Here is a 115,343-nt window from a genome sequence, read left to right as displayed (position 1 = left end):
GACGGTTGATCCGGCCACGCGAACCTTTACCATCGAGGCTCCCCTACCCTCCGACAACGCCTTGAAACCCAACATGCTGGCACGTATCAAAATCAATGATAAAACGCAGGCCAAAGCGATCGTAATCAATCAAAACCTGATTCAGGATACCGAAAAAGGTCAATTGGTGTATGTAGCAGTCGATGAGGGCGGTAAAAAAGTGGCGAAAGCAAAAACGGTAAAAACGGGCCAGTCGTACGGTGGTCAGATTGAGGTGACGCAAGGGTTACAGGCGGGCGATCAGATCGTTACGGCTGGGTATCAGGATTTGGTTGATGGACAACAAATCAGTTTTTAGTTTGTAGAGACATCCTGCCTGGTGTCTCTACGAATGACTAACGAACTCTTATTATGAAATTTGAACAGTATAAAACCCTCGGATTTACCAACTGGTGCGTTGAGAACCGGACGGCTATTTACATTTTCACCTTCCTGATTACGCTGGGTGGGCTGTTTGTGTACAATAATATGCCGAAGGAGCAATTCCCGGACATTAAAGTGCCTCAGGTCTACATCAATACCGTGTATGTAGGGACGGCTCCCGCCGATATTGAAAATACAATTAACAAACAGATCGAGAAGCAGTTAAAGTCCATTTCGGGCGTAAAACGGATCAAATCCAATGCCTTGCAGGATGTGTCGGTTATCCTGGTTGAATTTAACCCGGATGTCGAATCCTCGGTTGCGCTGCAACGAGTTCGGGATGCTATTGATAAAGCGAAGCCCGACTTACCGAAAGAACTGGATTCGGGACCAACTGCGCAGGACGTTGACTTTTCGGAAATGCCGATCATGAACCTCAACATGGCTGGTAACTTCTCGCTCAAGCAACTGAAAGAGTATGCCGAAGATTTGCAGGATGTGATCGAGGGAATGCCCGAAATCCGTCGTGTCGATATTGTTGGGGCACTGACCCGCGAAATTCAGATCAATGTCGATTTGCCTCGGATGCAATCGGCTGGCCTGGCATTTACCGATATTCAGCAGGCCATTCAGGGCGAAAACATCAACGTGTCGGGTGGTGAACTTAACGTAGATGGGGTTCGTCGGACGGTACGGGTGAAAGGTGAATTTACCGATGTAGCCCAGATTCAGAACCTACAGATTCGGACCGCAACCGGTGCAACGGTTCGCCTGGGCGATATTGCTCAAGTGCGGGACAATTTTGAAGAACAACAGGATTTTGCCCGGCTCGACAACAAATCGGTTGTAACCCTGAACGTGATCAAACGGGCAGGTGCCAACCTGATTTCGGCTGCCGACCGGATCGAAAAAACGATTGAGGAATACAAGGAAACTCGTTTTCCAGAAGGATTGGACGTGAAAATTACGGCCGATCAGTCGGAACGTACGCGCGAAAGTGTGAATGACCTGGTGAACACCGTTGTATTGGGCTTCATCTTTGTCGTACTCGTTCTGATGTTCTTCATGGGCGTACGGGATGCCATTTTCGTCGGCTTATCGGTACCACTTTCGGCCCTGGTAGCTTTTGTATTGATGCCGGTTTTAGGGCCTGTAGTCGGTACCTCGTTTACGCTCAACATCATGGTACTGTTCGCGTTCCTGCTCGGTCTGGGTCTGGTGGTCGATGACGCCATTGTGGTTATTGAGAATGCACACCGACTTTTTAATGATCATAAAGACTGGAACATCCGGCAGGCTGTAAAAGCCGCAGCAGGTGAGGTGTTCGTACCTGTATTGTCGGGTACGCTGACGACCATTGCCCCCTTCTTCCCACTGCTATTCTGGCCAGGAATTGTGGGTGAGTTCATGAAGTTTCTGCCCCTGACACTTATTCTGACTCTGTTTGCTTCGTTGTTTGTCGCTTACGTGATCAATCCGGTATTTGCCGTAACGTTCATGAAACGCCACGAAGACGATCATCACGAGGATAAACAGGGTTTCCAGGAAATAAAGCGCCCTCTGATCATAATGACCGTTCTGGCGGGAATTGGGTACGTAATTGATCGGGGTATTGGTAACCTGTTTGTGTTGCTGATTATCCTGTACACCTTCAACCATTACGTACTGACGCCGAAATTGATCGTTCCATTCCAGGAGAATTTGCTTCCGAAACTGAAAAACGGCTATCGTTCGTTGATCTCCTGGATATTGACGGGCTGGCGTCCTGTGTTTGCCATTATCGGTACGTTCGGTCTGCTCATTCTGACCTTTATTATTGTCGGAATTGCCAAACCAAAAGTACTTTTCTTTCCCAGTGGCGAACCCGATTACATCTACGTATATAATGTGATGCCGGTAGGGACAGACGCTCGCGTGACCGATTCAGTAACGAAAGTGATTGAAAAGCGGGTGTTTAAAATTCTGAAGGATAACAACGCGACGGATATTGTCAACTCGGTAATCTCGAACGTGGGCAAAAACGCGGGTGATCCGATGAACCCCGACCGCTCGGCCACTCCCCAAAAATCGAAAGTTACGGTTGCCTTCAAACCTAATACGGAACGAAATGGTATTTCGACCGACTCGCTGCTGAACAAAGTTCGACTAGCCATGCGCGGTTTGCCGGGGAGTGAAATCTCGGTTGAGCGGGAATCGAACGGCCCACCAACGGGTAAGCCAATCGCCATCGAAATAGCGGGTGAGGAATTCAGTGAAATGAAAAAACTGGAAAACCTGGTTAAGCAGAAAATTGCTCAGGCCGGTATCCAGGGTATCGACCAGTTGAAATCCGATCTGATTACCAATAAGCCCGAAATCGTTATCGACATCGACCGGGAGAAGGCCGAACGCGAAGGTATTTCGTCAGGACAGGTTGCGCTGGCCATTCGGACGGCTTTGTTTGGAACCGAGGTGTCGAAATTTCGGGATGCGAAAGATGAATACCCCATCATGGTGCGTCTGAAACCCGACGACCGTAGCCAGATCGATCGACTGCTAAGTCTAAACGTAGTTTATCGTGATATGGTGATGGGCGGTCAGCTTCGTCAGGTGCCGATTACATCGATTGCCAACATCAGCTACTCGACGACGTTTAGCCAGATTAACCGGAAAAATCAGGAGCGGCTTATCACGTTGAGTTCCGATGTGGTGCCAGGCTATAATGCCAACCAGATTGTGGCGCAAATTCAGGAAGTTGTCAAGGAGATCGATGTGCCTAATGGCTACACCGTAAAAATGGGTGGTGAGCAGGAAGACCAGCAGGAGTCGATGAACTTCCTGGTATCGGCCTTCGGTATTGCCATGATGCTCATTTACCTGATTATGGCTACCCAGTTCAACTCGGTCGTGAAGCCAATGATTATCTTCGTAACCATTCTGTTCTCGCTGATTGGTGTGCTGCTTGGCTTCGTCGTGTTCAACAAGGAGTTCTCCATTATCATGTCGGGAGTTGGTATTATTGCGCTGGCCGGTATCGTGGTGAAAAACGGGATTCTGCTGATTGAATTCATCGAAGAGCTACGTGGGCGAGGTATTCCGCTACGCGAAGCCATAATTGAAGCGGGTGGTATCCGTCTGACGCCGGTATTGCTGACCGCTTCGGCAGCCGTACTTGGTCTTATTCCGCTGGCCTTTGGGATTACAGTCGATTTTGTGAGCTTGTTCCGGGATTTCGATCCTCACATGGTCATTGGCGGTGATAGCGCTGTATTCTGGAACATTCTGGCCTGGACCATCATCTTCGGACTGACATTCTCAACTACTCTGACACTGGTCGTTGTACCGTGTATGTACTGGGTCAATGAGCGTATTCGGATGAAATGGTTCGGTAAAAAAGATCCAGCTTTAGAGCCTGTAGAAGAGCCTGAAGAAGAATTAGTGTAACGATTAAATAAGTAGGTAACAATGTCAACGGGTTTTACTCGTTGACATTGTTTTTTTAGATGCTGGCCCAATGATACGAACCCTGCTTTATTTTGGAAAATACCTGCCAATTCTGACCCTGACGGGTAGCCTAATCGTTGCCTGTTCAGGCAAAAAGGACGAGGCTGAAACCGCTATAAGCGCACCGACTTACCGATTGATTCCGGCGAAAAAAGTACTGTTCAATTCATTTGTCGACTGCAATATGGCAGAAGCCTGGGTGGGCGACACCTTCCGAATTTTTCCGGGTAAGTATGGCGAAGATCCACTGTGGGGTGATGCCCGCGATTTGAAATTTGCCGATGGTCACCATGCTGAGGAAGCGTTCGCCAGCAAAGCAGCGGATTTTCATGAGCCAATAATGCCCCCAAATGTTCCGGTAAACACGCCCGGATTGCACGGTGCCGTTTGGTTTGAGACCGTGTATCAGGATGCAAAAGACCAGTCGGGCCGAACGTTGTATGCCGTTTATCATAACGAAAACTACCCCGCTACCCTACCTTATAATCCAACAACGGGTGAAGGCTATAGAAATGAAAAATGGCCGCAGGGTATAACGGGGCCGACATCGCCAGCCGCCGTTTGCCGAATTGGTATCATGAAATCGACAAATGGTGGTAAATCGTGGGAAAACAAGGGCATATTTATTGAAGACCTGCAACCCCGAATGATTCTGAAGCCGCACAACACCTCGAAGACATTTGCCGGGGGTGTCGGTGATCCATCGGCTGTGGCTAGTGGCGACTATCTGTACCTTTTCTATGGCGAATATGGGTATCCGGGTCAGTACGACGAAAAAAACTATGATCCTCGAACCGAGTGGAGTGGTCAGTGTATAAGTGTTGCCCGGATCCGACTAAGTGATCTGGATAGTCCGGTTGGAAAAGCTCGTCGGTGGGATGGTAAAGGCTTTAATGCGCCCTACACCGGTGTAGGCGCTCCGGTTTCTTCCTTGCAGATTCCGATGGATGCGGAAGGTGGCCCCGCTTCTGCACCAGCAGCGGGGTTCCACTGGGGGCCATCGGTTAGCTGGAATACCTATCTGAATAGCTGGGTCATGCTTATGGCCAGGTCAACCGGACCGTCGTGGGCAGGGAGCAGCATCTATATTTCGTTCAATTCCCATAAAGATTTGGGTGATGCGCTTCAATCGCAGGAGTGGACAAAGCCGAAGTTATTGCTCGATAAGCCGGGTTTTTTTCTGTGGTATCCCTCCCTCCAACCCATGAACACACCCGAAGACATCACGAATAAACACACCTGTTTGCGATTAGGAAAGCGTGCCCGATTGTTCGTTAAAAACATTAAACCTGAAAAAAGTGAGTACATGTCGGAGCATATCATTGAATTTGAGAAAGTTGAGTAAGTCAACTCGCCTAGTCAGATAAACTTTACGAATGCTCATTCCGTTAGCCATCTATTAGCCCCTTTCTTCATGAATCGTACGGCCCTTTTGTTTATACTTCCCGCTATTCTTCTGCTCATCGACTGGTATGTATTCCAGGCCGTGAAGACCCTAAGCCGAACCGCCACCGAGGGCACTCAGCGTATTGTAACGCTCGTCTTCTGGGGTTTTACGGCTCTAACGTTGGTGCTCTATGTCGCTATGCAGTTGATACCCCCCGATTCCATTAGCCGAAACACCCGCACTTTTCTCTGGGCGGCCATTGCTATCCCCTACTTTTCGAAGATTTTCGCTATACTCATTATTTTCATTGATGACTTAGGGCGTTTCTTTCGGTGGATCGTATCGCTTTTCTACAAACCCGAAGTTCGGGAAGCCGTGGTGGATTCGGCTCAAAAGACAATTCCTGACAACGTAAACGGAATACCTAAAGACGCCATCTCCAGATCTGACTTTCTGATGAAAACAGCGTTGGTAGTCGGCACTGTACCGCTGGTTGGTTTTACCTGGGGAATCTTGTCGGGTGCCCATGATTACCGGATTCGCCGGGTTAAACTTCCATTAAAAAACCTGCCATCTGGTTTTCACGGAATGACCATCGCCCAGATTTCGGATATTCATTCGGGTAGTTTTTTCAATAAAACGGCCGTTCGGGGCGGGGTGGAGATGCTACTGAATCAAAAACCAGATATGGTGTTTTTTACGGGCGATCTGGTAAATAGTCATGCCGAAGAAGTGAATAGCTATATTGATGTGTTCGATAAAGTGAAAGCACCTATGGGGGTTTATTCGACCCTGGGTAACCATGATTACGGCAAATATGTACAGTGGCCGAGTGCTCAGGCCGAACGGCAAAATGTGATGAACGTAGTAGCGGCTCACAAGCAGATGGGCTGGAACATCATGATGGATGAGCACAAGATTCTGGAACAGAACGGCGATAAAATTGCGCTGATTGGCGTTCAGAACCTTGGCTTCGGTCCGGCGGCCTTACGCGCTGGTAATCTGGCAAAAGCGTATCAGGGCACAGCCGACTATCCGGTTAAGTTACTCCTCTCCCACGACCCTACGCACTGGGACGCAGAAGTACGGCCCAAATACTCCGACATCGACGTTACGTTCAGCGGTCATACACATGGAGCACAATTCGGAGTTGAGGTTGGAGATGTACGCTGGAGTCCGGCCCAGTATTTTTATCGTCAGTGGGCTGGCTTATATCAGGAAGGCGATCAGCGGCTGTACGTCAATCGGGGCTACGGCTATATCGGCTATCCCGGCCGGGTGGGTATTTTGCCCGAAATTACCATTTTCGAATTGGTAAAAGCCTGATCAGCGAATAGGCAAATAGGAATCATCGGGCTGAACCTGGTTCAGCATGATCGAAGTAAAACAACAATTGGGTAAATTGTAGGCCAAAAGTTTACAGTTTACCCAATTGTTGTTTTAACCAACCGCCTAATCAACGCGTTACACTAACCAATTAACCATCAAACGCACATGAAAATTATCTTTATTACCGGGCTTTCTTTCTTTATGTCCTTGTTTTCCTACCTCACACCCGTGCAGGAAAAGGAGCAGAAAACGATTCCGCTTTGCCATAATACGGATTCTACAACCCCGAACGAAATGGCATTGATGGCAGCTGATCCTGCCTTCCAGAATCTCCATGCCAACCCACTACCATTTACATACACGGGCGCTGGTGAGATGATCAAATTCTCGACTCCCGATGGACAATCGGCCAATGGGTTTTTCCTAAAATCGAAAAAAGCATCGAATAAGTGGCTGCTGGTTTATCAGGAGTGGTGGGGATTGAACGATAACATCAAACAACAGGCCGAAGCATTCTACAACGATCTGAAAGATGTGAACGTGCTGGCAGTTGATATGTATGACGGCAAAGTAGCTACCGAACGGGCCGAAGCTGGAAAACTGATGAGTTCGGCCAGCAAAGAACGGCTGACGAGCATTCAGCAGGGAGCCATCGCCTATGCAGGTCCGAAGGCTGAATTTGGTAGCGTAGGCTGGTGTTTTGGAGGAATGCTTTCGCTGCAATCGGCATTAATGGAAGGGCAGAAGGCGAAAGGTTGCGTAATGTACTATGGCCGTCCGGAGCAGGATGTAGAAAAACTGAAGACACTGAAAACCGATGTATTGGGTATTTTTGGTAGCCGTGATAAGGGCATTACGCCTGAGTCGGTAAAGCAGTTTGAAGAAAATATGCAGAAAGCTGGCAAAAAAGTGACGATCAAGATGTACGATGCCGACCACGGCTTTGCCAATCCAAGCAACCCAATTTATGATAAAGAAGCGGCTGCCGATGCTTACAAACTGGCCCTGGCCTATCTGAAAGACAAATTAAAAGCTTAGTACACAAAGCGTGTTTTCGAACAGGATTTACGAGCCTGAAACTCGCTTTGTGTACTGAGGTTTCTAAAAGCCTGACTATCTGATGGTCAGGCTTTTTAATTAAACTTTAACACATTTTATTCTGTTTACATTAAACGGAGCAGCGGTTCATCAGTCTAACTGACAAACCGGGTGAAAACCCACTACTGCGATGAAACTACTAAAATGGAGTTCGTTACTAGCTTGTCTGGTATTAGGGGCAGCTACAGTTTCGTTTGCTCAATACGGCTACGGTCAGGGTTATCCAAACAACAATGGCTGTAACCAGAATTACCCGAATGGCTATGGATATGGTCAGACCTATCCGAATGGAGGGTATAATAACAGAGGGTATTATAATGGGTACGGGCCTAACTATCCGAATAATAGATATAACGATGGTTACTACGCGTACGGGAGACCTTACCCAGCACAACCTCCCGTAGTGGTTGTACCACCAAGGGTAGTGATTGCCTCTCCCCCTCCTCCCGTAGTTATAGCCCCGCCAGTAGTGGTTCGACCTTATCCAAACTACAATTACGGATATGGGTATAGAAATCAGGGATGGCGAGGTGGGTATGGTGGCCGTGGTCACCGCTGGTAATTTGAATGAGTAATTCTAACGGGCTGTTAGGTAGCCCGTTAGAGAGAATGACAGATGGTTCAACGAAATTCTTTAAAGATATGAAAACCTTAAAATTGATGCCTTTATTGGTAGCCAGCCTGCTGGTTGTACTGGTATCGAGCTGTGGTCCTGCTTATGTAAATACAGGTGTTGGCTATGGTGGGTATTATGGCCGTCCATATTATGGCTACAGTTACCCATATGGATATTATCGTCCGCCCGTCGTGGTCCGTCCACAGGTTGTTCGTCCTCGTTATTATAGCCCTTCTCCCCGGTATTATGGTGGAGGAAGTCCTAACGCTCGTCGTGGGTATGGCGGAGGCTATGGTGGGGGTCGGGCACGTGGACCCCGATAATAGTCGATAAATTGTAACGACAGAGTCCCGGAGAGTACAGAGATAATTAATTATCTCTGTACTCTCCGGGACTCTGTCGTTAATTCGGTTATACAGGTTTGTAAGGATTGCCTATATATTGTGCGTAATCGCCGGACTCGATCAGCGGTTTTTCGGCCGTAGGTAAGTTGTATAGATAGATCCAGCAGTCGATTCGGGTATCGTTGACTTCCACTGGAACGATAGCCCGGATAAATTCAGTCGGTTGTTCGAAATCATCCCCAACCCCTTCATAGTAATCCAGGTAAGTCAGAATGCTCTCTTTCTGATGACCAATGTTGAAGACAGTGCCATGCACATATCTCTGGCTTGCTTCGTCGTAAACAGCACCGGGGTAACTCCCCATATCGAAAGCCTGTCCTTTAAACTTACCCTCTCCAACATAGCGGCCTCGCTGGCGCAGATATTGAGCAAAATGGTTATCGAACGGGGAGCGAAGGGTGCCGTAAACGATCAGAAATTCGGGAGTACTAGTCATTCAATAAAAAAAGCTGACGGGACGACGAAAGTAGTTAATTTTGACGTTATTAGATAAAAACAGGGTTGATCAATGAAAAAGTCGCGCATACTTCTACTGATGGCTATTACGCTAACGCTCATGGATGTACCTGTTCAAACCCAGGCATCTGCTCGTACAAAATCAACGGAAATTTCCATTTTTGGCCGCAAACGGAAAGGTTACAAGGCTAAACGTGGAGGGCTGTTCAACACCGGACTTTTTCGAAAGAAAAACCCTTGTGGTTGTCCAAAGCATTAAGCAATTGTTAAGAAATTGTATTTATATCAGAGACAGGCCCTTGCATGGGCCTTTTTTCGTTTTAAAAGTTGTAAAAATCTGTGTTTCAGCGTAAAATTTCGTACCTTTGCGAAAAAATGACCAGGATTTTTGAGATTTAACTGACTGACTTTGATTTTTTCTACCTGCCTTCTTTGAAGGCCTAATCAAAGTCAGTCAGTTAAATCTCAAAAATCCTGGTTCAGACCTTGTATGCAATCAATTCGCAATATAGCAATCATCGCCCACGTCGACCACGGCAAAACAACACTGGTCGACAAAATTATTCATGCGTCCAAGCTCTTTCGGGAGAATCAGGAATTTGGCGACCTGATCCTGGACAACAACGATCTGGAGCGCGAGAGGGGAATTACCATTGTCTCGAAAAACGTATCGGTACGATATAAAGACGTAAAAATCAATATCATCGACACCCCTGGCCACAGCGACTTTGGGGGCGAAGTAGAGCGGGTATTGAAAATGGCCGATGGCGTATGCCTATTGGTCGATGCTTTCGAAGGGGCTATGCCACAGACTCGCTTTGTTTTAAGCAAGGCGCTTCAACTGGGCCTGAAACCAATTGTGATCGTTAATAAGGTCGATAAAGAGAACTGCCGCCCTGATGAAGTACACGAGCAGGTGTTCGACCTAATGTTCAATTTGGGGGCAACCGAAGACCAGCTGGATTTCCCAACCGTATACGGTTCGTCGAAGCAGGGCTGGATGGGTCCCGATTGGAAAACCCCAACCGACAGCATTACCTATCTGCTCGATACAATTGTTGAGAATATTCCTGCGGCTCCGCTCAACGAAGGGTTACCGCAAATGCAGGTTACGTCACTCGATTATTCGGCTTTCGTAGGTCGGATCGCTATCGGGCGGGTACATCGTGGTACGCTGAAAGAAGGTGCCAGCATGGGTCTTGCCAAATCGGATGGTACGGTAAAACGGGTTCGGATTAAAGAACTGCATACCTTTGAAGGGCTTGGCAAACAAAAAGTTAGCGAAGTTCAGTGTGGTGATATCTGTGCCGTAACGGGGCTGGAAGATTTCGAAATTGGTGATACGCTGACGGATTATGAAAATCCGGAACCACTTAGCCGGATTTCGGTAGACGAACCGACCATGAACATGTTGTTCACGATCAACAACTCGCCATTCTTCGGAAAAGAGGGTAAGTTCGTTACCTCGCGTCACCTTCGTGATCGGCTTTATAAAGAAATTGAGAAGAACCTGGCTCTACGCGTTGAAAATACAGATAGTGAAGACCGTTTCCTTGTGTATGGACGGGGTATTCTTCACTTGTCGGTTCTGATTGAAACGATGCGTCGGGAGGGGTATGAATTGCAGGTGGGTCAGCCGCAGGTACTGTACAAAGAGGATGAAGATGGCCGTAAATTGGAGCCTATCGAGACCCTGGTTGTTGACGTACCAGAAGAAACCGCCGGTAAGGTAATCGAGTTAGCCACGCAGCGTAAAGGTGAGTTGCTGATTATGGAACCCAAAGGAGACCTACAGCACCTTGAATTCGATATTCCATCCCGTGGTCTGATCGGCCTGCGATCAAACGTGCTAACGGCTACGTACGGTGAAGCGGTTATGAGTCACCGTTTTAAAGAATATCAGGAGTATAAAGGACCAATTCCTGAGCGGATCAACGGTTCGTTAATTTCGATGACGAGCGGTTCAGCTACAGCCTATTCGATTGATAAACTTCAGGACCGGGGCTCGTTCTTTATCGAACCAGGTGATGAGATTTATACGGGTCAGGTAATTGGCGAGCACAACCGTCAGAACGACATTGTTGTGAACGTAACTACCGCGAAGCAATTGACGAACATGCGGGCCTCTGGTTCGGATAACAACGTAAAAATTGCTCCGAAAATCTCGTTCTCGCTTGAAGAGAACATGGAATATATCCAGAAAGATGAATATCTGGAAGTAACGCCAAAGTCGATGCGAATCCGTAAAATCTATCTGGATGAAAACGAACGCAAGCGTAATCAGAGCAAATTTGCAATGGCTTAATTGCCAGGCTAGCTGATAAACAAAAATCCCAGACGAATGATCGTCTGGGATTTTTGTTTATACAAAAAAGGCACTCATTAATGAGTACCCGCAAAAGAAGCATTGAGCCGGAAGGCAAAGGTCGAGGTAGATTTAAATGGAATCACCATAGGCTTTGCTGCCGGAACCGGGCTAACCATCATGGCTCTTGTCGATACATACTCTGTTTGTCGACGCACCTGAAAATAGCCAGCGATAAAAAGTACACCACCAATAACTGCAACACTCATCTTTTTCATAACGTCTCTATCTCCCTCGTAAAAAATTAATAGGTATGGATGCAGTTACAACGAAATTTTGTGTAAATCTGCGTCAATATTACTAGCAAATGTCCAATTCCTCACCTTCATTCTTATTGTGCGGCAAGGTAGTTAACTTTTGATTAAGACTCGCCAGCCAATTTTAGGTTACTGTTTTGGATAAATAATTTTCAAAAATTTATTCATCCGCTGTCTAGCATCAGCATTTAAAAGTGCAATTTCCACGCTACTTTGATTATCTAACTTCAGAATAGATGAATTGTTGATCAAATTGATGTGACAACATGAAAAATTAAAAACTAAAGCCCATCCGGAAATATAATCGGTTGTAAACCCGTTGTTCGGTTTGGGCCAGAATCTGGACACCATCGACAGTGGCTACTTGTTTGGCTTCCAGATGTTTATAGCCTGCACTAATCAGAAACCCTGTGCCATTGCCCTTATTGATACGAACCCCAACACCCGGACTCCATAACCACCCACCTTTCAACTCTTTACCATGCGGGTTAGGGCCAGCAATGGCGTAACCACTTTCCAGCGTATAAAATGGAGTCAGTCGCTTAGTACGGCCAAATAAATCACCTTGTATAGCTGCTGCGATAGGTAGAAAAGCGGAGTTGTTGAAATAATCCACACCAAACGAAATGCCCGTGATCAGTTGAGGACTTACAATATAGCCCGTAAAGGCATGGATAGTAAGACCAATGCGGTTGCCGGCATCCCGAACCGGATAATAGGAGTAATTGTAGTTGTAATACGGATTATAGATGATATCGTAGCCATAATACGGATAGCCAGCCGGAACATCGGGTTTTACCTGTCCCATCTGAACGCCCATTTCAACGGTTGTGCGCCAGTGACTGGTTGCTGTAGGGGTGTTTTGACCCATAGCGGCCTGACCAACCAGACATAAAGTTAAAAAGGTAACGGTTTTCATGGTGGAATAAGGTTAATAGGCTGGTTGTGCCGCAATTTTGCTCAATAAGCGCAGATCAGCCGGATTGGCGTAATCGTACTGATAGAGTCCGTCTTTGCCAATGGTCAGGAGTGTTTTTGAAATGGGTATAACATCGAAGGCATTGACGTTGGCGAAGGTCTGCTGCGGTTTCAGATCCAATGGATTGGAAGCATTAAACACCTGTAGTCCTTTGTTTCCCTGACATACAAATAAGGTTGGGTAGTCGATGCCGAGACCGTAGGGCGTTTCGAGCGGATAGGATTTGGCAACGCGGGGTGCCGATAGATTGCTGATGTCGATCACATCCAGTACATCCTGTGTACCGGCAACGCCACAAGTGCTGGTCCCTCGCAAGGTAACATAGGCGTAGTTGTCATGGACTACAACCGGATCGCAGGAGCGTACATGTGAGAAAGCGGCTAATTGTTTGGGTTCGGCAGGGCTGGTAACGTCGTAAATGTACATACCCGTTGTGGTGCCAATAAACAGACTGTTTCGGTAAGGGAAAATCGTTTCGACGTTCCAGTTCAGAGTGGCCGATTTTCCTTTTACGGGGTTGGCTGGGTTGGTAATATCAAACAGTTGTAACGTACTGTTATTGACAACGTAGAGCTGATTGCTGGAAATCGCAAAGCGAGCCATTGAACCGCCAACCCCGGTTGTCGGTGTGGTGGTAGTAGGGGCTTTGGCGCTATTATAGGCAACATCGGCAAAAGCCAGGCTTTCGTAATATCGGCCAAACCAGGCAATAGGAATCAAATAGGGGAGTATATTAAATGAACCCTCGCAGTCGGTTTTTACTGTTGTGGTGGCAATTTCTTCGCGCTGGTCGTAGATTTTCATGCTTGTTTTATCGTACGACCAGTAGGTACGGCCAACCAACCCATTTATAAAACCCGTTTCGACCCGGTTTACTTCTTTAATGGCTGTTGGGTTACTGATGTCCAGAGCAACCAGATCAACATAACTGTCGGCATACAGAATATTATCCCGTACGGCCATATCGACGTTGCCTGGAATGCTCAGAAACGAAATCGCCCTCGGATTAGATGGGTTGCTATTGTCAAAAACGTGGATCCCTTTTTTGACCTCAACAATGAACAAATACTGGTCTTTCACATAAAGCTTTCCGGGCTCGATCAGTGGCTGGGGGGCGCCGGAAGATATAGCCTGTCGTACGTCGGAAATCGGTAGCTGTACTGACGTATATTTTCGGTACGTTGTTGTCCGCTCACAGTTGTCGGTGCAACTGGTCAGATACACTAAAGGCAGGAGTAGAACGAGTAGAGAAGCTTTCATAGAATCATGGCTGCTGGATAACTTCATGATTCTTAAGTAGGATCAAGCGTTGGAACGCTGAAAAAATAAAATTGCCAGGCTGTCCTGATTACGGCCTGGCAATATTGATCTTACACAAAAAGGGCAAATTATTGTTGTTTGTATTCGTAAATGGCTCCATCAGCAAGGACCGCTCCCCTTGGAACCCGCTCCGACAAATAAAGTTTCATGCCGGCCAACTGGAAGGATTGCTCGGTAGAATCTTTACTGAAATAGATAATACCTTCTGTACTACCACCTTTCGGGAAGGAGAGCGTATAGGGACTATTTTGAATCGGTAAACCGTTCCGAACCTGTCGGTATGAACCATTGCTTACCAGCCCATCAAAGGTCAGGGTTTCAGAATAACCAGCTTCAGAAGCAGGAACCGTCTTTTGAGTCATTGGGTAGGTAATGGAATTGAGCGTCCAGTCGCCTGCCAGTGGCGAAGTGGGAAATACACACCCACATATGCGCTTTTCACAACTAAATACGCTTAGAATCAGTAAAACGATGCAGGAGAAAAGTCGACGGTTTTTCATAGTCAGTTTTGTTTTTCATAAATCAGAACTCTTGGCTGATCGCCACCGTGATAAAGCCGAAGCTGATGGTCGGTTGGCAGTTCATACCGAGCCACTACTTTCAGATTTTTGAGATAGCTCTGCTCAAATTGCATCGCTGCGGGAGTTCCGGCTATTTCGGTGTTCGTAATCTGATCGGCCATCATCATGCCATCTATGGCCGCAAACATATTCAGACGGTACGCATTCGTTCCAGCCTTGCCACTAGCCTTAAATGAGGTAACATCTTGTGGTGGGTGGGCCGTGTCCAGGGCAAAAACCAGTGTCACATCGTAGGTCGAATCAGGTTGAACGAGTTTCCAGGTGCCAATTAGGCTGGCTATCTTAGGAGCCAGTTCGGAATCGGATCGTTTGCACTGAACCGTACTAGTTACCAATACTAAACAGCTAACGGATAGACAGATAACGCTGAGCAGGTGTTTCATTCAATTTTGTTTTTCGAAAATGAGCACATCCGATGCCAAACTACCCGAATAAAGCCGAAGCTTTTGGGTATTCGTCAGTTCATATCGGGTAGCGGCTTTCAGTTTCGTATAATAGCTTTGTTCAAACAGCATGGCAGCGGGCGAACCAGCCACTTTGGTCGTTGTAATGGCCCCAACATCAATAGAACCCGTTGCAGAGTTAATAAGTTGGGCCGTTGTTATGTATGTATTAACGGGAGCCCCCCCCGTAAATTTTAATGAATAAATACCGGATACAGTGCCTCCTGATAGCTGCTCTACCCCAACCGAAAGGGTTGTAGTGAAAGCGGAGGCTGGCTGAATCAATCGCCAATCACCCAGAAGCTGCTGAGGATCAGTTATCGGTGCCGGACCATCCTGACTTTGTTGGCAGGCAAAGCATAGGGCTACAGCTAGTAGGGCCAGTGTTCCGGTTTTCATGACTTCGTTTTGGTAGGATCCGCAATTTTACCAACGAACAACACAGTACCTGATGTTTTTTCGTGAATAACAAACACAAATGGGCGGTCGCACAGGACAGGTAGTGGGGCCGACGTTACCGAAATGCCCCCGGTTGTGACGGCGGCTGCTTCGGTTCCTTTTTCATCGACAGCCACAAACGTGTTCTGTTTGACAAAACTAAGTGTTAAGCCACCCTTTGCATTGATTTTACTGAAATCAGCCGCGTCGGTAAACGCAGTAGGCATACCCAGCGTCGATAGCGTCTTGTTCAGCTTGATTTCATATTCCATCGTGAACTTCGGCAAGCCAATATCAATACTACCAGACGTCATCGCTTTCTGAAGCTGGGTCCATTCGTCGTTATTCAGGCTGTTGACAAGGGCATCGACCGAACTGGTTTCCGCTGGGAGCAGAATCGTCATGGCAAATCGGTCGGAACCATAGGGCAACTCAAATGCGGTGTAATTGGATCGGGAAGCTCGGTTCAATTCGGTGTTGAGCCGCATCATACGCACACTGGTAGTGCCACCCGTAGCCAGTTTGAAAGGCATATCGACGGTTTTGCTAGCATCGAATTGTTTTTTCCAGTCGCCTTTAAAATAGAGAGCGTTCATCAGAAACATGACGTTGTCGGGTTGAATCTGATCGAGCACTTTCGGTATTTTTCCGTTCGTTTTCTGACTGGCCCACCCGTTGATTTTGCCTAAGGTAGCTGGGTCGTTGAAATCCTGTGCCGATACTTCGGCCTGAAACGATTGTTTCAGCAAATCCTGAAAGGAATTTTCAACGGGAAACGTATTCCGATACCAGACTGAATTGGCCAGACTCAGCGTCACTTTGGAGTCGACACCCGGCAGGTTTTCCATCAGATTCTGGTACGTCTTGTTGGCGTCGGCCAGCGTTTGAGCATCCAGTTTCAGCGCTTTTTGTATTTCCTGCGCGGTTTGGCTATTGGCACCGTTCAGAATCATGCCTAGGGCAATATGCAGGCTCAAGGGAGAAATAAACACATTTTTGGCCTGCCCTTCTTCGGCAACAACCTGTTTGGTCACGTCGAATGCAAACTGAGTCGTCTGACTGGCAAAAGGGGCAGATACACGCAACTCACCAGCCGTACTTGTATCTGGACTTACGTTCGTGTTCTTACAGCTAAGGGCCGTGAGTAGAACCCCGGTTGTTACCGTTGCTAACGTGGAAAAAAAAGTCGCTTTCATGTCGTATTTGTGGTTTAGCAAGCTCAAGCAGAGGAATACTCATGTGGTGAGCCATTACGTACATTCTTTGAGGGCGGCCCGATGAGCCCGTAATTTATCGACCAGCGCTTCGGAACCCGGAATGGTTTGTCCATATTGGAACGTAACCCGGTGCTTCTGTTCGCCAAGCTGTAGCTCAATGTACTCGGCTCCGCCATCCGCACAATCCGGACAACCCAGTATAGCAGGTTGTTTGTAAAAGTTGTCCAGATCAATGGACGCCAGCAATTCACGTAAATCGGCCTGACTGATCGTTGATTGACAGGTTTTAGTCGCCAGAGTAGGTGAAACCCCGTTGGGACGTTGTGTAAGGGTTAAACTCGTCCCATTCAATTCATAGTCGAATACACAATACCCTACGCACATACCGGCCGAGGTGCCCGTACGGATGGTAAGTCCATCAGCATCGGTCAGTTTTTTTGGGGCAAAACTGTTTGTACAGCGCCCAAGCAAGAGGATGAAAGCAGCGACTAACAGACTCGATTTCATCGTCGGGATTCATTAAAAGTGATAATCGACGCCGAAGCTCATTCCCGTCGTGGTCGGTTGCGTTTGAACCTGAGATTCTGATTGCGTACCTAATCCCAGCGATGGCTGGTACATCCCTGCTACCGAAGCCGACCATTGACGCGTAGGCCGATAGCGGAATCGGGCACCCATAGCGGCTGCCAGAGAAACAGGCCGATAAACGCCGTCTTTCGCCGTAATTTCCAATTGATTATCGACCGTATTGCGAATAAAAATATTGGTAATGATGCCACCCAGTAAGGCCAGGCTTAGCTTTTTCTTAGGCCGTAATTGATATCCAACCTGAACCGGCACCTGCATGTACTGATAATCGTTGGTCAATACCTGCCGTAGCTGGCCATTATAGCTGTTTTGATAAGCTGAATTAGAGACGTTTGCATAATTCGACTGTGGAACGGCATAGGCTAAATCGCTTCGGTGAATGCTATTCCGTAAGGCATCGACATACAAATTGCTGGACGACGAATTCTGAATGAACCCTGCCTGAAGAGAAGCCGACGACAATGGCGATGGGGTTTCAATGGTTGAGCGACCAGCCAGATATCCTATTCCCGATTCGATCGACCAGTGTTCAGAGAGTTGAACACCAGCACCCGCCTGGTAGGACACGGAGAAATTAGGACGACTACTCACATTTTGCTGGCTGGTTGTCGAAGCCTTTATCGCATCCAGCGAAGCCGAACCCACCGAAGCATAGGAAGCCGATTTGACCGCCACCATTGGGTTAAACGAGCCTGGCATAACACTGGCCGATGCCCAAACATCACGTGATTTTTGTCTCGATTGTGACGTTTCGGGTGTCAGTTCCGGTTCAGCCGGCCGGAACCAGACAATGCGATGGATTTGCCCGAACTCGCGAAGACTTAACGAGCGCCCCGAAAGGGGCTCAAAGGCAATCGTCACAGTTGGGTTAGCGGCATCCGCCTGTGTAGCTACAGCCCGCGATGTAGTTAATGAAGCGATCAGGGCCTGCACAGCTTCGGTATTAGGCATTTGGGCAACAGACCTTACCTGCATAAGCTGACCCGTAGTCATCGGCAGTGTTGATCCTACGGCCTTATTGGCTCTGGGTTTCGAAGTAAGTACAGCCAGTGCATTGTTTGTTGGGTAAGGCTTAAACGGACTAAGCTGTTGACGTTCAGTAGGTACCAGCGTTTTGGTAGCGGGTTTCGCATCTGGCTCCGCGGCCGAAACTACTGACTCGGGCGTATGGGCCGATGATTTTGCTCCATCCGCTTGCTCCGTACGGGTAGCACCCTGGCTGGACGATGCAGGGTTGGACTTAGGTGTATGCTGAGCAAGTTGTGAGTTTTTTGTTGAAGAAAAAGGAGTATTGGATGGTAAGGTTTGGATGGCCCACCAGCCCACCAATAGCAAAGCTACTGCGGCAGCAACGCGGGTACCCCAGATCAGTGGTCGCGACGAAGCCAGCCCCGTTCCCCAGAGGGGGAGTATTTTGGTACTGTCAGGCTCATCTAACCGGCGCTCAATCGCATCCCATACCCGATGGGGCGGTGTTTCGGCGGCTTCGTCGAATACCTTTCGCCAAAAATCGTCTGGCATATTTTTTTCTAATTCGTCCATCTTTATTCGGTTCAACGCGGTCGTCCTTCAGCAGGATGGCCATCGGATTGTAGTTTCTGTTGCAATAGGCTTCTGGCGCGGGCAAATTGTGATTTTGATGTTCCTTCAGCTATATCCAGCATCTCCGCGATTTCGGGATGGGTATAGCCTTCAATAGCATATAGATTGAATACCGTTCGGCAACCGGGGGGAAGCTCCTGAATCAGTTGCAGCAGGTACTGGTAATTTAGTGTTGGAAGACTTTCATCGGCCTGTGGAAGCACCGGGGCTAGTTCCTGCACATCGGTGGTATGTTCCCAGGGTTTTTGTTTTCGTATATGTTTTAAAGCCGTGTTAATGACAACTCGTTTCAGCCAGGCTTCCAGCGGACACTCGAACCGGAAGGAGTCGATATGACGGTATATTTTTACAAAAGCATCCTGCAATATATCTTCCGCTTCGTCAGGGTCTTTCACATAGCGTTTGCAAACGACAAAGAGCTTCCCGGCAAACCGCTCATAGAGCAGCCGCTGCATACTACGGTCCTGTCGTCGGCAGCCTTCGACTAATGCGTAATCATCCTGCATAGCTATGTTGACACGTCTATGACCACATCGGGGCCGGAACGGTTGGAAGTGTACGGAAAAATTTCTTACTTCTTGATTCCATTCAATTTTGTCTATGATAATTACTCTGATCGTACCTTTGAGTTGTTTTTACCTAAACCGTTTTTATGAATCGTCGGGACGCTCTACGTTACACGGCTGGTCTGGGTTTGTCCATGCTTGCCACCCCAGTGCTATCTAGGCCAATACCTTCTAAAGCTCGCTTCAAAATTGGTGCCTGCGACTGGTCTATTGGCCGGGCGGGCGACATAAACGCCTTTGCTGTTGCCAAACAAATCGGACTCGATGGGGTTCAGGTAAGCCTGAATACCTCCGCCGATCATAACCATCTCCGTCAGCCCGACAAACAGCGGGCCTATAAAGCGGCTGCTCAGAAAGCTGGCATTGCGATTAGCGGATTAGCCATTGGCTTATTGAACGATATACCCTACAAATCAGATCCCCGGACGGAGCAATGGGTACAGGATAGCGTCGATGTGGCCGATGCTCTTGGTGTTAAAGCAATACTGCTGGCATTTTTTAACAACAATGATCTCCGTAATGATCCCAAAGGCATTCGGGTAGTTATTGATCGGTTGAAAGCCGTAGCACCCAAAGCTGAAAAAGCTGGGGTCGTTTTAGGGATTGAATCATGGCTTTCGGCTCCTGAACTTATGGCCATTATCGAAGCCGTTGGGTCACCAGCCGTCAAGGTTTATTACGATGTTTGCAACTCATCCGTTCGCGGTTACAATATTTTTGAAGAAATTCGTGATCTGGGTAAAAGCCGGATCTGTGAATTTCATCTGAAAGAAAACGATCAGTTGCTTGGGCAGGGTATAGTTGACCTGGCAAAAGTTCGGCAGGAACTGGATGCGATTGGCTATAAGGGCTGGCTGCAAATAGAAGGGGCTGTTCCTAAAGGCCAGCCCATGCTGGAAAGTTATATCGAAAACAATAAGACAGTGCGCTCGCTGTTTAGTTAATGAACCAAAAACATACATGAAAAAGCTGTTCTCGCTGAATCCATTTCCGGTTGTACTAACAACCCTTGGTTGTTTGACGATGGCCGGTCAGGGCTTTCAGGCAACCAAATCTGCTGCCTATCTGCTGACTAAAGAATCAGCGAACAAAATGGCTTCAACGGCAGCGGCTGATTCGAACTCGCTGTACCTCCCCGACGATCTGGAAGCCACCTTGTGGGCCGAATCACCTATGTTCTTCAATCCAACGAACATGGACATTGATGCCAAAGGTCGTGTCTGGATTACGGAGGCTGTCAATTATCGAAAGTTCAACAACAAACCCGAGGACCGACTTAACCATCCGGATGGCGAACGGATTGTGATTCTGGAGGATAAGGATGGCGACGGTAAGGCCGACGATAGTAAGGTATTCGTGACCGACCCCGATCTGGTTTCGCCATTGGGCATAGCCGTAATCGGCAACAAAGTGATTGTATCGGCTGCTCCTAATCTGGTGGCCTACACCGACGAAGATGGCGATGATAAGGCCGATAAAAAGGAAGTGATGCTCATGGGCTTCGGTGGCATGGATCACGACCATTCTCTGCATGCCGTAGTGGCCGGACCCGATGGGAAATATTATTTTAATACGGGCAATGCGGGGCCGCATGTGGTGTCGGACATTGATGGCTGGACCTTACGCTCAGGTAGTATGTATACGGGAGGAACGCCCAACAATAAACTGAATCACGGCAATCAGTTTAGCGACGATGGGCGAGTCTGGACGGGCGGATTGGCTCTGCGTATCAACCCCGATGGCTCAAAGCTGAAGGTAATGGCGCACAACTTCCGCAACAATTACGAAACCGCCCTGGACTCGTATGGCAATATGTGGCAGAATGATAATGACGACGAAGTGGTTGCCTGCCGTACGAGCTGGTTGATGGAAGGCGCCAATGCCGGATTTTTTAGTGCCGACGGAACCCGAACCTGGAAAGCCGACCAGCGGCCCGGTCAGCCCATTCCGGTGGCCCACTGGCACCAGCAGGACCCCGGAGTGATGCCCGTTGGCGACATTACCGGGGCTGGTTCGCCTACCGGAATCGTGATGTATGAAGGCGATGAGCTAGGCCCGCAGTATAGAGGTATGCTGCTCAGTGCCGATGCGGGCCGGAATGTGATTTTTGGATACCGACCAGAGCCGCAGGGAGCAGGTTACAGAATGACGCGGGTCGATCTGATCAGTTCCATGCCCGAAGTCGATGCCAATTACAAATGGAATGCAACGACTACAGATACTCGTAAGTGGTTTCGACCCAGCGATATAGCCGTTGGTCCAGATGGAGCTCTTTACATTGCCGATTGGTACGACCCGATTGTGGGAGGGCATCAGATGAAAGATCAGAAAGGATACGGCCGCATTTACCGAATCACGCCCAAAGGCAAAAGGCTAAAAACGCCCAAACTTGACCTTACCACCACACAGGGACAAATTGCTGCTCTGCTTAGCCCAGCCGTAAATGTCAGAATGCTGGGATTCAATGCCTTGCGGGAACAGGGAGAGAAAGTGATCGAACCCATTAAGACTTTACTCTCATCGGCTAATCAGTTTCATCGGGCAAGGGCTATTTTCCTACTAGCTCAATTAGGAGCCGAAGGGCAGTTTGAAGTAGAACGACTCCTGAAAGCGGTTGATGCGCCGGTTCGGCTGGTAGCGCTGCGAGCCCTACGCAGCATTACGCCCGAAAATTCGAAATCGAATCCGGCATTGACCGCTTCTCAGCGAGCATTGCTTCCACTACTGGGAAATTTATCGACCGATCGAAGTGCGGCTGTCCGGCGGGAGGTAGCCATTGCGTTGCGCGATGTACCCTACGACGAGTGTAAGTTTATGCTGCTTAATCTGGTTAAAGGATACGATGGCCAGGATCGCTGGTATCTGGATGCGCTCGGAAAAGCCGCTGATGGGAAAGAAGAAGCCTTGTTTTTTAACATCCGCCAGACTTTACCCCAAAATCCTGCCGACTGGGATCAACGATCCGCTAATCTGGTTTGGGAGTTACATCCTCCATCGGCTGTGCCCTTGTTGAAGAAGCGTGCAGAAAGTGCAAACCTGACTGCTGAGGCTCGTGAACAGGCCATTACGGCTTTAGGATTTATAAAAACAGAACCAGCCGCCAGAGCGATGGTCGATCTGGCAAAATCGGCGGATAAAGATGTGGCCGCTCAGGCTGCCTACTGGCTCGACTTCCGAAAAGGAAACGACTGGGCCAAACTGCTCAACTGGGACGAAGTGGTGCCTGAAAAACCACTGGTATCGGTTGAGGAGCAGAAGATGCTGGATAAACGACAACTCTTGCTGGATGAAAGCCTTTCGGAGACCGAAAAGCGGAAACTAGCGATTTCAATGTCAAGAGATGCGGAAGGGGCCAAAGTGTTGATCGGGTTAGCGGCCGATAAAAAGTTATCGGATGACCTGATTAAAGCGGCTGGCCCTGGTATTCGAACCAATCGCGATCAGACGGTGCGAACTATGGGTCGGGAATTCTTCCCGTTGAAACCAACCCTGCATCCGGCACCATCAGTGGCTACGTCGGATGAACCTGCACCATCAGCCGAAGTAACACAGAACAAACCCGCAGAAGCTGAACCTGTCAAAACAGCACCCGTCTCGACCGTACCCTTACAGGCACAGGCTACCGATCAGAATACGAATGCAGAGAAAGCATCGGCTGCGTCGACCGGAACGGATGCCGACTCGCCTATTGCCAAAGTGGCCATGCTAAGCGGTGATGCTAAAAAAGGGCAAACTGTGTTTAAAACCAATTGTGCTACCTGCCACAAGCATGGCCAGCTTGGAACAGATGTTGGCCCCGAATTGACAGAGATTCATCAGAAATTTGATAGAAACAGCCTATTAGATGCCATCATGAACCCGAGTGCGGGTATAGCCTTCGGGTATGAGCCCTGGCTCATTACCACCAAAAAAGGCCAGACCTACTACGGTTTTTTAGTGAGTGATGGCGATCAGTCGGTGGTTATCAAAGGAATCAAAGGGTATAAGCACACCATTCCAACGGACCAGATTTTTTCGCGTCGGCAATACAAGACCAGCCTGATGCCCGACCCGAAAGCCTTAGGACTCAGCGATCAGCAACTGGCTGATTTAGCAGCCTTCTTGTTAAAGCAATAAAAAAATCAATTAACTACATACCCCAGCTTTTTTAGTTGCGAAGCGCTGAGGTTGAGGACATTGACATCCAGTTTGATGGGGGAGAGGGGCGTATCGGTTGAATCCGTCTTGACGGCTACGATAGCATCGACTACATCCATCCCCTTGAATACCTGGCCAAATACGGTGAATTTATCATCGAGACGGTGTTCGCCTTTCTTATTCTGGACAATGTAGAACTGACAACCTGCCGATAGTTTTTCAGGGTTGTTGTCACGTCCGGCCCCAACAGCCCCATAGATATGCCGGATGGCCGGTCTGAATTCAGGCTTCAGCAGGTAGGGCGAATCCGCAAAGCCAGCGGGCGTATCGGGACAACCGCCCTGCGCCACAAAGTTGTTGATGACCCGATTGAACGTAAGCGTATCCCAATAATTCTGATTCGCCAGCTTAATGAAACTTGCTTTATGGTTGGGCGTCTCATCATATAGCCAGAAAAGAATTTCGCCCATATTGGTTTTGATCTGACCAATCGGATAGGTTTTTTCCTTCGCGGGAGGGCCTGAAAATGAGAGGAGATAAGTTAGTATAAGAAAGAGTGCTGGCATAGGATTACGGGTTAATAATCGGTAGAAGCTAAAGATACCCATTAAACCATTTCCTGCAAACCCGAATCATAGTACCAGACGTTGTGGAAAAGCCGAGTCGCTTTCATCTATCCCAACAACCTACATTCATCAGAAACCATGCACGCGTACGTAACCGTTTTTTATATTCTTATAGCCATGGCCGCCACAGCGCAGAATCGCCAGCCCGACTACGCCCGCGACTGGAAACGAGCCGATTCGCTGGCAAACAAAGGACTGCCTAAATCGGCTCTGGATATTGCCAATCGTATTTATAAAGAAGCTAAAGCGCAGAAAAACCATCAGCAGGTGGTTAAAGCGTCGATCGCGCGTACTGTTTTTCGCAGTTTTTCGGATGAAGATGCGTACAAAGACCTCATACACGGGCTTGAGAGCGATATTCGTGAAGTGCCTGAGCCGGGTAAATCAGTTCTGCAATCGGTTCGGGGCGGTCTCTACTGGCAGTATTTTCAGCAAAACCGTTATAAATTCTACAACCGAACAACCGTTAATGCGGGCAATACGCCGTCAACATCAACGGGCACTCAGACTGATTTTACAACCTGGGATGCCCGCCAGTTGGTCGATGTCATTACGAAAGCCTATCTGGCTTCGGTGCAGCCCCACGAACTACTACAGAAAACCCCTATTACGGCTTATGAGGCTCTACTGGAAAAAGGCGATGCTGATGCCCGTCTGCTACGGCCCACACTGTACGATCTGCTGGCCCACCGTGCGCTTGAGTTTTTTCAGAATACAGAGCCTGATCTGCTAAAACCCGTTTTCAGGTTCGAATTGGACCAGTCGGCTTTTCTGACTGAGCCCGACGTATTTACAAAACTCGCTATCCGAAGCCAGGATACGTTATCGGGTCGTTATCAGGCTGTACATCTCTACCAGCAATTACTCGCGTTTCATTTGCATGATGCGAACCCGAGTGCGCTGGCCGATGTGGACGTTCTCCGATTGGCTTTCGTCCATCGCTACAGTGTTGTGCCCGAGCGGGATTCGCTTTATCGGCAAGTACTTGAAAAACAGATAACCCGGTATAAAAACAACCCGGCCGAAGCAGTATATGCCTATCAGCTAGCCGAGTTTCTGGCTAATCATGGGGTGGTCAATCCATTGCCAGAGGGCGATGATCCGGGCGACAAACCTGTGCAGCCCAATCGATGGAATGCGAAACAGGCGGCCGACATCTGCCGGGATATACAGAAACGATTTCCGAAAACCCGTGTCGCCAAACAAGCCGATCAATTGCTGAGTCGATTAATGGCCCCGAGCTACTCAATACAGGTAGAGCAGGTCAATGCACCGAATCAGCCTTTCCGAGCCCTTGTCAGTTATCAGAATGTCAATAAGTTAATTTATCGGATTATTCGGCTGTCGGTATCGGAATTGCAGAATTACCGGGACTTATACCGAAGCGACGACCAACTGAAAAAACTCTACGCAGCCTGGCAGAAACGGCCCGTTGTTGCTGAACATACGGTCAGTCTGCCCGATGATGGTGATTTAAACCGTCATGCAGTTGAAATACCGATTATGGGTCTGCCAATAGGACACTATATGTTGCTGGCAACCAGCGACAGTAAGTTTCAGGAAAAAACCGAGTCGGCTCAGTACACCGCTTTTTCAGTCTCAACGCTCGGGTATATCGCCCAGCCTGTTAACCAGGAAAAGCGGCTTCAAAAGGTATTTGTTACCAACCGACTGACCGGACAACCGCTCCCCGGTGTACGGGTAAGTGTGGTCGGTGAGAATTCGCCAGCGCCAATTCCCGGACGCAATCCGGCAAAAACGAATGCCAATGGCTGGGTAGAGATGGTACCGGGGGCACAATCCCAGCAGAATAACTTTTACTATCTGATTACGTCCGGCAACGATACGCTGCTATCAGAGCAGCAATATTACTATCGGTATGGGTATGAGCGAAATGAGCCCAAAATACAGACCTACACGCAGCTTTTTACCGACCGAGCCATCTACCGACCGGGCCAGCCCATTTATGTGAAAGGACTTCTGTATGAAGGCAAAAACAATCAATTTGACATCGTTTCGGGTACCGACATTGCCGTGGAGTTTCGCGATCAGAATGGGGAGCGGATCGCCATGCAAACGCTTCGTACCAATGAGTTTGGTACGTTTAGCGCAAGTTTCACGGCACCTGTCGGGCGATTGACGGGCATGATGACCATACAGACATTAAGCGGCTCAACGAGCATACGGGTTGAGGAGTACAAACGCCCAACGTTTGAGGTAAAAATAAAACCCATCAGGCAGTCGTTCAGGCTGGGGCAGACCGTGACCCTCACGGCTGAAACCAAAACATTTTCGGGGGCTGTCGTCGATGGGGCCGCTATCCGCTACCGGGTTGTACGTAAACTTCGCCCCCGGTGGGACTGGTGGTACATAGCCCGTAACATGGCTCAGACGGAAATCGCCAACGGATCGGCCCAAACCGACAAACAGGGTAATGTTACAATTACATTTCCGGCCACACCCGACCGCGATCAAGCCCGTTCTACTAACCCCATCTTTGATTTTGAGGTAACCATCGATGTAACTGACCAGGCTGGCGAAACCCGAACAGCTACCGAAACGCTTCATATTGGCTACTCGGCATTGCGGGCCGAATTGCGAATTCCGGCACAGGTAGAGATCGACGACCCGGCACCATTCCCATTGCGGGTAACGAATCAGTCGGATCAGCCGGTTTCGGCGAAAGGTCAGCTAACGATTTACCGATTGCAGCCACCTGCTCGCCTTTTACGAAATCGGTTATGGAATCGCCCTGATCGCCAGGTGTTAAGCAAGGCCGAATTTGAAAAGCTTTTCCCGAACGATCTGTTTGCCAATGAGGCCGACCCCCGTACATGGACCAAAGGCGAAATCGTTCAGCAGCAGGCTATCACTGCTCCGGCCGATTCGCTCATCAAACCCGTACTAAATCGGTATACACCCGGCGAGTACGTTGCTGAACTGAAACTAACCGATTCGACCGGAGAAGTTAGCCAGGAACAAGTCTTTTTTGCCGTCGTAAATGACAAGCAGCCCGCAGCTTCGGCACGTATCGACGATTGGGTACAGGTTCGGAAAGCGACGGCCGAACCCGGTGGCGAAGCGATTTTCTGGGTTGGTAACAGCCAGCCGGGGTGGGTTCTGTTAACGGTCGAAGAAAACCATCAGATTGTCCGGGAAGAGTGGATCAAAACGGATGGTCGTCCCCGGCGTGTTAGCTTGCCCGTCACCGACCTGCAGCGGGGTGGCTTTGCAGTACATTTTGCCATGATCCAGACCGGAAGGCTGTATCAGAAAACGCAGCTTATTACCGTACCATTTACCAACAAGCAGCTTACCATCGAAACCCAGACATTCCGAAACAAACTCAAGCCGGGCGAACGGGAAGAATGGACGCTGAAAGTGAGTGGGCTGGATAAGCTGCCCGCCGAAGTGGTGGCTACGTTGTACGATGCTTCGTTGGATGCGTTTGATCCGCTCAACTGGCCAACGGTTCTTTATCAGCCCTATAGTCCTATTTTTTCGGATTGGCAAACGGGCGGTTTTGGCGTTCAGGTAAGCCGAAATTTGATCTATCGCTATCGCCCTGACCTCAGCGTGCCGATACTCCGGTATGACCAGTTACTATGGGTGGCCCAGAATAATGTGATTCGTCTACGAGGGTATGCGCCCGGAAAGCCCATGATGGCCATGGCTAAAAGTGCTGCCCCTATGCAGCAGGATGCAGCAGCAGGAGCCGCACAGGTAGAAGAATTACGGGAATCCGTGGCCGCTGAACCAGGCCCCAATTATAAGTCCGATTCGCCCGCCAAACAACCCGAACTCACTAACCCACGCCGAAACTTCAACGAAACGGCCTTCTTTTTTCCACAGCTTAAAACAGACGAGAAGGGACGGGTTGTACTGAAATTTACGATGCCGGAAGCGCTCACACGCTGGCGGTTGCTTGCCTTTGCCCATACGAAAGATCTGAAGACGGGAACGCTGGAGCGGGAGATCGTGACGCAGAAGGAATTGATGATTACGGCCAATGCGCCCCGTTTCCTGCGTGAAGGTGATACCATACAGGTGCGGGCACGACTGACCAATTTATCAGACCGACCCTTATACGATGCTACAGCCAACCTTATCTTAACCAATGCCTTGACGGGTGAACCGTTGCCAACACCGCAGCGCGTAGCTGGCGAACAGGTGGCTATTATGACGCCCGGTTTAAGTACGTCGGTTGGCTGGACGATTATCGTACCGAAAGGGCTGGAAGCTGTCACCTGTCGGTTATCGGCGCAGTCGGGAACATTTACGGATGGTGAGGAATTTACCGTCCCAGTACTGCCGAACCGCATGCTCGTAACGGATTCGCAGCCGTTCTGGGTTAATGGGAAAGAGACTAAAACGTTCAAACTAAAGCCATTGACGAATCTGAATCCCGAACTGCCCGTACAGCATGAACGACTCACCGTGGAGGTAACAAGCAATCCAAGCTGGTATGCCTTGCAATCGTTGCCGTATCTGATGGAATATCGGTACGAGTGTGCCGAACAACTCTTCAGTCGATTGTATGCCAATAGTCTGGCTGCGCATATTGTGGGTAGCAAGCCTGCTTTCCGGCAAGTGATTGCCGAATGGCAAAAGAATCCACCTAAAAGCCCGCTGGAATCGAACGAAGAGTTGAAAGCCGTTGCGCTTGAAAACTCGCCCTGGCTGGTGAGTGCCCGGTCAGAACGTGAGCGTCAGGCCAGGCTGGGGCAGTTGCTGGATGCCAATCGGATGGAAAACGAGCAGCGTCTGGCACTTGATAAATTACAGCAGCTACAAACGGAAACCGGGGGGCTCCGTTGGTTTGGCGGCATGGAGCCAAATTTGTCTATCACCTTACATATGTTGAGCGGGTTTGGGCATTTGCAGAAACTGGGTGTTACGTTTCCTGATGACATGCAGGGTAAACTAGCCGATATGCAACTCCGGGCCATTCAGTATGCCGATGCCGAATTGAAAAAATGGGTAGATGCACAACAAAAAGCTGAATCGAAGAAGGGTACAAAAAAGGTAGGAGGCTGGTATTTCTCAGCGACTCAGTACCTATACGCCCGGAGTTTCTATCTGGATAAACCTGTTGATAAAGCGGTATTGGCTTACCTGAAACGACAGATTACAGAACAGTGGCAAAACCAGAGTTTGCAGGGACAGGCACTATCGGCGATGGCACTCGCCCGATTTGGAGATACCCAAACAGCCAATGGTATTCTGAGATCATTGCGGGAGCGGACCCGAAAAAGCGAGGAACTGGGCATGTACTGGCCCGACAATACCAGCGGCCTTTACTGGTATCAGACACCCATCGAAACGCAGGCGTATCTGATCGAAGCATTTGGCGAAATTAACCCGAATCAGGCCGAAATCGATGACATGAAACGCTGGCTCTTGCGTCAGAAACAAACCCAATCCTGGGAATCGACCAAGGCAACGACCGAAGCCATCTATGCGATACTGCTGAGGGGAACCGACTGGCTGGGTACAGGTGTAAGTACGCAGGTTAATCTGGGAGGGCAGCCCATCGAAAGTCGGGTTACCCAATCCGATGCCATAACGGGCTACGAAAAAGTAACCTATGCAGCCTCGGAGATCAAATCCGACATGGGAACCATTCAGGTAACAAAAACTTCGGATGGGCCTGCCTGGGGAGCTTTATACTGGCAGCATTTCGAACCCCTCGACCGGGTGATGCCGGGTAGTGCCGGATTATCGGTACAAAAGACTTTGTATATCCAACGGGATTCGCCCACGGGTCCACAGCTTTCGACTGTAACCGAAAAAACAGCTCTTAAACCCGGTGATTTGATTAAGGTGCGCCTAGTCCTGAAAACCGACCGGGCCATGGAGTATGTTCACCTGAAAGATAGTCGGGCATCAGGTTTTGAGCCGGTAGCTGCTTTGTCGGGCTATAAATACCAGAACGGCCTGGGATATTACGAGTCGCCCCGCGATGCCAGTACCGATTTCTTCATGAGTTATCTGCCCGTAGGTACACATGTGTTCGAGTACGATCTGCGCGTGGCACAAATGGGAGACTTCTCAACGGGCGTGGCAACCGTTCAGTGTTTCTACGCTCCCGAATTTGCAGCCCACTCAGCGGGCGAACGGGTACGGGTAAGATAGAACAGGCGTAATCAATAAATGAACCGTTTCAGCTCGACTGAAACGGTTCATTTATTTAACAACGGCCGTCGCTTCCAGTTCAATAGCGAATCCGTAGTGTAATGGATTGACGGGCACTACCGATCGGGCTGGGCGATGATTCCCAAAAAAATCAGCATAAATCGCATTGACCGTAGCCCATGCACTCATGTCTGTAATAAAGACACTAACTTTCATAACCTGATCACGACGGCTACCCGCTGCCTGCAAAATGGCGTCCAGATTGGCCAGAATCTGTTGGGTTTGTTCGGCCACAGTGGCGTCTGTCAGTTTCTGACCATCTGGTGTGATGGGCAAAATTCCCGATATAAATACCAGATCGTTGTGAACAACGGCTTGCGAATAGTGGCCACCTGGCAAGGGTGCGTTTGGGGTCTGGATAAATGTCATGGCAACGTTCGGTGAATACTGTATAACAGCGTTGAAGTTAAGACATATTTCTCCAGATAAGGGAGTGATTCCCCTTATTCGCCCTTCAACACGTTTATCGGATTGCCCTTTGCGGCTTTCATCGCCTGTGACCCAATCATCAGGAAAGCAATTAGCAAGACGACCAGCAGACCAACCAGCAATTCAGCCACCTGCACAGGGGTATGATACGGGAAACGAGTCAGTACAACCTTCTCGAAGAAAAGGTAGGTTACAGGTAGCGCGATGAGTGCCGATAGCGACAGCATAACCAAAAAACCACGGCTCAGCAGATAAATGAGGTTGCCTGAGCTTGCTCCCATCACTTTGCGGATGCTGATTTCTTTAAGTCGGGTTTCGGTGGTGTAGGCCACCATGCCGAACAAACCCATCGACGCAATCGAAATAGCCAGGAAAGAAAGAAAACCAATGATCTTGATCATAGCAGAAAATTCGCTGTAGGCATCTTCTATTTCCTGGGTATAGAATTTAGCTTGTAAGGGATGCACGCGGTCGATCTTTTTCCAGGCCGACTCAATTTTGGCTCGGGTGGCCAACAGGTCAGTACTCTGAATCTTGGCATTGATCATGGCCCTGTCGTCGGGCGTCCAGGCCATAAAGGCGACCGGCTCAATGAGATTATCGACCTTGCCATAATGAAAATCTTTCATGACGCCAATGATGGTCATCCGGCGAGTGCCATGAAAACTACTGAAAATTACCTGTTTACCGATGGCTTTTTCGGGATCTTTATAGCTAATGTTAAATCGCTTCAGGACTTGCTGGTTAACGATGACTTCAGTAGCTGCCTCGGTTGACGTAGGCCGGGCCTTGAAGTTGCCTCCCGCAATGAGCTTGTAGTTATGGAGAGCCAGATAGTTCTGGTCAACGTGGTTTGTCAGGACCAGCGCCGAATCGCGCAAGTCGTTGTATTTCATATAACCACCCCAGGCATTCCCAACGCTGGTAATGATGAGTGATCGGGATAGGGCCGTTACGTCTGGGATCTCGCTCAACTCTTTCATGAATGCATCGGGTTTATTACCCTGCATATTGATGTTCAGAATATTTTCGGTATTGAACCCGAGATCGAAGGCCAGTATGTTTTTGTATTGTACATAGCCGATGGCGGTTGCCGTGATAAACATGAGCGTCAGTGTATATTGAATCACGACCAGGGCGCGTCGGAGGGTGGCGTATTTGAATACCTTCACCGTCGATACATTTCTGAGGGCACTGATCGCGCTGACTTTCGAAAAGAACAGAGCAGGCATAAGCCCGGCAATAACCCCTACAGCGATTGAAAAGACGATGAACACCACAACCACCGACGGAGTTAGGGCGAGCTTTACCGTTTGCTGCAACTCAGGGGCTAGACTAATTAATTGCGGGCGTAAGAGGAGAAAGAGAATGAACGAAAGCAGAAGAGATACGAGCGAAATCAGGACTGACTCCACCAGAAACTGTTGCCATACCTGACTTTTTCCGGCACCGATCGCTTTACGGAGGCCCACCTCCTTAAAACGGCGCATGGCGCGGGCCATCGACAAATTCGTGTAGTTAAAGCAAGCCGACAGAATCACGATGAGGGCCAGACCACCCAGTATCCAGAGTACGGTTGGCGGCATGTGAGGACCTGCGTAGCCACTACCTTCCGAACGACGGAGATTTTCACCAACTACAATTTTAGATAATGGAAGAAGCTCAAATTGAACCCTGGTATTTTCTTCAAGGCGGCTTTCCTCGCTGGCAACGGCATCAAGAGTCGACTGGATTGATGCCCTATCGGCCTGGTCTGGCAGCAGCAGGTACACGAAGCTCGATGGGGAATTGGCCCATTTGTCGATATTGTTTCGGTTGAGTTGCTCGGCCGTCGACAGCGATACCAAGGCTTCGAAGTGGATGTGCGAGAAGAAGGGCACGTCCTTCATGACGCCCGTAACCTGGTAATCGAGGGTATCAAACCTGACCACCTTACCTAGCGCATCGTTGAGGCCAAACAGTTTTTGGGCGGCCGTTTCCGTCAAAACAAGCGAATAAGGGTTTTTCAGGGCGGTTTCCGGATTGCCTTCCAGCATTGGAAACGTAAAGACGTTGAACAGGGATGGATCGGCCCAGAAGCCCTTGATTGGCAATACCTTATCGCCAACTTTCGCGTCCTGCGAAAAGTCGTTGCGAAGAATAGTTACCTCTATGCCTGCATTTGGGTCATTGCCCGCCAGTTTTTGCCGAATCTGTTTGCCCGCGTTTATCGATGTGGTGGCAAACTTAGCTCGGTCGCCGTGCGCCGTCCGAACGTTGGTAATGCGGTAGATTCTGTCCCCGTTCTGATGGAACGTATCGTATGAATACAGGTCCAGTACAAACGCAATCAGTAGCAAACCTACAGACATACTGATGGCAAGGCCAAGGCTATTGATGGCCGAGAAAAGCTTGTTACGCAGTAAGTTGCGCCGTGCCGTTTTGATGTAGCTTCCGATCATGACCCAGTTTGGTAAAAGGCTGTCGCAAAACTATCGGGCTAGTCTGGTTCTAATGAAGAAATGGGATGAATTGGGCTAAAAATGGGATGAATCAGGGATGTTGAACGGCCTTATTCACCACTCATCAACACTTCGGTGGCTACGCGCTCGCCAGAACGAATAGCGCCTTCGATATAGCCATTCCAGACATCGGACGTTTCGGTACCGGCCCAGTGGATGCGTCCAACGGGCTGGCGTAACGCTGGACCCAGGGTGGTCCATACACCCGGCCCCATCAGGCCTGCATAGCATCCGCGCGACCATTCTTCATTCATAAAACTATGGTCGAGATACCGGACAGGATTTAACGCCTGCGTACCAAAAAAAGTAGCAAACGAGTGGAGGGCTGATCGTTTTCGATCGTCTTCAGACAATGCTGAAAAGGCTTTGGCCTGATTGCCGAGTACGAATCCCATCAATACACCGTATGAGCCATCCCTGGGCGAATTGTCGAAGGTAACGGTTACGTGGCCATCGGGCGTAGCTGCCAGACCATTCAATCCCTGCTCGCGCCAGAAGGGCTTTTCGTAGATGGCGTAACACTTCCACACCGATCCCATGGGCATTCGCTGAATCAATTGGGCGCGCTGTGCTGGCAAAATAGGCTGGAAATCAATACGGCTCTGAAGAACCGGCGGTACAGTGATGATAACCCGCCTGGCTGTATAGGTTCCTTTTGTGGTGACTACATGGATATGTTCTCCGGTATGATTAACTGCTTTAACGGCTGCATCAAAAATAAGCTGATTGCTGAACGTAGCGGCTAAGCGGTCGGCAATCGTCTGGGCACCACCCACAAATCGTTCTTCCTGTGCTCCATTTTTGATATTCATCAGCGTGTCGAGGTCCCGGCACGATTTTGTGTAAAACAGCGCATGAAGGAGTGAGATTTCGGCGGGGTCGGCTGCCCAGATGGCTTCGGTAGCTACCTGGAAAAATTGCCGGGCTACGTCAAACCGCATTTGTCGACTCATCCAGATTGCCAGGGTCATCGAATCGAGATGCTGTGCCTTGGGCGTTGCCCAGGGTTCGGCCAGATTTACATTTTTCGATAGCTTATTGAGTTTCTTTATGGCCGCGTCCAGGCTCAGGAGCGCACCGATGGGCAAGGGTGGAATCAGGCCCTTATACCGTTTGACCTGTCCCCGAAAATACTGCGTGCTTTTCCCTTCGTCGTAGGTTGGGTAGGTCTCAACGCCAAACTCACGTGCCAGCGCATACAGTCGGTCCTGCGTTGGTCCGACCCAGGCACCGCCCAGATCAACGTAAGTACCATCGTCGAACCGTTGCGTCCAGACCCGTCCTCCAATACGGTCACGAGCTTCGAGCAACAGGACCTTTTTTTCAGCTTTAAGAAGTTCGCGTGTGGCGGTCAGACCTGCGTAGCCTGCGCCAACAACAATGACATCGTACAACGTATTCGGTTCGATCATAGTGGTTTAGGAATTCATGACCCAACCTACAGAAAAACAACGACCCTAAAAAATGACAAATGCCATAACCTAAGGCTATGGCATTCGATACGAACATGAACAGGATCGGGCTTTACACAATCGCATCCAGCAAAGACGTCACGATGGAAACTACAAAGCTGAACAAGAGTGCGGCAATAAACCCTGTCACCTGAAAACTTGGAATCAGATAGGCGGTCAGATAAACCATGAGCACATTCAGAACCAGCAGGAAAAGCCCCAGCGTGATAATCGTGATGGGAATTGTCAGTACGGTCAGAATGGGTTTAATAAAGGCGTTCAGAAAACCCAGTACGATGGCTACCATCAAGTAGGTACCCGCTCCGCCCGACACATGAATGCCCGGAATAAATATACTGGCGATGTAAACCGCTACTGCGCTAATCAGGATGCGAATAATCAATCCCATAAAATCGGTTTGTGTTTGGTGAGAAAAGGGCGCAACCGCCACATTGATGGCTGCTAATATCGAACAACAAACTGCAAATCAGAAATTATTGTTTTGAATGTCGCCCCTGCAATACGGCCACAATGTCGTCGAGTTGAATATTTTTCTGTTCCAGCAGCACCAGAAAGTGAAACAGCAGATCGGCGGCTTCGCCCTTAAACAGGTGATCGTTATTGTCCTTTGCTTCAATGACCAGCTCTACAGCCTCTTCGCCAACTTTCTGAGCAATCTTGTTTACCCCTTTGTTGAACAAGCTGGCTGTGTACGACTGGTCGGAAGGGTTTACTTTCCGGTCGTGGATAACTTGCTGTAAATAGTTCAGAAACTGGCCTTTTCCTAGATTCACTTCGTTGAAACAGGTATCGGCACCCGTATGGCAAACGGGTCCGGCTGGGCTGGCTTTGATTAGTAGGGTGTCGCCATCACAGTCGACCAGTATTTCCCGTACGTGCAGAAAGTTGTTGGATGTTTCGCCCTTCGTCCAGAGCCGTTGTTTGCTACGACTGAAAAACGTAACAATGTTTTCGGCTGTGGTTTTGTCGTAGGCTTCCTGGTTCATATAGCCCAGCATCAGCACTTTACCCGTATCGGCATCCTGAATAACGGCGGGAACCAGACCGTCGGGCGATTTATCAAAATTAATTTCGGAATTCATAACCGCAAAGGTAAGCTCTACGCCCGAATCGTGTGCACAAACTCAAGAATGCTCTCGGCCGATGTGCCTTTCTCTTCCAGATGACGAATGAAGGCGCTGCCAACAATAGCCCCGTTCGCATACTCGCAAGCTGTGTCGAACGTATCATGGTTGTTGATACCAAAACCAATCAGGCGCGGGTTTCGGAGATTCATGGCCTGAATACGCTCGAAGTACCCACGCATGGAATCGCTGATCCCCTTGGTAGACCCTGTAATACTTGCCGACGACACCATATAGATAAACCCATCCGATTCCTCGTCAATAAGACGGATGCGGTTTTCGGAGGTTTGTGGGGTAATCAGGTTCACGTTCAGAATGCCGTATTCCCGGAAGGTCGGTGCATAATCGGCCAGGTATAAATCCAATGGCAGATCGGGCAGAATAACGCCATCTACACCCACTTCCTGGCATTTTTTACAGAACGCTTCGACTCCGTATTGCAGAACGGGATTGATGTAACCCATCAGCAGGATCGGTACGGTAACCGGATCACGGGATTGGCCCTGGCGACATCCTTCCAATTGATCGAACAACGTCTTCAACGACATGCCATTATCCAAGGCTTTGCCATTGCTCTGCTGAATGGTTTCGCCGTCGGCAACCGGGTCGGAGTAGGGCATACCAATTTCAACCAGATCAACACCGGCCGCCTGTAAACCACGAAGAATGGTTACGGTATCATTCAGGGCTGGGAAACCGGCGGTAAAATATACGTTTAGCAATCGCTCACTTTTCTGCGAAAATAAGTCGGTTATGCGGTTTTGGGTTAAGGTCATAAACGTATGTGCGGGCTTTGGCCCGTAATGAGTTTTTGCACGGGCCGAAGCCCGTACATACATTTTACAGATGCTTTGAGTACGTACTTAAATCTTTATCGCCCCGGCCTGAAAGGCAAACAACGACAACATCATCGGGCTGAAGATTCATTTTTTCGAGAGCTGCCAGAGCATGGGCCGATTCCAGTGCGGGAATAATACCTTCCAGTTTGCTAAGTTGAAAACCGGCTTGCAGGGCTTCGTCGTCGGTAATGGCATAGAAATCGCCCCGGCCCGAATCGAACAAATGGGCGTGCAGTGGACCGATACCCGGATAATCGAGCCCCGCCGAAATCGAATACGGCTCAATAACCTGCCCATCTTCGGTTTGCATCAGAATGGTTCGGCTGCCGTGCAGTACACCCGGTTTGCCCAGTGCCGTTGTGGCAGCCGAATGCCCCGAGGTTACGCCTTGTCCAGCGGCTTCGGCCGCTACCAGACGAACAGTTGGCTCGTTGAGGTAATGGAAAAACGCGCCGGCGGCATTGCTGCCTCCACCTACACAGGCCACTACGTAATCTGGGTTCTGGCGCCCTGTTTTTGCAAAGAGTTGTTTCTTTACCTCTTCGGAAATGACCGACTGGAAACGGGCAACCATATCGGGGTAGGGGTGCGGCCCAACTACCGAGCCGATGATGTAATGCGTATCGACCGGGTTGTTGATCCAGTGCCGCATGGCTTCGTTGGTCGCATCCTTTAGGGTCTGGCTACCCGACGTGGCCGGAACTACCGTAGCACCCAGCATCCGCATTCGGTCTACATTGGGCTTCTGGCGCTCCATATCGATGCTGCCCATATAAACGATGCATTCGAGACCCATCAGGGCACAGACCGTAGCCGTCGCCACACCATGCTGACCTGCTCCAGTTTCGGCTACAATTCGTTTTTTGCCAAGCCGTTGAGCTACCAGAATCTGGCCAATGGTGTTATTGACTTTATGAGCACCCGTATGGCACAGGTCTTCGCGTTTGAGGTACACCGTTGCGCCTACTTTTTCGGATAGTCGCTTAGCCAGAAACAAAGGCGTTGGTCGACCTACATAATCTTCAAGCAATTGCCAGAATTCAGCCTGGAACGCCGGGTCGTTAATGATATTGAGGTAGTTCTGGCGTAGTTCTTCAACGTTTGGATAGAGCATTTCCGGAATGAAGGCTCCGCCAAAGTGGCCATAAAATCCTTTATCAGATACCTCGAAAGAGGTTTGGGGTTCAAGAGTGGTTTGCATGATAGCTTCAACGTTTAAACAAGCCCTTGGACTTGCTATAAATAATAGCTATGGTCTCGATGGTGAGGAATAAAAGTAGGCTTGTGATTGTAACAAAATAGCGGCTCCAGTTAAACCTTAATCCATGATTTGAGAGATGAATCCAGGTGTCGCCAATGAAGTTATGTAGAATGATGGTGCTACAGGTTAGCCCCAAATAGGAGAGAGTTAGCCATAGAATCACCATAAAGACAAAGCAGGCCAACAATCTTTTTAATAGAACCATACTTCTTTACCCTTATCTCCTTCGGCTAATAGTGCGTCCATTCGCTTGTTTTCTTGGTCGGTAAATTCAGGAAATTCTAGTAGGAAAGGTTCCTTAACCGATGTTTCTTCAAGAAACCGCTGAACACCCCAACGTTTTATATCGCTAGGTTTATAAATGTTCAATTGCCCTTTTTTCATAGGAGGGATTTCACCTTCTACCTGTTTCGTCGTTTCCATTAGCGTAAGTTGTTTAATAGCAAAACAAACTTAGGTTCAGAATGATTTTCTGCTGAATTACACCGTTTCTTCTTCCTCCACAGGCCGTACACGGTCGATCAGTTCTTTCACTTTGGCGACGTCCTTGATACCCGGTTCAATCTCAACCTGGCTGTTGACGTCAACACCGTAAAGTTTCATACCCTTCAGCGTATCCAACTGGCTGAGATTGTCCAGTCCGATGCCGCCACTGATGAAGAACGGTTTCTCATTGTCGTATCGGCTCAGAATGGTCCAGTCGAAGGTAATACCGTTGCCGCCAGGTTGGTCGCCTTTGGCATCGAACAGGAAAAAGTCGCACTGGGCTTTGTAGTTGTTCAGCATCGAAAAGTTGAACGACGAATCAACCCGGAACGCTTTGATGATGTTAATACCGCGATTTCGTAGGCTTCGGCAATAGTCGGGCGTTTCGTTGCCATGTAACTGCACATACTGAAAATCGTACTTCTTCACCGTCCGCAGAATGGTGTCCGGGCTGGCGTTGACAAACACACCTACCTTACGTATGCTGCGGGGCAGCGATTTGACCACTTCTTCGTCTAACTCTTCGCCGACAAAACGGGGGGATTGATCGTAGAAGATAAATCCGATAAAATCAGGGTGTAAAGCGGCAATTTCTTTCAGGTTGTTTGGGTCGCGCAGACCGCACACTTTGATTTTCATGAGCTGTACAAGTTTGTAGAAGTGGACATGCGTGAAGTAAAATCAGTGACTATATGCTGTAAAGCTGCGGCTGGATCGGCTGTTTTCATAAACGCTTCGCCAATCAGAAACCCATCGAAACCCGCCCGGAATAAGGTTAGCATGGTATCGGCATCATGTAGCCCGCTCTCGGTAATTTTGGCAACTGTGTCGGGAATCCGCTCCACCAGGCGCAACGATGTATCGATAGAGGTCGTAAACGTTTTGAGATTACGATTGTTGACACCCACCAGATCAACGTTGACATTGAAACTGCGGTCAAGCTCTTCTTCGTCGTGAACCTCAAGTAAAACCTGCAAGCTCAGGTCATGGGCCTGTAGGCTTAGATCGGCCACTTCGTCGGGCGTTAGGCAGGAGGCAATCAATAGAACGACATCGGCTCCCCAGGCTTTGGCCTCCAGCAGTTGGTACCGATCAATCACAAAATCCTTGCGAAGAATCGGAGTGGATGGATTGGCTAGACGCGCTGCCTGTAAATCGGCAGGTGTGCCACCAAAAAAGGGCTCATCGGTCAGAACCGAAAGAACGGCGGCTCCGGCCCGAACATAGCCCTGTGTGGTTTCGGCTACATCGACCTTGTCGTTGATAATCCCTTTGGAAGGCGACTTACGTTTGAATTCCGCAATGATACCCGACGAACGGAATTCCTGTACCGCATCCCGCGCTGATAGGCCGATCCGTTTAAAGTCAGGCATTTGTTCCAGCACAGCTATGGGCGTAGCTTCTTTTCGCTGGGCTACTTCGATTCGCTTCTGGGCAATGATTTGATCAAGAATGGTCATTTTATGCAATCAATTTCTTAAAACTTGCCAACGCACGTCCGCTCTCCAGCGATTCGCGGGCTATAGCGACAGCTTCTTCCTGCGTGTTGGCCTTTCCGGCTGCCAGTAGTGCCATCGCTGAGTTGGCTAAAACAGCTTGTTTCTGTGCAGGCGTTGCTTCGTCGTTCAATACATTCATAAAGATCTGTGCCGATTCATCCAGGGTCTGGCCACCTGCCAACGATTCGGGGGTTAACGTATCCAGTCCTAACTGTTCTGGCTTTACGACCTGTTCTGTCTGATTACTAATGACTTTGAACGGCCCCGTTAACGAAATCTCATCGTAACCATCCAGCGCATGCAAAATCATGAATTGCTTGTCGGTTTGCTGATAAAGGTACGCATATAATCGCGCCAATTCAAGGCTGAACACCCCAACAAGCTGTTTTTGAGGTTTGGCAGGATTAATCATGGGGCCGAGTACATTGAAAAATGTTTTTACACCCAAATCTTTGCGGATGGGGGCCACATTTTTCATAGCGGGGTGGAAGAGGGGGGCGTGCAGAAAACAGATACCGGCCGTTTCCATTTTACGCTGCAATTCACTCACATCATTGGTAAACTTGTACCCGAGTCGCTCCATAACCGTCGATGAACCCACCAGCGACGATACACCGTGATTGCCATGCTTGGCTACGCATTGCCCAGCCCCTGCAACCACAAACGACGACAAGGTAGAGATATTGAACGTATCCTTGCCATCGCCCCCGGTACCGCATAAGTCCATTGGATCGTAAGCCACCAGATCGACCGGGAGGCAGAGTTCGAGCATCGCATCGCGGAAACCTTCCAGTTCTTCGAGTTTCAGGCTGCGCATCATATAAACAGTCAGAAACGAAGCGATCTGTGCTGCGTTGTATTGGCCCCGACCAATACCCAGAAGTACCTCACGGGCCTGGTCTTTCGTCAGCGACTTGTATTCAAATAGGTGATTTAGAATGGCTTTCATGCGTAAATACTGTATAAAAAGCAGAATTAATGGCTAGGCTGTTCGGGTTAATTGAAGCATTTGAAAAGCGCCCTTTTGAAAGTGGTAGGGAACATGTACGACCTCCGCCTGAATGTGTTGGGACCGACAATCAGCCAAAACCTGATTCAGGTAAGGAGAGGGGATTCCAGTCAGTGAGATCAATGGAAAAATTCGAACCTCATTTGCCACGCGCATTAACTCCTGGATGGCTGTTTGATGGAACGCTTCCGATAAATGTTCTGAATACAGAAAGAGTAAGTGTGAACATAAGGCCAAATCAAATGACTGGTCTGAAAAAGGCAGCCTGGGCAAGGCATAGACCAGGTAACGGTCTTGCTGTTTGCCGGTTTCGTAATCAGTCAGAAAATGGTTCATGGCTTTCATACGCTCCCTGCCTAATTCATCCGGGTTCTGAAAAAAAGTCCAGTTGTACTGCGCTTCATCGGTTTGTACGTTCTCGATAATGGTGTGGTAGGTAGCCTCAATCCGTTTTTCAATTTCCTGGGCCGAAAAAGCATAAACAGGATCAATTGAAACAACCGAACCGCCAGCCGCTGTTTGCTCGGCGTTGAAACTGGCCGGGCCATCACCTACGCCCAATATCCGCTTGCCTAAATCGGCATCGGTGAGGTTGAACATTCGTCGATATTCCTCCTGCGTTCTGCCCCAGGGGACAATTTCGGCCAGTTTCATAGGGCCAACCAGTTTTCAATCATCTTCACCCCGTTTTCGGTGAGTACCGATTCCGGATGGAACTGTAGACCGCGCACATCATACTGTTTATGCGATAAACCCATGACCCGACCGTTCTCATCCACAGCCGTAATCTGAAGTTCGGTGGGCATCGAATCGGGTACCACCGTCCAGGAGTGATAACGGCCAACGGTTAATTCGTCTGGTATACCAGCAAATAAGGGTTCGGAGCGATCAGTAATGGTAGCCCGGTGAGCAATACCGTGCAGCACATCGCCGAGGTTTTCGAGGGTTGCCCCATACACTTCGCCAATACCCTGATGGCCCAGGCAGATGCCCAGAATACTTTTGGTAGGACCGTATTGGCGAACCAGATCCTGCATAATACCCGCTTCGGAAGGGATACCCGGCCCCGGCGAAAGCATGATCTTGTCATACTGACCAACAGCTTCCAGGGCAATCTTGTCGTTCCGAATTACGTCGGGCTTATGGCCTAGCTCCCGTAAGATGTACACGAGGTTGTACGTAAACGAATCGTAGTTATCTAAGACTAAAAGTTTCATTTTTTTCAGGAGTAAGGAGCGAGGTGTGAGGAGTGAGAATCCATCTGGTTGCAGCCTTTTGCGTCAGCCTAAGTGGTCCGGTATTCTCACAGCTAACCCCTCGCTTCGAATACGTTATAATTGTTTTGCCTGTTCGATGGCGGTACGAAGAGCCGCTAGTTTGTTGTGTACTTCCTGCAATTCGCTCTCAACGACCGACTTGGCTACGATACCTGCTCCGGCCTGATAATACAGCGTATTGTCTTTGCTCATAAACGTCCGAATCATAATGGCATGGTTGAACTCCCCATCGAAGCCCATATAGCCAATACTGCCCGAATAAAAACTACGGCTTATGTTTTCGTAACGGTCGATCAACTGCATCGCCATGTGTTTGGGTGCGCCCGACAGCGTGCCTGCCGGGAAGGTTTCGGCTACGATCTGAAGTGGGTCGGCTGATTCGGTCAGGTCGCCTACTACTTTAGATACCAGGTGAATGACGTGTGAATAGTACTGTACTTCCTTAAACGTCTCGACTTTGACCACATCACAATTGCGGCTCAGGTCGTTCCGGGCGAGGTCGACGAGCATTACGTGTTCGGCCGATTCTTTGGGGTCGTCGTACAGTTTTTGCGCCAGTTCGGCATCGTGAACATCATCGCCCGTTCGTCGGAAAGTCCCGGCGATTGGATAAATGGTTGCCTTCCGGTTCTTTACCACAATTTGCGACTCGGGCGATGAGCCAAACAGCTTGTAATTGCCGTAATCGAAATAGAACAGGTAGGGCGACGGATTCAGCGAGCGAAGGGCTCGGTAAACGTTAAACTCATCACCTGCAAATGGCGTGGAGAACCGACGGGAAAGAACGATCTGGAATACATCGCCCCGGTAGCAGTGATCTTTCCCTTTCTGAATAACCGCCCGGAATTCATCGTCGGTAAAATTGGATTGCTCAGGCCCTGCGGTGTTGAAGGAATAAATGGGGTAGTTACGACTGGTGATCAGATCGCTGATGTAGTCCAACGTGCTTTCGGGCTCAGTGTCGCCATCACGCAAATAGCTATGCTCAAACAGATGAAGCTCGTCTTTAAAATGATTGATGGCCAGCACGTAGCGATATACCGTAAAAACGGCTGCCGGAATTTGATTTTCGGTCGGTACGGGTGCGTGGAGGTTAATATCTTCAAAGCCCTGCACTGCCGGAAAACCGAAGTAGCCGAACAAGCCATTGGTGATAAAGGGAAATTTCGACTTTTCGTGTTTAAAACAGTCTTTAAACTGCTGCAAAGCCGGTCGCATTTCCTGAATCGGTAATTCCCGCACTTGCTCCGATTCGCTGGGTAGCTGTACAGTCAAGCGGGCGTTGTCGTACGAAAAGCGAGCTACCGGATCAAAAGCGATATAGGAATAACTATTGTCGTTGCCGTGATAGTCCGAACTTTCGAGCAGGATGCTGTTGAGGAATCGGTCGCGGATACGCAGGTAAATGCTCACGGGCGTGATGATGTCGGCCAGCATTCGTTTATGTCGGCTGACAATACGGTAGGTTACTGTAGGCGGAAAGTCGGTTGTCATGCTAGTTGTATCTGTCAATGGTTCGGAGAAATGGAAAAAAATAAGGCTCACCGGGATGACGGTGAGCCTTTAGCAAAATTTGTTGGTAAACAACAATAGCGGCAACCCTCATCCCAACGTAGGAGAGTGCCACCACCAAATCATGTTGTTAACCGCAGTATTCATTGTATCGATAGCCACTTGTGTGGTCATTAATAGTCATTTGCTTGGTCGGGGTGGCGGGATTCGAACCCACGACCTCTACGTCCCGAACGTAGCGCGCTACCAGGCTGCGCTACACCCCGCATTGAGGGCACAAATATAAACGGTTTATTTTCGTTCGGTCAAGCAGAAGATGATTTTTTTCTCCAGGTTCGTTCTTGTTACATTTCAAGTACCCGTACCCGAATGCTTTTGTTCTCGTTTAGGTCGAACGATGACTGGTCGAAATCGGGTGGACCCATGAGCATGGCTACATTCGAAAAGCCAAACGGTTCGGCAGGCATTTGACCCGAAAAGTCCATTTTCTTGTTGTCGTTTAAATCCTGAAAAAGACGGACAGCATACCGACCCGGAGCCAATCCGTCAAAGACGCAGGTAATTTCACCCGAAGCCGGTACGTCGATCACTTTTCGTTGAAGGGATTCACCACTGAAGTTGGCTGGGGTATTGGCTAGTCCAACGTATAATTTCCCCGTTCGGTTATTGACATTGTGAATCACAACCGATAACGAATACGTGTTGCTTACCGTAGCAGTGGTTGACGATGGGGTTTGTTGGGCCAGACAGGGCTTGCTAAGATTGGTTATAAAAAGAAGGCTGGCAAAAAGGGCAACGAGTATCGTTTTCATAGTTGTGTGTTGATTGTTTCGTTTAGACAAACCTAGACGCCTTTTGCTTGCCTAGCAAATAGCTGGGATAAACAGCACGTTTTAGGGACAAACAGCAATAATAAGGCTAATTACAGGTTTCTCTGGGTAGTTTAGCAAACGAAATCATGCTATATTCAAGGTTAGATTGCCGGTTTTGGTGTAGCGAATTTCTTCTTCGGCCAGCATCAATTTTAGAGTTTCGGCCAGGATTCCAGTGTCGGTATAGGCGAAGTGTTGCGCCAGTTGTTTAGGGGATACCCCCGGGCCATTGGCCAGAGCAACATAGTCGCGCACCTGTTTGCGAACGGTCATTGCAGCCGCTTCCGACGCTTTTTTCTGTTTCAGGCAATTATCACAAATGCCACAGCGGTCGCCCGGTTTTTCGCCAAAATAGGCTTGTAGTAATCGGGTACGGCATTGGGTGGGGTGTTCGGTATAGGTAATCGCTGCCTGAACTTTCCGTAAGGCAAGCTCTTTCCGTCGGTTCAGCTCCTGAATGTTGATGGGCAGGGTTGTAGCGTCTAAGCGTGGGGTTAAAAAGGTCAGTTGCGGTTTATCTTTCTGCTTTTCGTAGACGACCACATTGCGTTCATGCAACTGCTTCAGAAGTTGCTCAATTTCAGGTTGATTGAGCAGAAACGTCCGCGCCAGCGTCGACTCCGAAATGGTGACGAAATCAGTAAATAACTCGCCCCCATACATCCGAAGTAAGAGTTTCAAAAAGGAATCATACGTTGGGTTCATCACCTGAAATTCATACAACTGCCGATTGTCGAGCACGAAAGTCAGCCGGGAGGGATGAAAATAATTTTCATTGAGCTGGATGAACCCTTCGAGCTGCAGTTGTTTCAGCGCGTAATGGGTTTCCTGAGGGGGCAAACCAAATGTACTGGTGAAAGCGCCCAGGTCGAAATCGTAACTGCTGAACTCTCCTCCGCCCACCGGAACCGCCGTGTAATTGGCCAGTGCCTGATACACCCGCCGAAGCATATCGACCGGCTGATACAGTTGCTCTACCCGTAGCTGGAGTTTGTTCAGGTCGTTGGGGGCGTAGAGCATAACGGCATAGGCTTTCTGACCATCTCGCCCGGCCCGACCAGCTTCCTGATAATACGCTTCGAGCGAATCAGGCACATCCAGATGCACCACAACACGAACATTGGGCTTGTCGATGCCCATACCGAAGGCATTGGTCGCTACCATAACACGGGTACGATCCTGAATCCAGGCATCCTGTTTTTCGGTTCGTTGCTGCGTGGTCAGTCCGGCATGATAAAAATCGGCCGAAATTCCCTGACGACTGAGCCACTGGGCTATCTGCTGGGTTTGTTTCCGGCTACGCACGTAGATAATGGCACAGCCTGGTACGTTTTGCAGCACACGCAGCAGCCGGGCTTCTTTGTTCTCTTCGGATACCGCCGAGTAAGAAAGGTTGGGACGGGCAAAGGTTTGCCGAAATACGGTTGGTTGGCGAAGGGCCAGTTTATCGACGATATCCGTTTGTACATCGGGAGTAGCCGAAGCGGTCAGGGCAATAATGGGCGTTTCGGGGATTAACTCCCTAAACTCAGCAATTTGCAGGTACGGTGGCCGGAAATCATACCCCCAGGCCGAAATACAGTGAGCCTCATCGACAGCCAGCAAACAAACCGTCATCTGCTTTACCCGCTCAATAAGGATTTCGGTTCGCAGTCGTTCGGGCGAAACATACAGAAACTTCGTGTTGCCATAAATACAGTTGTCCAGGATGGCGTCAATTTCGCGGTAGTGCATGCCCGAATACACGGCTGCTGCCGGAATGCCCCGTCGCCGTAACTGTTCGACCTGATCTTTCATCAACGCAATAAGGGGCGTTACCACAATGCAGACCCCTTTCATGGCCAGGGCCGGCACCTGAAAACAGATCGACTTACCACCTCCTGTTGGCATCAGCACAAGCGAATCCTGACGGTCCAGCGCCGTGTTGACCACATCTTCCTGCATGGGCCTGAAGTTGTCGTATCCCCAAAAGTGTTGTAAAATCTGCCGGGTTGTCAAAAGAGTCAGCTGAAAGTTGTTGGTCAGTAGTCGATAACAGAGAAACGAAAACGTGCGTGGTTGCCGCCTTTCGCCTATCGACTATTGCGCGAATTTACGGTTTGGAAACAGAAGTTTGGAGCAGGTAGTTTTAAGAATAGAACTAAATTCGTACAGACCAACGAAAAGGATTATGATTCAGAAAGTCATTAAATCGGACGAAGAGTGGCGTAAAATTCTAACGCCGGAGCAATATCGGGTAACGCGGGAGAAAGGCACAGAACGGGCCTTTACGGGCGAATATTGTGAAGCCCACGATCCGGGAATCTATGCCTGCGTATGCTGCGGAACCGAATTGTTTGAGTCGAAAACCAAGTTTGAATCAGGTACGGGCTGGCCAAGTTTTACGGAGCCAATTGAGGAAGACCGGATTCGCCTGGAAAAAGACTTCAGTCACGGTATGTTTCGGGTGGAGGTGTTGTGCAACATCTGTGACGCGCACCTCGGCCATGTATTCAACGACGGTCCACCTCCAAATGGGCTCCGGTACTGTCTGAACTCGGTAGCCCTGGTGCTTAAACGGGCAACCGAAGCTGCTTAATTTATGGTCATTGGATGGTAATTGATCGTCGGTTATTAAAAGCAAGTAAACTACTAATGACAATGAATGAAGCTGTTTAAACTTTTCTACCGAGGCCATCTTTGTCATTCCGACCGGGACGCGGAGTCGAACGAGGAATGCCAAAAGTGCTCATTTAGAGGCTATTCCCAAAAGTTTAAATAGAAGCTGTTTAGGGTTTCAGTTCGAGAGCATTTTTGTCATCCCGACGAAGGAGGGATCTTCTGTAGCTGAAAAACTTCCAGCTACAGAAGATCCCTCCTTCGTCGGGATGACAAAACCGCTCAACTCTTATCCTTTTTTCAAAACCCTAAACAGGTTCACAGCTTCAATGACAATCACAACCAAATGACGATAAAATGATGATTTTATTCTGCGGCCTTGTTAATCAGTAACCAGAACCGAGATTTGTATGGATTGAACTATACGATTGATATGAAGTACGGGAAGTGGCTGGGATTGCTTGGTCTGATTTGGTTTTTGGCAAATCCGGTGCTTGCTCAAACAGTGTATTCATCAAAAGCGTATCCCAGCGTAGTAGCACCACGTAGTGTTACGCTGGCCGGGTCGAAAATCAACTACTACAAAGACAATCGCGAAGTATCGACGCATGTAGCGGCTCCCGATGCCTTTCTGAAGCGGTTAGGTGCTAATGGTCGGCTGGCAGCGCCCAAAGCCCAGTTTATTGTCGACTATACCAACTTTACAGCCGAAGCCCGAACGGCCTTTCAATATGCTGTCGATATTTGGGCGACGTTGATTTCATCGCCCGTACCTATTCGAATTAAAGCGAACTGGATTTACGATGAGCCTAATTTGCTGGGTTCGGCTGGTCCGGCTTCGTATCGCTATAACGTGGATGGCGCACAGAAAAACTATGCATTTTATCCCATTGCCCTGGCCGAAAAGATTGCCCGTCGTCAATTGAATGACCCGAGCGATGCGGATATTGTGGCTGATTTTAACCGGAACAATGATTGGTATTACGGCACCGATGGAAAACCGCTGAAAAATCAGACCGATCTGGTTACAGTCGTGCTCCATGAGTTGGGCCATGCGCTGGGCTTTATTGGTTTCTTTGGTTTGGTGGGCGATAATGGCGTGTATATGGAAGCCTTGCCCTCGGTCTATGATTATTTTCTGGAAACAGGGCAGGGCAAACGATTAGTCACCTCAACGAAGGACTTTCCTAATAATTCGGTCGAGCTAAAATTCCAGTTGGCGGGCTATAACCTGTATCTGAACGGGGCTAATCTCAAACAGACGTCTGCCCAGCGACTTAAAGTGTGGGTGCCTTACGAATACACACGCGCTGCCAGTATTTATCATCTTGACGAACGGGAATACCCGCCGGGCAACATCAATTCGTTGATGACGCCCCAACTGGCGCTGGGCGAATCGATTCACACGCCGGGACCGCTGGTCTTGCAGTTCATGACCGATCTGGAGTGGAAAACCACGTCGGTGCTGCATGATCCCATCAAAAATACAGAAGACCAGAAAGATCTGGTGTTCAATGCCCGCGTAATCAGCGATACGACGCTGATGCCCGGTTCGGTTCGGTTTTTTTATCGAAAAAAGGCGCCCACTGCCACAGATACTACGTTTACATTTGTCGATATGACGCAGGTGGGTACAACCAGTGATTATCGGTATACACTACCGGCTGCTCAGGCCAATGGCGATACCTGGTATTATTTTCAGACCCAGGATATACTCGGGCGTTCCTACACCAATCCGGGTAAAAACGTTGCAGGATCGCAGCTTTGGAACCATGTGTTTGTTGGCCCCGATAATGTGCCACCAACTATACGGTACAGCCCATCCAAGAATACGATATTTTCAACAACGGTTGCCGATAGTCTGCCTATCTATGCTCGTATCGCCGACGATCGAAGCGGGGTTGCCAGTGCCTATGTCGAGTATCAGATCAATGGCGTTGCTCAACCAACTATACCGCTACGGTACAATCCGCTAAAAGTCAATGCTGTTGATGTCGATAGTGTTTATGCAGGACGAATTGATTTTCCGGCTAATACCCTAAAAGTGGGCGATAAGATTACCTACCGGATTGTTGCTCAGGATGCAGCTCGGGCTAAAAATCAGTCCGTAAGCCCCGCATCCGGGTTTTATGAACTGGCCATTGTAGCCCCAAAGCCAGTGCTTGACCAGTACATCAATACGTTTGAGGCTTCGTCATCTGCCGGTGATTTTGCAGGGTATGGGTTCCGCATCGCCACGCCAACCGGGTTTAGTAATCCGGCTATCCATTCGGAGCATCCCTATCGCAATGGCAGTGATTTCCTGTTACAGACTAATTATGAATACCGGCTCCTATCGCCCATCCGAATCAAAGCGAATCCCGATAGTGCAACGATTCGTTTTGACGAAATAGTGCTGGTTGAACCAGGCGAAACAGGCAGTAAGTTGGGCGATGCGAATTTTTACGATTATGTGGTTGTAGAAGGTTCCAACGACAACGGCCAAAGCTGGAAGCCACTTGTAGATGCCTATAGCTCTGTCGATAAAAAAGAATGGCTGACCTGGTATAATCTGTATTTGGTGGGAGGTTCATACAATGAGTGGAATTCGGAAGCCGTAGGGACCCCGGCTCTGTATCGACAGCGGCTCATTCCGTTGCTGAAGCCCCAAAGCGCGTTTAAAGCGGGCGAACAAATCCTGATTCGGTTTCGGTTGTTTGCCGATCAGTTATCGTATGGATGGGGTTGGTCAATTGACAACCTACGTATCCAGGCACCACCCCCGCCCGTCGTACTGGGTGCTGAGCCCGTCGTTGCAGCCACGTTTGACGTATACCCTAATCCGGTAAGTAATGGGCAAATACGGATTCAGGCTGGTTTCCCCAAATCTGTTTCTGATATTGGGCTAACGATCCGAGATTTAACCGGGCAGTCGCTACGCCAAGAGACCATCAAAATGGCTGGGCAAAAACTGGATCGGTGGGTAGATGTAAGCGATCTGCCGAATGGATTGTATTTTGTGCAATTGGCGGCAGGCGAGGTAATTTTGACAAAGAAGGTTATTATTACGAACGGAGAATAGGATCTGTGTTCCCATGATGAAATTTTACCTGTCTTTGCTGTTGATCTGGAGTATTGTAGGGTGCTCACCTGCCCGGCGTATTAGCCTTGAGTTGCGCACCAAACCAGTCTATACCGATCATTTTACGGGCGTGGCCTTGTATGATCCGGTGCAGCAACGAGCACTTATCCAACACAACGCCGACAAGCCCTTCACTCCCGCATCGAATACAAAACTGTTCAGCTTTTACGCCGGGCTACTTTCGCTACGCGATTCGCTGCCGGTTCTGCGCTACTCGGTCCGGCACGATTCACTGATTTTCTGGGGTACGGGCAACCCGCTGCTGTTGCATCCCGATTTGGCTGATACAACAGCACTGGCTTTTTTGCGGAATCGGCCGGAACGCCTGTTTTTCTCCCCCACCAACTACGATGGCCCCCGTTTTGGACCCGGCTGGGCCTGGGACGACTACAACGACGATTATTCACCCGAGTTAGCCCCGCTACCCATTTATGGAAACGTGGTTCGCTTTAGAAATGGGAAAATAAGCCCCCGTCGATTGGCCGATAGCGTACATCTGGTTTCGGGAGAAAAAGCACCTGTAGGTATCCGAAGGGCTGAATTCAGCAATCAGTTTACGCAATCGGCAGGGGAGAAGCCTGCCCGGCAGGATGTGCCGTTCCGGTGGTCGGCGGAGTTGGCGGCTCATTTACTGGCCGATACGCTCCACCGGCCTGTCGGGATTGTCAAGGCCCCCATTTCGGCTAACGCTCGGCTTCTGCGCGGCTCTTCAACCGATTCGTTATACAAACGGATGTTGTACGTGAGCGATAACCAGTTTGCCGAGCAGGTACTGTTTATGGTTTCGGCTGAACGGAATGTCGGTAGCCTGGCCCCTGTTTCGGAACTGCACCAGATGGTGGATAGTGTTTTCCGTTTTCCAGTAGCTCACGAAGGGCAGCTACCAGCCCGTTGGGTCGATGGGTCGGGTTTATCCCGCTATAATCTGTTTACCCCGAATGTGCTGATCGATTTGCTCGGACGTATCTATGCCACAGTTCCTCAACAGCGGCTGTTTGCCTTACTTCCCGCTGCGGGGCAATCAGGAACATTGCGGAGCTTATCCATGCCTGGTAAGCCGTATGTATTTGCCAAGTCCGGTTCGATGACAGGTGTCTATAATCTGAGTGGGTATGTGCTCGTGCGTTCGGGTAAAGTGCTATACTTCAGTATTATGCATAATAATTTTACCCAAACCGTAAGCGAGATGCGCCGACGAACAGGCGAATTGCTGAAAGAAATTCATGAGAAATTTTAAGCCCATTTTTAGCGCGGCCAGTTTGCCAAAGGCTGAATGCTGGTCTGGGGGTTATCGACAGCTTTTTCGGGAAGGAGCCGTACAGTTAAAGCCGTTTTGCTGCTGGCGGGCAGGTTAATGTCAAAACCAACCCGTATCGTTCCCGGATTAGCCGCATCATAGTCGTGGGGAGGATCGGTCGACCAGGTTTTTAGGGTCACACCTGCCGGTTCAACCACTTCTAAAATCAGCTTTTTTCCGTCCTTCGTTAGTTCCGCTTTATTCCCACCCAAAAGATTGACTGAAGCCGGGGTAAGCATAGTCCAGCGAACTGTAGTTTCGGTGGATAGGGTTTCCAGTTCATCCCGAACCACGACATACGCTTTATCGATAATGGCCACGCCCCGAACCGCTTTTGCCAATGCATCCTTATAGACGTCCGACAAATCCGTTTGCGCATTCAGAAACGATGGATTTGCTGACGAGCTGATAATGGAGGCTTTCCCGGTCACACGCTGAAGCTGGTTATTGACCGTGAGGGTATTATGCGTAAAGTTGTTGTATCGGAAAATCTGCCACCGTTGCGAATCCTGCTTACTATTCCATAAATCGACGCCTTTCGATTCCAGCGATTCGTAATTCTGCATGCCGAAATCCATAGCCCAGCGCACACCATCAGCTTCCATGACAAACGAGCCAACATCCATATGGGCATGATTGACCGAAGGGCTTCCCGCTTTCAGCCCCACAAAAATGGCTGCGGGATCTGACCAGGATGTACGCATCAGGGCAACTGGATTTTTGCCTTCACCAGTCCATACTGTTGCTTTCGGCTCAGGGATGGCCGACATACCAATGCCGTTGCTCCACAGCATGATAGCCGGAAGCAACCGCTCGCCAGTATGTCGTTTGGGGTCGGTGCTCATCAGTCGACCGCGTTCTACCCAAAGTAAGGATGGGTTGTTTTGCTTCTGGGCGAACCAGAACATGGCTGGCTGTAGTTCGCCCGATAAACCTGAATCGGAGTAGTTAAAGGCATTGCCCGATGGGCCGGTCATGTTTTCCATGTAAGCCGCTGTCTGCAAAAAACCGGGCTGCTTCGACAGGCCAAAATCGGTTCCGTAGGCTTTTTCGAGCGCGCTGACCAGCATCACATTAAAACTGGTTCCGTAGCCCCAATAACTGTAGCCTTCGGGATAGGCGCCATTCGGTCGGTAGTCGTTCATGGGCAATACGACAGCCTCGATAGCCCGGTTTACAATCGTTTTGGCTAATTCGGGCTGATCGTCGGCAATGGCCAGCGCACCGTAGGTCATACCGGCATTACAGACCTGATTCCAGTTGTGTGAGGCTTTCAGCCAGCTATTGTATTTGGTATCGAGCGACGGCTCAAGTCCCTTCTTCAGAATCGCGTCTTTGATCGCTGATCGGGATGGTTCGGATAAATCGGTATATAGCCAGTCGTAGCCGATGGCTACGGCCATTGTCATTTCGGCTACGTCCAGAAAATGCGTTGGATTCCAGTCGTCGAAGGCTGAAAGAGCCAATAACTCCCTTTCGGCTCGTTTCAGGTATTTATCCTGATGGGTCAGCCGCCAGGCATAAGACAAATAAAAGATTCGACGGAGGGCTTCGCGGGATACCGACAGCAATCGTCGGCCAATCTTGATGCGTTCAAGCGGAGCTTTCTCCACCAGTTCATCGCAGGTGACCAGCATGGCCTGATGCAGACTATTCCAGGTTTTGTCGGCAGCTATTGTACGTTTTATGCCTTCCTCTTCGCCAGATACCAGCAGTAAGCGGGGATGCACTGGGAGTTTATTGGCGTTTGCCAGATGATTGACCTGCGCGTAGAGCGAAATCGTTGTCAGGAAGAATAGGCTAAATACGCAGAAACAGGTACGATTCATAGCAGTTAACAACGTTAAGTTGAGCGTTACGTTGTATAAGCTATAAATAGGGGTAGATTACCTATAGACTTACCGCTTGATGAGTAAATAGACGGGATAGCTGACAACGATGAAGCCGATGGCATACATACTACTCGAAAAATCGCCAATAACAGCTCCGATCAAAAAAGCCAGCGAGGCTACCAGGAGGGCCCCGGTTGAGAATGGATAGCCCCAGGCCCGCACGGGTCGGGGCAGATCCGGTTCGGTTTGGCGTAGGCGAATCAGGGCCGCAAAAGCCGAAGCATAGCAAAGCACGAAAAAGAAGGTAGCAATATCGGATAGCTTGCCGTACGTGTTCGTCAAAATCATCAGGATCGATGCGCCTGCGGTTAGCATGGTTGCGTTCATTGGCGTTCCTCCCGCGTTGACCTGATTCACAAACCGAAAGAAAAGGCCATCGCGGCCCATGGCGAAAATAACACGGGGGTTAAACATGATTTGTGCATTGATGATGCCCATAATCGAGATCATCAGCAGAAACGTAACCACCTGAGCACTACCGGAACCGAACAAAAGCTGAACGGCATCAGCGGCTGGTAATTTAGAACTGGCCAGCACTGGCAAGGGTAGCACATACAACAGAGCCAGATTGACAAGAATATAAATGCCAATAATCAGCAGGACCCCACTAATCATCGACCTCGGCAGGTTCCGGCTGGGGTCAACATCCTCTTCCGTAAAATACGCGGCCGTATGCCAGCCGTCGTAGGTATAGAAAACGGACTGTAGAGCGGCCAGAATACCCAGCCACACGCCCCCTTCGGCCAGAGGCCGAATCGCATTTGTCGTTAGAACGGGTTCTTTCGGGGTTATAGTGAAGCATACAATCACGAAAGCCAGCAACCCGACGGCTTTCAATACGCTCATTACTTCCTGCGCCTTACTGGCCAGACGGACACCCACTGAGTGAAAGACGACAAAAAGTACCAGAATACCAATGGCAATGGTTTTTTGGTAGGCAATAGCTTCAGGAAATAACAGAGCTGTGTATTCACTCATGACAGCCGCTCCAAACGCCATAGCCGATACACTCCCCAGCCAGCTACTGATGCCGATGATGAACCCGGCATAATTGCCGAAGGCCCGATGGGCAAACACATACCAGCCACCCGCCTTGGGCAACATGGTGCCTAACTCCATCACCGACAATGACCCGGCCAGCGCATATACACCCACAATCAACCACACGGCAATGATCAGCGTTGGGTTGCCAATGTCGTGGGCAATGGGGCCGGGCTTCCGTAAAATACCCGTACCTATTGTCCCGCCAATGGTAACCGCCACGCCAAAGCCGACGCCTAATAATTTCTTGAGTTGATTCTGGGCCATTCGTATGGGAGAGTTGGCTGTGCCGTACACGTAATTCACAATGATAGCAAAAACTTTCGTCGGTCAGTGAGGTGTCTGGCTGCAAACGGGCGTCAATCCTGTTTTTTCGTAAGTTTGTCGGTATGAGAATCTTGCTGACACATCCGGCTGTACTGGTTTTTGTGGGGGGCGGAGCGGGAAGCCTGCTGCGATATTGGGCTGGTCGACTGATTCCGGCTACATTTTCCGGTACACCATTTCCCAATGCTATTTTGCTCGTGAACGTACTGGCTAGTTTTGTGTTGGGCGCTGTGGTTGGCTGGGTAATCAATCGGGCGGCTGGCGACGAGGCCCGTCTGTTGATTGGCGTAGGTTTTTGCGGAGGACTCAGCACATTTTCCAGTTTCAGTTATGATACAGTCGTTCTCCTGCAAAATGGTCGCCTTGCAGCAGCCTTGCTCAATATCAGCTTAAACGTCCTGTTTTGCTTACTGGCGTCGGCTGGCGGGTTGACTCTTGGAAAAGGCCTATAAACATGAAACACCTGTACATCGCAATTATTTTACTTTCACTAATGAGTTCAGCCCTTCAGGCACAGGAATTATCGCGTCGGTTATTCGATGCGCACGAGACGTTCAAAGAAAAAGCCCTTACCCATCGTCGGTTCAAACACAAGGATATCGTTCCTCTGCTAAATGGACTGGGAAAACCCTTGTCGGTTAGCCAGGTTGGTGCGTCGCTGGAAGGCCGGGCCATTTATAAAGTAAAGGCAGGAACGGGCGCAACGAACATCCTCTTATGGAGCCAGATGCATGGCGATGAAGCTACGGCTACCATGGCGCTGTTCGATATTTTCAAGTTTCTTCAGGCTAAAAACGACGGTTTCGATGCGTTACGGCAATCTATTCTGAGCCAGATGACGATTCATTTCGTGCCGATGCTTAATCCTGACGGGGCCGAGCGGTTTCAGCGTCGGACAGCTACCGACATCGACATGAACCGGGATGCGCTGCGATTACAAACTCCCGAAGGAGCCTTGTTGAAAAGCCTACAACAGACGCTAAAGCCTTTGGTAGGTTTCAACCTGCACGATCAGAATCCACGTTATGGTGTAGGAAAAACAGGTAAGCAGGCCGTTGTGTCGTTTCTGGCAACGGCTTACGACGAAGATCGGAATGTGAATGAGGTTCGGCAGCGGTCGATGCAGCTAATCGTAGGTATGAACCGGGTGTTGCAACAGTTTATACCCGGACAAATAGCCCGGTACGACGATGAGTTTGAACCCCGTGCTTTTGGCGATAACATTCAGAAGTGGGGCACAACCCTGATTTTGATTGAGTCGGGCGGGTACAAAGGGGATTCGGAGAAAATGGCGATTCGGCAGCTGAACTTTGTGGCTATTTTAACAGCGTTGAAGGAGATTGCCGATGGGTCGTACAAACAGGAACCCATTGCCGATTACCAGGCCATTCCGGAGAATGGCCGTGCCTTGTTCGATGTACTGATTCGGAATGCTACCGTCATGCGCGAAGGCCGTCCGGTTATAGTCGATGTCGGGATCAATCATAATGAGGTTAGTGACGACGCGGCCCGGTCGTTTCAGTACAAAAGCACTATTGAAGACATCGGCGATTTATCGACCTTCTTCGGCATTGATGAGATCGACGCCACTGGATTGACCCTCGTTCCGGCTAAGGTATATCCCGAAACACTGGATACCGTCGTTGACCTGGCAAAGCTGGACTTGACCGCCTTACGACGGGATGGTGTAGTGGCTTTTAAGCTCCGAAAATCCAGCAAAAAAGAGTTTCCGGCTCAGCAGGTTCATCTCCTGTACGAAGGCGACTTGCCCGCTCAGCCGCTTCAACTGGAACAGATCCCTACGTTTCTGCTCAAAAAAGGCGATCAGATTCAGTATCAGTTTGTCAATGGATTCTGGAAAGACGTTGCCACCAGTGCTGGCAGCCCGCAAAATGGCGTGATTGACTGATGCATTGGCTAAGGATAATTCAAGCGTAATACTGGCGTAATGTTGAGGTAACAACTGAGGGGTAGCTTTGTCCTGTAGTCGGTTGGCTAATTTCCGCTAAGCCATTCTATACATTTTCATATTGGTGTCGCATGAAAGGCCAGGGCTTTGCGCTGGCTTTTTTCTTTTGGCTGTTGCTAATCTGTGGTTTTATAGGGCTGAGTACTGTTTCGATACTGTAAATTGCGAAAAGCGGCTTAGCTAAAGTTTACTTTTTTAGTCTTTAGGAACTAATATTTGCCCATCTATTGAAAATAGCTCTTTACCCTCGAAGGTGTTTCCTGAGTAAACAGTGTACTTCTGATAGTACGTTTTAGCGTTGGCTTGCAAATCTAACTCTGGAGTTCGAACGATTTTATGTTGTTGACACCATCGTTGGTTTCTTGCTTCACAGTATATTTTTATATCATAATTGTCTCTGGTAGCGAATGGTATTGTGCCTAGTTTTACATATTGTCTTGAATTTACCTCTTCTATAGTGAAAGTAGGCGATGTCATCACAAAATGACGATTACTTGATTGATTGTTTGTATTATCAAAGATTCTGATAGAAACATTGTACAAGGGGTATTCCCCCCAAGACCAAAAAGTTACTGAAATCTTGTCATTTTCAGGGATTATAGTAAGATACCCAAAGCTATCCCCTCCACTTGTAAGTCCTTTAATCTCTGTTGATAGACGGATGTTTTCATTAGCTAACTTATTATTCTCTAGGATTAAATTTCTTGAGATTCCATTTGTTTTGTTGCCGAAGTAGGTGGCTCCAAAGGCGCAAAGGGCACCTAATACCGTTGACAAGGTGGCAGCATCCTTGTTACCAAGCAAGCCCATACATGCTCCACAAGCAGAGGCAAGACCGCTTGCTACCATCAGTATTATTTGCCAATTCCTAAATTTCTCTAGGTCTTTTGTAATCTCTTCTGCTGTAGTCATATAGGAGTATTGAACTTAAAATTTCTGTTAATTCTTTTGGATGAATCTTGGTCGAAATTGTAATTATAGAGGCAATTTTGGAATTGCGACAATCAATAGATTCTTTAGAACTAGCAAAAATGGATAAGTTGAGTTTATTCGTCATGCGAAGAGATTAACATTAAGAATGCACCAAGATAGAGCAGATTAGTAAAAAGTTTAAGGAGGACGGTATTCGGAAGCTGAAATATAAATGAGGACTAAACAGAAACACCCGACTCGCAAAAGCCGGGTGTTTCTGTAATATTGAAAAATTCTGATTAGAAATTGAATCGGGCGCCCAGTTGCATTTGCCAGCGCGAGCTGAGTGGGTCAATGGAGTAAGGAGCCGATGGGCGCGACCACGTAAAGGTTGGGTCACCTGTTGCGGGGTTCGTTGCCCGGCCCAGGCCAATCGATGCGGTCGAGTTGAAAGTGTTGGGCGAGAAATAGTAGTAGCCCAGCTTCTTGTCCAGCAAATTCAGGAAATTGATGATGTCGTAGCTGATCTGGATCGACTGACGACCTTTCAGCTTGAACTCGTGCAGAAAGCGCAGGTCCATCGTATTGTTCCAGGGGGTACGGCCACCATTGCGTTCGGTGAATGTTCCTTTGCGGGTTTTCAGATACGGATCGGATTCAACAAAGGCCATGAAATCGGTGGCTTGCGAACCCGTTGGCAGTAATTTCTGGGCTTCAGCCAGATCGCGTGGAATGTAGGCTAAGCTGTTGGCCTGGCCCGTACCATCGACCGTTGCGTTTACGTAACCCCACGAGAAAGGCGCGCCCGATTGCAGCGAGTAAAACAACGTAACCGTAGTGGCATTGCGTGGATTCCAGACCTGGCGGTAGTTGACCGTACCCACAATCCGGTGGCGAATGTCGAAGTTCGAGTAAGCCAGTTGCGGATCGTTTGGCGTCAGCGACTGGTTCAACTGCCAGTTCGATTCCATTGAGTTCCGAATACCGTTAGTAAGGTCGAAGGATTTGCCGTAGGTGTAGGCCGTTGAGAAACCGAAGCCCATCGGAAAATTCCGCTGAATCTGGCCCGTGAGGCTGTACCGATAGCCTTTGTTGGTATTGGTCAGCATGTAGGCATTCGCAAAATTGTTATCGATACGCTGCGCTCCGGCTGTTCCGTTGGCGGCTACATAAATAGGCTGTTGCTGCTGGGTATCGTAGCTGTAGTACCGAACCACATCTTTGGTATTGACCTGCATAAACTTCAGGTCGTTGATCACTTTGGTATACAACCCTTCCACCGTAAACTTGTAGCCACCTACCGTGTAGTCGACCGCAATGTTGTTGCGGAACATCTGTGGCATCTTGAAATTGTTGTCGATCAGGTCGACCTGCGTACGGGTTACACCGCCATTGGCTGGGTTGTTGTTGATAAGCAAGGCCCCATTCGGAACCAGCGGATCGCCAACCAGTTTGGTAGCCGCCGTAGCATTGTTGTTAAAGTCATACGCACCATAACCAACCCCGTTGTTGTAGAAGGCATAGCCTAACCAGGCAAATGGAACCCGACCCGTGAACAGGCCGGTACCACCGCGAATGATCAGACTCTTATCGCCTTTGGCATCGATGGTAAAGCCTAAGCGGGGTGAAATCTGAACGTTGTTCAGATACGAGTTTGTGATCTGATTGAGTGGCGTATACGAATAGGTTTTGCCGTAGTTGGCGACATCTCCTGCCGAAGCCGTTACCTGCGAGCTAAGCGTAGGCTTTTTGGGCAGTCCGGTATAATCCAGACGAATACCCGGCGACAGTTTGATCCGGTCGGTAAGCTGAATATCGTCTTGCAGATACAGGCTCAACAGATTGACGTTGAAATGAGCGTACGGATTGTTGAATTGATTATCCAGATTGTTGGTCGCATCGCCAAAAGGATAGCTTCCCCGAACCCGGTTGGGCAACTTGGCCAGAAACTCATCGACTGAGCGGTATGAAATCCGTCCGTTGGGTGAGTTGACAAAGCCGTAATCAATCGTGTACAACTCGTTATGCGTGCCGAGGGTGAAGGTGTTCTTGCCCGCGTAGAACGTGAAGTTATCCGTCACTTCAAAGGTTTTCTGCCGAAGGTTGAAGACCGACGCTTCCCGGTCGTTTCCTAAGAAGATTGTGCCACCATTGTAGCCAATCTCAACCTGCGGGAACGTCCGAACATTGGAAAGGGTGTTTCGGAAATCATGAACGCTCGAATAACCCACGATCAGGCTGTTCGATGCCCGGCCACTGAATTGACTTTTCAATTCGGCAACGGTGCTGGTCTGGTTATTCGACTGTTTGAAGTCGATGCTGCCGAAACGGAAGTTAGCGGCATCACGCTCCAGGTTCGTTGCTTCCGAGAACACCGTATTGTTCCGAATTGTCAACTGATTTTTATCGTTGATATTCCAGTCCAGCCGGTTGAAGAATTTCGTGCTGTTGGAATAAATCGAATAGTTGCCAAACGAACCTGCATCGAGGCCATAGTTGGTTTTTACGAAATCGCTGATCTGCTGCGCAACAGCTGCGTCTTTAATCAATGAGCTAGGCGTACCTGCCTGGAACTGAACGGGATCCTGTCGACGTGTGATTTCTTCGTTCGTAAAGAAGAACAGTTTGTTTTTGATGATCGGGAAACCAACCCGAACTCCCGTCTGGTATTCGTAAAACGTGTTGGGGAGTTTTTCTTTAGTATCCGAAGCACCATTCCAGGAGCCGGTCAGCGTAGCATTCCGACCGAAGCCGTATACAGACCCCGTTACTTCGTTCGTACCGCTCCGGGTAACCGCATTTACGGAGCCCCCCAGGAAGTTGCCAAGCCGAACATCGAAGGGCGCCACCGCCACCTGAATATCCTGAATAGCGTCCAGACTGACGGGGTTGGTACGGGTGCTGGAACCGGGTTGCCCCGACGTTCCGGTTGAACCACCCAGCGAAGGACTAAAGCCAATCGCGTCGTTGTTGATGGCTCCGTCGATGGTTACGTTGTTGTACCGGAAGTTGGTTCCGGCAAACGAGTTGTTGTTATTCGCCTGGGGCGAAAGCCGGGTCATGTCGGTCAGGCTGCGCGAAATGGTTGGTAACCGACGGATGGCTTCGCTGTTTATGCTACTGCCTGCGCCCTGGCGTTCACCTTCACGGCTGCCTTTTATCACCACTTCGGTAAGCTGAGCACTGGCATCCTGCAGCGTCAGATTCAGTTGGGTCGTTTCACCCAGCCGAAGTACTACGTCTGACAGCGTTTCGGTGTTGTAACCCACATACGTGACAACCACCTGATAAGGGCCGCCAGCATTCATGTTATTGATGCGAAAACGACCTTCAATATCCGTTACGGCAGCGTATTTGGTTCCGGTTGGTGTATAAACAGCCTGAACAGTAGCGCCTGGTAAGACTTCTTTTTTTGAATCGGTGATGAGACCGCTAAGACCACTGGTAGTAACCTGCGCCCAGGCGACAGAAGCAGTGGCGATGAAAACGACTAGTACTAATAAGGTAGATACGATTGACTTCATTTGCGAAAGCGCATTGATTTCGGTGCAAAATTCATGGAAATCAGCGCGCTACGTGTTAAGCAAATGTTATGATGCCCTTGGGCATAGTTAAGAATTTGTTAAGAACGGCTTCTAGTACATAACCTATTGGTTATACATCCTCAAAAAGAGGGTTAATCGGTCTGGTTGACGGAAGCGCAAAAAATTTACGAAATGATTTTGTTACCTGCTTTGCGTGCTTCCGTCTAATACTCGACTAAATCGATGAACTTTTAGGCTGTTTTCGAGCGTTCGGCATTAAACTTGTAGCAGCTCTCGGTATTAAATGAAAAAATGAAATATTTAATACGAAGTTGGATTAGTTTTTGGCTGGCTGTGAATGACTTAGTAATTTGGTCCCTTGCAATACCCAAAGTGCTTTACTGTAACTCCTAAACATATACGTTTACCCACTAACTACCGTAACAATGATTTCCAAGAAAGCGAAATATGCTATCAAAGCCCTTAAAGTATTGACCGAGGAATACGGAAAAGGTCCTGTGCTGATTTCCTACATTTCAGCCAAGGAAAATATTCCGAAAAAATTTCTGGAAGCTATTCTGCTCGAACTCCGTAACCACGGTATTCTGCAAAGCCAGAAGGGCAAAGGAGGAGGGTATCTGCTGCGTGTCGATCCGAGCCGTGTCAATCTGGCACAGGTGTTACGGGTAATTGATGGCCCCATTGCACCAACGCCCTGCGTGTCGTTTAACTTTTACGTAAAATGCGACGATTGCGATGATGAAGTGACCTGTGCGCTTCGTCCGATTATGGAGCGTGTTCGGGATGCCAATCTGAGTGTGTACGAAAATACATCGTTACTGACCTTCCAGGCTACAGGAGCGACCGAAGCCGTTGGGGATGCTAGTCCCGAACTTGCAGAAGTGGCAAAATAGACAGCTAAAAAGGAAGCGTGGCTACGGAACTGCTTAGTGATTGACAGATGGTCAAACCCAACAGCTCCGTAGCCACGCTTCCTTCTTTATAGGATTGTCGGTTTACTCTTCGGCTGGCTGGTGTTCTTTCCGAAGCAGGTCGTTAACCGTTTTTACCGGATTAAAGGTAATCAGCGGAACCTCAACAAAAATGGTGTTCCAGTCGGCCATAGCCCCATTCCAGAGACCGGGTAGTTCCTGCGCCTTTAAGTCCTTCCCATCTTTCGATTTTGCCGTAATGAAGCCCGTTAGTGGGTCACGGTAAGCAGGTAGATCATACTTTCGACCATGACGGTCATTCAGGCCGCATACCAAATCGACAGGGTTGAAGTGGGTGGCTTCGTCAAAAATGGCTTTTTGGCCCGGATTGCCCAGATCGATCTGAGCTGATTCAACCACTTGCAGCGAAACCGATCCATCCTGATTCCGGGCCCAGAATGGTCCACCACCGGGTTCACCTACGTTTTTCACCATACCGCATACACGCACCGGCCGATCCAGCTTCCGTTGGAAATAGGCCACTTTTTCCTCGTTCGATAAACTGTCGAATCCATCTGGTGGCAACGTGAACAAGGTTCGGCGGAATAGTTCATCGGCTTCGGCCAAATACCCCTCACTTACATCTTCCGAGTCCAGAAGTCCCTGCAAACGGGCGATCTGCTGTTGTGCATCGAGCAATACCGCAGCTAATACTTTTTTGTAAGTGATGGTTGGTTCCTTGATTTCATCCGGCACCACATTGTCGATGTTCTTGATAAACACAATGTCGGCATGAATATCGTTGAGATTCTCGATCAATGCCCCATGCCCTGCCGGACGGAATAGCAACGAACCGTCGGCATTACGGAAAGGCGAATTGTCCATATTGACCGAGATGGTATCGGTCGATTTTTTCTGCTCTGAGAATGAAATATCAAAAGTAACGCCCAGCCAGGCTTCGTAATCGGCTTTTTGCTCGTCGATAAGCTGTTCGAAACGGGAACGATGTTCAGGCGATACCGTAAAGTGGAGTTTTACCAGACCATCGGCATTGGCATAGGCTGCGCCCTCAACCAGATGCTCTTCAACGGGAGTGCGGGGGCCATCGATGTACTGGTGAAATTTGAGCAAACCTTTGGGAAGGCTGCCGTAGTCCAATCCTTTATCGGTCAGCAGATAGGTCAGTACGGTTTTGCGGTCGTTGTCGGCCACTGCTTTGTCCAGATCCAGACCATCAGCGGCCATAGCGGCTTTTAGGTCGTCATAGAAGGCAAAATCCGTAATGCGGGCAAAGACTTCGTCAACCGACTTATCGGACTTCCCATCCAGAGCGGCAAACAAGGACTTAAACATCCGGGTGGCGGCTCCCGACGCGGGTACAAATTTGACCAGATCGCGTTCATGGGCTGCCTCGTCGAAACGATGAATGTAAGCCGTGATCTGGTCGTCGGGTACGCGAACGATGCCATCGCCAATGGTAGCGGCCTTAATGACATTCAGGTATGGAAAGCCTTCTACGAAGTGCTGTATTTGCTGGTCAATCTGGTCCAGAGTTACCCCCTGTACCAGAATCTGGTCCTGATCCTGCTCAGTAAACTGCATAGCAATAAGATGAAATAGCGTTTAGAACGTTGGCAAATTGCGGATTTCGACAATAGGACGCAAATCAAATTATTGCAAAAACACATAAATAAATGCCAATTTTGCCGTCCTTAAGTCATTTCTTCATCACGACCCTTTACCGGGCTCTAAACTAATACATTGCCATGAAACTAATTGCTTTCGACGCCGACGACACGCTTTGGGTCAACGAACCCAACTACGTAGATGTAAAGCAAAAGTTATGTGATTTGCTGGCACATCATATTGATGAAGAGACACTTTCGAGCCGATTTTATGAAACGCAGATGCGCAACATGAACCTGTTTGGGTATGGAGCCAAGAGTTTTATTCTGTCGATGATCGAAACGGCTATTGAATTAACTGACGGGGCCATAACGGGCTCCGAAATTCAGCAGATTATCGATACCGGACGCCAGCTGATCGACTATCCAATTGATGTGCTGGATGGAATTCCTGAAGTGCTCGAAACACTTTCCAAAAACTTTGATCTGATGTTGCTGACCAAAGGTGATCTGTTCGATCAGGAGAGTAAAATAGCGCGTTCGGGCCTGGGACATTATTTTAAGCACATGGAAATCGTTTCCGAAAAGAACGAGCAGGCGTATGAGCGGGTGTTGCAGAAATACAATGTGAAGCCCGCCAATTTTATTATGATTGGTAATTCACTGAAATCCGACATCCTGCCGGTCGTGCATATTGGCGGACACGCGATTCATATTCCATATTCGGTGACCTGGATTCACGAACGGGTAGAGGATGAGCAATTAGTCGGCAAATCGTTTACCACGCTGGAAAGTGCCCGTGAGCTACTGGCTTTGTTCTGAACTATACCGTTTATCGTACTGCATAAGGGCTTCCACCAGAACCTGATCGGTCAGGTTCTGCGAATGAGCAGCAATAAAATCAGCCAGTTCGGGCCCCATATTGGTCAAAACGCGGCTGAGCGAATACTCAGTAGGGATGATAAAGCGCGGTCGGTCTCCTGCTTTCTGGAGATAATAGTCTTTCCATAATACGTATTTGCCGTCGAATCGGTCTTCAATTGGTGTCCGTCGGGTATACAACTTGCGGTCTATCGGTCGGAACTGCTTACTCCAGCGGCAGAATAGCTTCGTATTGCCATCATACAAAACCTCATAGTAGGTCACCCGTTGTATACCTAGTACTTTGTAAGGATCGCTGATAAACCGTCGACCTTCAAACAAAAATTCATCCGGTAGGGCCTGTATTATCCCAACAGAATCGTCTAAGGCACAGTATATCTGGTCGGTCACAAGGTTGTAGGCAATGGCGGCAGGAACTTTATGCTGATTTCGATAGACCAAATAGCCATAGTGCCAAACCTGGTCGTTTAGGTAGGGCGTTCCTAAATATGTGGGTGAATACCAGGTAGGCTTAAAATTCTCAACAGTAACTAATCGCCCTGTTTCATCCTGGGTAATAACCCGATAGGGGCGCTGGCCCTGGGCAGTACATACGTGCTGGGTATGCAGACAGAGCACAATACAGAACAAACAGGCTACGTGTTTCATAATCTGTAGTGAATTGTAACTAAAATGTCATGAGCGAATGTAGTTACTGAAAACACTTTGAGCCTGTTATTTCTTAGGAAATAGCTAAAATTAATCGTTTTTTAAGCCGTTGATAGGCAGAAGGTTAGTGGCCTATTATAGGAAATTCTTTTCCAGAAATAAGGCGACACCCTCGTCGTCGTTTGATGAGGTTCTGAATACAGAGGCTGCTAATACAGACACAGTAGCATTGGCCATTGCGACGCCCATACCGCAGGAGGTCAGCATGGCGAGGTCATTATGATCATCACCAAAAGCGACAATATCCTGAGTGGTTACGTTTTCGCGTAAAGAAATGGTTTGAAGTGCAGCCCATTTGTTTACACCCTGTGCCATAATCTGCACAATAGCGCCGTTGTCCGTATGGGTGACCGAACAAGCATCTTGTATAGATTGAAGCGTAACTGTTTCAGACGAAGTGCCTAAGCCTTCATGGATAATTTTGGTGATTCCTCGGCTAAAAACCGGATGTTGCTGATCTGAGAAAGCGATTTGCTGGTAAGGGACTTCACCAAATAAATGGGCAGGCGATCGATTTACATGAAATGTATCGTCAGATTCGACCCCAATGAATAAGTCATGCCTAATCTTAGCCAGCTCCTGAACAAGGCTATAGGCTAAATCTGGCCGAATAGCATACTGGGCAATTCGGGTGCGGCCTTTGTACACTTCTGCCCCATTATAGCAGATGCAATAGTGATACGTAATAACATCGGTCAGAAGGCTGGCAACATCTCGGGGCGGACGAGCGGTTGCTATGCTAACTAAATGCCCTTTTTCGACCAGTTGATTAATAGCACGAATGGTTCTATTAGAGAGGGTTTTGTCACGTCTAAGCAGTGTACCGTCGAGGTCGAATGCGAAGAGTTTCCTGGGTATCACTGATAAGATCTTCATAATCTCCTATTGAATGATGAAGGCATCAGCGTCCAGATTGGCCGGGAATTTCTGGCGGAACGCGTTGAGGTCGTCCAGAGAGAGTGTTTGTTGATGGGCGATTTCGACATCGGTATGTCGGGCTAGTACCTCTCCCTTAAAATCAATGATGGCTGAGTCGCCAGAGTAGGGGTGTCCGTTTCCATCGGTACCCACGCGATTGACTCCCGCAACGTAAGCCAGGTTTTCGATGGCCCGTCCCTGTAGAAGCGTATTCCAGGGCGCCCGACGAACGGCTGGCCAGTTGGCTACATACAGAAGCAGATCGTAGGCAAACTCCTGCGATTGGCCATCCGTATTCCGGCTCCATACCGGAAACCGAAGATCGTAGCAAATAAGCGGGCAGATTCGCCAGCCTTTCCACTCTTTAATAATCCGTCGGTCTCCGGCTGTATATATGGTATCTTCACCCGCCATACGAAACAGATGCCGTTTGTCGTAGGTGTCGAACTGCCCATCGGGCTGCATCCAGATAAGCCGATTGAAGAACTTTCCCGCTTCCTTTACTACGTAGCTCCCCGTTACAACAGCCCCTGTTTGCGCAGCCATCTGCTTAAGCCATCGAAAAGTCGTCAGGTTCATCGGTTCGGCAACCGAAGCGGCATCCATTGTAAAGCCCGTCGTAAACATTTCGGGGAGTACGATCAGGTCGGTAGGCTCTGCCAGACCGAATATACGTTCCTCCAGCATAGCCCGGTTAGCCACGGGGTCTTGCCAATACAGGTTGGTTTGGAGGAGGGTTATGTTCATGGCATGAGGCATAGGGCACGGGGCATGAGCCGCAGGGGTTCATTTACCCTTTGCCCAAACCTCTATGTCCTAGGCCATTTACTTTGGAAATTTCATTTTGTACTCCGCGTCGGTTTTGCCTTTTGAAATGTCGGTCAGTTTTTTCTTAATGAGTGTCCGACGGATAGGGGGCAGGTAATCGGTAAACAGTTTGCCTTCGAGGTGGTCGTACTCATGTTGAATAATCCGGGCAGCCATACCATCGTATTCTTCTTCATGTTCGTTCCAGTCGGTGTCGAAGTAACGGATAACGACGATTTCGGGCCGGAATACCTCTCCCCGAATGCCTGGGATGCTCAGGCAGCCTTCTTCAAACCCCCAGTCATCGCCCGCTTCTTCGATAATTTCGGGATTGATAAACACTTTTTTGAAATCAATCAGGCTCTTATCAATGTCTTCTTCGGGTTCATCTTCATTCATCGGGGAGCCATCGACCACAAACATCCGAATACTTTGCCCAATCTGTGGAGCAGCCAAACCAACCCCCGAAGCCGCGTACATGGTTTCGAACATATTGTCGCTCAACGCTTTTACGTCGATGCTACCGGGTTCAATATCTTTGGCCCGCTTCCGTAAAACGGGGTCGCCGTAGGCAATTATTGGGAGTATCATAAATTTAATTGTCTGAACCAGGATTTTCAGGATTAAACGGATTTACAGGATTGGCCTACTAGTAGGAGCAAAATCCTGTAAATCAGTTTAATCTAATAAATCCCGGTTCAGATGGTTGCTTTCCATGTACGATTGTAGGATGATGGCGGCACTCACTTTGTCGATATTACCTTTTTCGCGTCGGTCTTTTTTGGTACTTCCTCCAGCAATCATTGCCTGTAAAGCCATTACCGACGTAAACCGTTCGTCGTGCCAGTGGATTGGCGTGTCGGGGAAGGCATTTTGCAAATGCGTTACAAATTTCCGAACCCGCGCCGTATTATCCGTATCGGCACCATCTAATCCTTTAGGCAAGCCTACGATAAACGCTTCGACAGGTTCACGCTGCGTATAGGTTTTTAAAAACTTCAATACTTCGTGAGAGGGTACCGTTTCCAGGGCCGATGCAATTAACTGCAAAGGATCTGTGACAGCAATACCCGTCCGTTTCGAACCATAATCGATAGCTAATAGTCTTGCCATTTCGGTAACAAAGGTACGAAGGCTGAAGGCAGAGTGCAAGGAGCGCGGGGCCAGGATGCGGTTATGAGCGAGTAAGTGCTCTCTTCTGCCATGCCTCCACATCGGCCCAGGTATCCAGGTCGATGGTACCCAGGTCAAAACCGACTTCGGCACAATCATCCGCATGTTGCTGTATAAGTTTACGCGCCCCCACATCGCCAGAGAGTTTCATGAAAGCCGGTCGGTAGCTCATTGAAAACAAGGCGGGTACACCTAAATGGTCAGGATTGCCATACCGACAGGCAACGATGCCTTTGCCGGTTCGTTGCTGGGTTGTAATAAGCGTTTGCAATAGCTCTGCCGTAACAAAGGGCTGATCGGTCAGAAGAACCAGAAAATAGTCGATAGAGTCTTGAGGCAAGCTGTTCAGACCAACATGTAGTGAAGAAGCTAAACCTTCCTGCCAGTTTGGATTCGTTGCAATTTGGACTGGAAGATGCTGGATTTCAGGTAGAATGAGCGACTGATTTGCACCCAGTACAACGATGACGGGCCCTGCTTCCAGCGATAATGTCGTTTGAACAATACGTTGAACCAGGGGAATGCCGTTCTGCACCAGAAGCTGTTTTGGTTGCCCACCCAATCGGCTAGAGGCACCCGCAGCCAGGATGATCGTTGCCAGATTCATGCGTCCAGCCCGACTGTACCTGCACCGATGTCTTCCAGATTGATCGATGTGCCCAGTCGGCCATACCCAGCCGCATTTCCCGAAACCCGTTCATGAATGGGGCCCGTCTTGTCCTTCAGAAAGCTACCCGTCCGTTTGGTGAAGAATGCTTTTACTTCGGCGATGATGGAAAGGGCAATTTCGTCGGGTGTTTCGGCACCTAAATCCAGCCCAATCGGTGAATGCACACGGTTCAACTGAGCTTCTGAGAAAGACAACCGATCTTTGGCAAACTCATCCTGCATTTTGTCGAACCGTTTTCGGGGACCCAGTATACCAATATACGGAACGTCGGTTTTAAGAAGCTCCTGCAACACCGCCCGGTCGTAGTTGAAATTGTGCGACATCAGTACGGCGGCTGTACGATCTGTAATGGTTAGTTGGTCGAGCACCACCTGCCGATCGGCGTACAGAACACAGGTAGCGGCCGGGAACCGTTTGGGCGAAAGGTGCGCAATACAGTCGTCGGTAACGGTTACCTGCCAACCCAGGTCGCGGGCGAGTTTGGCGACTGGAATGACATCGTATCCGGCGCCGAAAATGACCAATTCAATGCCCGGATCAATCCGCTCAATAAACACGTCGACCGTTTCCAGGCCAACGGTATAGCCTTTTGTTAGGGGCTTTCCCAAATCAAAGACCTCTTCCATATCGGGCTTGAGCCAGGTGGGTACCGACTCATCAGCGAATCCGGTCAGCACATACCGTTTTCCGGGGAATACATTTGTACCATCGCTTTTGAGAACCGTAGCCAGGGCACGGACGTCGCGTTTTTGGGCAAACTCTTTCAGAAAAGCGATTGGATTTTGCGCGTAGGCTGGATTAATAGGTTCAATCAGTACGTCGATAATGCCGTTGCAGCCCAGGCCTACCCCAAAGCTATTCGCCCCATCGTCCATGGTATCGTAAGTAACCACAATCGGCTGGCCATCGAGCATGACCTGCCGGGCTTTGCGTAAGGCATCTCCTTCCAGACAACCACCACTGATGGCCCCTTCCCAACGTCCGTCGTCCGTAATGAGCATTCGGGCTCCAGGCCGTCGATACGACGACCCTTCGACCCAGACGACGGTTGCCAAGGCGGCTTTTCGCTGCGAAAAATCGATCTGCTCAAAAACGTCAACAATGCGGGTTATTTCTTTCATGGTTTCAGGTTGGATGTCTGTAGGTTAGCGGTAGACCCATAAGTCCTGTTAACCCATAACCTACAGACACCAGACAATACTTTATACCTTCTCTAAATCAAACGGTAACGTACGAATTCGCTTGCCTGTGGCCGCAAATACCGCATTGGCCAGGGCAGGAGCCAGGGGTGGCAAACCGGGTTCGCCAACGCCTTTGATGGTAGGACCGCCTTCAGCCAGAATATGAACCTCTACTTCGGGCATTTCGTGGATACGTAACATCCGGTTGGCATCAAAATTCGTCTGAACCGTTCGGCCGTTAGCGAACGTAATCCCGTCTTTGGTGGCGGCTGTCAGGGCCATAGCAATGGCACCTTCTACCTGCGCCTTTACGGTATCGGGGTTAACCACCGTACCGAGGTCAATAACGCAATAGACTTTGTCAACGGTGATGCCGCCCGATTTGTTTTTCGAGACTTCGACCACCTGCCCAGCCAGACCCGCAAAGAATTCCCACTGGGCTACACCCCGACCTTTTCCAGCAGGCAGTGGTTTGTCCCAACCCGAAACCTCTTTCAGTTTGGTCATCATTCGTTTGGCGTCGGTGTCTTTGGTCAGCAAACTCAGTCGGAAAGCCATTGGGTCTTTCCCGGCTTTGTGAGCCATTTCGTCCAGAAAGCACTCGTGCGCAAAAGCAACCGTCGAACTGGTCACTGATCGCCAGTAGGTAAGTGGAATATGAATGTCTGAATGAACGTAGCGAGTACTCAGGTTTGGGATCTCATATTTCTGCTCACCCGTTCCTTCGAGCATGGTGCCGTCGGGTTTGGTTTTATCGTATTTCTCGCTCATCGTCGCGTCGATAGAGGGCGAGATAACCTTGTGCTGAAAAGCAACCGCTTTTCCATCGGCCGACAAGGCGCCACGCATAGCCGAGAATGTGAGGGGCCGGAAAGGACCCAGGCTCGTATCATCTTCCCGAGTCCAGACAACTTTTACAGGTTTGCCAACCGTTTTCGATAACAAAGCCGCTTCCGTGGCGAAATCCTGGGTAAGCCGACGGCCAAAACCGCCACCGTTAAACAGCACATGGACGGTGACATTATCGGGCGATACCTTCAATACCTTCGCAACCTCATCCTTGACCAGATCGCCCCCTTGCGTTGATACCCAAAGTTCAATTTTATCGCCGGGCTGGTAATGCGCCAAAGCGTTCATCGGCTCCATGGGAGAGTGGCTCACCATAGGGGTTTCGTAGAACGCTTCCAGCCTGGTCGGGGATTCGGCAAAGGTTTTGTCGAAATCGCCCACGTTGTGACCTACTACCCCGTCGGCCTTCTCCAGATTACGCAGGCTTTTTTCGTAGTCGGCTGAGTTAAACGTATCATGATGCTGATGATCCCACTGAATCTTGAGAGCTTTCCGACCCTGTAACGCGGCCCAGTAATTATCGGCCAGAACGGCAACGCCTTCGTAGTGGTTCTTTCCCATGATCCGCTCCACTTTCACGGCTTTCTGAACGCCTTTGACCTTCAGTGCCTGAGCAGCGTCGAAGCTAACGAGTTTGCTACCCAGCACCGGGCACCGTTCGATGGACGCGTACAGCATACCCGCCACTTTGGCATCCATACCGAACTTCGCCTGGCCATTCACCTTTGGTGGTACATCGGGCCGGGGAATCGACTTGCCCAGCATCGTGAACTGTTTGGGATCTTTCAGTTTCGGCTCTTTCGGTACAGGAAGTTTAGCAGCTGTTTCGGCCAGTTGCCCGTAGGTTAGTTTTTTGCCGGAAGGTTTGTGAACAACGGTCGCATTATCGGCATAGCATTCGTCTGCGGGTACGTTCCACTGGTCGCTGGCGGCTTTGATGAGCATCTCGCGGGCCGAAGCGCCAACCTTCCGCATCTGCGTATAGCCACCCCGGATGGAGCCGCTACCGCCCACCGCCTGCGACCACATACCACCATACTTCTTCTCGCCACCCGTTTGCCGAATAATGACTTTGTCAAGCGGCACTTCCAGCTCTTCGGCAATCAGTGCCGGAACCGACTGGAATGTACCCTGACCAATTTCGGGACGGGGGTTCATCAGGGTGATCTGTCCCGATTTATCGATCAGTACATAGGGCGTTAACTCGGCCGATTCGGCCAGCAGCGTTTCGGGCTGGGCCAGTCCAGGCTGGGTACTCAGGTTATGGACCGGGCTCGCCAGCAGATCGGTGTTCGAAAGGCCCAGCGCAAAGGTGGCTCCCGTCAATCCGGCTGCTCTCAGAAAAGCCCGACGGGAGGGGTTCGATTCGGATTGTTTCGGATTATGGCTCATCGTTCACCGATTTTAGGGGCGGATTTGGGTAGTTTGGGAGCGGAGGTCATTTCGGCCGATGCCGTATGAATGGCCTGACGGATTCGATTGTAGGTACCACAGCGGCAGATGTTTCCCTGCATGGCGGCATCAATATCGGCGTCGGTTGGTTTGGGGGTCTGTTTCAGTAAGGCCAGTGCCGACATGATCTGGCCCGACTGGCAATAGCCACACTGCGGCACCTGATGTTCGATCCAGGCTTTTTGAACCGGATGGTCGCCATTTTTCGAAATACCTTCGATGGTCGTGATTTTATGACCCGCAGCCGCCGAGACCGGAAAACTACAGGAACGGATCGGGTTGCCATCCAGATGCACTGTACAGGCTCCGCATTGCGCAATACCACAGCCAAATTTAGTGCCTGTTAGCCCGACAACATCCCGAATGGCCCAGAGTAAGGGCATTTGAGGATCAATGTCCAGTGTATGCGCCTGATTATTAATCGTTAGCTTTACCGCAGCCATAACGAATAAGGATAGGGGTTAAAAATGCGTTTATAGACGGAAAGATACAAAAATATAGCTGAAACGTAATCCGTTTTGGGCAACAGCGGGTGTGTGACCGGGCCAGGGATTTTAATTAGTGAGTTACTGGCGTTACCAAAATGACAGAAAGCGTTTTAACTTTCCCCCATGACTTTTCCTGAACAATTAACGACCTACTTCCAGACCATTGCCGAAGAGTGCATTTTAGGACTATCGCTCGACTGTGTCATCTTCGGTTTTCATGATACCCGGCTAAAGGTGTTACTACTACGCTGGAAAGATACCAACGAGTGGTGTTTACCGGGCGGATTTATCTACAAGGACGAATCGGTCGATACGGCTGCCGAACGGGTATTACGCGAACGGACTGGCCTGGCTCAGATTTATCTTCAGCAATTTCATTTATTTGGTGAAGCCGTTCGGTACGATTGGCAGGATACCTGGCAACGGCAGCAAATTCCCTTCCCATTTGGCAGTCGATGGCCCAAGCGGACGATATCGGCAGGTTATTACGCACTGGTCGACTATACGAAAGTGACACCTACCTTCGATTTTATGTCGGACGAATGTAGTTGGTGGGATGTGGGTGAACTGCCCTCGTTGCTCTACGATCACCGGGATATAGTGGAGGTAGCCCTCAAAACGATTCGGCTTCAACTAAACTGGCAACCCATTGGCCTAAATCTGATGCCCGAAAAATTTACGATTCCTGAGCTACAGCGCCTATACGAAGCGGTACTGGGCCGGGTACTGGATGCTCGCAATTTTCATAAGAAGATAACCGGATTAAACATCCTGAAACGGCTCGGCGAACGCCGGACAGGAGCCCCCCACAAGGCCCCTTACCTCTATCAGTTCGATGCGGAAAACTACCAGAAAGCACTCGTAAACGGAAATCTGATTTTCATTTAACGGGTTGTCTGTGAGTAGCCCTCTCTAACTCGTGGTCTGAGTGAGCCAACATTCATACGTAATGCGCAGTTGTTTCCATGAATACAACAATGATTATATGGACACAAATGCAAATTCTGCGCAGGAGTTAGGGCTTGGCGTGATTGGAATGGGTGGGTTCGGCCTGTTTGCCGTTCAACAGTTTTTGCAGGTTGGTTTCCCCGATGGCCTTCATGCCCGGCTGGTTGCCATTGCCGGATCAAAGCGGGAGGAAGCAGCTACGGTTGCCAAACGGTTTGGGGCAGAACAACTTGGTAGTTTGGAGGAACTGGTCAATCATCCTGAGGTCGACATTGTTTATATTGCTACGCCCCCATTTCTGCATTATGAGCAGGCTATGCTGGCATTGAATGCGGGCAAGCACGTGATCTGCGAGAAGCCGCTGGCTATGAATCCCGAACAGGGGCAGGAAATGATCGATACCGCCCGGCAAAAGGGGCTGTTGATGGTGACGAACCTGATGCAGCGATACAATCCTATGTTTGCCCGAATCAAGCACCTGATCGATAAAAAACTGCTGGGGGATTTTCTGCATGGGTATTTCGAAAATTATGCGGGCGATGAAGGGCTTTCTCCCGAACACTGGTTCTGGGACCGTAGCAAAAGCGGAGGTATTTTCATCGAGCACGGCGTCCACTTCTTCGACATGTTTGCCGGATGGCTTGGTGAAGGTATTGTTAAAGCGGCTCAGGTAGTAAAGCGACCCCATAGCGCTGACCTAGAAGATCAGGTGCAGGCAATTGTTGAATATGGTGACGACGAGAGCGGCCGGAAACTAGTTAACTTCTATCACGGGTTTACTCAGACAGGTCGTATGGATCGGCAGGAAATGCGGCTCCTTTTCGAACGTGGCGATATTACACTGTTCGAATGGGTACCAACCCGGATGATTATGCGGTGTGCAGTCGATGAAGAAACGACGCGTGCGCTTATGGACTTATTTCCGGGGGCACAATTGAACGTTACAGCCAATATAGGTGGCAAAGACAGACCGTTACGCGGCCGCCACAAAACCTTCGATGCGTATCAGCAGATCGAACTTCGCTTTGGCTTTGGCGATGAAAAGCAGCACATCTACAGTGAATTACTCCGGCTCATGTTTCAGGATCAGCTTCGGGCGATTCACTATCCGGGTACGCATCGCATTATTCAGGAAGAGAATGGGCTGGAATCGCTGAAAACGGCAACAATCGCTGACCAACTGGCGCGCCGATAAGATAACCCGCTAGCGATTAGGTGGTTTTAATTATTAAAAAATTTAAAAAACTTAGTCTTGAGCACAAAGAGTGCTGCAAACTGCTTAAAATTTTGCGACATTTGCGGCTGCTAAACCATCTTTCTCCGCATAACGCATGATCACGGAGTCAACTATTCTCGACAATCCAGACGGCTTGTCGTCGAGTGCAACACCCTCAGGTGGCCCTATCCAATCGGCCATCACGTATGAAAAAATTCCCACCCATATCTACGCTGATGCGAAAGACGCATCGCGGGCTGTGGCACAGGAAATTGCTGATCTGATTCGCAAGAAGCAAAGCGAAGGTAAACCCTGCGTATTGGGGTTGGCAACTGGCTCATCGCCTAAAACGGTCTATGCCGAACTGATTCGGATGCACCGGGAAGAAGGGTTGAGCTTTCATAACGTAGTTTCATTCAATCTGGATGAGTACTACCCAATGGAGCCCGATTCGATCCAAAGCTACTGGCGGTTTATGCGGGAGCAGTTGTTCGATCATGTCGATATTCCACAGGGAAACTACCACGTGCCCGACGGAACTCTTCGGACCGATAAAGTAGCAGAGTTTTCAAAACAGTACGAAGCCGCTATCGAAGCAGCGGGTGGACTGGATTTTCAGCTGCTGGGTATTGGCGGTAATGGCCACATTGGATTCAACGAACCGGGGTCGCTCATCAACTCGCATACCCGCTTGATGATGCTCGATAACTCGACGCGGGCAGCCGCATCGGTCGATTTTGGTGGCCTGGCCAAAACGCCCCGAAAAGCCATTACGATGGGGGTAGCGAGTATTTTGAGCGCCCGGCGAGTCGTATTGTTAGCCTGGGGTGAGCGTAAAGCTCCTGTTATTCGAGGTGCTGTAGAAGGTCTTGTTACGGAACTGAACCCTGCATCGTACCTGCAAACGCATCCAAACTCCTTGTTTGTGATCGACGAAGCAGCTGCGTCGGAGTTGACCCGCATGAAAACACCCTGGTTGGTGGATTCGGTTGTTTGGGACAACAAAATGAAGAAAAAGGCGGTCACCCATCTTTCATTGACCTTGGGAAAACCCGTTCTGAAACTGACCGACCGGGATTACAACGACAACGGGATGAGCGACCTGCTGGCCCAGTATGGTCAGGCTTACGACATCAATATCGACGTTTTCAATCAGCTTCAGCATACCATTACGGGCTGGCCCGGCGGAAAGCCGAATGCCGACGATACCAACCGTCCTGAACGGGCATTACCGGCGCATAAGCGTTGCCTGATTTTCAGCCCGCACCCCGACGACGACATTATTTCGATGGGCGGTACGTTCCAGCGTCTGCGCGATCAGGGGCATGAAGTTCACATAGGCTATCAGACCTCGGGCAACATTGCAGTAGCGGATGACGAAGCCCTGCGTTTTGCCGACTATGTGGTTGATTTTAACGCGAAGTTTGGTATCAATAGCCCCGAAGCCACCCGGATTTTCCATGATGCGGCTGCTTCGTTGCGCGAGAAAAAAGACAGTGAAGTTGATACCCCCGAAGTACGTTATGTAAAAGGACTTATTCGAATGGGTGAAGCCAAATCGACCTGTCGGTTTGTGGGTATCCCGGTCGAGAATGCGCATTTTATGAATATGCCTTTCTACGAAACCGGAACGGTAGCGAAAAAGCCGATCAGCGAAGAAGATATTAAGATTACGATGGACTTGATCGAAAAAATTAAGCCTCATCAAATCTACGCGGCTGGTGATCTGGCCGACCCACACGGTACACACAAAGTTTGTCTGGATGCGGTTATGGAAGCGGTTCGCCGTCTGAAGCATAAGAATTTCATGAAAGACTGCTGGGTATGGCTCTACCGAGGTGCCTGGGCCGAGTGGGATATTCACGAAATCGAAATGGCCGTACCCATGTCGCCCGATCAGGTAATGAAAAAGCGGTTGGGTATTTTCAAACACCAGTCGCAGAAAGATGGCGTGGTGTATCAGGGTACCGACTCGCGGGAGTTCTGGCAACGGGCCGAAGAACGAAACAGTGCCACCGCCGGTCTTTACAACCGACTCGGCCTTGCCGAATACGAAGCCATGGAAGCCTTTGTTCGCTGGCGCTTCTAAGAAAATAAAGTCAATAAAAAGCCCCTCTCTGCATAAGGAGGAGCTTTTTTATATTTATTGGTATGGCCTTTCAGGGCGTAATCAGGGTTAAAGACGACCCAAGGCTGACCTGTTTCCTGGCCTGGTTAACCTCAATTTTTAACCCAATCACAGTTAGTACATAAAGCGCCGAAACAACTAAAGGAAGTATTGTAAAGCGGTCGTCAGGAAGTAAATACCAGCAAGCGACTACGAGTATCGTTCTGAGCAGGGCATGGAGCTGGCATACTTTACTGGAATATACCCAGCCAATAATGGGCCAGTGTATGCCCATACCAATTGCCAGACACAAGGGTACCAGCGATTTGTCGATACTGCTGGCCGGGATAGTAATACCCCAGCTCAACATCATGGAAAAAAGGGCGTAAGGGATCAGCCCTGATAAGGGATTTTTTACCATCAAATTTGCCTTAAATGGCTTTTGCAGGGCAAGCCCTAATGGAAAAAGTAAGCCACTGGTACAGTAAGCTACAAATGTCCATTGATTAGGTTTTAAGTAAAAGCCTGCAACGGCTAAGGCCGCCCAGTAGATAGCTCCGGCCACTGGTAAAGAAATTCCCGCATTTGCACTGACGAAAAACTGCCGTTTCTGATTTAATAAGTCCTGGTTAAAATCCATTTGATTCAAGCGCTCTTTAACTAATCGCACTACCAAATATAGAGCACATTCAGCCTTTTTAATGTAAAAAGACCGATAGAATGGCCTATATAGATCATAAATAGCCATTTTACACCGATGAAATGAACAGCCTGTAGTAGATAAAAAGGCTTCATCAAAACACACGAAAAAATTTAAAGTGTAGGCTCAGTACCTGTTATAATATAGTTTTTGAATATACTTGCATAAAATATATTGTAGTTATATTATAATGGGTAATTGTTAGAAAGATGACCAGACAGAACAAACAGAAAACGCTTCGATTATTTGCCTTACATGAGTTTATTGTCGATCACTTTACAAAGTCAGACTGGATCAAAGTCGGTTATCTGACCGACAGCCTGGAACTGATCGAAGATCATCCGCGTCTGTTACGCAGTCTGGATTTTAAAGATGATGATTATGAGGGGAATAGCTTACAGGTACTCTCTAAATTAATGAGTGAGAGTATTAGCAATTTGTATGAAATAGAGCGGTTTATTGAAACCAAGAAGGCATTGTTGGGGCGAAGTACCCGTATCGCTCCTGATTTTGTGTCGACCATTCAGGCTAGTGTTCCAGATCGGGTTATAACTTTTGCGCCCGATGTGTTTCGAATTCCGGATAAACCCATCGATAGTAATTCGCTGGCGGTCATGATGCCGTTCGAAAACCGTTTTTCGGGAACATACACGGCTATTCGGAATGTGTGCGCCAAACTGAAGATTGATTGCCAGCGGGCCGACGATATCTGGGATAACAGCATTCTGATCCAGGACGTTTTCGATCTGATTTTCACGGCCCAGGTGGTGATTACCGATTTTACGGATCGCAATCCGAATGTGTTTTACGAAACCGGAGTGGCGCATACGCTGGGGAAACTGGTTATTCCTATTACGCAGTCAGTAGCTGATATTCCGTTCGATTTACGGCATCACAGGGCACTCACCTACCTGCCCAACACAGAAGGGCTGTTGAAACTCGAAAAAGATCTGGAAAAAAAGCTGGCCAAAGTGTTTGGTTGATTGGGCCTAAGGTTATGTATTTTTCCCCGCTTTTTGCTTTACCTTTAGCTAGCTATTCTTTTTAACGATGTACGTAAAACCTGCCCTGACCGACTCGGCCAATTCTGCAAAACAAACGGGCTCAAATCGGTTGCTTTCACTCGATTTTTTTCGCGGCCTTACGGTCGCAGCCATGATTTTGGTGAATAATCCAGGCGATTGGGGGCATATATACGCACCACTTGAACATGCTACCTGGAATGGCTGGACACCTACCGACCTGATCTTCCCTTTCTTCCTGTTTATCGTTGGGGTTTCTATTACGTTTGCACTGGGAGGCAAGGCAGGCGCGGGTAAGGGGGCTATTCAAAAAATAGTGAAGCGTAGCATCACCCTGTTTCTGCTGGGGTTGTTCCTGAATTTTTTCCCAAGATTCGATATCTCGACGGTTCGTATTCTGGGTGTATTGCAGCGGATCGCTATCGTCTATCTGGTCTGTTCGCTGATCTTTTTAAAAACCACCCATCGGCAGCAAGTGTATATTTTGTGTAGCCTACTGGTCGGGTATTGGCTAGCGATGACGTTGATCCCCGTACCGGGCGTGGGTTACGCCAATCTGGAACCTGAGACAAATCTGGCAGCCTGGCTGGACCGTATTATCCTGACTCCTGCTCATGTCTATAAACCGGCCAAAGTGTGGGATCCCGAAGGGCTGTTCAGTACAGTTCCTGCCATAGGAACAGGTATACTGGGTATGTTGACGGGAAACTGGCTAAAAGCCAATCGGGCCGTATCCGAAAAAGCAGCCTGGCTTTTCGCCGTTGGTTGCCTGACCCTGTTTGGAGGGTTAATCTGGAACGGGTTCTTTCCAATCAACAAAGCGCTGTGGACCAGTTCGTATGTACTTCTGGCGGGAGGATTGGCCATGTTGGTTCTGGCGTTATGCTACTGGCTGATTGACGGGCAGGCTAAAGCGCAGCATTACCGCTGGGCTATCTTGCCGTTTGTAGCGTTTGGGGTGAATGCCATCACGGTCTTCTTTTTGTCGGGGCTGATTCCACGCATCATGAATTTAATCCATGTAGCAAAGCCCGACGGAACCGAAGTTGGTCTGAAAGACTATCTCTACCGAACTTTTATTGCTGTTCCTTTTACAGATCCAACCAATGCCTCACTGGCCGGAGCGCTGACTTTTGTGTTGATCTGGTTCGGTATTTTGTGGTGGCTCTACCGTAAAAATGTCATTATTAAAGTCTAAGGACTGGTTATCGGGTTTTATCTTCCAGGGCAATTCGGATTAGGTCAACGGTATTTTTTACTCCCACTTTGCGGATAATGCTGGCCCGTTGGTTGGCTACGGTGTTGGGGCTGATGCCAAATCGATCCGCAATTTCGGGACTACTCATACCGTCGATCAGGCAGGTCAGAATCTGGGCTTCCCGAGCCGTAATTCTGTTCCAGATGGAGGGGCCTTTAGGCTGACTGGTACTTACTTCATGTTTTCGTTGAATTGAATTGGGGAGTACCAGATGGCGGATAATAACCGATGACGCGTTCGGAGGATAGTACAAATCCCCATCGACCACGGTCCGAACGGCCTTTAAAATTTCTTCCTGCCCCGTATCTTTTAGCAGATAGCCAGCAGCCCCATGCTGAACAGCTTTCAGAATATAGTCGGGATTGTTGTGCATACTGAATAGCAGCGTCCGCACCCTGGGGTACTTTTCGGATACAACCTTCAGCGTATCGATGCCCGACATGCGGGGCATGGTAATGTCGAGCAGTAAGACATCCGTATCGACGCCCGACAGTAGAGCAACGGCTTCATCGCCATCGGATGCCTCGCCAACGATCTGAATGTCAGGCTCGTCTTCCAGGAGCATCCGAATTCCTTTTCGGACTACAGAGTGGTCGTCGGTGACAAGAACACGTATCGACATAGCATTAAGGTTTACGGTTTTAGTTTATCAGGTTGATGATTACCTCGACGGTTGTTCCTTTTTTGGGTTTAGACCTGATCGTCAACGTTCCATCAAGAAGTTGGGCGCGGGTCCGCATATTCTCCAGACCATTGACGATCAGCGATGAGTTTTCCATAGAACGAACCGCTTTCGGTGTGAAGCCCTTGCCATCGTCCTGCACAGAAAGCACTAATTTATGCCGATCCTGTTGAAGATGGATACGAATCGTTTGTGCATTGGCATATTTTACGGCATTGTGCAGCGCTTCCTGTGCAATACGATACAAACTGATCTCCATTGTGGGGCTTAATCGGGCAGCATCGTGGGGGCCGTTAAACACAATATCGATGCCCGACGAACGAGTGGTCTGTTCGGCCAATAACTGTAGGGTTGGTCCTAACCCGAAATCGCTGAGGGTAGAGGGCATCAGATTGTACGATACCTGACGCGTAGTCTGAATAATGTCGGCGATAAGATCGCAAAGCTCGGCAAACCGCTGACGTTGTTTATCATCGTCCATTGAGCTGGATTTTAGCTTTTCGGCGTGGAGTTTTATGCCGGTCAGCATCTGGCCGATGCCATCATGCAGTTCGCGGGCAAACCGACGTCTTTCTTCTTCCTGGCCTTCCAATAGCGCTGCCGAACGGACCCGATCTTCGGCCCGGATAAGCTGATATTTTTCTTCTGTAGTGCGCACCAATTCCTGTTGCGTATCCAGTAGTTTTTGGTTCGTAAAAGCCAGGTTCTGGTTCGTTGCTTCCAATGCGTGGTTCGTAATTTCCAGTCGCTGGTTTGTGCGTTGTAACGACTGTTCGGACCTCGCCAGTCGGCTGATAACGGCTTTTGTGTGATTGACGACGGGTCGAAAAATGAATAACCCCTCAATCAATAGAGTTAACAAGGTGCAGGCTGTCAGTAGCCATTCAATTCGTTCGAGTGTACGGACGCGCTCAACGCTTTCGGTATCGAATTGAAAAACGATGTCGTTCATTTGCTGCAAAAACGACAACTCGTTCTGAAGAACTACCTGTAAGGCCTTTTTATGTTCGGCAGGTGGTGATTGTGATGCATTGATTCGGTTAAAGCCTTGATACATAGCCTGGAAATACGGCTCGATATGGTCGAACATGCTGTCGAGGGTCGCACTTTTCCGGACAGCATACTCTTTTTCCATCTGTAATTTTCCTCCTCGTAGCTGATTGTGGGTTTGATGCCAGTCGCGTAGCAATGAATCGAACGAAGCGGTATCCGTTGCTTCAATACCTTCAGCCCTCAGAATGGCCAGTTTGGTAAGCCGCTGACTAAGCATTCGTTGTCGCCCGGCTACGTTGACTATCCGCCCATCGTCATAATGATTGCTCAACGTACGTTTGATAAACCAAAGCCCTCCCAGCGATAGCATCGCAATGACCATGAGGGCGATTACATAAAATCGGGTCAGTCGGCTGGCAACCTGTTGATCGAGTTGAGTCATCGTAAGAGGGGAAGTTTGACGCCTGTAATTAAGTTGGGTAAAGCAACCTTATACCTTCAACCTGATAGCCTCTGGATGGTAAAGTATAAAAAAACGCATTTATGTCCAACGTACCGTATCTCCGACGCGAAAGCATTGAGCCCTTCCAGCAAACCGCCAATGATGCGTTGGTTGTTCATCAATGGTAATAGATACCAATGAGCCGGTTAGAGAGCCACTGGAAACTGGCTAAAGATTACGAACGATGGCATCAGTACAAGTTTCGGCTGGATTGCTCATCTTAGGCGAATGAATAAACAGCCATCAGCTAACGTAAACAGCTTCTCAATGAAAATGCGTAATATAAAGCTGTGAATCAGCATGTCCACGAACTAAAACGGCAAATAGAACGCATTCTGCACTGGGAACCCTCGTCACACTGGCGATTGCGCGACTTCGTACACTTAAGTGAACTTGTGTTGAGCCAGACTAATCACGAGTTGAACGTGGAAGATTTACAGGCGTTCTGGCAGTTGTCGGAGGTTCCGTCGAAAGCGTTTTTAGACACCCTTACGCATTTTATCGATTATGAAGGCTGGGACGATTTCTGCCACCGAAATCAGGTGAGTGCAATGGTGCCCGTCAGGCCCGATGCGTTTCATGTCCGCAGTTGGGAAATTCCAGCGCGGTGGATTATTATTATCTGCTGGTTATCAGTCATGGTATCGATTGTCGTTGCTATTTTGCTAATCGGACACCGATAAACGATTCAACCGGATAACTCGTTATAATTTAGTAATCAATTAACCCGCCTGCTACGGCCCACTAAATGGTACGTTTTCCTGTTTTACTTAACCTGCTTTGTGGTGCATCGCTGGTCATTGCCCAGCCTGTGCCAAAACCCAAAACCGTTGCTAAACCAACAACATCGTCGGCTGCCAGCTTTAAGTTGAACAGCCCCATTCCGGTCGATCCAGCCGTAAAAGTGGGTAAGCTGCCCAATGGCCTGACCTATTACATCCGCAAGAATGCCGAGCCTAAAAACCGGGCCGAACTTCGGTTGGTCATTCGGGTAGGTTCGGTACTGGAAACCGATAACCAACAGGGGCTGGCGCACTTCATGGAACATATGGAGTTCAATGGCACAAAGAATTTCCCGAAAAACGAACTGGTCAATTATCTGCAATCGGCGGGTGTTCGCTTTGGTGCCGACCTGAATGCCTACACGGGTTTCGATGAAACCGTTTATCAACTTCCCGTTCCGACCGACTCCATCAATGTATTCAACAAAGCCTTTCAGATTCTGGAAGACTGGGCGCATAATGCTACTATTGATCCGGCCGAAGTAGATAAAGAGCGGGGCGTTGTGCTGGAAGAGCGACGTCTGGGCCGGGGAGCGGGTCAGCGGATGCGCGACAAGTACTTTCCCGCGCTGCTCAACAATTCACAGTATTCCAAACGACTGCCCATCGGTACAGAACAGGTGCTGACGACCTTCAAAACCGAAACCCTCCGGCAGTTTTATCATGACTGGTACCGGCCTGATCTGATGGCTGTTGTAGCCGTTGGCGATTTCGATGTGAAACAGGTCGAAGGCATTATTCGGGAGAAGTTCGGGCGCATTCCAGTTGTAAAAAATCCCAGACCACGCACCGAGTACGACATTCCGGCGCATAAAGATACCAAAGTGGTGATAGTGACCGATCCTGAGCAGCCCAACACCGTGATTCAGGTAATTTACAAGCGGCCCGAAATTAAGGAGAAAACTCTGAACGATTTGCGGGAGAGCATTAAGCGGGGTCTGTTCAATACTATGCTCGGCAATCGGATTCAGGAGTTGACCCAACAGGCCAATCCGCCCTTTCTGGGAGGGTACAGCAACTACGGCGATTTTCTAGGTAATCTGGATGCTTTTACGTCGATTGCCGTTGCCAAAGGTGGGAATGTAGAGCAGGCAATCCGGGCTGTATTGAACGAAAATGCCCGTGTGAAGCAGTTTGGCTTTACGGCTACAGAATTAGAACGGGCCAAGCAGGAATTCATGACCAGCGTAGAGCAGGCGTATAGTGAACGCAACAAAACCCGCTCGTCGAGCTTTGTGAACGACTACGTGCAGAATTTTACGGAGAAAGAGCCCTATACCAGCATCGAGTTTTATTACGATTTTCTGAAAAAAGAACAGCCGGGTATCAAACTGGCCGAAGTAAATGCCCTGGTCGATCAGTTTATCCACAACGACAACCGGGCCGTTATTGTAATGGCTCCAGAGAAAGACAAGGATAAATTGCCTACCGAAGCCCAGATTCTTAGCTACATCGACGATTCGGGCAAAGGGCTAACGGCTTATGAAGACAAAACCGTTGATAGCCCATTGCTGGTAACGCAGCCGACAGCTTCACCTGTTGTGAGCGAAAAGAAGATCAGCGATATCGGTGTAACGGAATGGACGCTGAAAAATGGGGTGAAGGTAGTGCTGAAACCTACCGATTTCAAAAATGACCAGATTCTGTTTTCGGCGAATAGCTTTGGCGGCACCTCGCTCTACGACCTTAAGGATTTTCAGTCGGCCCGTTTTTCGTCTACGTTGACGGCCATGGGCGGAACGGGGGCTTATAACCAGATTCAACTGGGGAAATTTCTGGCGGGCAAACAGGTCAGTGTATTTCCGTATGTAGGCGAGTTGAGCGAAGGCGTCAATGGCAGTGCCGCGCCGAAAGACCTGGAAACGGCTTTGCAATTACTGTACAGCTATTTCACCCAGCCGCGCAAAGACCCTGATGTGGTCAAAGGCTTTCTGTCGAACCAGCGCAGTGCCTTGCAGAATCAGATCAATACGCCCACGCCACAAAAAGTATTTCAGGATACCGTCTCGGTAACGTTGGGCGGCAACAATCCCCGCCGTCAGCCACTGAAGCCCGACGATCTGGATAAAATTGATCTGGACCGCGCCTTACAAATCTATCAGGAACGTTTCGCCAACGGGGGTGACTTCCGGTTCTTCTTCGTCGGTAATTTTAAAGAGGAGCAGATCAAGCCCTTGATCGAAAAGTATCTGGGTGGCCTTCCCGGCAGCGATAAACCTGAAAAATTCAATGACCTGGGTATACGGATTCCGTCGGGACAGATCAGCAAAACGGTGTACAAGGGTCTCGATCCAAAAGCGTCGGTACAACTGGTTTATAGCGGTGATCTAAGCTGGTCGCCTGAAGTAACCACGCAACTGGATGCACTGGCCGAAGTACTCGAAATCAAACTGATTGAAAAACTCAGGGAAGAAGAAAGTGGAGTCTATGGCGTAGGAGCCAGCGCAGCTTATGCCAAGTACCCGGTGCCCCGTTATACGTTCCGTATTAATTTCGGTTGTGGGCCCGAAAACGTCGAAAAATTGATTGCCAAAACGCAGGAGCAGATTAATGAGCTAAAGAAGAATGGCGCGTTGCCAGCCGATATTGCCAAATTCAAAGCTGAAACCCGCCGGGAAACGGAAGTGCAATTAAAAGACAACCAGTTCTGGCTTGGCTACCTGCAGAACCAGTACTACAATGGCGATGCTCCCGACGAAGTACTGCATGAGAACGAACAATTAGAGAAAGTGACTGTCGAAAGTACCAAAGCGGCCGCAAACAAATACCTGGGCGAAAACTTTATCAGGCTGGTGCTGATGCCAGAAAAGAAACAGTAGAGAAGAGCCACTAAACGCTGTTTTATTAATAAAAAGCTACTGAACAGACAGTAGCTTTTTATTTTTTGCGGACACTTATAGTATCTCTTTCAGAATGATATAGGTCGCTACAGCCAGCACGAACCAGCCGAACCCTTTTTTGAGTCGATCAGGTGCAACAAAGCGGGCCAGGTACATTCCAATAAAAATACCAGCGATAGATAATCCGGTAAAAGGTAGCAGAAAATTCCAGTTCAGGTCGGTATGATGAATATCGCCCAGAAAACCCACAAACGAGTTGACGGCAATAATCAGGATAGAGGTGGCTACAGCCCGGTGTATAGTCAATCCGGCCAGCAAAACGAGCATGGGTACGATCAGAAAGCCACCACCAGCCCCAATGGTGCCCGTCAGTAGCCCTACAGAAAGGCCATCCAAGGCCAGATTACCATAGCGTGGCTTTCCGTCGGCAGCTTCCCCTTGTTCGGGCCGATCATTACGAATCATTGAACGAGCGGCCAAAATCATCACAATCGCGAAAAAGTAAAGAATTGCATCACTTTTTGAGAGCCGAAAGTGATCAAACTGAAACAAGGGGTCGGGGAGCGCAGGAACCAGAAACCGTCGGGTCAGGTAAACAGAAACAAAGGAGGGCAGCGCAAAAGCAGAGGTTATTCGTAGATCAACCTGGCTTTTCCAGACATGACTGACCGAACCGACCAATGAAGTAGAACCGACCACAAACAGTGAATAGGTTGTGGCTAATACAGGCGGAATCTGGAAAACATACACAAAAATGGGGACTGTCAGAATCGATCCCCCGCCCCCGGTCAAGCCAAGGACTATTCCGACAATGAGGGCCGAAGCATAACCGATAAGTTCCTGTGTACGCATGTGGCCACAAAAGTACACATCGTACATCAGATCATTAGTCTATAGACTAATGAAAAATGCCCTTCGGTGCGTAACCAAAGGGCATTGTAGGCTCGAAATAAACAGATGATTTATTCTTGTGGGTTGTTCAAATTGCTGTGCTTGCGGCTATAAGCGAAGTACACAATGAGGCCAATGATACACCAGACAACAAACGTAATTTTCGTATCGGTACGCAGATTCCACATCAGGTACAGGTTGGCCAGGATACCCAGTGTCGCAATAACAGGCAGGGCGGGCGTACGGTAGGGGCGTTCGAGGTTGGGCTCCTTTATACGCAACTGCCAAACGGCTCCACAGATCATAGCAAACGCGAACAGCGTCCCCGAACTGGTTAGCTGCGATACTTTGTCAATTGGGGTAATCGCGGCCACAATGGATACGATTGTACCAACGAAGATCGTGCTCTTCCAGGGCGTTTTGAAGGTTGGGTGAATGGATGCAAACAGACTTTTGGGGAGAAGACCGTCTTTGGCCATGCCTAGGAAAACGCGGGTTTGGCCCAGCATCATGACCAGCATTACTGAGGTCAGACCGGCAATGGCGGCAATCGTGATCAGGTACACCGCCCAGTTCAATCCTGCATCGGCAAAGGCCTGTGCAACAGGTGCTTTCAGGTCGAGTGTATCGTATTTAACCATACCCGTCAGTACAAGTGACACCAGAATGTAGAGGGCCGTACAGATTAGCAGCGAGGCAATGATCGCAAAAGGAACGTCTTTCTTCGGATTGATAGCTTCGCCTGCCTGCGTCGAAACCGCGTCGAAACCGATATACGCAAAGAATACAATACCAGCGGCTGTAACAATACCAGGTACGCCAAAGTGAGTTTGGCCTGTTTCGTCAATTACAGCATTAGGAATAAAGGGCGTCCAGTTGGCGGTATCGACGAAGAACGATCCGGCAATGATCACAAAAATGACCGTAGCTACTTTCAGGATCACAATCAGGTTATTGGTGCTGGCGGCTTCTTTAATTCCTTTCACAAGGATATACGTCACGACCCATACAATCAGCAGGGCTGGTAGGTTGATGGCAAACGTAAAGTCAGGAACGGCGGTACCGGCAGCGCGTAGGGCATCCGCCTTTTCGTGGGCGGTGATTGGGTCGTTCATAAGCCATATAGGCGGTTCTATATGGAATAGATGAAGAAATTTTTCAAAATATCCCGACCAGCTTACGGCCACCGTAGTAGCCCCCATCATATACTCCAGAATAAGATTCCAGCCGATGAGCCAGGCAAACAATTCACCAACGGTGCCGTAGGAATAGGCATACGCTGAGCCTTCAACGGGCAGAATTGATGCAAACTCGGCATAACACAAAGCCGCAAATGTACAGGCCACACCCGCAATGACGAAAGCTAGGGCAAGGGCAGGGCCTGCCCATTCGCGGGCAGCAATACCTGTCAATACGAAAATACCACCGCCAATAACGGCACCAATACCTAATGAGGTAAGGCCCCAGCGCGTCAATACTCGTTTTAGTTCACTTTTTTGCGCGTCAGCCGCATAGGCCGAAAGGGGCTTTTTGCGCATAACGCTGGTATCTACTGGCTTTAGTTTAGTCTCCATGTAGGAAAATAGAGTTTGGTGATTGTGTCTTTTGGAAAAAGATTCTTGGGTGAAACCGTTTGGAAAGATACGAAAAAAAAGAGCGAAAGTGCGAAAGAGTGAAAGTGCGAAAGCCATGCGGCAATTTTTTCGCTCTTTCACTCTTTCATTCTTTCACTCTTTACCTTACGATTGCGAAGGGCGAATCAAAGGCTTTTTGTCTTTCTTTTCTTTTTTCGTAGCTATAAACTCTTCAGGCGTTGCAGCGGCTTTCGTGGTGAAGTCGGCTGGAATAGCGTCGAAGCCCGTTTTCTTTTCAGCAATAGCAGGCGCTACGGTATCTTTTTCCTGATCGCGGCTCAGGGCATCAACCACAATCGGGGTGGCAACGAACAGCGATGAGTACGTACCTACGATTACGCCGATCAACATAGCGAACGAGAAGCCCCGGATGGTTTCGCCCCCAAAAATGAAGAGGACCAACAGAACCAGAATCGTTGAGAAGCCCGTAACGGCCGTACGGCTCAGTGTACTGTTTAAAGCGTTGTTGATGATGGTCGGAATGCTTTCTTTCTTGCCCCGGTTTTCGTTCAGGTACTCACGTACCCGGTCGAATACCACAACCGTATCGTTCATCGAATACCCCATGATCGTGAGCAAAGCACCAACAAAGGCCTGATCAACATCCAGCGAGAAGGGCAACAACCCGTTGAAAATCGAGAAGATAGCCAGGATAATCAACACATCGTGGAACATGGCAACCACGGCACCGTAGCCAAATGCCAGCCGCTTAAACCGGATCAGAATGTAGACAAACACGACGGCCACTGCCAGCAAAATGGACCATAATGCCGACGTCATAATATCGTTGGCGATGGTTGGACCAACTTTCTGCGAGCTTTCAATTTTAGCCGGATTCCCTTTCAGGCTGCTCAGACCCTGGTAGATAGTCGCTTCGGCCTTCTTATCCGCTCCCTGCGAATTGTCGTCGACCAGATATGGGGTCGTTATTTTCACCTGATTAGCACCGATCCCGGTACCACCGTAGGTTTTTACTTCGGGCGATGCGCCTAATACGCCTTCAAGTGCATTCCGAACCTCGTCGGTACTAACTGATTTCTCAAAACGGATAACGTATGAGCGCCCACCTTTGAAATCCACACCCAGACCGAACCCTTTGAAAATAACCGAGATAATACCGGCTGCAATAATGGCCGACGAAATCGTATAGTACAGTTTCCGGCGCGATACGAAGTCAAAATCTGAATCTTTGAACAGATTTTTGGCCCACGACGAGGTAAAGGTCAGCGTCTGACCATTGCGGATATAGTATTCCAGAATCAGTCGGGTGATGAAAATAGCTGCGAACAGTGATGTCAGAATACCGATAATCAGCGTCGTAGCAAAGCCCAGAATCAGACCCGTACCGAAAATAAAGAGTACGATACCCGTCAGGAAGGTCGTCACGTTTGAGTCGATAATCGAAGACATGGCATTTTTAAAGCCATCGGCAACGGCTACCTTAAAGGTCTTACCTTCTGCCAGTTCTTCCTTGATCCGCTCAAAAATCAGTACGTTCGCATCCACGGCCATACCAATCGAGAGTACGATACCCGCAATGCCGGGCATGGTCAGTACAGCACCCAGCGAAGCCATTACACCCAGCAGGAAGAACAGGTTGACAATCAAGGCCAGATCGGCAATGAAACCGGCCCGGTTGTAATAAAAGATTACAAATCCCAGTACCAGCAAAATCCCGACCAGAGACGACAGAACCCCGGCACTAACGGCTTCTGAACCCAGCGTAGCGCCGACAATGCTTTCCTCAACAATATTGGTTGGCGCAGGCAGTTTACCCGCTTTCAGGACGTTGGCAAGGTCTTTGGTTTCTTCAACCGTGAAATTCCCCGAGATGCTCGAACGACCATTTGGGATTTCGTTCTGTACGTTTGGTGCTGTATACACCAGATTGTCCAGCAAAATAGCAACCGGGCGACCTACGTTGGCGGCTGTCAGGTTACGCCATTTACGCGCTCCTTCTGCGTTCATGTTCATCGTCACTTCAGGACGGCCACGGTCGTCATAGTCATTGGTAGCGTCGGTAATCACATCCCCTTCGAGCGGAGCGCGTCCACCTGACTTTTTCAGGAAGTAAAGCGGCAGGATTTCTTTGCCATCCGTTGCTTTGAATGCTTTCCGATCCCAGGCAAACACGATGTCGGCCGGGAATAGGTTGCGGATCTCAGGCGTATTCAGGACGGCATTGGCCCGCGCCGTATCTTTCAGATAAACGCCCAGCTGGTCCTGGCCAACGGGTAAGAACAACTGAGTAAGCGCATTACCCTGAGCGGCTGCGGCAGCCGTATCGTTTTTCGCCTTGCTGGCCGAATCCGATTTGTTGCCCTGTGCCAATTGTGATTCCAGACTCGATGTACCCGATCCTCCTTTGGTCGCTGTACCCGAGGCAGGTGCCCCATTTTTCAGAGCGGCTTTGCGGGCCGCTTCTTCACGAAGTAGGAAAGCACCAATACCTTCGATCGCCGGAGCCAGTTCGTTCAGGCGGTACACTTCCGTAAATTCCAGTTTAGCCGCTCCAGTCAGCAGGCGACGGATACGCTCAGGGTTATCAACACCCGGTAGTTCGATCTGAATGCGGCCTGAACCCGGCAAACGCTGAATGTTTGGGTTGGCTACCCCAAATTTGTCGACCCGTGCCTGAATGATCTGATAAGCCCGCTTGATGGCATCTTCGACTTCGGTGTTCAATAATTTCCGAACTTCCGTATCCGACGACTGAAAGTTGATTTTGCTGCGGTTGGCACTGGTCGCAAAAACGGTAGCCAATTTGGTATCAGGAGCCAGTTTTTTAAATTCATCCGCAAACAGATCTACGAATTTGGCGGTGCTAGTTTTCTGATCTTCCAGAGCCAGCTTCAGGGCCTGATTGAACTTAGGGTCACGGTTATTGCCCGATAGACCGCGCAGAATGTCGGCAGGAGACACTTCCAGCACAACGTGCATACCGCCCTGTAAATCAAGGCCCAGGCCCAGCTCGCGTTCGGTTACTTCCTGAAGGGTACTGCCCAGATAAACGGGCTCTTTCCAGAGCGAATCGAGATAGTGCTGTTTTTTGTTACGGTCAACAAGTCCCTGCTTATTGGTTGCGTAAGTCTCCGCATCGGCCTTGATGCTCCGCGAGACAAAGGTAAATGACAGGAAGTAGAGGCAAATAGCCGCAATGACCCCAGTCAGAATTAGAATTCCGGTTTTGTTTTGCATTGGAAACACAGGCAAACGCCTGTTTTGACATAAATTGATTTAGAACAAAAACGACTTCAGTCAATGATATCGACTGAGAAACAGGTGGGTACTAACGAAAGGAGATAAGACCCCAGCGAAGGCTAGGGCGCATTGGTGGCAATATGATGCCCAAAGACGTGCCTGAAATACGAGAAATAGAAATGCGGCAGTGTAAAATGCTGAAGTAGCACAACGCTCAACAGCAGCAGAATCACCAGTGTCGGTTCGGGGAGCAGAAAAGCGGTCTGGCCCGATTCGCCTACTTTTATGGCAGGTGTAACGACCGCTTCAAATTGGGCCGCGCTCAGTTGGGCATTGGATGAAGGTGCATCCGTCGCTTTGCCCGATTTCGACTGTTGAGAAACCGGCTTGGGCGTCATCAACGGCTTTGCCTGAGCGGTGTTGCCATGCCCCCATATAGCTGTAAACAGCAATAGAGTAGCTAGCATCAGGCTCGAAAAGCGTTGTATGACTCGCGGTTGGTTCATAAATTTCCTTAGCGGATGACAAATTTCGTACCAATTTGCGAAGAATGCAAGTGATCGACCCGATGGGTTCCGAAAACCTGTCAGGTCAGGATAAAATAGTTAACTTGCGCGCATGAATCTGCATGAATTTATCCAATTGGCCTTAGCCGAAGATGTTGGCGATGGCGATCATACATCCCTATCGACGATTCCGGCCGATGCACAAAAACGGGCTCGATTGTTAGTGAAAGAAGCGGGCATTCTGGCTGGCGTTGAAGTAGCCAAAGCCATTTTTGCGGAAGTTGATCCAACCTTTGTGGTTGATGTACTGATGCAGGATGGAGCCAGCATCAAACCCGGCGATATTGTATTGACTGTCAGCGGAAACGCCCGGAATATACTGACGGCTGAGCGGCTGGTCCTCAACTGTATGCAACGCATGAGTGGCATTGCCACACATACCCGAGAACTGGTCAATTTGCTCGAAGGTACGCGGGCAAAGTTGCTGGATACGCGAAAAACCACCCCTAATTTCCGCATCTGTGAAAAAATGGCAACCAAGATTGGTGGAGCCGTCAATCATCGCTTCGGTCTGTACGACATGATTCTGATCAAGGACAACCACGTCGATTACGCGGGGAGTATTGAGGCCGCCATTACTCAGGCCGTTACCTATTTAAAGAATACAGGGCGTTCGCTTCGGATCGAAGTTGAGACCCGTAATCGGGCAGAGGTCGAGGAGGTATTACGGGTTGGGCAGGTGGATGTGATTTTGCTGGACAACTTTACTCCCGAAGGTATTCGCGAAATGGTCCGTCTGATCGATGGGCGGTACATAACTGAGGCATCGGGAGGCATCGATGAAACCAATCTCCGAGCGTATGCCGAAACAGGGGTTGATTTTATTTCGTCGGGTGCCCTGACGCATCAGATCAAAAGCCTGGATTTAAGCCTGAAAGCGTATTAAGGAGTCAAGTATAGTCAGGAGTGGTCAGAAGTCGTCAAGCGTTGCTTACTACAATGCCTGGCAACTTCTAACCACTCCTGACTATACTTGACTAAATTTTTATTTCGCCGGGTTTTCGTCGATTCCCAAGCGAGGTAAAGCCGGGTTCAGGATACGCGGAACAATTTTCAGACGAAATACGCGCATACCCGCCATTGTAAAGTCGCAGCTATAAAAATCCCGTTGTTTTACTCCCCGATACACGGCGGTATAATTGACTTTGGGTGGCCAATTGTTGAGCGCCAATTCGGCCGTAATGGCATCGACCGCTTTCCGTAGATTGGAGAAAAAAATGACAGTTGGCTCACGTTGGCGAAGGGTACTTAGGGAGCCAACATGGTTGATCGTTACTTCATAAATTGTTTTTCCGGCGGGGCGAACAGTTGCCATGAATCGTTGAATAAGTAGTGTTTTCGACAAGTTTATCAAAATCATGAATAAGTTGAAAAATAATCGAACTATTTTTCAGAGCCTAAACTTTATTTCCCGTACAGGCGTTTTACCTACAATTACGCCAATCAAAATCCCGACCGTCTCGAACGGCCGGGATTTTTTTGTTGACAATAGGTGTATAAAAAGAAGGAGCGATAACCACTCAGGTCATCGCTCCTTTGGTACTGAACCCTTAGGATTTACTTCTTATACATCACCGATTCAACGGCCTGTAAGGTGCGTTTTACGTTGGGCAAAATCGCTTCGATGAGGGTCGGAGCATAGGGGAGAGGTAAATCCATGCTATTGACCCGGATCACAGGAGCATCCAGATAATCGAACGCGTTGCGCTGGATATTGTACGTTAATTCCGACGAAATCGCAGCCAGTGGCCAGGCTTCTTCCACAATCACGCACCGATTGGTTTTCTTTACCGAGTTGATAATGGTAGCATAATCGATTGGGCGAACTGAACGGAGATCGATCACTTCTGCCGAAACGCCGTTTTTAGCGAGTTCGTCAGCCGCAGCCAATGCCACTTTCATGATCTTGCCAAACGAGACAATCGTTACGTCATTGCCTTCGCGAACCACATTGGCCTGGCCAATAGGAATCAGATATTCTTCTTCGGGAACCTGTCCTTTATCGCCATACATCAGCTCCGACTCCATGAAGATAACCGGATCATTATCGCGAATGGCCGATTTCAACAGGCCTTTGGCGTCGTAAGGGTTTGAAGGAACTACGACTTTCAGGCCGGGGGTATTGGCAAACCAGTTTTCGAAGTTCTGCGAGTGCTGCGACGAGAGCATACCGGCATTACCCGTAGGGCCCCGAAACACAATCGGGCAGGAATATTGCCCGCCCGACATCGACATAACTTTAGCCGCTGAGTTAATGACCTGATCAATTGCCACCAGCGAGAAGTTGAATGTCATGAACTCGATAATAGGACGTAAGCCATTCATAGCCGACCCAACACCAATACCTGCGAAACCAAGCTCGGCAATGGGGGTATCGATTACCCGTTCCGGTCCGAATTCGTCAAGCATACCCTGGCTAACTTTGTAGGCACCATTGTATTCGGCGACTTCTTCGCCCATCAGGTAGACCAGCGGGTCCCGGCGCATTTCTTCCGACATGGCCTCCCGTAGGGCTTCGCGGAACTGTATTTCTCTCATATTGAGTGCATTAATTTCGGTTAGTAACTTACCTAATTGCGCTATCGCATCAGGTGAGGGGCTAAAAATCAGCCAAAATTAGGCAAAATGCCCTGATTCGTCAAATCCGATCAAAAGCTTTCGCGGTTCTTAATCCAGTACACTTATAACGAACAGAAAATTAGCTTGTTTAGGCTGTCTTTGCCCATTGTACGGAATCGCCATGCTGATCCTGACGAGTGGTTACGGGCCGCATGGCTTCACCAATTGTTAAAGAATGTCAAAGATTGTTAAAGAATCATAACGTCATTAACTGGTTGTTTTTGTCACATTACTTTTGCTCTGCTGCTCAGTAATGCAGTGAAAACTAATAGCCCTGGAATGTTGATTCCGCCGTTATGAAAAACCTTTTCCTGTTTCTCCTTTATTTATCGCCTTATCTTTCCTTCAGCCAATCAGGCATTGGGCGCGTGAGTGGTGTGCTGAGTGATTCACTAACGACCAAGCCTGTTCCTTTTGCTACGGTAGCACTTAAAACCGCAGACAACAAGCTCGTTACAGGAGTGACCACCAAGGAAGATGGTGGCTTCCTGCTCGAAACCGTTGCTGTTGGCGAGTATAAACTAGAAATTTCCTTTGTCGGCTATCGGACCAAACTACTGGAGGCTATCAGGATAACGACGGAAAAACCACGGATAGAGCTGGGGCCAATTAAATTGGTACCCGACACGAAGAATTTGAAGGAAGTAGCTGTGGTTGGGCAGAAAACCTTGGTTGAAGATAAAGGCGATCGGCTGGTGTATAATGCAGAAAAAGATGCCACCAATACGGGCGGCACAGCGGCCGACGTGCTTCGTAAAGTACCCATGCTTACGGTTGATCTGGATGGCAATGTAAAAATGCGGGGTAGTGGCAATATTAAAGTGCTGGTGAATGGAAAACCGTCCAGCATTATGGCCCGTAATCTGGCTGATGCGCTTAAACAGATGCCGGCCAACATCATTAAATCGGTGGAGGTGATTACGAGTCCCGGAGCCAAATACGATGCCGAAGGGTCGGCAGGGGTTATCAATATTATTACCAAGAAAGCAATTCAGGGCACCAATGGTACTGTTAATTTGACTTGGGGAAATTTGAATCGGTCAATCGGGGGCAATCTGAACGTGAAGGGCAAGAAACTGGGGGTTGCGATTTCGTTGAATGGCGACCAGTTTCGCGGGATCGGCGAAACCAGTAGCACGCGTACGGCTCTGGCGAACGGAATCCCGACAAGTATTTTAAAGCAGAGTACATTTCGCGATAACACCGGAACGAGCGGATACGGTGAATTGAGCGTTGATTATGATCCCGATACGACAAACCGAATCAACTTTTCGGCGAATGCCTGGGGTGGGGCTTTTCCCAATAATAGCACACTAACTAGCAGCCTTACCGATACGCAGGGAAACGTAATTCAAGCGTACCAGCGCAAGATTCAGTTTCGGAATCCTTTTGGGAATACGGAGTTTAATCTGGGCTGGACCAAATCGTTTAAGAAACCAGGACGGGAGTTTTCGATCCTGACCCAATATGCCCGGATGCCTGATAATTATTATTACACGATTCAGCAAACTGGCATCGAATCAGCCCTGCCGACGTATCTGGAGCGAAGTACAAACCTCAGCCGCAACAATGAATACACGCTCCAGACTGATTACGTACACCCATTGACGGCCCGAACCAAGCAGGACACGCTTAATTTTAAGCTGGAAGCTGGAGCGAAGACGATTTTACGGAATATCGGCAGTGAGTATGTGATTGAACAGGCGACGAGTGGCCTTGAACAGGATTACACGATTGATCCGAATCGGTCGAGCGAATTTACGTATAGCCAGCAGGTTACGTCGGGATATACATCGCTGAAAATAGACTCGAAACGAAAATGGAACCTAACAGCAGGTGCCCGGCTTGAAAACACCTCTATACAGGGCGATTTTGTAACCACGCAAACTCGATTCTCAAACCAGTATCAGAACCTGATTCCTAGTTTTACACTGGCGAAAACCTTCAATACGAAACGTACGGTGAAGGTTAGTTATACCCAACGGATTTCGCGTCCAATGATCTGGTACCTGAATCCATACAAGAACTACAGCGACCCCAAAAATGTGCAGACGGGCAATCCCTATTTAAATCCCGAATTGACTCATGCTACAGAAGTTTCCTACAGCACATTTGGGAAAGAGGGCTCATCGTTTAATGCGGCTTTATTCTGGCGGCAGACGAATAACTCCATCGAATGGCTAACCACTGTCGATGCGCAGGGAGCCGCCTTATCTTCACCGCAGAACATTGGGCGAAATGCCAGCTACGGTGCCAATATGAATGTTACGCTTCAGCCTAATAAACAGACCAATATCAGCCTGAATACCGACCTGACCTATGTTGATCTGACCAGTGTTGCGCTCAATCAGCGAACGAGTGGCTGGGTATGGAGTGTGGGCCCTAATGCATCGTATAAGCTACCAAAAGATTTCACCTTGCAGGCGAATGGCTACGTTAATTCAGGATGGATTTCGTTGCAAAGTCGGAATTCGGGCTGGTATTACTACGGCTTGTCGGCAAAGAAGGAATTCATGGATAAGAAAATCACAATGACACTCAATTTCAATAATCCGTTTAACCGAAGTAATCGGCAGACTGGCGAACAGTTTGCGCCTACGTTTACGGCGCAGAATACATCGCTGTTTGTTAACCGTTCGGTACGCCTGACCTTAAGCTTTAAGTTTGGTCAGATGAGTTCGGGAGGTAAACAGAGTAAAAAAATAAGCAATGACGATGGTCGACGATAAAATTGTCTGCCTAGCGAACAACAGCAAGTTTACCAGCCAGCCCTTCCATGCCATCGGAAGTGACTACTACTATGAGATAAATACCCGTTTGAGCCTGACGCCCCTGATAGTCGATCAGATTCCAGGTGGCCGTTCCGCCCTGCGAACGAGTCTCATAAACCAGTTTGCCGCCTGCATCAAGAATTTTTACAGTTGAATTTTCCGTAAGCCCGCTTATGCCCACATTCCCTGTAAAGTCGGGTCGAACAGGATTCGGGAAAATAGTGATGTTACTCAGCCGATCATTGGGCTCGGTGGCTGGTCCCTGATACGATACCAGCCCATTGGGAGTCTGAATGAATATGGCCCCACGCGTGGGTTCAATCGCTAATGCCTGAATGCTATTGCTGGGTAACGGGCTATTATCGGCCGTGAACGTGTCCAGTAGCTGCGATCCATCGGGAGCCACGTGATAAATACCTTTTTGGGTGCCAATCCATTTCCGATTGCCGCCATCAACGGCTATTGCCGTAATCAGTTCGTTGGCCAATAGTCGGCGACGGTTCAGAATAGGCGGCTGGGCATCAATAACCGAATCGAAGGCACCCGCTGGGTTATCGAAGATGGTTGGCCCTAAGTCCGTACCTACCCAAATAACGCCATTTCGATCTTTCACCAGCGCACGAACGCTGTTGGTCAGTAAGCCACCCTGGCCGGTTTGAGTGGTCAGGTAGCGACTACGATTGGTTTGCGGATCGACAACCAACAACCCTCCGCCGAGGTCAGGCCGAAGCCATAGAAAACCATTGTCATCAGGTACGATCTGGACAATGTTGGTTTGTGTGACAACGGGGAACGATTGGAAGGTGCCGTCGGGGCGTCGTACATGCAATGTGGCTGACTGGGATGAAACGGTTCGCTCGGTTGTGATCCACAGATTGCCTTCTGAGTCGGTTGCCAGACTAGTGATGAATGGGCTGATCGTAGCCGGAAGCGTAACGGGAGTTGGTGGCTGATCGCCCGATTGATTCCACAAACCAGAGCCAAACGTGCTTAGGTAAAGGCGCTGTTCGGAAGGGAGAAAAACCGCAGAATTAAATCCACGAGTCAAGCCATTTATTGAATTAGCCACCCAACGATTATCTGTTACCGAAAAGGCTTCATAGGGAGGCTGGTTGGTTGATAGGGTTGTTGCGTCCAGCGGGCCAATGGGTAACGTTACGAGTGTTTGCGGATAGGCGTATAGACCTACATACTGATCGCGGGTAGGGCCCTCAGGGGCGATGCGCTGAAATTGTCCCGCATTACCATAGAGTAGACCGTTCTGGGTGTCGGCTACCCAAATTGTTGTGCCATCAGTAACTACTTCGCGAGGGTTGGTCAGAAGAGCCCCGCTAAATGTCAGCGGGTTTGGAAGAAGAATAGAGCGGTTGGTAGCGACTACAGGCCCTGTTGCTGAAGGGAATAAACGAACAATCGGGTCGGTAATGGAGCGAAACAAAACCCAGGAACCCGTATTCCTCAGATAGATTCCGGTTCCATTTACAGAAACATACAGCCGATTCTGATCAACAACCAATGAACTCATATACGGCGCTGGTTCTGCTACATTTCGCCAATTGGCTGGGTCAACGATATTTACATTGGCTGCAAATCGGATAGAGCGCAGGCGAAGGCCCGTATCGGTAGTACGTGCTGGCCCCGTCAGGGCATACAGACTATCGGTGGTAGCCACTGTCTGATAAATGGGAAGGGGCGTACCATCGGTACGCTGGCTGAAGTAAGTATCCTTGATTTCATTCTTGACCAGGTCCAAAACTACCAACCCAAAATCGGTGCTGAGGTAAGCGTTATTGCCAACGCGGTTTATATGGTAAATGGACCGAGCGGCTGGTAAGGTAGAAGCCGCTACGATGGTGTTGACATTAGTGACCGTTTCGGGTTCTCCCTGTGCGGTCAAGGTTATAAAATCGAGATTGCCACTCCGATAGGCAATGAGTAATCTGGATTGATCGGTCAGGTAAAGGAGTCGGCTGATACCTACATCACTGAGTCCCGAATTCTTGGTTAGGGCTGTTGTTTCCTGGGTAGTCTTATCATAATAAAAGAAGCCATTCTGCGTAGCAGCGTAAACTTTGTTACCTACTACGGCTACCGACTGCCCCGATTGATAGCTAACGTGCGCTTGCCAGGTACCAATCTGAGCAAAAGAATACGGAGTGATGAACAGTGAAAGATGAAGAATGAAAAATAAGTACCCGAACGAGCTAGCTACTTTTCTAGGCCACAGTGTATAAGGGACTCTATTTCTTTTACAATTCATCATTCATCATTCCTAACGTCTTCATACGCCCATTCCTTTCGTACGGCCTCGTCGCCCAGGTTAAAACATCGGCGACAACGGGCTTCGTAGCTGTCGGTTTCGCCCAGGAGTACCCGTTCCTGCGAAGGCACAAGGCGGTATGAGTATTGAGCAATGTCGCCACAAACCACGCAAATGGCATGTACTTTTGTCACGTATTCAGCAATTCCCATCAACTGGGGCATACAGCCGAAGGGATTACCGGCAAAGTCCATATCGAGCCCGGCCACGATAACTCGTTTGCCCTGATTAGCCAGCTCATTGCATATGGAGACGATTTCTTTATCAAAAAACTGGGCTTCGTCAACGCCAACCACTTCGCAGTCACCGGCCAATAATAAAATTTGGCTCGCTGTTTGCACAGGAGTAGAATGAATCGCCAGGGCCGAGTGTGAAACGATGTTTTCTGCGTGATAGCGGTTGTCCAGAGCAGGCTTAAAAATCTGCACCTTTAGTTTGGCAATTCGGGCACGGTTAAGCCGACGGATCAGTTCTTCCGTCTTTCCGGAGAACATTGATCCGCAGATGACCTCAATCCAGCCCGTGCGCAGATGAGGTGGATCACGTCGGCGGGAAGGTTCAATAAACATGAGTAAGTGATAAAAACGTAACGACTATAACCAACTTGTACCTTAAACGTATATGAATTCCCGGCAAGGACATTGCTTCATATATCCTCACGGATTGCCCGTTGTCGGACTAAACTATGGGTTACAGCCCGCTGCATTTGATTTCTTCAGTGATAACAGTCGGTTTGTGGCCGAAAGCTATATATTTACAAAACAAAGGCTTTTCCTAATGTCGAACAAGTTTAACGCCAACGCTCTTACTGAATATAGCAAGACCTATGCTCGCCGGATTGCCGCTGATTTTTATCAGCAGCATACGACGATCAATGGTCAGCAAATTATGTCATTGACGCCCATTAGTCAGATAAATCTGTTTATTATCAGTAGCTTATCCGACAAATGGCAGGCCGATGCCGAAAAATTCAGAAGCCCTTATTTCGACTTTACGAACGAAGAAGTACAGGAGGCATTGCAAAACTTCATGAACGTTGTTTCGCAGTATATCTCCGTTCGACGTGAACATCTCGAGCCTTTACTGGCCGATGCTGTCCGACGTACGATTATTATGATTTTTGATCCTCGTGCCTATTTCGATGATGTGCTGCGGAGCCAGCCCGATTTTACCGTGACAGCGGCTGCGATGAAGCAAATCACGCGTTATACGAAGATTAACCAGTTTATTCCGACGTACATTACGCAGCGAATGAACGGAAAATCGTTCATTTATGTGAATCAGGCGTTAATTTACCTGGATGAAGCCCTGACACAGAAAGGGAGCGAACTGGAACCATACGATAAGTTTGTGGCGCTCTTCTCAGAAAAGCTTCCCATGAGTGTGTCGACTTTACTTCGTAGCCATGTTCATGATAGTTTACTGGCTACACCAACCCGTTCATTTTTTGATACAGCCACCGAATCGTCAATCCCTCCTGCTCCGCTGGTGCCCGTCGAATCCGTTCCTGAGAGCGAAGCGCCCCCTGCTGTAGCACCCCAGCCTGATCCGACACCTGATGCTGATCGTTCAGAAACAGGTAGCACTGCTGGCCCTATGTTTCTCTCGGGTTCGTCGGGCCCTGAACCGGTAGCCCCTATTAGTCAGCCCTCGCAGTTAGAAACCGGAGCGATCAGCCCACCCACAACAACCGAAGTTAAACCCATTGCTGTGCCGAATGATGTGCCAGCTACACTCAATGATACCCTACGGGAAACGGTAACAACAGAGCCAGCTACCGTCGCTGAGACATTCCACCGGGCTCCTATCGAAAGTGTGGCCCGTAGTATATCGCTGAATCAAAAATTTCGGTTTATCAATCAGCTTTTCAATGGCAATGCCAATGCCTACAACCAGGCGGTCGACGAAATTGATAAACTGAGCAATTACGGTGAGGCATTGGACCTTATTTCGTATCGTTATGCTTCCCAGTATATGTGGGACATGAGTAGCGATGAAGTTAGTGAACTGGTCGAAATTTTAAAACGTCGGTTTGCCTAATCTCTGGCAATAAGTATCTTCTTTGCTGATTAATGTATCTTTTGGGGTTTGTGTTCGTCCAATGAATTACCCTGCTTCTGGAGGCTGTTTATCAGTTTTGCTCATAAGCAACGGTAGCTCAAAACGATTGTTGAACCGGACCTCAAACGATTTTGCGAACTGTTTACCTGCTCTGTATAGCCGGATGGTTGGCGTCATCGGCTGCTTTTTCACAAACCGATACACCCCTGCACCGGGATGCTGATATAAGTCGGTACTTGCAGGATTTGTTTCCCGTTCAAACAGAGGGGGTTGATTATCAGGCTATCTATGATGCTCTGGCGCAACTCTATGCCAATCCGATCGACCTCAACACGGCCACTCGCGACGAACTGGAAGCAACGTATCTGCTCTCAGAACGCCAACTAACCAGTTTGGCGGCCTATCGGGCTGAATTCGGAGATTTGTTGTCAATCTATGAACTTCAGGCAGTACCCAACTTCGACTTAGCAACAATCCGGCGTTTGCTTCCTTTCATCACAGTGGCAGGCAACCGAAGCCTGTTAGGCAATTTGCCTACACCTACTGATAATTATCTGATTGTTCGCTATGAGCGTGTGCTGGAAGAACAAAAAGGTTTTTCGGAAGCAACGCCCGATAAAAAAGGTAATCTGCCTACCCGGTATGTAGGTGATGCCAACCAATGGTACGTTCGGTATCGCTACAGTCGTCCCCGTGCTTTTAGTTTCGGGCTAACTCTGGAAAAAGACCCCGGTGAACGAGTCGACTGGCAACCCGGAAACCACCATTATGGGGCTGATTACGTTTCATTTCATGCACAGGTTCAAAATAGAGGTCGCTGGAAAAACATCCTGCTGGGCGATTATCAATTGCAGGTAGGGCAGGGCCTGGTGCTTTCGGCAGGCTTTGTGCTTGGAAAAAGCGCCGAAACGGTGCAAACGGTCCGGCGACCAACACTGGGTGCACGTCCGTACACATCATTGACGGAATACGGTTACTTTCGGGGTATGACGGCTACCTATGCTGTCAATCGAAACCTTAATTTAACCCTGCTGGTATCGCGAAATCGCCGGGATGCTAATACAGACAGCTCAGATACCGACCTGGTGGCTACGTCGCTACAAACGTCGGGGCTTCATCGGACGCAATCTGAACGAGACGATCAGGGTAGTTTGGTGGAAACCAACCTGGGTGCTCATCTCCTTTTCCAGAATCGCCATCAATTGCAGTTGGGACTTACGGTACTGCGTACCATCTACGATACGTTTTTTCAAAAACGAGATCAGCCCTACAATGCGTACGAGTTTACAGGGACGCATAATCTTGTTTTGGGGATGCATGGGGGATACATCTGGCACAACTGGAATTTATTCGGTGAATTGGCGCGTAGTAGTGGCTCTACTACAAATTCGGGCGGATTGGGGTTTGTGGGTGGCGCGTTGGCCAGCCTGACTAAAAAACTGGATATGGCTATTGTCCTGCGGCATTACGATCGAAATTTCCACAGCTTTTATGGAAATGCCTTTAGCGAAGGAAGTCGGAATAGCAATGAAGAAGGAGCCTATCTTGGCTTAAAATATACCCTCTACCGGAAGCTGACCGTAGGCGGCTTTGTGGATTATTTTAATTTCCCCTGGCTAAAATACCTGGTCGACAAGCCATCAAATGGGTTCGATTATCTGCTTCAGTTACGATACACTCCCAATCGGCAAACCGCCTTTTATGGTGTGTATCATGAAGAACATAAGCAAAAGAATCTGACACTCGACAAACAAAAAGACGTAGTTGGTACTACCCGAAGAAGTTATGCCCTTAATGCCGAATATACGCTCTTGCGTGGTCTGGCATTGCGGTCGCGTATACAGTGGGGAAGTTTTGTCTACGCAGGCCAACCCGCTTCCAATGGATTTACGCTGGTGCAGGATGCTACGTGGGATTATCGTCGATTCAGCCTTAGCGGACGCATCGCGTTATTTGGAACGGACGATTACGACAGTCGACAATATGTGTATGAACGTGATGTGCTCTATGCGTTTTCGTTTCCGGCTTACTTTAATCACGGTGTTCGTCATTATTTGCTGGCCCAGTACAGCCTGAGTCGACATCTGGATATATGGGCGCGCTGGGCCAGAACAGACTACACCAACCAGACCACCGTTGGGTCAGATTTAGACCAGATTAATGCGCCACACAAAACAGAAGTGAAGCTACAGGCCCGGTGGCGGTTTTGACCGATCTGCCAATGATCCGCTTGGAAATCGGGCAAAGAAGAAATGAGGTTGCTTGAAGCGCAGGCTCTATAGGCGCAGTTGGAACCTCGATGAATCCGTTAGGTACTCTATGTCGGTATGAAGACACCTATGCCAAGCCCGATCAGACACTTTTCGCTGAAGCTATAGCTATGAGAAAAGGGGCTGACCAGTTCGAGCCTGTTATTTTTCCATTTCCCGAATTAGTTTATTGGCGTTGATAAACTCGTTTAGTTCGGGAACGTGCGACTGAGTAAGGGTTGTACTGTTGCCTTCCCAAAGTTTTTCGCCCTGGTATAGAAACATAATTTTCTCCCCAATTTCCATCATCGAGTTCATATCGTGTGTAATGACAACGGTTGTGATCTGAAACTCATCGGTGATTTCGGAGATGAGCTGATCTATTTTGATCGAAGTAAGCGGATCAAGGCCCGAGTTGGGCTCGTCGCAGAATAAATACTTGGGATTCAGGACGATGGCCCGCGCAATACCAACCCGTTTTTTCATACCGCCACTAATTTCGGAAGGCATCCGATCGGCCGCTGCTTCAAGACCTACCCGGCGCAGGCATTCGTGAGCGCGATCCAGCTTTTCGCTTTCGGCCTGTTCGGTGAGCATATCGAGCGGGAACCGGACGTTTTCGAGCACAGTTTTTGAGTCGAACAGGGCAGACCCCTGAAACAGAACCCCCATCTCACGGCGGATCGCTTTTTGTTCATTCAGATCGCTTTCCAGGAAATTACGGCCATCGTACAGAACCTCGCCCGAATCTGGCTTCACCAACCCAATCATACACTTGAGCAATACGCTTTTTCCCGTACCACTACTACCAATGACCAGACTCGTATCGCCCTGCTTAAACGTACCACTAACGCCCGCCAGAATCTGGCGCCCACCGAAGGACTTGGCTATGTTTTTAATTTCAATCATCGGATCAATGGCTGAATGACTGAATGATAGAGTGATAGAATAAAAACAACTTGCGTCAGCCTATTCAATCATTCAACGATTCAATCATTCAAAATTACGTGAGTAACAGCTGGGTTAAAATAAAGTCGGCGGCTACGATCGCTACGCAGCTATTGGTTACGGCTGCTGTTGAGGCTGCACCAACTTCGAGCGCCCCTCCGCGTACGTTGTAACCTCTGTAAGCCGAAATCGTGGAGATTAGAAAGGCAAAGACTACGGTTTTGATAAGAGCGAACGTGACGCCAAACGGCTTGTACTCAAAACGAAGACCCGATACATAATCTTCTGAAGAAATAACCCCAGCCAGTGTTCCGGCAATGTATCCGCCTAGTATTGCCAGAAAACCAGCCATAATAACCAGCAAAGGAAACATTAGTACGGAAGCAATCACTTTGGGGAGTACCAGATAGGAACTGGAATTGATACCCATTACCTCCAGCGCGTCGATCTGCTCCGTAATGCGCATGGTGCCTAGCTCACTGGCAATATTCGAACCTACTTTTCCGGCTAGTACAATACAGGATAAGGTAGGGGCTAATTCCAGAATCGAACTGTCGCGGACAATCAGAGCAATAATATTTTTGGGCACGAACGGATTGGTAAGATTATAGGCCGTTTGTACACAGGTGACCGCACCAATAAACGAGTTGACGAGCGCCACAATAAAGATTGAACCAACCCCGATGTTGGTACACTCATTGAGAATGAGGCTCACATAAACGCGAAACTTCTCCGGGTTACGGAACAACGTACCCAAAAAGATAAAATAACTGCCTAATCGTGACATAAACCAGTAGCCAGAACTGTATACGTGTACAGTGAATGATAGTCATTCGAAAGAACCCTCGTAAAGATAGAATGGTTTCTGACGTAACTTGCGCCGTAGGCTAAACCATGCGTTTTCTGCATCGGCAAAATGCCTGACAGCGCTGTTTTGTATATGAATCCATTACTTGTTGTTACGGGAGGTACCAAAGGGATCGGTCGCGCCATTGCCAATCGGTTTGTAGCGGAAGGATTTGAGGCTATCGTATGTGCCCGGTCGGTTGATGGCGTAAAAGGCCCCGGTCTGCTGCCGATTGCCGCTGATTTATCGACTCGTTCGGGCGTGAATACCTTGTTGGCATACATCCAATCGTTAGGCCGTCCTGTCGATGTGTTAGTAAATAATACGGGTATTTTTTTGCCTGGCGAAATTCATCAGGAGGCCGAGGGCACCTTTGAGACGCTAATGAATACGAACGTTGCCAGTGCCTATCACCTGACGCGCGGACTGGTTGGGGATATGATTTCGCGTCGGCAGGGCCATATTTTTATGATGTGTTCTACAGCCAGTATCACCGCCTATACCAACGGTGGGTCATATTGCATTTCAAAATTTGCCCTTTTGGGTATGAGCCGGGTACTACGCGAAGAGTTGAAACCCCATGACGTAAAGGTTACGGCTATTTTACCAGGGGCTACTCTGACGGCTAGCTGGGAGGGGACCGATCTGCCCGAAGAGCGATTTATGAAAGCTGAGGATGTCGCCAACAGCGCCTGGGCGGCTTACTCGCTGTCAAAAAGTGCTGTAGTTGAGGAAATTTTAATTCGTCCACAACTTGGCGATATTTAATCGTTGCGACGAATTATGATTCCTGGACGATAAAGTATGTTTAAACTCCTTGGCCTTAATGGCTATTGACTGACCACTCTTTCGTAACTTGCACGCTCTTCATCGTTCTTGTACACTGACCATTATTCATTGTTAAACTGATTATTGCTACGAATGGCTTCCGTTGAGTATTTAGGTATTGACGTTGGCGGCACAAACGTCAAGATGGGCATTGTCGATGCCAATACGGGTAAAATTTCAAACTTCTATAGCCACGATACCATCAGTTGGCGCGAATCGGGCCACTTTATTGAGCGCTTTGGCGATGCCGTTGCCCTTCAACTGTTAAGCAACAAAGACGTAAAAAAAGTCGGTATTGGCCTGCCCGGTATGCTAAACCGTGAGCGAACGATCCCACTCGAAATCACGGCTATTCCAGAAATCAATGGGGAGCCGATGGTTGAGTTGCTGACCAAGCGGTTTCCAGGAATTCAGTTTTTCTTAGCGAACGATGCCAACGCGGCTGCTTTAGGTGAATATTATTTTGCCGAAGAGCGCATCACCGAAAATTACATTTTCATTACACTAGGTACAGGTGTTGGCGGAGCCGCCATCATCAATAAGAAAATTTTTACCGGGGGTGATGGGAACGCTATGGAACCGGGCCATATTCCCTCGCGGAATGGTCGGGTGCTGGAACGTAACATCGGTAAAGTGGAATTGCTTCAACTGGCCAATGAGCGCCGGAAAAGTTATACGGGCGAAACCCATTTGCCTGACGATGGTAATATTTCGACCACCGGACTCGTAGCGGCTGCCGCAGAAGGCGACGACCTCGCTCTGCAAATCTGGACGGAGGTAGGCGAAATGTTAGGTGAGGGTCTGGCGGCTCTGATCAAAATTCTGGATATCAAACAGGTCCTGATTGGTGGAGGATTATCGGCTTCCTTCGATTATATTTTACCCGCTGTAAACAAAACGCTCGATTACTGGCTGAATCCTTACTATAAGAATGGGCTGAGCATAAAGCGGGCCACCCTTGGTAATGATGCAGGTTTGCTGGGGGCCGCTTCACTTTGCTTTGAGTAAGCCAATTACCGAAACAAGCCTAAAGAACGTAGTGCCGTGAATGAAACTACTTACACTCACGGTACTACGTTCTTTAGGCTTTTATGAATCCTTACCTGATAATATTGACTTCGGGGGTGATCGTAATACCATATTTCTCCTGAACAGACTCCTGCACGTGTTGAGCAAGGGCCAGAATCTGGTTGCCCGTTGCTTTGTCGTAATTCACCAGCACAAGCGCCTGTTTGGTGTGAACGCCCGCATCCCCCGATCGGTACCCTTTCCAGCCAGCCTGCTCAATAAGCCAGCCCGCCGGAACCTTTACGAAATCGTCGTTGACAGGATAGCCTGGTAACGTTGGATAATCCAGTTTTAGTTGGTCGAACTGAGATTTAGGGATTTCTGGGTTTTTGAAGAAACTGCCTGCATTACCAATCTGCGCCGGGTCGGGCAGCTTGCTCTGCCGGATTTGAATAACAGCGTCACTGATGGCTTTAATCGTCAGGTGTTCTTCCGAAACCCCCATCTCAGCTAGTGTTTCCTGAATAGCCCCGTACCGTGTATGAAAAGTTGGAGACTTATCTAATCGAAAGGTGACACTCGTGATGATGTACTGCCCTTTGAGTTCACGCTTGAAAACGCTTTCCCGATAGCCAAATGCACAATCGGCATGGCTGAACGTCCGGGTATGCCCCGTCTGAATATGCACAGCCGTTAATGAGTCGAACACCTGCTCCAACTCAACGCCATAAGCACCAATGTTTTGCATGGGTGCTGCGCCAACGGTGCCGGGTATAAGCGATAAATTTTCAATGCCTGCATACCCCTGGTCGACACAGTACATGACCAGGTGGTGCCAATTCACTCCTCCGCCCGCTTTTACATAAATATGGGTATCATCTTCTCGTACCACCTGGATACCTTGAAGGCTGATTTTAACGGCCAGTCCATCAAAATTCTGGCAAAGAAGTACATTACTCCCTCCGCCAAGAATTAATTTGGGGGTATCGAGAAATTCAGCTAGTTGAAGCAACGTTTGAAGATCGTCCTCGTTGCTAATATCGACCCAATAGCGTGCGCTGGCATCAATTCGAAACGTATTATACGGTTTAAGCGACACGTAGCTCTGTATACTCAGCATGTATTCGACTTGATAAGAACCCAAAATTAACTAAAATCCAGCATGGGTTTATACCGCAGCATAAAGGGTTAAGGAATTGAAAAAATAAAATGGCTATTTTTGCGTCATGCGGAATAAGGTTATGCATTGTAAATTAGGCATATTGCTGGTACTTGGTGTACTGACTATGTCGGGCTGTGCCAGTAGTCGTTCGGTCTCGTCAAGCGGTTCGTCAGTCGATTACAACAGTTATAACGAAGATCTGGCTTCTGTACGACCTGTATATAATCCGAATCCCACTGCCTCTAACCCAACAACTACGAGTCGTCCGACTAACCCAACGACTGCCTCCACAACGACTCCTCGTCGCCCAGATAATCGAAAACCGAACGCACCCATTGAAGCTTTACATATAAATCGTAAACTTGATCTGGTTTTGGATACGATAGCCACTCAAAACAGGTCGATTCGGTATGCACCTGGTTATCGAATTCAGGTGTATGTAGGAAATCAGCGTCAGGAAGCTGAAGCGGCTAAATTGCTGATCTCTCAGAATTTTCCAGAGTTGAGCCCTTATCTGACTTATAATCAGCCAACCTATAAACTTAAAGTGGGCGACTTCATGCGTCGGTTAGATGCGGAACGGTATTATTCATCCATTCATCGATTCGTATCTGCGGCCCAATTACAACCCGATAAAGTGGATATACGGCGTAGCCTATTAATAAAGTAATTTAAGATTTTGACAAATAGATGTTAACTTAGAAGCTAATGTGTAAACTTTGCACGTGCTTCAACCTAGATTGTAAGGATTTATGAAAAAAGCGTTAATTACTGGGATTACCGGGCAGGATGGTGCCTATTTAACAGAGCTGTTGTTAGCAAAAGGATACGAAGTCCACGGTATTAAGCGCCGGAGCTCACTATTCAACACGCAACGGATCGACCATCTCTATGAAGATCCGCATGAGAAAAAAGTACACCTGAAGCTTCACTATGGTGATCTGTCAGATTCTACCAATGTGATCCGTATCATTCAGGAAGTACAACCCGACGAGATTTATAACCTCGGCGCTATGTCGCACGTGCGGGTAAGTTTCGATGAACCTGAATATACAGCTCAGGTTGATGGCATTGGTACACTACGGATTCTGGAAGCCGTTCGGCTGTTGGGGTTAACCAAAAAGACCCGCATTTACCAGGCTTCTACATCTGAGTTATACGGTGGGGTTCAGGGACATGCTCAGTCAGAAACAACTCCATTCTATCCGCGCTCTCCGTATGCCGTTGCTAAATTGTATGGTTACTGGATTACGGTTAACTATCGCGAAGCGTACGATATGTTTGCCTGCAACGGGATTCTGTTTAACCACGAATCGCCACTGCGGGGTGAGACGTTCGTAACGCGTAAAATTACCCGTGCCGTTGCTCGTATTGGTTTAGGTTTGCAGGACAAAGTATACATGGGTAATCTGGACTCCCTACGCGACTGGGGCCATGCTAAAGATTATGTAGAAGCCATGTATCTGATCCTGCAACAGGACAAACCCGAAGATTATGTGATCGCTACGGGTGTAACGACCAGCGTTCGTGATTTTATTCGGATGGCATTTGCCGAAATTGGTGTTGAACTGGCCTTTTCGGGTGAAGGTGATGCGGAAGTGGGTACTGTGGTTAGTTCAACGAATCCCGACTTCCCGGTTGAAATCGGCAAAGCCGTTGTTTGCATAGATCCTCGCTATTACCGTCCAACCGAAGTTGATTTGCTGCTTGGCGATCCAACCAAAGCCATGACGCAACTGAACTGGCAGCCCAAATATGATTTGCCAGCTCTGGTGAAAGATATGATGACAGCAGATATTGACCTCTTCCGTCGTGACCAACTCCTGGCAAGAAGTGGGCATCAGATTCTGAATTATTACGAATAGAAACAAAAGGTGTAAAAAGAAGAAGGGGCCGAACGAGAATAGCTTATTCCCGTTCGGCCCCTTCTTCTTTTTACACCTTTTTGCTTTTTTAAACAGGCACAGCGTAGTAGTACATCCGCGAGCTGTTGGGGTACATGCCGATCAGCATCAAGCCTTCCCCTTCTTTTACGCTCGCCATAATGGTCTGAAGGTCTTTTGTGGTTTTAACGTTTTTACCGTTCGCTTTCACAATGATAAAGCCTTCTTCTACGTCCGTTTCTGCCAGTTTACCATCGGTGATTTTCTTCACCCGAACACCACCACTGATACCTAATTGCTTAGCATCCTGAGCCGATAAGTCTTCAAACTGAGCGCCTAAAGAACTGAGCGACGTAGCTGATGGGGTAATGTCGGCTTTCTTGATGATATCACGGCCACCGTTACGGTTGCGAAGCTCTACTTTAAAGTCACGCTCGGTACCATCACGGTTAACGGTCACGGTCAGAACATCACCTGGACGACGACGACCAATAATTTCACGCATCTGAGCATCTGAATCCAGGGGCTGACCTTCCATTTTCACAATAACGTCCCCTTTTTTCAGGCCGGCCGCTTCGGCAGCGCCATTGTCTACAACCTGGTCAACATAAATACCACGGCCGACTTTAACGTTCTTATCTTTAGCCACTGTGCTGTTCAGCTCAATGGGTAAGATACCGATATAACCGCGTTGTACGTTGCCATATTTCAGCAGGTCGGCCGATACTTTCTTGACCAGCGAGACCGGAACGGCAAAGCCATATCCACTGTAATAGCCTGTTGCCGAAGCAATGGCCGAGTTGATACCAACCAGTTCGCCACGCAGGTTAACCAGGGCTCCACCCGAATTACCAGGGTTGATGGCGGCATCCGTCTGAATGAACGCTTCTACAGGCGAGTCAGGTTTTGCATCGTTTTTGTTGATATTCTGGTCCAGGATACCAATTCGACGGCCTTTTGCACTCACAATACCTGCCGTTACCGTCGATTCCAGATCAAGGGGATACCCAACAGCCAGTACCCATTCGCCCAGTTTCAGCGCGTCTGAATCGCCCAGCGTAATAGCAGGCAAGTTGTTGGCCTCTACTTTGATAACTGCCAGATCGGTCAGTGGGTCAGTACCAATAACTTTCGCTTTAAAGCTACGCTTATCAGTCATAATCACCTCTACTTCATCGGCATCCTGTACAACGTGGTTGTTCGTAACGATGTAGCCATCTTTGCTGATGATTACGCCCGAACCTGATGCCTGACCTTGCTGACGGCGAGGCTGACGTTGGCCACCACCAAATGCGTCGTCACCAAAGAACTCCCGGAAGATATCAGGAACTTGTTGTTGACGAACAGTGCGGGTCATTGTAGTACGGATATGAACAACCGTAGGGGTTACAGCTTCAGCGGCAGTCGAGAAATCGCCCGGAGCCGCTGTCGGTCCACCCGGTAGCGATGCCAAACGACTGGTAAGTGCTGGGATCGGCGATGATTCGTTAAAGATTACATCCCGGTTGTTGAAACCCAACAGGTGGTAAGCGGCCAGCGTTATCCCACTCGACAGGAGAGCTATTAACGCTATTAATTTCCAGTTGCTTTTCATGATTAATTGGGAAATCGAATTGCTTTCTTTTTGTGTTAGAATATTATTGTTTACTCTACCTGTATAACGGAATGGGGCTTCTGAAAAATCCGGCTAATGTGTGTCCTTAACAAAATTTAACAGGGCTTTGTTAAAGGGCCTTTAAGTTAATGAAAAGCCTGCAAGGATTCCTCACAGGCTTTTCATTAAAGTTAGATTAACCACCGATTTCGATTTGACGGGGTGGCTTCACTTTAGCTTCTTCGCGTTTAGGCATTTCGATTTTCAGGATACCATCGGTATACGTTGCCTGAATTCTATCGGCATCGACGGAGGTGGGTAAGGTAAAGGTCCGCTGAAAAGAGGAGTAGCTGAACTCCCGACGCGTGTATTTTTCAGCAGGCTTCTCCGACTCGTCTGTTTTGGTTTCCTGCGAACCTGAAATGGTTAGGTTATTGTGATTCAGGCTCAGCTTGAAGTTCTCTTTCTTCAAACCCGGCGCTGCCACCTCAATTCGAAAACCATCCGGGTGTTCGGCAACGTTTACGGCCGGTACATACGTAAAGGTAGAGGTACTCGTGTTAAAAAAGTCGTTTACATCGCGGCCAAAAAAGTTTTCGATCAACGACGGAAAGTTGCTGTTCGTGCGCACTAACGTACTCATGACTTTCTTTGGTTTTGTGTTAGACGATAAGTTAACGGATTCAATTACCTTATTTCAAACGACATGCCAATAGAAAAGTCATATCAAATCCGGTCATTTTGACATTTACCTTTTAAGAAAGTAAGACCGTTTTCAGACAAGATGACCCGTGAAATGACAAAATTGCCATAGCGCAAATCGGCTGGCTAAGTAAACAGCGTCGACCTGCCTGATGAGGGAGAGAATAACTTTCAGGAATAAAGCAGGCTTATTTTATGGCCAGTAGCTCAAAGGCCTTCTCGGCAGCCGCCTGTTCGGCTTTTTTCTTGCTGTAGCCACTACCTGTCGAAAAGGGCTCTTCGTCAACAAGCACCTGGGCAATAAATTCACGGAAGTGGCTGTTACCTTTTTCAGACACAATTTCGAAGCGAATCTCTTTGCCTTCCCGTTGGGCCCATTCGATCAGACGGCTTTTGAAGTTGCCATTGTTCTGAACCACCGATTCAATATCGTAATGAGACAGCAGATCTTTCAGAATAAATCGACGCGAGAAACGGAAACCCTTATCCAGATAAATAGCGCCAACTAAAGCCTCAAGGGCATCGCCATACATAGACGTCCGGGCGGGAAGGCTCCGCGTACGGCTTCCGTCATACTCGATCAACTGATCGAGGCCAATTTTACGGGAAATTCCATTCAGCGTCTCACGATTGACGATCCGCGAGCGAATTTCTGTCAGGAACCCTTCATCTTTATAGGGATATTTTTTGAACAGGAATTCGGCAATGACCATGCCCAGCACGGCATCACCCAGGTATTCCAGCCGTTCGTTGGATTCCCGGAAGCCTTCAATAGCTGTTGCCTTCGAAGCAGATGTATGCCGCAACGCCAGTTGGTACAGACCCAGATTAGACGGGCGTGCGCCTATGATATGACCAATGGACCGGCGTAAATCTTTACGCGGATCTTTGTGGCCAGATCGAAACCACGCGAGGGGATTGAATAAACTACGTGGCAAAGCGAGTTGCACGACTCAGCTAAGTTTACGGAAAATGACGATGGCATTGTGGCCTCCAAACCCAAATGCATTGCTCATAACGGTTGTCATCGGACGGGCCTGAGCTACATTGAAGGTTAAATTGAAGCGCGGATCAATTTCATCGTCGTTGGTGAAGTGATTAATTGTCGGAGGAACAAGCTGATGTTCCAATGCTTTAATACAGGCGATCGCTTCAACAGCTCCGGCAGCCCCTAATAAGTGGCCGGTCATGGACTTGGTTGAGCTAATGTTCATCTTGAATGAATGCTCTCCAAATAGCTGATGAATCGCTTTCAACTCCTGTGGGTCGCCAATAGGGGTCGATGTGCCGTGTGTATTGATATAGTCGATCTCTTCCGGAGCAATACCGGCATCATTCAGAGCATCCTGCATGCCCAGGAATGCGCCCAGACCTTCAGGGTGCGGAGCGGTAATATGGTAAGCATCCGACGACATACCACCCCCAATTAACTCCGCATAAATTTTAGCGCCCCGCGCCTGAGCATGTTCATACTCTTCAAGTATGATCGATCCTGCTCCTTCGCCCATCACAAAGCCGTCGCGGTCTTTGTCATAAGGACGCGAAGCCGTTTGAGGGGAGTCATTCCGTTCCGACAAGGCCCGGTTGGCATTGAAACCACCGATCCCCGCTTTCGTAACGGCTGCTTCCGATCCACCAACTACACACATATTGAGCCGACCCAAGCGAATGTAGTTGAAGGCATCAATGATGGCATTATTCGTTGAGGCACAGGCCGAAACGGTTACGTAGTTAGTACCCCGGAAACCATATCGCATCGAAATTTGCCCCGATGCGCTGTCGGCGATCATTCGGACAATGAAGAAAGGATTGATACGGGGAGTTCCGTCGCCTTTGGCGTAGTCGATCATCTCGTCCTCAAAAGACTTAAGGC

General features: G+C 49.0%; 94 protein-coding genes and 1 tRNA gene (2 of these 95 cut by a window edge). 34 read left to right on the top strand and 61 right to left on the bottom strand.

Translation table 11 applies throughout. The features are described from left to right. The 7 genes from B153_RS0111020 to B153_RS0110990 form a co-directional block, all read left to right on the top strand. Window positions 1-337, top strand: the end of a protein-coding gene (locus B153_RS0111020) for an efflux RND transporter periplasmic adaptor subunit (RefSeq protein WP_020596763.1). Its footprint begins 791 nt before the window's first position; the window shows 337 of its 1,128 coding nt (coding positions 792-1,128); its start codon lies beyond the left edge, outside the window; the stop codon is at window positions 335-337. Between the two features lie 53 nt (window positions 338-390). Next, window positions 391-3,825: an efflux RND transporter permease subunit gene (locus tag B153_RS0111015; protein ID WP_020596762.1), complete on the top strand. Its 3,435-nt coding sequence runs from the start codon at window positions 391-393 to the stop codon at window positions 3,823-3,825. A 70-nt stretch (window positions 3,826-3,895) separates the two neighbouring features. Beyond that, window positions 3,896-5,230, top strand: a complete 1,335-nt coding sequence (locus B153_RS0111010; protein ID WP_020596761.1) for a hypothetical protein — start codon at window positions 3,896-3,898, stop codon at window positions 5,228-5,230. A gap of 69 nt (window positions 5,231-5,299) precedes the next feature. Continuing rightward, window positions 5,300-6,598 (top strand): metallophosphoesterase, encoded by a 1,299-nt coding sequence (locus tag B153_RS0111005; RefSeq protein WP_020596760.1) that lies wholly within the window; start codon window positions 5,300-5,302, stop codon window positions 6,596-6,598. A gap of 168 nt (window positions 6,599-6,766) precedes the next feature. Then, window positions 6,767-7,639, top strand: a complete 873-nt coding sequence (locus B153_RS0111000; protein WP_020596759.1) for a dienelactone hydrolase family protein — start codon at window positions 6,767-6,769, stop codon at window positions 7,637-7,639. A gap of 190 nt (window positions 7,640-7,829) precedes the next feature. After that, window positions 7,830-8,261, top strand: coding sequence for a hypothetical protein (locus B153_RS37635; protein ID WP_157634640.1), 432 nt, complete (start codon window positions 7,830-7,832; stop codon window positions 8,259-8,261). Between the two features lie 80 nt (window positions 8,262-8,341). Next, on the top strand, window positions 8,342-8,638 hold the full coding sequence (locus B153_RS0110990; protein ID WP_157634639.1) for a hypothetical protein: 297 nt from the start codon (window positions 8,342-8,344) through the stop codon (window positions 8,636-8,638). Window positions 8,639-8,726: 88 nt separating this feature from the next. Here the strand turns inward: B153_RS0110990 and B153_RS0110985 are convergent, their stop codons facing one another. Further along, a complete protein-coding gene (locus tag B153_RS0110985) occupies window positions 8,727-9,155 on the bottom strand; it encodes a gamma-glutamylcyclotransferase family protein (protein ID WP_020596756.1) in 429 nt (142 codons plus the stop codon). Between the two features lie 72 nt (window positions 9,156-9,227). Between B153_RS0110985 and B153_RS38210 the strand changes: the two genes are divergently transcribed. Both B153_RS38210 and typA read left to right on the top strand, forming a co-directional pair. Beyond that, a complete protein-coding gene (locus B153_RS38210; protein ID WP_020596755.1) occupies window positions 9,228-9,434 on the top strand; it encodes a hypothetical protein in 207 nt (68 codons plus the stop codon). Window positions 9,435-9,665: 231 nt separating this feature from the next. Further along, complete coding sequence (gene typA, locus B153_RS0110975) at window positions 9,666-11,480, top strand: translational GTPase TypA (RefSeq protein ID WP_020596754.1); 1,815 nt, start codon at window positions 9,666-9,668, stop codon at window positions 11,478-11,480. A 77-nt stretch (window positions 11,481-11,557) separates the two neighbouring features. On the opposite strand, the gene B153_RS0110970 is transcribed toward typA, so the two are convergent. From B153_RS0110970 to B153_RS0110925, 10 genes are all read right to left on the bottom strand, one after another. Continuing rightward, window positions 11,558-11,749 carry a hypothetical protein gene (locus B153_RS0110970; RefSeq protein WP_157634638.1) on the bottom strand — a complete coding sequence of 64 codons (192 nt, stop codon included), beginning with the start codon at window positions 11,747-11,749 and terminating at the stop codon, window positions 11,558-11,560. 322 nt (window positions 11,750-12,071) lie between these two features. After that, the gene (locus tag B153_RS0110965) at window positions 12,072-12,716 is read right to left on the bottom strand and encodes a hypothetical protein (RefSeq protein ID WP_020596752.1); all 645 of its coding nucleotides are present in this window, start codon (window positions 12,714-12,716) and stop codon (window positions 12,072-12,074) included. A 12-nt stretch (window positions 12,717-12,728) separates the two neighbouring features. Next, a complete protein-coding gene (locus B153_RS0110960; RefSeq protein WP_020596751.1) occupies window positions 12,729-14,036 on the bottom strand; it encodes an LVIVD repeat-containing protein in 1,308 nt (435 codons plus the stop codon). Window positions 14,037-14,164: 128 nt separating this feature from the next. Beyond that, window positions 14,165-14,596 carry a hypothetical protein gene (locus tag B153_RS0110955; RefSeq protein WP_020596750.1) on the bottom strand — a complete coding sequence of 144 codons (432 nt, stop codon included), beginning with the start codon at window positions 14,594-14,596 and terminating at the stop codon, window positions 14,165-14,167. A 2-nt stretch (window positions 14,597-14,598) separates the two neighbouring features. Continuing rightward, window positions 14,599-15,060: an META domain-containing protein gene (locus B153_RS0110950; protein ID WP_020596749.1), complete on the bottom strand. Its 462-nt coding sequence runs from the start codon at window positions 15,058-15,060 to the stop codon at window positions 14,599-14,601. Beyond that, complete coding sequence (locus B153_RS34955; protein ID WP_020596748.1) at window positions 15,061-15,519, bottom strand: META domain-containing protein; 459 nt, start codon at window positions 15,517-15,519, stop codon at window positions 15,061-15,063. It abuts the gene before it with no gap. Next, window positions 15,516-16,754: a serpin family protein gene (locus B153_RS0110940; RefSeq protein ID WP_020596747.1), complete on the bottom strand. Its 1,239-nt coding sequence runs from the start codon at window positions 16,752-16,754 to the stop codon at window positions 15,516-15,518. The genes B153_RS34955 and B153_RS0110940 overlap by 4 nt, the downstream gene beginning before the upstream one ends. Window positions 16,755-16,808: 54 nt before the next feature. Next, window positions 16,809-17,282: a hypothetical protein gene (locus tag B153_RS0110935; protein ID WP_020596746.1), complete on the bottom strand. Its 474-nt coding sequence runs from the start codon at window positions 17,280-17,282 to the stop codon at window positions 16,809-16,811. 12 nt (window positions 17,283-17,294) lie between these two features. Then, window positions 17,295-18,884: a hypothetical protein gene (locus B153_RS0110930; RefSeq protein WP_245564863.1), complete on the bottom strand. Its 1,590-nt coding sequence runs from the start codon at window positions 18,882-18,884 to the stop codon at window positions 17,295-17,297. 32 nt (window positions 18,885-18,916) lie between these two features. Beyond that, complete coding sequence (locus B153_RS0110925; RefSeq protein ID WP_020596744.1) at window positions 18,917-19,471, bottom strand: RNA polymerase sigma factor; 555 nt, start codon at window positions 19,469-19,471, stop codon at window positions 18,917-18,919. 146 nt (window positions 19,472-19,617) lie between these two features. Between B153_RS0110925 and B153_RS0110915 the strand changes: the two genes are divergently transcribed. Together B153_RS0110915 and B153_RS0110910 are read left to right on the top strand one after the other, a co-directional pair. Next, window positions 19,618-20,475, top strand: coding sequence for a sugar phosphate isomerase/epimerase family protein (locus B153_RS0110915; protein ID WP_020596742.1), 858 nt, complete (start codon window positions 19,618-19,620; stop codon window positions 20,473-20,475). 16 nt (window positions 20,476-20,491) lie between these two features. Next, window positions 20,492-23,647 (top strand): PVC-type heme-binding CxxCH protein, encoded by a 3,156-nt coding sequence (locus B153_RS0110910; protein ID WP_020596741.1) that lies wholly within the window; start codon window positions 20,492-20,494, stop codon window positions 23,645-23,647. Window positions 23,648-23,652: 5 nt separating this feature from the next. Here the strand turns inward: B153_RS0110910 and B153_RS0110905 are convergent, their stop codons facing one another. Then, complete coding sequence (locus B153_RS0110905) at window positions 23,653-24,234, bottom strand: peptidylprolyl isomerase (RefSeq protein ID WP_020596740.1); 582 nt, start codon at window positions 24,232-24,234, stop codon at window positions 23,653-23,655. Between the two features lie 138 nt (window positions 24,235-24,372). On the opposite strand from B153_RS0110905, the gene B153_RS0110900 reads away from it, so the two are divergent. Continuing rightward, on the top strand, window positions 24,373-30,429 hold the full coding sequence (locus B153_RS0110900; RefSeq protein ID WP_020596739.1) for an alpha-2-macroglobulin family protein: 6,057 nt from the start codon (window positions 24,373-24,375) through the stop codon (window positions 30,427-30,429). A gap of 51 nt (window positions 30,430-30,480) precedes the next feature. Here the strand turns inward: B153_RS0110900 and B153_RS0110895 are convergent, their stop codons facing one another. The 17 genes from B153_RS0110895 to B153_RS0110815 form a co-directional block, all read right to left on the bottom strand. Beyond that, window positions 30,481-30,858, bottom strand: coding sequence for a RidA family protein (locus tag B153_RS0110895; protein WP_020596738.1), 378 nt, complete (start codon window positions 30,856-30,858; stop codon window positions 30,481-30,483). A 74-nt stretch (window positions 30,859-30,932) separates the two neighbouring features. Then, window positions 30,933-33,359: an ABC transporter permease gene (locus B153_RS0110890; RefSeq protein WP_020596737.1), complete on the bottom strand. Its 2,427-nt coding sequence runs from the start codon at window positions 33,357-33,359 to the stop codon at window positions 30,933-30,935. Window positions 33,360-33,469: 110 nt separating this feature from the next. Then, a complete protein-coding gene (locus tag B153_RS0110885; protein ID WP_020596736.1) occupies window positions 33,470-34,831 on the bottom strand; it encodes a flavin monoamine oxidase family protein in 1,362 nt (453 codons plus the stop codon). Between the two features lie 112 nt (window positions 34,832-34,943). Then, the gene (locus B153_RS0110880; protein ID WP_020596735.1) at window positions 34,944-35,279 is read right to left on the bottom strand and encodes a phage holin family protein; all 336 of its coding nucleotides are present in this window, start codon (window positions 35,277-35,279) and stop codon (window positions 34,944-34,946) included. 85 nt (window positions 35,280-35,364) lie between these two features. Next, window positions 35,365-35,973 (bottom strand): bifunctional phosphoribosyl-AMP cyclohydrolase/phosphoribosyl-ATP diphosphatase HisIE, encoded by a 609-nt coding sequence (gene hisIE / locus B153_RS0110875; RefSeq protein WP_020596734.1) that lies wholly within the window; start codon window positions 35,971-35,973, stop codon window positions 35,365-35,367. Between the two features lie 17 nt (window positions 35,974-35,990). Continuing rightward, window positions 35,991-36,791 (bottom strand): tryptophan synthase subunit alpha, encoded by an 801-nt coding sequence (trpA, locus tag B153_RS0110870; RefSeq protein WP_026262063.1) that lies wholly within the window; start codon window positions 36,789-36,791, stop codon window positions 35,991-35,993. Between the two features lie 64 nt (window positions 36,792-36,855). After that, a complete protein-coding gene (gene trpB, locus B153_RS0110865) occupies window positions 36,856-38,055 on the bottom strand; it encodes a tryptophan synthase subunit beta (RefSeq protein WP_020596732.1) in 1,200 nt (399 codons plus the stop codon). Between the two features lie 252 nt (window positions 38,056-38,307). Beyond that, window positions 38,308-38,538: a hypothetical protein gene (locus B153_RS0110860; RefSeq protein ID WP_020596731.1), complete on the bottom strand. Its 231-nt coding sequence runs from the start codon at window positions 38,536-38,538 to the stop codon at window positions 38,308-38,310. A 57-nt stretch (window positions 38,539-38,595) separates the two neighbouring features. After that, window positions 38,596-39,240 (bottom strand): phosphoribosylanthranilate isomerase, encoded by a 645-nt coding sequence (locus tag B153_RS0110855; RefSeq protein ID WP_020596730.1) that lies wholly within the window; start codon window positions 39,238-39,240, stop codon window positions 38,596-38,598. Further along, complete coding sequence (gene trpC / locus B153_RS0110850) at window positions 39,237-40,061, bottom strand: indole-3-glycerol phosphate synthase TrpC (protein ID WP_020596729.1); 825 nt, start codon at window positions 40,059-40,061, stop codon at window positions 39,237-39,239. Before trpC ends, B153_RS0110855 begins: the two co-directional genes overlap by 4 nt. 1 nt (window position 40,062) lies before the next feature. Further along, on the bottom strand, window positions 40,063-41,049 hold the full coding sequence (gene trpD, locus B153_RS0110845; protein ID WP_020596728.1) for an anthranilate phosphoribosyltransferase: 987 nt from the start codon (window positions 41,047-41,049) through the stop codon (window positions 40,063-40,065). 33 nt (window positions 41,050-41,082) lie between these two features. Next, the gene (locus B153_RS0110840; protein ID WP_020596727.1) at window positions 41,083-41,763 is read right to left on the bottom strand and encodes a class I SAM-dependent methyltransferase; all 681 of its coding nucleotides are present in this window, start codon (window positions 41,761-41,763) and stop codon (window positions 41,083-41,085) included. Further along, window positions 41,760-42,326 carry an anthranilate synthase component II gene (locus B153_RS0110835; RefSeq protein WP_020596726.1) on the bottom strand — a complete coding sequence of 189 codons (567 nt, stop codon included), beginning with the start codon at window positions 42,324-42,326 and terminating at the stop codon, window positions 41,760-41,762. Before B153_RS0110835 ends, B153_RS0110840 begins: the two co-directional genes overlap by 4 nt. Before the next feature lie 114 nt (window positions 42,327-42,440). After that, window positions 42,441-43,880, bottom strand: a complete 1,440-nt coding sequence (locus tag B153_RS0110830) for an anthranilate synthase component I family protein (RefSeq protein WP_020596725.1) — start codon at window positions 43,878-43,880, stop codon at window positions 42,441-42,443. A gap of 207 nt (window positions 43,881-44,087) precedes the next feature. Then, window positions 44,088-44,164 (bottom strand) — tRNA-Pro (locus B153_RS0110825). Window positions 44,165-44,242: 78 nt separating this feature from the next. Continuing rightward, window positions 44,243-44,710 (bottom strand): DUF2141 domain-containing protein, encoded by a 468-nt coding sequence (locus B153_RS0110820; RefSeq protein ID WP_020596724.1) that lies wholly within the window; start codon window positions 44,708-44,710, stop codon window positions 44,243-44,245. 144 nt (window positions 44,711-44,854) lie between these two features. Then, the gene (locus tag B153_RS0110815) at window positions 44,855-46,768 is read right to left on the bottom strand and encodes a RecQ family ATP-dependent DNA helicase (RefSeq protein ID WP_026262062.1); all 1,914 of its coding nucleotides are present in this window, start codon (window positions 46,766-46,768) and stop codon (window positions 44,855-44,857) included. A gap of 172 nt (window positions 46,769-46,940) precedes the next feature. On the opposite strand from B153_RS0110815, the gene msrB reads away from it, so the two are divergent. The 3 genes from msrB (at window position 46,941) to B153_RS0110800 (ending at window position 51,726) form a co-directional block, all read left to right on the top strand. After that, entirely contained in the window at window positions 46,941-47,348 is a 408-nt protein-coding gene (msrB, locus tag B153_RS0110810; RefSeq protein WP_020596722.1) for a peptide-methionine (R)-S-oxide reductase MsrB, read from the top strand. A gap of 453 nt (window positions 47,349-47,801) precedes the next feature. After that, on the top strand, window positions 47,802-50,429 hold the full coding sequence (locus tag B153_RS0110805) for a T9SS type A sorting domain-containing protein (protein ID WP_051097257.1): 2,628 nt from the start codon (window positions 47,802-47,804) through the stop codon (window positions 50,427-50,429). Between the two features lie 13 nt (window positions 50,430-50,442). Continuing rightward, on the top strand, window positions 50,443-51,726 hold the full coding sequence (locus B153_RS0110800; RefSeq protein WP_020596720.1) for a D-alanyl-D-alanine carboxypeptidase/D-alanyl-D-alanine-endopeptidase: 1,284 nt from the start codon (window positions 50,443-50,445) through the stop codon (window positions 51,724-51,726). 8 nt (window positions 51,727-51,734) lie between these two features. On the opposite strand, the gene B153_RS0110795 is transcribed toward B153_RS0110800, so the two are convergent. Next, a complete protein-coding gene (locus B153_RS0110795; RefSeq protein WP_020596719.1) occupies window positions 51,735-53,615 on the bottom strand; it encodes a heparinase II/III domain-containing protein in 1,881 nt (626 codons plus the stop codon). A 69-nt stretch (window positions 53,616-53,684) separates the two neighbouring features. After that, complete coding sequence (locus B153_RS0110790; RefSeq protein WP_020596718.1) at window positions 53,685-54,986, bottom strand: APC family permease; 1,302 nt, start codon at window positions 54,984-54,986, stop codon at window positions 53,685-53,687. Between the two features lie 122 nt (window positions 54,987-55,108). Between B153_RS0110790 and crcB the strand changes: the two genes are divergently transcribed. Together crcB and B153_RS0110780 are read left to right on the top strand one after the other, a co-directional pair. Continuing rightward, the gene (crcB, locus tag B153_RS0110785; protein WP_020596717.1) at window positions 55,109-55,498 is read left to right on the top strand and encodes a fluoride efflux transporter CrcB; all 390 of its coding nucleotides are present in this window, start codon (window positions 55,109-55,111) and stop codon (window positions 55,496-55,498) included. A gap of 41 nt (window positions 55,499-55,539) precedes the next feature. Next, window positions 55,540-56,955 carry a M14 family zinc carboxypeptidase gene (locus B153_RS0110780; protein ID WP_020596716.1) on the top strand — a complete coding sequence of 472 codons (1,416 nt, stop codon included), beginning with the start codon at window positions 55,540-55,542 and terminating at the stop codon, window positions 56,953-56,955. A gap of 255 nt (window positions 56,956-57,210) precedes the next feature. On the opposite strand, the gene B153_RS0110775 is transcribed toward B153_RS0110780, so the two are convergent. Both B153_RS0110775 and B153_RS0110770 read right to left on the bottom strand, forming a co-directional pair. Beyond that, window positions 57,211-57,927 (bottom strand): hypothetical protein, encoded by a 717-nt coding sequence (locus tag B153_RS0110775; protein WP_020596715.1) that lies wholly within the window; start codon window positions 57,925-57,927, stop codon window positions 57,211-57,213. Between the two features lie 299 nt (window positions 57,928-58,226). Next, window positions 58,227-61,451, bottom strand: a complete 3,225-nt coding sequence (locus B153_RS0110770) for a TonB-dependent receptor (RefSeq protein ID WP_020596714.1) — start codon at window positions 61,449-61,451, stop codon at window positions 58,227-58,229. A gap of 446 nt (window positions 61,452-61,897) precedes the next feature. Between B153_RS0110770 and B153_RS0110765 the strand changes: the two genes are divergently transcribed. Further along, a complete protein-coding gene (locus B153_RS0110765; protein ID WP_020596713.1) occupies window positions 61,898-62,365 on the top strand; it encodes an RrF2 family transcriptional regulator in 468 nt (155 codons plus the stop codon). Between the two features lie 102 nt (window positions 62,366-62,467). Here the strand turns inward: B153_RS0110765 and B153_RS0110760 are convergent, their stop codons facing one another. After that, the gene (locus B153_RS0110760) at window positions 62,468-63,985 is read right to left on the bottom strand and encodes a DUF4301 family protein (protein ID WP_020596712.1); all 1,518 of its coding nucleotides are present in this window, start codon (window positions 63,983-63,985) and stop codon (window positions 62,468-62,470) included. Window positions 63,986-64,149: 164 nt separating this feature from the next. Between B153_RS0110760 and B153_RS0110755 the strand changes: the two genes are divergently transcribed. After that, window positions 64,150-64,830: an HAD family hydrolase gene (locus B153_RS0110755; RefSeq protein ID WP_020596711.1), complete on the top strand. Its 681-nt coding sequence runs from the start codon at window positions 64,150-64,152 to the stop codon at window positions 64,828-64,830. Here the strand turns inward: B153_RS0110755 and B153_RS0110750 are convergent. The 9 genes from B153_RS0110750 to B153_RS0110710 form a co-directional block, all read right to left on the bottom strand. After that, window positions 64,813-65,538, bottom strand: a complete 726-nt coding sequence (locus tag B153_RS0110750; RefSeq protein ID WP_020596710.1) for a hypothetical protein — start codon at window positions 65,536-65,538, stop codon at window positions 64,813-64,815. The genes B153_RS0110755 and B153_RS0110750 overlap by 18 nt on opposite strands. A gap of 135 nt (window positions 65,539-65,673) precedes the next feature. Further along, a complete protein-coding gene (locus tag B153_RS0110745; RefSeq protein ID WP_020596709.1) occupies window positions 65,674-66,474 on the bottom strand; it encodes an HAD family hydrolase in 801 nt (266 codons plus the stop codon). Window positions 66,475-66,480: 6 nt separating this feature from the next. Then, window positions 66,481-67,263 carry an amidohydrolase gene (locus B153_RS0110740; protein ID WP_026262060.1) on the bottom strand — a complete coding sequence of 261 codons (783 nt, stop codon included), beginning with the start codon at window positions 67,261-67,263 and terminating at the stop codon, window positions 66,481-66,483. A 78-nt stretch (window positions 67,264-67,341) separates the two neighbouring features. Further along, window positions 67,342-67,914 carry a peptide deformylase gene (gene def, locus B153_RS0110735; RefSeq protein WP_020596707.1) on the bottom strand — a complete coding sequence of 191 codons (573 nt, stop codon included), beginning with the start codon at window positions 67,912-67,914 and terminating at the stop codon, window positions 67,342-67,344. Between the two features lie 87 nt (window positions 67,915-68,001). Next, window positions 68,002-68,436 carry a Holliday junction resolvase RuvX gene (gene ruvX / locus B153_RS0110730; protein ID WP_026262059.1) on the bottom strand — a complete coding sequence of 145 codons (435 nt, stop codon included), beginning with the start codon at window positions 68,434-68,436 and terminating at the stop codon, window positions 68,002-68,004. Window positions 68,437-68,497: 61 nt separating this feature from the next. After that, window positions 68,498-69,103 (bottom strand): nucleotidyltransferase family protein, encoded by a 606-nt coding sequence (locus B153_RS0110725; protein ID WP_020596705.1) that lies wholly within the window; start codon window positions 69,101-69,103, stop codon window positions 68,498-68,500. Beyond that, a complete protein-coding gene (locus tag B153_RS0110720) occupies window positions 69,100-70,287 on the bottom strand; it encodes an XdhC family protein (protein ID WP_020596704.1) in 1,188 nt (395 codons plus the stop codon). The genes B153_RS0110725 and B153_RS0110720 overlap by 4 nt, the downstream gene beginning before the upstream one ends. Before the next feature lie 81 nt (window positions 70,288-70,368). Beyond that, entirely contained in the window at window positions 70,369-72,588 is a 2,220-nt protein-coding gene (locus B153_RS0110715; RefSeq protein WP_020596703.1) for a xanthine dehydrogenase family protein molybdopterin-binding subunit, read from the bottom strand. Beyond that, entirely contained in the window at window positions 72,585-73,091 is a 507-nt protein-coding gene (locus tag B153_RS0110710) for a (2Fe-2S)-binding protein (protein ID WP_020596702.1), read from the bottom strand. Before B153_RS0110710 ends, B153_RS0110715 begins: the two co-directional genes overlap by 4 nt. Window positions 73,092-73,259: 168 nt before the next feature. Between B153_RS0110710 and B153_RS0110705 the strand changes: the two genes are divergently transcribed. The 3 genes from B153_RS0110705 (at window position 73,260) to nagB (ending at window position 77,389) form a co-directional block, all read left to right on the top strand. Beyond that, window positions 73,260-74,024 carry an NUDIX hydrolase gene (locus tag B153_RS0110705; protein ID WP_020596701.1) on the top strand — a complete coding sequence of 255 codons (765 nt, stop codon included), beginning with the start codon at window positions 73,260-73,262 and terminating at the stop codon, window positions 74,022-74,024. 97 nt (window positions 74,025-74,121) lie between these two features. Beyond that, complete coding sequence (locus B153_RS0110700; protein WP_020596700.1) at window positions 74,122-75,279, top strand: Gfo/Idh/MocA family protein; 1,158 nt, start codon at window positions 74,122-74,124, stop codon at window positions 75,277-75,279. Window positions 75,280-75,415: 136 nt separating this feature from the next. Further along, on the top strand, window positions 75,416-77,389 hold the full coding sequence (nagB, locus tag B153_RS0110695) for a glucosamine-6-phosphate deaminase (protein ID WP_020596699.1): 1,974 nt from the start codon (window positions 75,416-75,418) through the stop codon (window positions 77,387-77,389). Between the two features lie 70 nt (window positions 77,390-77,459). On the opposite strand, the gene B153_RS0110690 is transcribed toward nagB, so the two are convergent. After that, a complete protein-coding gene (locus B153_RS0110690; protein ID WP_157634637.1) occupies window positions 77,460-78,155 on the bottom strand; it encodes a DUF7010 family protein in 696 nt (231 codons plus the stop codon). Window positions 78,156-78,316: 161 nt separating this feature from the next. Between B153_RS0110690 and B153_RS0110685 the strand changes: the two genes are divergently transcribed. Together B153_RS0110685 and B153_RS0110680 are read left to right on the top strand one after the other, a co-directional pair. Then, window positions 78,317-79,090, top strand: a complete 774-nt coding sequence (locus B153_RS0110685; RefSeq protein ID WP_020596697.1) for a hypothetical protein — start codon at window positions 78,317-78,319, stop codon at window positions 79,088-79,090. A gap of 67 nt (window positions 79,091-79,157) precedes the next feature. Beyond that, a complete protein-coding gene (locus B153_RS0110680) occupies window positions 79,158-80,327 on the top strand; it encodes an acyltransferase family protein (RefSeq protein WP_020596696.1) in 1,170 nt (389 codons plus the stop codon). A 7-nt stretch (window positions 80,328-80,334) separates the two neighbouring features. Here B153_RS0110680 and B153_RS0110675 read toward each other — a convergent pair whose 3' ends face one another. Together B153_RS0110675 and B153_RS0110670 are read right to left on the bottom strand one after the other, a co-directional pair. Beyond that, complete coding sequence (locus tag B153_RS0110675) at window positions 80,335-81,009, bottom strand: response regulator transcription factor (protein WP_020596695.1); 675 nt, start codon at window positions 81,007-81,009, stop codon at window positions 80,335-80,337. Window positions 81,010-81,028: 19 nt separating this feature from the next. Then, complete coding sequence (locus B153_RS0110670; RefSeq protein WP_020596694.1) at window positions 81,029-82,504, bottom strand: ATP-binding protein; 1,476 nt, start codon at window positions 82,502-82,504, stop codon at window positions 81,029-81,031. Between the two features lie 350 nt (window positions 82,505-82,854). Between B153_RS0110670 and B153_RS0110665 the strand changes: the two genes are divergently transcribed. Next, a complete protein-coding gene (locus tag B153_RS0110665) occupies window positions 82,855-83,247 on the top strand; it encodes a hypothetical protein (RefSeq protein ID WP_026262058.1) in 393 nt (130 codons plus the stop codon). 65 nt (window positions 83,248-83,312) lie between these two features. Further along, complete coding sequence (locus tag B153_RS0110660) at window positions 83,313-86,165, top strand: M16 family metallopeptidase (protein ID WP_020596692.1); 2,853 nt, start codon at window positions 83,313-83,315, stop codon at window positions 86,163-86,165. A gap of 75 nt (window positions 86,166-86,240) precedes the next feature. Here B153_RS0110660 and B153_RS0110655 read toward each other — a convergent pair whose 3' ends face one another. From B153_RS0110655 to B153_RS0110640, 4 genes are all read right to left on the bottom strand, one after another. Continuing rightward, window positions 86,241-87,038, bottom strand: coding sequence for a sulfite exporter TauE/SafE family protein (locus tag B153_RS0110655; protein WP_020596691.1), 798 nt, complete (start codon window positions 87,036-87,038; stop codon window positions 86,241-86,243). A gap of 110 nt (window positions 87,039-87,148) precedes the next feature. Continuing rightward, complete coding sequence (locus B153_RS0110650) at window positions 87,149-88,651, bottom strand: APC family permease (RefSeq protein WP_020596690.1); 1,503 nt, start codon at window positions 88,649-88,651, stop codon at window positions 87,149-87,151. Between the two features lie 165 nt (window positions 88,652-88,816). Then, entirely contained in the window at window positions 88,817-91,909 is a 3,093-nt protein-coding gene (secDF, locus tag B153_RS0110645; protein WP_020596689.1) for a protein translocase subunit SecDF, read from the bottom strand. A 122-nt stretch (window positions 91,910-92,031) separates the two neighbouring features. Further along, window positions 92,032-92,418, bottom strand: a complete 387-nt coding sequence (locus B153_RS0110640) for a hypothetical protein (RefSeq protein WP_157634636.1) — start codon at window positions 92,416-92,418, stop codon at window positions 92,032-92,034. Between the two features lie 112 nt (window positions 92,419-92,530). Here B153_RS0110640 and nadC point away from each other — a divergent pair, with 112 nt between their 5' ends. Further along, window positions 92,531-93,364 carry a carboxylating nicotinate-nucleotide diphosphorylase gene (gene nadC / locus B153_RS0110635; RefSeq protein WP_020596687.1) on the top strand — a complete coding sequence of 278 codons (834 nt, stop codon included), beginning with the start codon at window positions 92,531-92,533 and terminating at the stop codon, window positions 93,362-93,364. Between the two features lie 99 nt (window positions 93,365-93,463). On the opposite strand, the gene B153_RS0110630 is transcribed toward nadC, so the two are convergent. Continuing rightward, window positions 93,464-93,793 (bottom strand): hypothetical protein, encoded by a 330-nt coding sequence (locus tag B153_RS0110630; RefSeq protein WP_020596686.1) that lies wholly within the window; start codon window positions 93,791-93,793, stop codon window positions 93,464-93,466. 242 nt (window positions 93,794-94,035) lie between these two features. Then, on the bottom strand, window positions 94,036-95,016 hold the full coding sequence (locus B153_RS0110625) for a pyruvate dehydrogenase complex E1 component subunit beta (RefSeq protein ID WP_020596685.1): 981 nt from the start codon (window positions 95,014-95,016) through the stop codon (window positions 94,036-94,038). 377 nt (window positions 95,017-95,393) lie between these two features. Between B153_RS0110625 and B153_RS0110620 the strand changes: the two genes are divergently transcribed. Then, window positions 95,394-97,826 (top strand): TonB-dependent receptor, encoded by a 2,433-nt coding sequence (locus B153_RS0110620; protein ID WP_020596684.1) that lies wholly within the window; start codon window positions 95,394-95,396, stop codon window positions 97,824-97,826. Between the two features lie 10 nt (window positions 97,827-97,836). On the opposite strand, the gene porZ is transcribed toward B153_RS0110620, so the two are convergent. After that, entirely contained in the window at window positions 97,837-100,131 is a 2,295-nt protein-coding gene (gene porZ, locus B153_RS0110615) for a type IX secretion system anionic LPS delivery protein PorZ (RefSeq protein ID WP_020596683.1), read from the bottom strand. After that, a complete protein-coding gene (locus tag B153_RS0110610) occupies window positions 100,128-100,757 on the bottom strand; it encodes a thymidine kinase (RefSeq protein ID WP_020596682.1) in 630 nt (209 codons plus the stop codon). The genes porZ and B153_RS0110610 overlap by 4 nt, the downstream gene beginning before the upstream one ends. Window positions 100,758-100,965: 208 nt before the next feature. Between B153_RS0110610 and B153_RS0110605 the strand changes: the two genes are divergently transcribed. Next, complete coding sequence (locus B153_RS0110605; RefSeq protein ID WP_020596681.1) at window positions 100,966-102,228, top strand: hypothetical protein; 1,263 nt, start codon at window positions 100,966-100,968, stop codon at window positions 102,226-102,228. Window positions 102,229-102,380: 152 nt separating this feature from the next. Continuing rightward, entirely contained in the window at window positions 102,381-104,459 is a 2,079-nt protein-coding gene (locus B153_RS0110600) for a ComEA family DNA-binding protein (RefSeq protein WP_020596680.1), read from the top strand. Window positions 104,460-104,660: 201 nt separating this feature from the next. On the opposite strand, the gene B153_RS0110595 is transcribed toward B153_RS0110600, so the two are convergent. Both B153_RS0110595 and B153_RS0110590 read right to left on the bottom strand, forming a co-directional pair. Further along, entirely contained in the window at window positions 104,661-105,407 is a 747-nt protein-coding gene (locus tag B153_RS0110595; RefSeq protein WP_020596679.1) for an ABC transporter ATP-binding protein, read from the bottom strand. A gap of 94 nt (window positions 105,408-105,501) precedes the next feature. Next, window positions 105,502-106,233: an MlaE family ABC transporter permease gene (locus tag B153_RS0110590; RefSeq protein WP_020596678.1), complete on the bottom strand. Its 732-nt coding sequence runs from the start codon at window positions 106,231-106,233 to the stop codon at window positions 105,502-105,504. Between the two features lie 153 nt (window positions 106,234-106,386). On the opposite strand from B153_RS0110590, the gene B153_RS0110585 reads away from it, so the two are divergent. Together B153_RS0110585 and B153_RS0110580 are read left to right on the top strand one after the other, a co-directional pair. Continuing rightward, a complete protein-coding gene (locus tag B153_RS0110585; RefSeq protein ID WP_026262057.1) occupies window positions 106,387-107,061 on the top strand; it encodes an SDR family oxidoreductase in 675 nt (224 codons plus the stop codon). 153 nt (window positions 107,062-107,214) lie between these two features. Continuing rightward, window positions 107,215-108,129, top strand: coding sequence for an ROK family protein (locus tag B153_RS0110580; protein ID WP_020596676.1), 915 nt, complete (start codon window positions 107,215-107,217; stop codon window positions 108,127-108,129). 91 nt (window positions 108,130-108,220) lie between these two features. On the opposite strand, the gene murB is transcribed toward B153_RS0110580, so the two are convergent. After that, window positions 108,221-109,249: a UDP-N-acetylmuramate dehydrogenase gene (gene murB, locus B153_RS0110575; protein WP_020596675.1), complete on the bottom strand. Its 1,029-nt coding sequence runs from the start codon at window positions 109,247-109,249 to the stop codon at window positions 108,221-108,223. A 121-nt stretch (window positions 109,250-109,370) separates the two neighbouring features. On the opposite strand from murB, the gene B153_RS37630 reads away from it, so the two are divergent. After that, window positions 109,371-109,961 carry an SPOR domain-containing protein gene (locus B153_RS37630; RefSeq protein WP_026262056.1) on the top strand — a complete coding sequence of 197 codons (591 nt, stop codon included), beginning with the start codon at window positions 109,371-109,373 and terminating at the stop codon, window positions 109,959-109,961. Window positions 109,962-110,043: 82 nt separating this feature from the next. Further along, on the top strand, window positions 110,044-111,156 hold the full coding sequence (gene gmd, locus B153_RS0110565) for a GDP-mannose 4,6-dehydratase (protein ID WP_020596673.1): 1,113 nt from the start codon (window positions 110,044-110,046) through the stop codon (window positions 111,154-111,156). An 88-nt stretch (window positions 111,157-111,244) separates the two neighbouring features. Here the strand turns inward: gmd and B153_RS0110560 are convergent, their stop codons facing one another. The 4 genes from B153_RS0110560 to fabF form a co-directional block, all read right to left on the bottom strand. Continuing rightward, a complete protein-coding gene (locus B153_RS0110560) occupies window positions 111,245-112,768 on the bottom strand; it encodes a Do family serine endopeptidase (RefSeq protein WP_020596672.1) in 1,524 nt (507 codons plus the stop codon). Between the two features lie 196 nt (window positions 112,769-112,964). Further along, window positions 112,965-113,411: an Hsp20/alpha crystallin family protein gene (locus tag B153_RS0110555; RefSeq protein WP_020596671.1), complete on the bottom strand. Its 447-nt coding sequence runs from the start codon at window positions 113,409-113,411 to the stop codon at window positions 112,965-112,967. A gap of 247 nt (window positions 113,412-113,658) precedes the next feature. Beyond that, window positions 113,659-114,420 carry a ribonuclease III gene (rnc, locus tag B153_RS0110550; protein WP_026262055.1) on the bottom strand — a complete coding sequence of 254 codons (762 nt, stop codon included), beginning with the start codon at window positions 114,418-114,420 and terminating at the stop codon, window positions 113,659-113,661. A gap of 3 nt (window positions 114,421-114,423) precedes the next feature. After that, window positions 114,424-115,343: the 3' portion of a beta-ketoacyl-ACP synthase II gene (gene fabF, locus B153_RS0110545; RefSeq protein WP_026262054.1), read on the bottom strand. It continues 331 nt past the right edge of the window; the window shows 920 of its 1,251 coding nt (coding positions 332-1,251); its start codon lies off the right edge, out of view; its stop codon occupies window positions 114,424-114,426.

This window comes from Spirosoma panaciterrae DSM 21099 (genome assembly GCF_000374025.1).
GTDB classification, from domain to species: domain Bacteria; phylum Bacteroidota; class Bacteroidia; order Cytophagales; family Spirosomataceae; genus Spirosoma; species Spirosoma panaciterrae.
This window is presented reverse-complemented; position numbering and strand designations above follow the sequence as displayed.

Bases quoted from the DNA above. Each gene is read 5' to 3' on its own strand.
- B153_RS0111015 (WP_020596762.1), top strand. From the start codon at position 391: ATGAAATTTGAACAGTATAAAACCCTCGGATTTACCAACTGGTGCGTT.
- B153_RS0111010 (WP_020596761.1), top strand. From the start codon at position 3,896: ATGATACGAACCCTGCTTTATTTTGGAAAATACCTGCCAATTCTGACC.
- B153_RS0111005 (WP_020596760.1), top strand. From the start codon at position 5,300: ATGAATCGTACGGCCCTTTTGTTTATACTTCCCGCTATTCTTCTGCTC.
- B153_RS0111000 (WP_020596759.1), top strand. From the start codon at position 6,767: ATGAAAATTATCTTTATTACCGGGCTTTCTTTCTTTATGTCCTTGTTT.
- B153_RS37635 (WP_157634640.1), top strand. From the start codon at position 7,830: ATGAAACTACTAAAATGGAGTTCGTTACTAGCTTGTCTGGTATTAGGG.
- B153_RS0110990 (WP_157634639.1), top strand. From the start codon at position 8,342: ATGAAAACCTTAAAATTGATGCCTTTATTGGTAGCCAGCCTGCTGGTT.
- B153_RS0110985 (WP_020596756.1), bottom strand. From the start codon at position 9,155: ATGACTAGTACTCCCGAATTTCTGATCGTTTACGGCACCCTTCGCTCC.
- B153_RS38210 (WP_020596755.1), top strand. From the start codon at position 9,228: ATGAAAAAGTCGCGCATACTTCTACTGATGGCTATTACGCTAACGCTC.
- typA (WP_020596754.1), top strand. From the start codon at position 9,666: ATGCAATCAATTCGCAATATAGCAATCATCGCCCACGTCGACCACGGC.
- B153_RS0110970 (WP_157634638.1), bottom strand. From the start codon at position 11,749: ATGAGTGTTGCAGTTATTGGTGGTGTACTTTTTATCGCTGGCTATTTT.
- B153_RS0110965 (WP_020596752.1), bottom strand. From the start codon at position 12,716: ATGAAAACCGTTACCTTTTTAACTTTATGTCTGGTTGGTCAGGCCGCT.
- B153_RS0110960 (WP_020596751.1), bottom strand. From the start codon at position 14,036: ATGAAAGCTTCTCTACTCGTTCTACTCCTGCCTTTAGTGTATCTGACC.
- B153_RS0110955 (WP_020596750.1), bottom strand. From the start codon at position 14,596: ATGAAAAACCGTCGACTTTTCTCCTGCATCGTTTTACTGATTCTAAGC.
- B153_RS0110950 (WP_020596749.1), bottom strand. From the start codon at position 15,060: ATGAAACACCTGCTCAGCGTTATCTGTCTATCCGTTAGCTGTTTAGTA.
- B153_RS34955 (WP_020596748.1), bottom strand. From the start codon at position 15,519: ATGAAAACCGGAACACTGGCCCTACTAGCTGTAGCCCTATGCTTTGCC.
- B153_RS0110940 (WP_020596747.1), bottom strand. From the start codon at position 16,754: ATGAAAGCGACTTTTTTTTCCACGTTAGCAACGGTAACAACCGGGGTT.
- B153_RS0110935 (WP_020596746.1), bottom strand. From the start codon at position 17,282: ATGAAATCGAGTCTGTTAGTCGCTGCTTTCATCCTCTTGCTTGGGCGC.
- B153_RS0110930 (WP_245564863.1), bottom strand. From the start codon at position 18,884: ATGCCAGACGATTTTTGGCGAAAGGTATTCGACGAAGCCGCCGAAACA.
- B153_RS0110925 (WP_020596744.1), bottom strand. From the start codon at position 19,471: ATGCAGGATGATTACGCATTAGTCGAAGGCTGCCGACGACAGGACCGT.
- B153_RS0110915 (WP_020596742.1), top strand. From the start codon at position 19,618: ATGAATCGTCGGGACGCTCTACGTTACACGGCTGGTCTGGGTTTGTCC.
- B153_RS0110910 (WP_020596741.1), top strand. From the start codon at position 20,492: ATGAAAAAGCTGTTCTCGCTGAATCCATTTCCGGTTGTACTAACAACC.
- B153_RS0110905 (WP_020596740.1), bottom strand. From the start codon at position 24,234: ATGCCAGCACTCTTTCTTATACTAACTTATCTCCTCTCATTTTCAGGC.
- B153_RS0110900 (WP_020596739.1), top strand. From the start codon at position 24,373: ATGCACGCGTACGTAACCGTTTTTTATATTCTTATAGCCATGGCCGCC.
- B153_RS0110895 (WP_020596738.1), bottom strand. From the start codon at position 30,858: ATGACATTTATCCAGACCCCAAACGCACCCTTGCCAGGTGGCCACTAT.
- B153_RS0110890 (WP_020596737.1), bottom strand. From the start codon at position 33,359: ATGATCGGAAGCTACATCAAAACGGCACGGCGCAACTTACTGCGTAAC.
- B153_RS0110885 (WP_020596736.1), bottom strand. From the start codon at position 34,831: ATGATCGAACCGAATACGTTGTACGATGTCATTGTTGTTGGCGCAGGC.
- B153_RS0110880 (WP_020596735.1), bottom strand. From the start codon at position 35,279: ATGGGATTGATTATTCGCATCCTGATTAGCGCAGTAGCGGTTTACATC.
- hisIE (WP_020596734.1), bottom strand. From the start codon at position 35,973: ATGAATTCCGAAATTAATTTTGATAAATCGCCCGACGGTCTGGTTCCC.
- trpA (WP_026262063.1), bottom strand. From the start codon at position 36,791: ATGACCTTAACCCAAAACCGCATAACCGACTTATTTTCGCAGAAAAGT.
- trpB (WP_020596732.1), bottom strand. From the start codon at position 38,055: ATGCAAACCACTCTTGAACCCCAAACCTCTTTCGAGGTATCTGATAAA.
- B153_RS0110860 (WP_020596731.1), bottom strand. From the start codon at position 38,538: ATGGAAACGACGAAACAGGTAGAAGGTGAAATCCCTCCTATGAAAAAA.
- B153_RS0110855 (WP_020596730.1), bottom strand. From the start codon at position 39,240: ATGAAAATCAAAGTGTGCGGTCTGCGCGACCCAAACAACCTGAAAGAA.
- trpC (WP_020596729.1), bottom strand. From the start codon at position 40,061: ATGACCATTCTTGATCAAATCATTGCCCAGAAGCGAATCGAAGTAGCC.
- trpD (WP_020596728.1), bottom strand. From the start codon at position 41,049: ATGAAAGCCATTCTAAATCACCTATTTGAATACAAGTCGCTGACGAAA.
- B153_RS0110840 (WP_020596727.1), bottom strand. From the start codon at position 41,763: ATGAAACTGGCCGAAATTGTCCCCTGGGGCAGAACGCAGGAGGAATAT.
- B153_RS0110835 (WP_020596726.1), bottom strand. From the start codon at position 42,326: ATGAAACTTTTAGTCTTAGATAACTACGATTCGTTTACGTACAACCTC.
- B153_RS0110830 (WP_020596725.1), bottom strand. From the start codon at position 43,880: ATGACAACCGACTTTCCGCCTACAGTAACCTACCGTATTGTCAGCCGA.
- B153_RS0110820 (WP_020596724.1), bottom strand. From the start codon at position 44,710: ATGAAAACGATACTCGTTGCCCTTTTTGCCAGCCTTCTTTTTATAACC.
- msrB (WP_020596722.1), top strand. From the start codon at position 46,941: ATGATTCAGAAAGTCATTAAATCGGACGAAGAGTGGCGTAAAATTCTA.
- B153_RS0110805 (WP_051097257.1), top strand. From the start codon at position 47,802: ATGAAGTACGGGAAGTGGCTGGGATTGCTTGGTCTGATTTGGTTTTTG.
- B153_RS0110800 (WP_020596720.1), top strand. From the start codon at position 50,443: ATGATGAAATTTTACCTGTCTTTGCTGTTGATCTGGAGTATTGTAGGG.
- B153_RS0110795 (WP_020596719.1), bottom strand. From the start codon at position 53,615: ATGAATCGTACCTGTTTCTGCGTATTTAGCCTATTCTTCCTGACAACG.
- B153_RS0110790 (WP_020596718.1), bottom strand. From the start codon at position 54,986: ATGGCCCAGAATCAACTCAAGAAATTATTAGGCGTCGGCTTTGGCGTG.
- crcB (WP_020596717.1), top strand. From the start codon at position 55,109: ATGAGAATCTTGCTGACACATCCGGCTGTACTGGTTTTTGTGGGGGGC.
- B153_RS0110780 (WP_020596716.1), top strand. From the start codon at position 55,540: ATGAGTTCAGCCCTTCAGGCACAGGAATTATCGCGTCGGTTATTCGAT.
- B153_RS0110775 (WP_020596715.1), bottom strand. From the start codon at position 57,927: ATGACTACAGCAGAAGAGATTACAAAAGACCTAGAGAAATTTAGGAAT.
- B153_RS0110770 (WP_020596714.1), bottom strand. From the start codon at position 61,451: ATGAAGTCAATCGTATCTACCTTATTAGTACTAGTCGTTTTCATCGCC.
- B153_RS0110765 (WP_020596713.1), top strand. From the start codon at position 61,898: ATGATTTCCAAGAAAGCGAAATATGCTATCAAAGCCCTTAAAGTATTG.
- B153_RS0110760 (WP_020596712.1), bottom strand. From the start codon at position 63,985: ATGCAGTTTACTGAGCAGGATCAGGACCAGATTCTGGTACAGGGGGTA.
- B153_RS0110755 (WP_020596711.1), top strand. From the start codon at position 64,150: ATGAAACTAATTGCTTTCGACGCCGACGACACGCTTTGGGTCAACGAA.
- B153_RS0110750 (WP_020596710.1), bottom strand. From the start codon at position 65,538: ATGAAACACGTAGCCTGTTTGTTCTGTATTGTGCTCTGTCTGCATACC.
- B153_RS0110745 (WP_020596709.1), bottom strand. From the start codon at position 66,474: ATGAAGATCTTATCAGTGATACCCAGGAAACTCTTCGCATTCGACCTC.
- B153_RS0110740 (WP_026262060.1), bottom strand. From the start codon at position 67,263: ATGAACATAACCCTCCTCCAAACCAACCTGTATTGGCAAGACCCCGTG.
- def (WP_020596707.1), bottom strand. From the start codon at position 67,914: ATGATACTCCCAATAATTGCCTACGGCGACCCCGTTTTACGGAAGCGG.
- ruvX (WP_026262059.1), bottom strand. From the start codon at position 68,436: ATGGCAAGACTATTAGCTATCGATTATGGTTCGAAACGGACGGGTATT.
- B153_RS0110725 (WP_020596705.1), bottom strand. From the start codon at position 69,103: ATGAATCTGGCAACGATCATCCTGGCTGCGGGTGCCTCTAGCCGATTG.
- B153_RS0110720 (WP_020596704.1), bottom strand. From the start codon at position 70,287: ATGAAAGAAATAACCCGCATTGTTGACGTTTTTGAGCAGATCGATTTT.
- B153_RS0110715 (WP_020596703.1), bottom strand. From the start codon at position 72,588: ATGAGCCATAATCCGAAACAATCCGAATCGAACCCCTCCCGTCGGGCT.
- B153_RS0110710 (WP_020596702.1), bottom strand. From the start codon at position 73,091: ATGGCTGCGGTAAAGCTAACGATTAATAATCAGGCGCATACACTGGAC.
- B153_RS0110705 (WP_020596701.1), top strand. From the start codon at position 73,260: ATGACTTTTCCTGAACAATTAACGACCTACTTCCAGACCATTGCCGAA.
- B153_RS0110700 (WP_020596700.1), top strand. From the start codon at position 74,122: ATGGACACAAATGCAAATTCTGCGCAGGAGTTAGGGCTTGGCGTGATT.
- nagB (WP_020596699.1), top strand. From the start codon at position 75,416: ATGATCACGGAGTCAACTATTCTCGACAATCCAGACGGCTTGTCGTCG.
- B153_RS0110690 (WP_157634637.1), bottom strand. From the start codon at position 78,155: ATGGCTATTTATGATCTATATAGGCCATTCTATCGGTCTTTTTACATT.
- B153_RS0110685 (WP_020596697.1), top strand. From the start codon at position 78,317: ATGACCAGACAGAACAAACAGAAAACGCTTCGATTATTTGCCTTACAT.
- B153_RS0110680 (WP_020596696.1), top strand. From the start codon at position 79,158: ATGTACGTAAAACCTGCCCTGACCGACTCGGCCAATTCTGCAAAACAA.
- B153_RS0110675 (WP_020596695.1), bottom strand. From the start codon at position 81,009: ATGTCGATACGTGTTCTTGTCACCGACGACCACTCTGTAGTCCGAAAA.
- B153_RS0110670 (WP_020596694.1), bottom strand. From the start codon at position 82,504: ATGACTCAACTCGATCAACAGGTTGCCAGCCGACTGACCCGATTTTAT.
- B153_RS0110660 (WP_020596692.1), top strand. From the start codon at position 83,313: ATGGTACGTTTTCCTGTTTTACTTAACCTGCTTTGTGGTGCATCGCTG.
- B153_RS0110655 (WP_020596691.1), bottom strand. From the start codon at position 87,038: ATGCGTACACAGGAACTTATCGGTTATGCTTCGGCCCTCATTGTCGGA.
- B153_RS0110650 (WP_020596690.1), bottom strand. From the start codon at position 88,651: ATGGAGACTAAACTAAAGCCAGTAGATACCAGCGTTATGCGCAAAAAG.
- secDF (WP_020596689.1), bottom strand. From the start codon at position 91,909: ATGCAAAACAAAACCGGAATTCTAATTCTGACTGGGGTCATTGCGGCT.
- B153_RS0110640 (WP_157634636.1), bottom strand. From the start codon at position 92,418: ATGAACCAACCGCGAGTCATACAACGCTTTTCGAGCCTGATGCTAGCT.
- nadC (WP_020596687.1), top strand. From the start codon at position 92,531: ATGAATCTGCATGAATTTATCCAATTGGCCTTAGCCGAAGATGTTGGC.
- B153_RS0110630 (WP_020596686.1), bottom strand. From the start codon at position 93,793: ATGGCAACTGTTCGCCCCGCCGGAAAAACAATTTATGAAGTAACGATC.
- B153_RS0110625 (WP_020596685.1), bottom strand. From the start codon at position 95,016: ATGAGAGAAATACAGTTCCGCGAAGCCCTACGGGAGGCCATGTCGGAA.
- B153_RS0110620 (WP_020596684.1), top strand. From the start codon at position 95,394: ATGAAAAACCTTTTCCTGTTTCTCCTTTATTTATCGCCTTATCTTTCC.
- porZ (WP_020596683.1), bottom strand. From the start codon at position 100,131: ATGATGAATTGTAAAAGAAATAGAGTCCCTTATACACTGTGGCCTAGA.
- B153_RS0110610 (WP_020596682.1), bottom strand. From the start codon at position 100,757: ATGTTTATTGAACCTTCCCGCCGACGTGATCCACCTCATCTGCGCACG.
- B153_RS0110605 (WP_020596681.1), top strand. From the start codon at position 100,966: ATGTCGAACAAGTTTAACGCCAACGCTCTTACTGAATATAGCAAGACC.
- B153_RS0110595 (WP_020596679.1), bottom strand. From the start codon at position 105,407: ATGATTGAAATTAAAAACATAGCCAAGTCCTTCGGTGGGCGCCAGATT.
- B153_RS0110590 (WP_020596678.1), bottom strand. From the start codon at position 106,233: ATGTCACGATTAGGCAGTTATTTTATCTTTTTGGGTACGTTGTTCCGT.
- B153_RS0110585 (WP_026262057.1), top strand. From the start codon at position 106,387: ATGAATCCATTACTTGTTGTTACGGGAGGTACCAAAGGGATCGGTCGC.
- B153_RS0110580 (WP_020596676.1), top strand. From the start codon at position 107,215: ATGGCTTCCGTTGAGTATTTAGGTATTGACGTTGGCGGCACAAACGTC.
- murB (WP_020596675.1), bottom strand. From the start codon at position 109,249: ATGCTGAGTATACAGAGCTACGTGTCGCTTAAACCGTATAATACGTTT.
- B153_RS37630 (WP_026262056.1), top strand. From the start codon at position 109,371: ATGCATTGTAAATTAGGCATATTGCTGGTACTTGGTGTACTGACTATG.
- gmd (WP_020596673.1), top strand. From the start codon at position 110,044: ATGAAAAAAGCGTTAATTACTGGGATTACCGGGCAGGATGGTGCCTAT.
- B153_RS0110560 (WP_020596672.1), bottom strand. From the start codon at position 112,768: ATGAAAAGCAACTGGAAATTAATAGCGTTAATAGCTCTCCTGTCGAGT.
- B153_RS0110555 (WP_020596671.1), bottom strand. From the start codon at position 113,411: ATGAGTACGTTAGTGCGCACGAACAGCAACTTTCCGTCGTTGATCGAA.